The 106,097-nt window shown below is 36.1% G+C and carries 99 protein-coding genes, 1 other RNA gene and 2 pseudogenes (1 of these 102 only partly in view); 35 read left to right on the plus strand and 67 right to left on the minus strand.

Annotation, left to right across the window (positions count from 1 at the left end; all coding sequences use genetic code 11):
- The 5 genes from ACQKIH_RS09725 to ACQKIH_RS09745 form a co-directional block, all read right to left on the minus strand.
- Positions 1-402, minus strand: partial view of an FHA domain-containing protein gene (locus ACQKIH_RS09725; RefSeq protein WP_427765677.1) — the 5' portion only. 174 nt of this gene lie to the left of the window's left edge; 402 of the gene's 576 nt are visible here — the first part of the coding sequence; the start codon lies at positions 400-402; the stop codon falls past the left edge of the window.
- 60 nt (positions 403-462) lie between these two features.
- On the minus strand, positions 463-903 hold the full coding sequence (locus ACQKIH_RS09730) for a J domain-containing protein (protein ID WP_427765504.1): 441 nt from the start codon (positions 901-903) through the stop codon (positions 463-465).
- Positions 904-999: 96 nt separating this feature from the next.
- Complete coding sequence (locus tag ACQKIH_RS09735) at positions 1,000-1,425, minus strand: hypothetical protein (protein ID WP_057982523.1); 426 nt, start codon at positions 1,423-1,425, stop codon at positions 1,000-1,002.
- Between the two features lie 320 nt (positions 1,426-1,745).
- Positions 1,746-3,914, minus strand: a complete 2,169-nt coding sequence (locus ACQKIH_RS09740) for a hypothetical protein (RefSeq protein WP_057982515.1) — start codon at positions 3,912-3,914, stop codon at positions 1,746-1,748.
- A 432-nt stretch (positions 3,915-4,346) separates the two neighbouring features.
- Complete coding sequence (locus tag ACQKIH_RS09745) at positions 4,347-5,267, minus strand: serine/threonine-protein kinase (RefSeq protein ID WP_427765508.1); 921 nt, start codon at positions 5,265-5,267, stop codon at positions 4,347-4,349.
- A 388-nt stretch (positions 5,268-5,655) separates the two neighbouring features.
- Between ACQKIH_RS09745 and ACQKIH_RS09750 the strand changes: the two genes are divergently transcribed.
- From ACQKIH_RS09750 to ACQKIH_RS09760, 3 genes are all read left to right on the plus strand, one after another.
- Positions 5,656-6,618: an alpha/beta hydrolase gene (locus ACQKIH_RS09750; RefSeq protein ID WP_427765680.1), complete on the plus strand. Its 963-nt coding sequence runs from the start codon at positions 5,656-5,658 to the stop codon at positions 6,616-6,618.
- A gap of 423 nt (positions 6,619-7,041) precedes the next feature.
- Entirely contained in the window at positions 7,042-9,207 is a 2,166-nt protein-coding gene (locus tag ACQKIH_RS09755) for a type IA DNA topoisomerase (RefSeq protein ID WP_427765511.1), read from the plus strand.
- Between the two features lie 341 nt (positions 9,208-9,548).
- Positions 9,549-10,199 (plus strand): MerR family transcriptional regulator, encoded by a 651-nt coding sequence (locus tag ACQKIH_RS09760; RefSeq protein WP_057982499.1) that lies wholly within the window; start codon positions 9,549-9,551, stop codon positions 10,197-10,199.
- Between the two features lie 163 nt (positions 10,200-10,362).
- Here ACQKIH_RS09760 and ACQKIH_RS09765 read toward each other — a convergent pair whose 3' ends face one another.
- From ACQKIH_RS09765 to ACQKIH_RS09785, 5 genes are all read right to left on the minus strand, one after another.
- Positions 10,363-11,004: a (2Fe-2S)-binding protein gene (locus ACQKIH_RS09765; protein WP_057982497.1), complete on the minus strand. Its 642-nt coding sequence runs from the start codon at positions 11,002-11,004 to the stop codon at positions 10,363-10,365.
- A complete protein-coding gene (locus ACQKIH_RS09770; protein WP_057982495.1) occupies positions 11,001-11,795 on the minus strand; it encodes an ABC transporter ATP-binding protein in 795 nt (264 codons plus the stop codon). The genes ACQKIH_RS09765 and ACQKIH_RS09770 overlap by 4 nt, the downstream gene beginning before the upstream one ends.
- A 12-nt stretch (positions 11,796-11,807) precedes the next feature.
- Positions 11,808-12,842, minus strand: coding sequence for a FecCD family ABC transporter permease (locus ACQKIH_RS09775; RefSeq protein WP_427765515.1), 1,035 nt, complete (start codon positions 12,840-12,842; stop codon positions 11,808-11,810).
- Complete coding sequence (locus tag ACQKIH_RS09780) at positions 12,839-13,843, minus strand: FecCD family ABC transporter permease (RefSeq protein ID WP_057982491.1); 1,005 nt, start codon at positions 13,841-13,843, stop codon at positions 12,839-12,841. The genes ACQKIH_RS09775 and ACQKIH_RS09780 overlap by 4 nt, the downstream gene beginning before the upstream one ends.
- A gap of 63 nt (positions 13,844-13,906) precedes the next feature.
- Positions 13,907-14,878, minus strand: a complete 972-nt coding sequence (locus ACQKIH_RS09785; protein ID WP_427765518.1) for an ABC transporter substrate-binding protein — start codon at positions 14,876-14,878, stop codon at positions 13,907-13,909.
- Between the two features lie 450 nt (positions 14,879-15,328).
- On the opposite strand from ACQKIH_RS09785, the gene ACQKIH_RS09790 reads away from it, so the two are divergent.
- Entirely contained in the window at positions 15,329-15,724 is a 396-nt protein-coding gene (locus ACQKIH_RS09790) for a hypothetical protein (protein WP_057982487.1), read from the plus strand.
- Between the two features lie 182 nt (positions 15,725-15,906).
- Here the strand turns inward: ACQKIH_RS09790 and ACQKIH_RS09795 are convergent, their stop codons facing one another.
- The 7 genes from ACQKIH_RS09795 to ACQKIH_RS09825 all read right to left on the minus strand — a co-directional run bounded on the left by ACQKIH_RS09795 (position 15,907) and on the right by ACQKIH_RS09825 (position 20,112).
- A complete protein-coding gene (locus ACQKIH_RS09795; protein ID WP_427765522.1) occupies positions 15,907-16,218 on the minus strand; it encodes a YjcQ family protein in 312 nt (103 codons plus the stop codon).
- 39 nt (positions 16,219-16,257) lie between these two features.
- Positions 16,258-16,593: a hypothetical protein gene (locus ACQKIH_RS09800; protein ID WP_427765525.1), complete on the minus strand. Its 336-nt coding sequence runs from the start codon at positions 16,591-16,593 to the stop codon at positions 16,258-16,260.
- 91 nt (positions 16,594-16,684) lie between these two features.
- On the minus strand, positions 16,685-17,263 hold the full coding sequence (locus ACQKIH_RS09805) for a hypothetical protein (RefSeq protein WP_427765527.1): 579 nt from the start codon (positions 17,261-17,263) through the stop codon (positions 16,685-16,687).
- Positions 17,264-17,278: 15 nt separating this feature from the next.
- The gene (locus ACQKIH_RS09810; RefSeq protein ID WP_427765530.1) at positions 17,279-18,622 is read right to left on the minus strand and encodes a DUF7878 domain-containing protein; all 1,344 of its coding nucleotides are present in this window, start codon (positions 18,620-18,622) and stop codon (positions 17,279-17,281) included.
- 9 nt (positions 18,623-18,631) lie between these two features.
- On the minus strand, positions 18,632-19,105 hold the full coding sequence (locus ACQKIH_RS09815; RefSeq protein ID WP_427765533.1) for a DUF3916 domain-containing protein: 474 nt from the start codon (positions 19,103-19,105) through the stop codon (positions 18,632-18,634).
- Between the two features lie 17 nt (positions 19,106-19,122).
- A complete protein-coding gene (locus tag ACQKIH_RS09820) occupies positions 19,123-19,542 on the minus strand; it encodes a hypothetical protein (RefSeq protein WP_427765536.1) in 420 nt (139 codons plus the stop codon).
- 3 nt (positions 19,543-19,545) lie between these two features.
- Positions 19,546-20,112, minus strand: coding sequence for a hypothetical protein (locus ACQKIH_RS09825; RefSeq protein WP_427765539.1), 567 nt, complete (start codon positions 20,110-20,112; stop codon positions 19,546-19,548).
- A gap of 84 nt (positions 20,113-20,196) precedes the next feature.
- Between ACQKIH_RS09825 and ACQKIH_RS09830 the strand changes: the two genes are divergently transcribed.
- Positions 20,197-20,634: a DUF4275 family protein gene (locus ACQKIH_RS09830; protein ID WP_057982470.1), complete on the plus strand. Its 438-nt coding sequence runs from the start codon at positions 20,197-20,199 to the stop codon at positions 20,632-20,634.
- Between the two features lie 40 nt (positions 20,635-20,674).
- A complete protein-coding gene (locus ACQKIH_RS09835; RefSeq protein WP_427765541.1) occupies positions 20,675-20,980 on the plus strand; it encodes a CPCC family cysteine-rich protein in 306 nt (101 codons plus the stop codon).
- A 552-nt stretch (positions 20,981-21,532) separates the two neighbouring features.
- Here the strand turns inward: ACQKIH_RS09835 and ACQKIH_RS09840 are convergent.
- The 6 genes from ACQKIH_RS09840 to ACQKIH_RS09865 form a co-directional block, all read right to left on the minus strand.
- Positions 21,533-21,712 (minus strand): YfzA family protein, encoded by a 180-nt coding sequence (locus ACQKIH_RS09840; RefSeq protein ID WP_427765544.1) that lies wholly within the window; start codon positions 21,710-21,712, stop codon positions 21,533-21,535.
- Positions 21,713-21,725: 13 nt separating this feature from the next.
- Positions 21,726-22,334, minus strand: a complete 609-nt coding sequence (locus ACQKIH_RS09845; protein ID WP_427765546.1) for an ABC-2 transporter permease — start codon at positions 22,332-22,334, stop codon at positions 21,726-21,728.
- On the minus strand, positions 22,318-23,196 hold the full coding sequence (locus tag ACQKIH_RS09850; RefSeq protein WP_427765549.1) for an ABC transporter ATP-binding protein: 879 nt from the start codon (positions 23,194-23,196) through the stop codon (positions 22,318-22,320). Before ACQKIH_RS09850 ends, ACQKIH_RS09845 begins: the two co-directional genes overlap by 17 nt.
- A complete protein-coding gene (locus ACQKIH_RS09855; RefSeq protein WP_057982462.1) occupies positions 23,196-23,573 on the minus strand; it encodes a GntR family transcriptional regulator in 378 nt (125 codons plus the stop codon). Before ACQKIH_RS09855 ends, ACQKIH_RS09850 begins: the two co-directional genes overlap by 1 nt.
- A gap of 252 nt (positions 23,574-23,825) precedes the next feature.
- Positions 23,826-24,464 carry an alpha/beta family hydrolase gene (locus ACQKIH_RS09860; RefSeq protein WP_427765551.1) on the minus strand — a complete coding sequence of 213 codons (639 nt, stop codon included), beginning with the start codon at positions 24,462-24,464 and terminating at the stop codon, positions 23,826-23,828.
- A 246-nt stretch (positions 24,465-24,710) separates the two neighbouring features.
- Positions 24,711-25,484 carry a Cof-type HAD-IIB family hydrolase gene (locus tag ACQKIH_RS09865; RefSeq protein ID WP_427765552.1) on the minus strand — a complete coding sequence of 258 codons (774 nt, stop codon included), beginning with the start codon at positions 25,482-25,484 and terminating at the stop codon, positions 24,711-24,713.
- A gap of 127 nt (positions 25,485-25,611) precedes the next feature.
- Here ACQKIH_RS09865 and ACQKIH_RS09870 point away from each other — a divergent pair, with 127 nt between their 5' ends.
- Together ACQKIH_RS09870 and ACQKIH_RS09875 are read left to right on the plus strand one after the other, a co-directional pair.
- Positions 25,612-26,028 (plus strand): DinB family protein, encoded by a 417-nt coding sequence (locus ACQKIH_RS09870; RefSeq protein ID WP_269084185.1) that lies wholly within the window; start codon positions 25,612-25,614, stop codon positions 26,026-26,028.
- Positions 26,029-26,069: 41 nt separating this feature from the next.
- Positions 26,070-26,912, plus strand: a complete 843-nt coding sequence (locus ACQKIH_RS09875; RefSeq protein ID WP_057982455.1) for a DUF5700 domain-containing putative Zn-dependent protease — start codon at positions 26,070-26,072, stop codon at positions 26,910-26,912.
- A gap of 277 nt (positions 26,913-27,189) precedes the next feature.
- Here the strand turns inward: ACQKIH_RS09875 and ACQKIH_RS09880 are convergent, their stop codons facing one another.
- Positions 27,190-27,678, minus strand: a complete 489-nt coding sequence (locus tag ACQKIH_RS09880; protein ID WP_427765554.1) for a sigma-70 family RNA polymerase sigma factor — start codon at positions 27,676-27,678, stop codon at positions 27,190-27,192.
- A 745-nt stretch (positions 27,679-28,423) separates the two neighbouring features.
- Here ACQKIH_RS09880 and proB point away from each other — a divergent pair.
- The 3 genes and pseudogenes from proB to ACQKIH_RS09895 all read left to right on the plus strand — a co-directional run bounded on the left by proB (position 28,424) and on the right by ACQKIH_RS09895 (position 31,892).
- A complete protein-coding gene (proB, locus tag ACQKIH_RS09885; RefSeq protein ID WP_057982451.1) occupies positions 28,424-29,506 on the plus strand; it encodes a glutamate 5-kinase in 1,083 nt (360 codons plus the stop codon).
- A 13-nt stretch (positions 29,507-29,519) separates the two neighbouring features.
- Positions 29,520-30,782: a glutamate-5-semialdehyde dehydrogenase gene (locus ACQKIH_RS09890; protein WP_057982450.1), complete on the plus strand. Its 1,263-nt coding sequence runs from the start codon at positions 29,520-29,522 to the stop codon at positions 30,780-30,782.
- A 223-nt stretch (positions 30,783-31,005) separates the two neighbouring features.
- Positions 31,006-31,892, plus strand: a pseudogene (locus tag ACQKIH_RS09895) (DMT family transporter).
- A gap of 65 nt (positions 31,893-31,957) precedes the next feature.
- Here ACQKIH_RS09895 and ACQKIH_RS09900 read toward each other — a convergent pair.
- The 4 genes from ACQKIH_RS09900 to ACQKIH_RS09915 form a co-directional block, all read right to left on the minus strand.
- Entirely contained in the window at positions 31,958-33,163 is a 1,206-nt protein-coding gene (locus ACQKIH_RS09900; protein WP_427765558.1) for a hypothetical protein, read from the minus strand.
- Positions 33,164-33,289: 126 nt separating this feature from the next.
- Entirely contained in the window at positions 33,290-34,411 is a 1,122-nt protein-coding gene (locus ACQKIH_RS09905; RefSeq protein ID WP_057982443.1) for a conserved virulence factor C family protein, read from the minus strand.
- Positions 34,412-34,423: 12 nt separating this feature from the next.
- Positions 34,424-36,310 (minus strand): ABC-F family ATP-binding cassette domain-containing protein, encoded by a 1,887-nt coding sequence (locus tag ACQKIH_RS09910; protein ID WP_057982441.1) that lies wholly within the window; start codon positions 36,308-36,310, stop codon positions 34,424-34,426.
- A complete protein-coding gene (locus ACQKIH_RS09915; RefSeq protein ID WP_427765683.1) occupies positions 36,307-36,885 on the minus strand; it encodes an HD domain-containing protein in 579 nt (192 codons plus the stop codon). Before ACQKIH_RS09915 ends, ACQKIH_RS09910 begins: the two co-directional genes overlap by 4 nt.
- Positions 36,886-37,202: 317 nt before the next feature.
- Here ACQKIH_RS09915 and ACQKIH_RS09920 point away from each other — a divergent pair, with 317 nt between their 5' ends.
- Positions 37,203-37,400, plus strand: a complete 198-nt coding sequence (locus tag ACQKIH_RS09920) for a hypothetical protein (RefSeq protein ID WP_427765562.1) — start codon at positions 37,203-37,205, stop codon at positions 37,398-37,400.
- 102 nt (positions 37,401-37,502) lie between these two features.
- On the opposite strand, the gene ACQKIH_RS09925 is transcribed toward ACQKIH_RS09920, so the two are convergent.
- Complete coding sequence (locus tag ACQKIH_RS09925; RefSeq protein ID WP_427765564.1) at positions 37,503-39,182, minus strand: formate--tetrahydrofolate ligase; 1,680 nt, start codon at positions 39,180-39,182, stop codon at positions 37,503-37,505.
- Between the two features lie 212 nt (positions 39,183-39,394).
- Here ACQKIH_RS09925 and ACQKIH_RS09930 point away from each other — a divergent pair, with 212 nt between their 5' ends.
- Positions 39,395-39,595: a cold shock domain-containing protein gene (locus ACQKIH_RS09930; protein ID WP_057982433.1), complete on the plus strand. Its 201-nt coding sequence runs from the start codon at positions 39,395-39,397 to the stop codon at positions 39,593-39,595.
- Between the two features lie 61 nt (positions 39,596-39,656).
- Here ACQKIH_RS09930 and ACQKIH_RS09935 read toward each other — a convergent pair whose 3' ends face one another.
- The 4 genes from ACQKIH_RS09935 to ACQKIH_RS09950 form a co-directional block, all read right to left on the minus strand.
- A complete protein-coding gene (locus ACQKIH_RS09935) occupies positions 39,657-39,923 on the minus strand; it encodes a hypothetical protein (protein ID WP_427765568.1) in 267 nt (88 codons plus the stop codon).
- 5 nt (positions 39,924-39,928) lie between these two features.
- Positions 39,929-40,402 (minus strand): YbaK/EbsC family protein, encoded by a 474-nt coding sequence (locus ACQKIH_RS09940; protein WP_427765570.1) that lies wholly within the window; start codon positions 40,400-40,402, stop codon positions 39,929-39,931.
- Positions 40,403-40,500: 98 nt separating this feature from the next.
- Entirely contained in the window at positions 40,501-41,172 is a 672-nt protein-coding gene (locus ACQKIH_RS09945) for a phosphopantothenoylcysteine decarboxylase domain-containing protein (RefSeq protein ID WP_057982427.1), read from the minus strand.
- A gap of 18 nt (positions 41,173-41,190) precedes the next feature.
- Positions 41,191-42,063, minus strand: a complete 873-nt coding sequence (locus tag ACQKIH_RS09950; RefSeq protein ID WP_057982426.1) for a LysR family transcriptional regulator — start codon at positions 42,061-42,063, stop codon at positions 41,191-41,193.
- A gap of 131 nt (positions 42,064-42,194) precedes the next feature.
- Here ACQKIH_RS09950 and ACQKIH_RS09955 point away from each other — a divergent pair, with 131 nt between their 5' ends.
- A complete protein-coding gene (locus ACQKIH_RS09955) occupies positions 42,195-43,103 on the plus strand; it encodes a DMT family transporter (protein WP_427765573.1) in 909 nt (302 codons plus the stop codon).
- A 280-nt stretch (positions 43,104-43,383) separates the two neighbouring features.
- Entirely contained in the window at positions 43,384-44,370 is a 987-nt protein-coding gene (locus ACQKIH_RS09960) for a YecA family protein (RefSeq protein ID WP_057982424.1), read from the plus strand.
- A gap of 61 nt (positions 44,371-44,431) precedes the next feature.
- Here the strand turns inward: ACQKIH_RS09960 and ACQKIH_RS09965 are convergent, their stop codons facing one another.
- Positions 44,432-46,672: an ATP-binding cassette domain-containing protein gene (locus tag ACQKIH_RS09965; RefSeq protein ID WP_427765577.1), complete on the minus strand. Its 2,241-nt coding sequence runs from the start codon at positions 46,670-46,672 to the stop codon at positions 44,432-44,434.
- A 239-nt stretch (positions 46,673-46,911) separates the two neighbouring features.
- Entirely contained in the window at positions 46,912-47,754 is an 843-nt protein-coding gene (locus ACQKIH_RS09970; RefSeq protein ID WP_427765579.1) for a polysaccharide deacetylase family protein, read from the minus strand.
- Positions 47,755-48,078: 324 nt separating this feature from the next.
- On the opposite strand from ACQKIH_RS09970, the gene ACQKIH_RS09975 reads away from it, so the two are divergent.
- A complete protein-coding gene (locus ACQKIH_RS09975) occupies positions 48,079-48,765 on the plus strand; it encodes an N-acetylmuramoyl-L-alanine amidase family protein (protein ID WP_427765686.1) in 687 nt (228 codons plus the stop codon).
- A gap of 161 nt (positions 48,766-48,926) precedes the next feature.
- Here ACQKIH_RS09975 and ACQKIH_RS09980 read toward each other — a convergent pair whose 3' ends face one another.
- The 8 genes and pseudogenes from ACQKIH_RS09980 to ACQKIH_RS10015 all read right to left on the minus strand — a co-directional run bounded on the left by ACQKIH_RS09980 (position 48,927) and on the right by ACQKIH_RS10015 (position 58,238).
- On the minus strand, positions 48,927-49,409 hold the full coding sequence (locus tag ACQKIH_RS09980) for a hypothetical protein (protein ID WP_427765582.1): 483 nt from the start codon (positions 49,407-49,409) through the stop codon (positions 48,927-48,929).
- A gap of 181 nt (positions 49,410-49,590) precedes the next feature.
- Positions 49,591-51,423, minus strand: a pseudogene (locus ACQKIH_RS09985) (sensor histidine kinase).
- On the minus strand, positions 51,420-52,100 hold the full coding sequence (locus ACQKIH_RS09990; protein WP_427765584.1) for a response regulator transcription factor: 681 nt from the start codon (positions 52,098-52,100) through the stop codon (positions 51,420-51,422). The pseudogene ACQKIH_RS09985 and the gene ACQKIH_RS09990 overlap by 4 nt, the downstream one beginning before the upstream one ends.
- A 256-nt stretch (positions 52,101-52,356) precedes the next feature.
- A complete protein-coding gene (locus ACQKIH_RS09995) occupies positions 52,357-53,172 on the minus strand; it encodes a metallophosphoesterase (RefSeq protein ID WP_427765587.1) in 816 nt (271 codons plus the stop codon).
- Between the two features lie 161 nt (positions 53,173-53,333).
- Entirely contained in the window at positions 53,334-54,719 is a 1,386-nt protein-coding gene (locus tag ACQKIH_RS10000; protein ID WP_427765590.1) for an ATP-binding protein, read from the minus strand.
- Positions 54,712-55,359: a response regulator transcription factor gene (locus ACQKIH_RS10005; RefSeq protein WP_427765592.1), complete on the minus strand. Its 648-nt coding sequence runs from the start codon at positions 55,357-55,359 to the stop codon at positions 54,712-54,714. The genes ACQKIH_RS10000 and ACQKIH_RS10005 overlap by 8 nt, the downstream gene beginning before the upstream one ends.
- Positions 55,360-55,513: 154 nt before the next feature.
- Entirely contained in the window at positions 55,514-57,820 is a 2,307-nt protein-coding gene (locus ACQKIH_RS10010) for a glycoside hydrolase (protein WP_427765595.1), read from the minus strand.
- A gap of 223 nt (positions 57,821-58,043) precedes the next feature.
- A complete protein-coding gene (locus ACQKIH_RS10015; RefSeq protein WP_057982905.1) occupies positions 58,044-58,238 on the minus strand; it encodes a zinc-finger domain-containing protein in 195 nt (64 codons plus the stop codon).
- A gap of 115 nt (positions 58,239-58,353) precedes the next feature.
- Between ACQKIH_RS10015 and ACQKIH_RS10020 the strand changes: the two genes are divergently transcribed.
- Positions 58,354-58,749: a ribonuclease HI family protein gene (locus ACQKIH_RS10020; protein ID WP_057982412.1), complete on the plus strand. Its 396-nt coding sequence runs from the start codon at positions 58,354-58,356 to the stop codon at positions 58,747-58,749.
- A gap of 387 nt (positions 58,750-59,136) precedes the next feature.
- Complete coding sequence (locus ACQKIH_RS10025) at positions 59,137-59,712, plus strand: 50S ribosomal protein L25 (RefSeq protein WP_427765599.1); 576 nt, start codon at positions 59,137-59,139, stop codon at positions 59,710-59,712.
- Between the two features lie 63 nt (positions 59,713-59,775).
- Here the strand turns inward: ACQKIH_RS10025 and coaW are convergent, their stop codons facing one another.
- Together coaW and ACQKIH_RS10035 are read right to left on the minus strand one after the other, a co-directional pair.
- Entirely contained in the window at positions 59,776-60,612 is an 837-nt protein-coding gene (gene coaW / locus ACQKIH_RS10030; protein WP_057982408.1) for a type II pantothenate kinase, read from the minus strand.
- A gap of 84 nt (positions 60,613-60,696) precedes the next feature.
- Entirely contained in the window at positions 60,697-61,758 is a 1,062-nt protein-coding gene (locus ACQKIH_RS10035; protein WP_427765602.1) for a 3'-5' exonuclease, read from the minus strand.
- A gap of 290 nt (positions 61,759-62,048) precedes the next feature.
- On the opposite strand from ACQKIH_RS10035, the gene ACQKIH_RS10040 reads away from it, so the two are divergent.
- A complete protein-coding gene (locus ACQKIH_RS10040) occupies positions 62,049-62,870 on the plus strand; it encodes a squalene/phytoene synthase family protein (protein ID WP_057982402.1) in 822 nt (273 codons plus the stop codon).
- Between the two features lie 96 nt (positions 62,871-62,966).
- Here the strand turns inward: ACQKIH_RS10040 and ACQKIH_RS10045 are convergent, their stop codons facing one another.
- Genes ACQKIH_RS10045 through ACQKIH_RS10055 form a run of 3 tightly spaced genes read right to left on the minus strand, consistent with a single transcriptional unit; the run spans position 62,967 to position 65,118 of the window.
- A complete protein-coding gene (locus ACQKIH_RS10045; RefSeq protein WP_057982400.1) occupies positions 62,967-63,317 on the minus strand; it encodes a DUF4181 domain-containing protein in 351 nt (116 codons plus the stop codon).
- Positions 63,318-63,332: 15 nt separating this feature from the next.
- Positions 63,333-64,661: a D-serine ammonia-lyase gene (gene dsdA / locus ACQKIH_RS10050; protein WP_427765605.1), complete on the minus strand. Its 1,329-nt coding sequence runs from the start codon at positions 64,659-64,661 to the stop codon at positions 63,333-63,335.
- A gap of 1 nt (position 64,662) precedes the next feature.
- Positions 64,663-65,118 carry a YaiI/YqxD family protein gene (locus tag ACQKIH_RS10055; RefSeq protein ID WP_427765689.1) on the minus strand — a complete coding sequence of 152 codons (456 nt, stop codon included), beginning with the start codon at positions 65,116-65,118 and terminating at the stop codon, positions 64,663-64,665.
- Positions 65,119-65,294: 176 nt separating this feature from the next.
- Between ACQKIH_RS10055 and gdhA the strand changes: the two genes are divergently transcribed.
- Entirely contained in the window at positions 65,295-66,659 is a 1,365-nt protein-coding gene (gdhA, locus tag ACQKIH_RS10060; RefSeq protein WP_427765608.1) for an NADP-specific glutamate dehydrogenase, read from the plus strand.
- Between the two features lie 140 nt (positions 66,660-66,799).
- Here the strand turns inward: gdhA and ACQKIH_RS10065 are convergent, their stop codons facing one another.
- Positions 66,800-67,222: a universal stress protein gene (locus tag ACQKIH_RS10065; protein WP_057982391.1), complete on the minus strand. Its 423-nt coding sequence runs from the start codon at positions 67,220-67,222 to the stop codon at positions 66,800-66,802.
- Between the two features lie 178 nt (positions 67,223-67,400).
- Here ACQKIH_RS10065 and ACQKIH_RS10070 point away from each other — a divergent pair, with 178 nt between their 5' ends.
- The 6 genes from ACQKIH_RS10070 to kynB all read left to right on the plus strand — a co-directional run bounded on the left by ACQKIH_RS10070 (position 67,401) and on the right by kynB (position 74,069).
- A complete protein-coding gene (locus ACQKIH_RS10070; RefSeq protein ID WP_427765611.1) occupies positions 67,401-68,087 on the plus strand; it encodes a phosphoribosylaminoimidazolesuccinocarboxamide synthase in 687 nt (228 codons plus the stop codon).
- Positions 68,088-68,277: 190 nt separating this feature from the next.
- Positions 68,278-69,654 carry a Na+/H+ antiporter NhaC gene (gene nhaC / locus ACQKIH_RS10075; protein WP_057982387.1) on the plus strand — a complete coding sequence of 459 codons (1,377 nt, stop codon included), beginning with the start codon at positions 68,278-68,280 and terminating at the stop codon, positions 69,652-69,654.
- 288 nt (positions 69,655-69,942) lie between these two features.
- Positions 69,943-71,202 (plus strand): kynureninase, encoded by a 1,260-nt coding sequence (gene kynU, locus ACQKIH_RS10080; protein ID WP_427765614.1) that lies wholly within the window; start codon positions 69,943-69,945, stop codon positions 71,200-71,202.
- Between the two features lie 11 nt (positions 71,203-71,213).
- Positions 71,214-72,071: a tryptophan 2,3-dioxygenase gene (kynA, locus tag ACQKIH_RS10085; RefSeq protein WP_057982383.1), complete on the plus strand. Its 858-nt coding sequence runs from the start codon at positions 71,214-71,216 to the stop codon at positions 72,069-72,071.
- Positions 72,072-72,089: 18 nt separating this feature from the next.
- Positions 72,090-73,436 carry a sodium-dependent transporter gene (locus ACQKIH_RS10090; protein ID WP_057982381.1) on the plus strand — a complete coding sequence of 449 codons (1,347 nt, stop codon included), beginning with the start codon at positions 72,090-72,092 and terminating at the stop codon, positions 73,434-73,436.
- Positions 73,437-73,445: 9 nt separating this feature from the next.
- The gene (gene kynB, locus ACQKIH_RS10095; protein ID WP_427765618.1) at positions 73,446-74,069 is read left to right on the plus strand and encodes an arylformamidase; all 624 of its coding nucleotides are present in this window, start codon (positions 73,446-73,448) and stop codon (positions 74,067-74,069) included.
- A gap of 68 nt (positions 74,070-74,137) precedes the next feature.
- On the opposite strand, the gene bioB is transcribed toward kynB, so the two are convergent.
- The 5 genes from bioB to ACQKIH_RS10120 all read right to left on the minus strand — a co-directional run bounded on the left by bioB (position 74,138) and on the right by ACQKIH_RS10120 (position 79,448).
- On the minus strand, positions 74,138-75,133 hold the full coding sequence (gene bioB / locus ACQKIH_RS10100; protein WP_427765620.1) for a biotin synthase BioB: 996 nt from the start codon (positions 75,131-75,133) through the stop codon (positions 74,138-74,140).
- Positions 75,133-75,690 (minus strand): biotin transporter BioY, encoded by a 558-nt coding sequence (locus ACQKIH_RS10105; RefSeq protein WP_427765692.1) that lies wholly within the window; start codon positions 75,688-75,690, stop codon positions 75,133-75,135. Before ACQKIH_RS10105 ends, bioB begins: the two co-directional genes overlap by 1 nt.
- 36 nt (positions 75,691-75,726) lie before the next feature.
- Positions 75,727-77,094 (minus strand): adenosylmethionine--8-amino-7-oxononanoate transaminase, encoded by a 1,368-nt coding sequence (gene bioA, locus ACQKIH_RS10110; protein ID WP_427765622.1) that lies wholly within the window; start codon positions 77,092-77,094, stop codon positions 75,727-75,729.
- The gene (gene bioD / locus ACQKIH_RS10115; RefSeq protein ID WP_427765625.1) at positions 77,075-77,779 is read right to left on the minus strand and encodes a dethiobiotin synthase; all 705 of its coding nucleotides are present in this window, start codon (positions 77,777-77,779) and stop codon (positions 77,075-77,077) included. The genes bioA and bioD overlap by 20 nt, the downstream gene beginning before the upstream one ends.
- A 484-nt stretch (positions 77,780-78,263) precedes the next feature.
- On the minus strand, positions 78,264-79,448 hold the full coding sequence (locus ACQKIH_RS10120) for an MFS transporter (protein WP_427765628.1): 1,185 nt from the start codon (positions 79,446-79,448) through the stop codon (positions 78,264-78,266).
- Between the two features lie 555 nt (positions 79,449-80,003).
- On the opposite strand from ACQKIH_RS10120, the gene ACQKIH_RS10125 reads away from it, so the two are divergent.
- The 3 genes from ACQKIH_RS10125 to lepB all read left to right on the plus strand — a co-directional run bounded on the left by ACQKIH_RS10125 (position 80,004) and on the right by lepB (position 81,962).
- Positions 80,004-80,534 (plus strand): tubby C-terminal domain-like protein, encoded by a 531-nt coding sequence (locus ACQKIH_RS10125; protein WP_427765630.1) that lies wholly within the window; start codon positions 80,004-80,006, stop codon positions 80,532-80,534.
- A 71-nt stretch (positions 80,535-80,605) separates the two neighbouring features.
- The gene (locus tag ACQKIH_RS10130) at positions 80,606-81,349 is read left to right on the plus strand and encodes an amidohydrolase family protein (protein ID WP_427765633.1); all 744 of its coding nucleotides are present in this window, start codon (positions 80,606-80,608) and stop codon (positions 81,347-81,349) included.
- 49 nt (positions 81,350-81,398) lie between these two features.
- Positions 81,399-81,962, plus strand: coding sequence for a signal peptidase I (gene lepB / locus ACQKIH_RS10135; protein ID WP_427765635.1), 564 nt, complete (start codon positions 81,399-81,401; stop codon positions 81,960-81,962).
- A gap of 57 nt (positions 81,963-82,019) precedes the next feature.
- Here the strand turns inward: lepB and ACQKIH_RS10140 are convergent, their stop codons facing one another.
- Positions 82,020-82,874: a patatin-like phospholipase family protein gene (locus tag ACQKIH_RS10140; protein WP_427765638.1), complete on the minus strand. Its 855-nt coding sequence runs from the start codon at positions 82,872-82,874 to the stop codon at positions 82,020-82,022.
- A 185-nt stretch (positions 82,875-83,059) separates the two neighbouring features.
- On the opposite strand from ACQKIH_RS10140, the gene pepF reads away from it, so the two are divergent.
- Positions 83,060-84,865, plus strand: a complete 1,806-nt coding sequence (gene pepF / locus ACQKIH_RS10145) for an oligoendopeptidase F (protein WP_427765641.1) — start codon at positions 83,060-83,062, stop codon at positions 84,863-84,865.
- A 55-nt stretch (positions 84,866-84,920) separates the two neighbouring features.
- Here the strand turns inward: pepF and ACQKIH_RS10150 are convergent, their stop codons facing one another.
- A complete protein-coding gene (locus tag ACQKIH_RS10150) occupies positions 84,921-86,135 on the minus strand; it encodes an NAD(P)-dependent malic enzyme (RefSeq protein ID WP_427765643.1) in 1,215 nt (404 codons plus the stop codon).
- 400 nt (positions 86,136-86,535) lie between these two features.
- On the opposite strand from ACQKIH_RS10150, the gene ACQKIH_RS10155 reads away from it, so the two are divergent.
- Positions 86,536-87,351, plus strand: coding sequence for a S1C family serine protease (locus ACQKIH_RS10155; RefSeq protein ID WP_427765646.1), 816 nt, complete (start codon positions 86,536-86,538; stop codon positions 87,349-87,351).
- A gap of 60 nt (positions 87,352-87,411) precedes the next feature.
- Here the strand turns inward: ACQKIH_RS10155 and ACQKIH_RS10160 are convergent, their stop codons facing one another.
- The 5 genes from ACQKIH_RS10160 to ACQKIH_RS10180 all read right to left on the minus strand — a co-directional run bounded on the left by ACQKIH_RS10160 (position 87,412) and on the right by ACQKIH_RS10180 (position 94,821).
- Positions 87,412-88,428: an inorganic phosphate transporter gene (locus ACQKIH_RS10160; protein WP_057982358.1), complete on the minus strand. Its 1,017-nt coding sequence runs from the start codon at positions 88,426-88,428 to the stop codon at positions 87,412-87,414.
- A gap of 17 nt (positions 88,429-88,445) precedes the next feature.
- On the minus strand, positions 88,446-89,066 hold the full coding sequence (locus tag ACQKIH_RS10165) for a DUF47 domain-containing protein (protein ID WP_427765650.1): 621 nt from the start codon (positions 89,064-89,066) through the stop codon (positions 88,446-88,448).
- A 424-nt stretch (positions 89,067-89,490) separates the two neighbouring features.
- Complete coding sequence (locus ACQKIH_RS10170) at positions 89,491-90,303, minus strand: MBL fold metallo-hydrolase (protein WP_427765653.1); 813 nt, start codon at positions 90,301-90,303, stop codon at positions 89,491-89,493.
- Positions 90,304-90,399: 96 nt separating this feature from the next.
- Complete coding sequence (locus ACQKIH_RS10175) at positions 90,400-91,200, minus strand: sulfurtransferase (protein WP_057982352.1); 801 nt, start codon at positions 91,198-91,200, stop codon at positions 90,400-90,402.
- Between the two features lie 12 nt (positions 91,201-91,212).
- Positions 91,213-94,821 (minus strand): dynamin family protein, encoded by a 3,609-nt coding sequence (locus tag ACQKIH_RS10180; RefSeq protein ID WP_427765656.1) that lies wholly within the window; start codon positions 94,819-94,821, stop codon positions 91,213-91,215.
- Positions 94,822-95,301: 480 nt separating this feature from the next.
- Between ACQKIH_RS10180 and ACQKIH_RS10185 the strand changes: the two genes are divergently transcribed.
- The 4 genes from ACQKIH_RS10185 to ACQKIH_RS10200 all read left to right on the plus strand — a co-directional run bounded on the left by ACQKIH_RS10185 (position 95,302) and on the right by ACQKIH_RS10200 (position 98,245).
- Positions 95,302-95,757, plus strand: a complete 456-nt coding sequence (locus ACQKIH_RS10185; protein WP_057982347.1) for a chemotaxis protein CheX — start codon at positions 95,302-95,304, stop codon at positions 95,755-95,757.
- Between the two features lie 198 nt (positions 95,758-95,955).
- Entirely contained in the window at positions 95,956-96,078 is a 123-nt protein-coding gene (locus ACQKIH_RS10190; RefSeq protein WP_269084183.1) for a hypothetical protein, read from the plus strand.
- Between the two features lie 30 nt (positions 96,079-96,108).
- Positions 96,109-96,606 carry a cupredoxin domain-containing protein gene (locus tag ACQKIH_RS10195; RefSeq protein WP_057982345.1) on the plus strand — a complete coding sequence of 166 codons (498 nt, stop codon included), beginning with the start codon at positions 96,109-96,111 and terminating at the stop codon, positions 96,604-96,606.
- Positions 96,587-98,245: a b(o/a)3-type cytochrome-c oxidase subunit 1 gene (locus ACQKIH_RS10200; protein WP_057982343.1), complete on the plus strand. Its 1,659-nt coding sequence runs from the start codon at positions 96,587-96,589 to the stop codon at positions 98,243-98,245. The genes ACQKIH_RS10195 and ACQKIH_RS10200 overlap by 20 nt, the downstream gene beginning before the upstream one ends.
- Positions 98,246-98,336: 91 nt before the next feature.
- Here ACQKIH_RS10200 and ACQKIH_RS10205 read toward each other — a convergent pair whose 3' ends face one another.
- The 6 genes from ACQKIH_RS10205 to ACQKIH_RS10230 all read right to left on the minus strand — a co-directional run bounded on the left by ACQKIH_RS10205 (position 98,337) and on the right by ACQKIH_RS10230 (position 105,648).
- Positions 98,337-100,238 carry an ATP-dependent DNA helicase gene (locus tag ACQKIH_RS10205; RefSeq protein ID WP_427765661.1) on the minus strand — a complete coding sequence of 634 codons (1,902 nt, stop codon included), beginning with the start codon at positions 100,236-100,238 and terminating at the stop codon, positions 98,337-98,339.
- Between the two features lie 305 nt (positions 100,239-100,543).
- Entirely contained in the window at positions 100,544-101,683 is a 1,140-nt protein-coding gene (locus tag ACQKIH_RS10210; protein WP_427765663.1) for a THUMP domain-containing class I SAM-dependent RNA methyltransferase, read from the minus strand.
- 6 nt (positions 101,684-101,689) lie between these two features.
- Positions 101,690-103,438 carry a putative bifunctional diguanylate cyclase/phosphodiesterase gene (locus tag ACQKIH_RS10215; RefSeq protein WP_427765695.1) on the minus strand — a complete coding sequence of 583 codons (1,749 nt, stop codon included), beginning with the start codon at positions 103,436-103,438 and terminating at the stop codon, positions 101,690-101,692.
- Between the two features lie 82 nt (positions 103,439-103,520).
- Positions 103,521-103,902, minus strand: an RNA gene (rnpB, locus tag ACQKIH_RS10220) — RNase P RNA component class B.
- 62 nt (positions 103,903-103,964) lie between these two features.
- Entirely contained in the window at positions 103,965-104,258 is a 294-nt protein-coding gene (gene gpsB, locus ACQKIH_RS10225) for a cell division regulator GpsB (protein ID WP_057982334.1), read from the minus strand.
- Between the two features lie 127 nt (positions 104,259-104,385).
- Positions 104,386-105,648: a ribonuclease H-like domain-containing protein gene (locus ACQKIH_RS10230; protein WP_427765667.1), complete on the minus strand. Its 1,263-nt coding sequence runs from the start codon at positions 105,646-105,648 to the stop codon at positions 104,386-104,388.
- Between the last annotated feature and the right edge of the window lie 449 nt (positions 105,649-106,097).

The following is a 106,097-nucleotide window of genomic DNA, read 5'->3' on the forward strand; positions in this document are numbered from 1 at the left end:
TGCATGCTCATAGTTGATGAGGGATTCATACTCTGTACCTGATAAATCTATTCCAACTTCAATTTCTTTCGAACTTTTTCCAATTACTAAAGATGTTTTTCCTTGAATGAGCCATTCTTTTGTTGTTTCTCCCATTTCGCCGAGCAGCACCATTTTTTGGATAGCTAAGTCAGTCCTTGTATTGACACTATCATTAGGAACATACTTTACTAAGCTATAAATAATAGCTATTAGGCACAATGCTGAGCCAAATATTATTTTTAAAAGAAGCTCTTGATTTACTATAAATACGTAAAAAAAAGCAATACAAGAAATGATAAAAATTGTGAAATCTAAAATTTTTATCATCATTTTTTTATTCTCACTTTGCTTTCCCACACGCTTAGTAGATTGAAATTTCATGTCATACACGATATAAAACTCCTTTCCTCAGACTTTCAACTAAAGGTTTATTAAGAGCATTTACCGTTTCTTATTTGTAAAAAAACGATCAAATAAATCAGAAGTATCCAATGGATTTTTCTTTATAGATTGGTTATTTAACGACGATGTTTCTCTTGTCTTAGGATTAAAACCAAAAAATTGTTCAAAATTCTTTTCAATATTATTCATATTAAACTCATAACTTTTTGCAGAAGGCTGTTTTCTAGTTTTGTTGACAGGGTCATTTTTATGCGTTCCACTTCGATTAGCTGAATCTAAACTAGCATCATATACATCTCTAGTAGTAGAGTCTTTTAGCACTGTGTATGCCTCTTGCACTTCTAAAAATATTTTTTCGGATTCCTTGCTGCCATCACTCACATCTGGATGATGCTTTTTTGATAATTTTCGATACGCGTGTTTTATTTGTTCTTGTGAAGCGTTTCTACTAATACCTAAAATCTCATAGTGATTTTTCATAATATTTCATCCTCATTAACTATGAATTATTCAAAATTATCTAAGGAACTATACAGTTCCTTAGATAATTAAAAGAAAATATACTAGAAAAAAATATTAGACAGCGTAGCCGCCTTCAATTTTCGCCAAGTCTGTTTTGTCTTTCTTCTGCTTAATAAAAATGAAGAACTCGCCAATCCCCTCAGTGTCTCCAAATCTTTCTGTATAATCGACAACAAACGCATTTGGGAAATCAATTTTTCTAACAACTTGATCAGCAGCGATAACTTCTAATGTTACTTTACGGTAACAATCTGCCTTTTCCGCAGGTACTAAAGACCACAGTGCCAGTTTCATCGTATCATCAGAATTGTCACCATCTGTTGCTGTAAGAATTTTCCCCTTCACTTTTAAAGTTGCACCAACATCTGTAGATCGAGCATTAGAGTCGTCTGGTGTATCCGTTTCATACTCAACCGATATAATACTTTCTAATCCTAATTCAATTGCTTCAGAACCTTCTACTTTTAATACAAAACCCATTCTTATTCCCTCCAAATTGTTTTATTATTTGAATCATCAAAAGAATCCCTTGGTAGCATTAAACTCCCCATCTTGACGCTTTAATTTCCCAATAATCTCTTAGCATCTACTACAATCAACAGCAACTAAAGTTGTTTTACTCATTTGTAGAAAATAAAACCTTTTTTCATAGTTAATTGTTAGAATGAGGAATATGTACTTTCTACCAAATTAATCTTTAGGGTAGATTCATATTTATGTTAAAAGATTTATTTAGTAATAAACCTTAAACACACATCTCATAATGTGTTCATTAATACCGATACTGTTAAGTGAAACATTTATGCTTTCACAGCACTTGTCCCTTTTGTAATCATGACTTCAAGATTTTTAACGTTACCATTAAATATTAAATCAATTTGGCATAGGCTTGTTTTTTCATCAATAATGTAGCCTATATCGTCCCCATCTTGAATAACCGAATTCACATATCCTTTATCATTTAGCCACTTACTTTTTTGACTACTTGGATTATTACTAAAGAATCGAACAATATTATCATGTTTAAAATCCCCTGATTGGAATCGTAGAATTCTTTCAATATAGGTACTTACTTGCGTTTTATAAATTGAATCGAATCCATCATCCTTCATTGCTAAACTTCTAGCTTTATATACCGTAATGCGCTTAATATCTTTATCTTGCAGTTGGGCATTTTCTGATGAGAAAACAAAACCAAAGCTTCTACTATTAATTGCATCCTTAATATTATTAGTAAATCCAGATATTTCTTTAGCCATTGTCGTCACAGTTCTAAGTGAGTTGTCACCCGCTTCAATATCAAATCGAACACCCGGATAACTTCTCTTTACATTACGGAATGATTCTTTCAAATATTCTGGACATTGATAAGCAGACACTATTCCAGCTGCTACATAGCTAGCACCTACATACACACCTTCAATCCAAAGCTTTAATATATCTTCTTTTTCTTTAGAAAGACGTGCACCATTTTCGGTTGTCTGCATTCTTGTATCTATAATGACACCTGACTTATCTTTTGGAATGATTGTGAAGTTAGGGAGACAAGGTATCGCAAACTCACTATATTCCTTTCTGACAAGTACAGAACATTTATCAATTAGTCGATCAATACCAGCTGTTGCAATTCCATTAAAGGTAGTTTCTTCCTCCGCCATAAAATTGAAAAATACTTGCACTTTAAATTCTTTTATAGCATCGAGAAGTAAAGATAACGACTCCATTGTGTTTCCTTCTTGCTTGGAAACCTTTTCATTCCCTTTAAATCTTGACCTACTAACTTTTAATTTACTAGTAGCTTCTAATTCTAATGATGGGACAATACCAAACCATACTGTATCTGTAAAATCATTTTTCGAGTTTACAGTATTCAGATATGTGCTTAGTCTTGGTAAATTATTACCTTTAACTAGCATGTCTAATTTCGTATTTGTCACAATTAAGGATGGTTGCATACCTCTATTTTTAGTAGCATATTGATCAAAATACATTTTTACGCCTAATAGCTTTTCAACTAAAGGCTTTACGGTTTTTACAAATTCATCCTTTGCATCTTTATAGAATTCTAGGTATGTATTGTAATTTTGTACCTCTGTTGCAATATCAAATTCAGCTCTAACCGATGGTAGCGGGGAGAAAGTTCTTACAACTAAATCTTTGACATAAGAAGATGGTGATTCTGTAATTGATTCATAGTCCTCTTCAAATACCGTACTTAAACCATAGTTGCTATTTTCTTCAACTATCATTAGTTCCGAATTAGTATTTTGAGGAGCTTCAATGACTTTTAGTTCTCCTGTTTCACCGATAGTAAGGGTCCCTATTTGTAACTTCTCGGACTCATCTTCTTGTTGATTAGCACCTAGTAAAAGCCTCGTCTTTATATCTTCAATAGCTAACGGGAGCATCGCCATGACGTTATTATAGTTTCTGCTAGCTACCTCAAACATTAAATTCAACTTATCTCCAGTATCCAGTTTTTTCGGATCACCTTCGTCTAAACCTTCATATTCTCCATATAAGTAGTGAATTTCTTTTCTCACTTGTCGAATATCGTCCATCACTTTTTTGGGCGAAATCATATCTAATAGATTTTCAAATTTAAAGTCCACATTGGCAATGCCTTGACTTCTTTTCGTATCAATTAATGTGAATAACATATTTAAAAAGTCATTGTTTTGGTCAATGGCAATTTCTGAAATGCAATCCTCCTGAATTCCTTCAGGTTTTTTAAGCGAATACATCACTTTTTGATTCGCTGCGTTATAGAAAGAGTAGACTGTTGGTGAGAACTTATCTAGAAATTCATCAAAACTTTTTACAAGTAGATATTGATTAATCTCCTTTATCTTCTCATCACTAAGACTGTCAATTCCTTTTACATCCCCAACAAGCGTAATTAGGTCCATTTTTTCGGGATTAATTTCTTCAAAGAGCATTGTTCTGTTTGTTTGGTTTATAATCTCCATTTAATCGGCTGTAAAATACTACAGCCATCCCTCCTTTATAACAAACTTCAAGCAAGTAAACATTTTATAAAACATAATCATCAGCGGGAACCTAATTAAGCAACTAACCTCAACAATAAATATCATCATTTTAATAGATAGTATGAATGGGTTTAGTATGAAGTCCATACATTCCACAAATATTTTATTACTAACTACAAATTCAATTAATACCTATGTCGGAAGTGAAATTTCCATTAGTTTCACACTTTTTACATTATGTGTCATATGCACAAATTATATAATAATATAAATATTTGTCAATATTTGCATTTAAATATATAATATGTAAATATACCTAATTTTTTATTCCCGGAAAAATAACTACTTTGTTTTTTATAATTGATATAAGTAAAAATATGTATATTATTGATTTAACAATACTAAAAAAGTCTATATATTATCCTCTGCAAAAAACATTTTTATTTTCGTGACCATATTTTCTATCAAAATAGATAACATTATAAATTTAAGTGAAAAGCACCTTTTTTTTGAATTTACTGCCAGACTCCACATAATTGTATTTGACATAACTAAACTCACATTAAGGTTATATTCCTTTACATTTTTCAAGGAATCTTCTATTAATCTTTGTGGTGCTTCTACTGGTGTAATATTAGTTAAAGAATAGTAAATTGTAGCAGCAAAACTATAGATATCAGTAACAACCCCTTGCTTTGATGAGTTAGAGTATTGCTCCAGAGGCGAATATCCAGGTGTTATGTAAATGTTATGTTTTGAGTTTAATTTATAATTTATTGCAGAACCAAAATCCAGTAATTTCAAATTCCCGTTTGAATCAACTATTATGTTATTAGGCTTTATATCACGATGAATGATACCCTTTTTATGCAGGAAGTTTAGTGCGTCAATTAAAGGGGAAAATATATTATTATATAATTGATTCCTTTTAGTAAATTTACAATCTTTTATATATTGATCTAATAAAACACCTTCATAATATTCTGTAATAATATAGATTGAACCATTTCCTTCAAAATGATCTATATATTTAACAATATTTATATGAACTATTTGTTGCAGGATAAGTGCTTCTTGAAGAAAATTTTCTTTCAGTTCTTCAAACTTATTCTTTGTAGAAGGTAAACGATTAATAACTGTGATATTATCTAAATCACGCAAAACTAATTCACTCGGGTAAAATTCTTTTATTACAAGTTTCTCCCCTGTGTGAATATTTTCTGCCTTATAAACGATTGATATCTTACTAGATGATATATTTCCAGTTATTTTATATGTATTTTTTAACACAAAGTTTATCGGCAACCTCGTCTCATTCATACTAAGAATCATTTATTTCATCCCTTCATATTTATTTCTATAAATGTTTATAACACCAACTAATTAACAGTATATGGTTAATTATACAAATTTTATTTCGACGCAATTTTTGGAAGTTTAATAGACCATAAATAAATTAGCTCAAATGATTCATGTGAATCTAAACTTTCAAGATATCAGACAGCTTTTTTCGATTGAAACGCCTATAAATCATATTCATTCAAACTTCCCCGATTAAACGAGTGACTGACACCTGTGAGTTATGAGCCAAGCAACTGAGACATTCACCTGAACAAACATATACATTCCCCCTAACCTAATAGCATTATTTGTCGTATAATGGAAACACTATTTCTAGTGAACTATCATTTATGGAGGTTAAACAATGAATAAAAAGGTAATGAAAAGAGCATCCATTATTGCCATAACGATTACGATTCTACTCACTTGTACCTATTTTTTCGTGGGTAACTATTTTTATAACTTTGCAATCAATGCAAATACTAAAAAAGATTTTCTTGTTGACGATCCTAATTTGGAATCAAGCAGCCTTATAAATAAAAAGAGAGAGGAAGCAGAAAAATTAGCAGATGAGGAATTTCTTAAACAATATCCATCTATGGACAAATCAATTACTTCCAGCGATAAACGCAACTTAAAGCTCCACGCTGAAGTTTTCCAAAATGAGAAACCCGATTCAAAATGGGCGATTATTGTTCATGGCTATACAGGAGACATCCAAACTACGACTAGATGGATTCGTAACTTCCATGAAAATGGATATAATGTTCTTGCTCCAGATCTCCGTGGTCATGGTAAAAGTGAGGGGGATTACATAGGTATGGGATGGGACGATCGATTAGATATCGTTTCATGGATAGATGAGGTTATCAAAATAAATCCAGATGCTGAAATTGTTCTGCTAGGTGTATCTATGGGAGGAGCAACCGTTATGAATACATCTGGTGAAAACTTACCTGATAATGTGAAAGTTATTGTCGAGGACTGTGGATTTGTATCTACAAGTGATATATTTGCTTATCAACTAAATGAAATTTTTAGTTTACCAAGTTTCCCTATTTTAAATGCGGCTAATACAATTACAAAACTCCGTGCTGGCTATGACATATTTCAATCGCCAACTTTAAATCAAATTGCAAATAGTAAAACACCTATGCTATTTATTCACGGTGATCAAGATACATTTGTGCCTTTTGACATGTTAGATAAAGCATACAATGCGGCGACTGTTGAAAAAGAGAAGTTAGTCATTCCAGGAGCAGGACATGCGGAAGCCGCACAAGTAAATCCAGAGTTATATTGGAAAACGGTTTGGGGATTTGTTTATGAATATATGCAATAAAATAGTCAGTTACACAAACAGGAAATTTTCAGATATAAATCTGGGTGTTTCCTGTTTTCTAGTTGTCCTAGTGGAAGTATTTTTTAACATCGTATTTGTATAACTCACATACTTAAAGATTAATCTTGTTAACATTTGTCGGCTGTTTAACAAAGCTAAAGCTTTCATTGCTACCTGCTCACTACTATTATTTAAGGAGAGGAAGTTTAAATGAAAAGAAACAGCGCAATAATTATTTTGGTGTTTTTTGAACTTGTCGATGTCATTTTAGAAACTTTCGCGATTAATGAGTATCCCCAAAAAAAGTACATACTTATCCCCTACTCTACTCCCTTCTAAACAAATCCCATTAGAAAACCTCCTCAATCTATGCGATAATAACAGAACAAGAGTTTCTATTATCGAAACAAAAGAGGTGTTGTTATGAAAACAGTAATCTTAGCCGAAAAACCATCACAAGCAAAAGCCTATGCTGATGCTTTTTCAGTAAAAGCTCGGCACAAAACCCATATTGAATTAAACCCATGTAGCACCTTTCCTTCTGGCGCAATTATTACGTGGGGAATTGGGCATTTAGTTGAGTTGAAGGAACCAAAAGAATATCAAAAAGAATGGACATCATGGAATTTAGCGTCTTTACCGATTTTGCCAAGTAAATATGAACATAAAGTTTCTTCTGATAAAAAAGTACAGTTCAATTTTATTAAAAAGTTGTTCACGGATCCAACTGTTTCAACGATTATTAATGGCTGTGATTGCGATCGGGAAGGTTCTAATATTTTTTATTCCATTCACACGATGACAGGCGTGAAAAATAAAACGATTAAGCGACTATGGATCAATTCATTGGAAGTCGATGAAGTACGAAAAGGGTTTAATAACCTTCAGGATAACAAAAAGGATTTATTACTTTATCATGAAGCAAAAACGCGCCAAATTAGCGATTGGCTCGTTGGGATGAATGGAAGCCGGCTTTATACGCTACTCTTGCAGCAAAAAGGCTTCAATGAAAGTCTTTCGATTGGACGAGTGCAGTCCCCAACGGTCTATCTCATTTACCAACGTCAAAAGGAAATCGAAGTCTTTGTTCCGACCCCTTTCTATGAAATTGAGGGAAATTTCAAGGCGAAAAATGGTACATATAAAGGGAAAGTAAAGATTAAAAGTGAGAAAAAAGAGGACATTCTGCAACTGTTGCAACAGCATAACATCTCAGAGCAAAATGAAGGTTTTGTAAAATCGATCACGAAAAAAGAAAAGCGTGCCAAGTCACCTAAATTGCATGCACTATCGACGCTACAAGCCATTGCCAATAAAAAATGGAAATATAGCCCTGCTAACGTGTTAAAAGCTGCGCAAAGCTTGTATGAGAAGAAGCTAGTAACCTACCCGCGGACTGACACACAATTTATTACGAATAATGAATTTACTTATCTTGCAAACAATGTGGAAGCTTACCAACGAATCGCCAATGTCTCGTTCCCTATCGCTTACAATCAACCAAATAAACGATATGTCGATAATTCTAAAGTACAGGAACACTATGCCATCGTCCCAACGAAAAGTATTCCAACTGACCGAAAACTACAAGGGTTGTCTATTGAAGAGCGCAACCTATATTTTGAAATACTCAAAACAACGCTCGCCATGTTTCATTCGGATTATATTTATGAAGAAACAAAAATTATTACTGACGTGAATAGCCTTTTATTTGAAACAACTGGAAACACGGAAATTAGTAAAGGGTGGAAAGAACTTTTCACGGAATCAAAAAAAGAGGTCACTCCGACTCTCCCTAAGCTCACAAACAATGAAAAAGTGCTAGGCGTCATCAAAATGATAGAAGGTATGACTACTCCCCCTAAACCGTACACAGAAGGTCAATTAATTGGCATGATGAAAACATGTGGAAAAGCGATTGAAAATGAAGTTGAGATGGAGATTTTAAAAGAAGTTGAAGGTCTTGGTACGGAAGCAACCCGAAGTGGCATTATTGAAACGATTAAAAGGCATGGCTATATTGCAGTAAATCAAAATATTGTCAGCGTTACGCCAAAAGGAGAGATTCTTTGCCAATCAATAGAAGGAAACCTCCTTTCTAGTCCCTCTATGACAGCCAAATGGGAAGCCTATTTAAAGAAAATCGGGAATGGAGAAGGCTCACCGAAGCATTTTATCGAAACCGTTGCAAAATTTATCGATAAATTAATACAAGAAGTTCCGCAGCAATTACAAGTCCAAGGATTAGATCAAAGCATCACAGCTAATCAGGTAATAACTGTCATTGCGCCCTGCCCTACTTGTAAAAAAGGCAATATCATTCAAAGAAAAACTTACTATCGCTGCTCGGAGCATGAAAATGGATGTAAACAATCCTTTCCAGGGCAAATGTTAGGAAAGAAATTGTCCGAAAAAAACATTAAAGATTTATGTACGAAAGGCAAAACGGCTGTAATTAGAGGTTTGAAATCTAAAGCTGGGAAAAGGTTTAGTGCTGCGTTACTATTTGATGGTGAAAAAATTACTTTTGAATTTGAAAATAATACACAAACGACGAATTTTAAAAGAAGTTCTACCTATAAAAAGTAAGCACACTTTTTGATACAGCTCTCGGTCAATCCTATTAAGTTGTTGAATCATTACTTAGAAAAAATAGAGTAGCCTAATTCTCTTTTACAAACGGATTAGGCTTCTTCTCTCAATAATCACGCTTAATATTTGATATTTAAAAATATTTCCTGCCCATTTCTGTATTATAAGGAAACCCACCCCCGACAAATTCCCCTTCAATCCCATCCTATCATGGATCAACTTTATTTCTTTCTACCCGAAATATCATTACCGCAATGTTTTCGCTTCACAACACCATTACTTAAGACGTATAATTAAAATTAGTTTATTATTTTTTTGATATTAAAGGAGTTTGAACCATGTCCGCACTATATGCAACTGGTGCATTTGCTGAACAACTCGGCATTAGTAAAGCATCATTACAACATTACATAACCATTCTAGAAGAGCACGGATATGAAGTACGACGCAATAACCGTATGCATCGCCAATTTTCAGACGATGATTTAATAATATTGCAAGCTTTTTTAACTTTATATAAAAACCGTGGCTTAAAATTAAAAGAAGCGGCGCAAACCGTAACCAGTCCAAAATTCGAGCCCGCAGAAATTTTACAGCATGCTATAATTCCATCATCAAATCAAGTATCACAATTTGAAGATTTATCAAATTCAATGGAACTAATCGCAACTCATATTTACGGCATTGAGCAAAAAAATGGGCAGCTATTAACTTTAATCGAAGAGCAACGTACTCAAAATGAGCTATTGATTGAGCAAAACCAAACATTAAAGCAACAGTTTGGCGTCATGATGCAACATATTATGGAGCAAGCAAATGAGCCAAACTCCTCCGCGCAGCAACGCCAGCTCGACCGTGTCGAACAGCAAAACAGCGCAATCATGAGTACACTGAATAAACTTAACGTTGCGCAACAAGAGCTTCACCCTACAACCATATCAGAATCCGAAAAACAGGGAAAAAGTTTGTTTGGGAAGTTGTTTAAATAACGGATAACTTTCATCAAAAGTTGAGCAGGCTTACAAGACAAGTTAATTGTTTGAAGTGCCTCTTAAATATTAGACACGATTTTTTCACTAGGCAGCGCATTAGGCATGTGTTCGATATTATATCGAACACATGCCTTTTCATTTTACCTAAATCTGTTTTATATCATTTTTTTAAAGGGCAAACAAGACAATAATCCATGCCATCTTCTTTTTTCTCTAATTGATAATAACGACAGCAAGTTTTGCGCTCGGTATAAATTAGATGGCAATATTTTTTTAGAGGGTTATCCATATGTTCAAGCCATTGAGGTGAACATTGTGTAATTCTACTATGAACAAATTCCAAATGATTGAATGGATACTTTATCTGATTTCGCTTGAGTACAGCGTTTAATCTTACCGCAACATTTTCCCATAAAATATTTTTATTAATTTTGCATTCCTTTGATATCATTTCAACTAATCGAAACAAATGGCGCGATAGTATTTGGTCTTCCCAACAACCTGCCATTTCAGATTTTACCGTACCTCGAACAAATAATTTAAATTGCGATAAATCAAAAGTTGCATTTTTTAACCAATCCACTCTTTTTTGCTGTAAGCCATAGTAATCTAGCGCAGCAGCAGCCGTTAATACAGCATAGCGTTTAAAAAATAAGGATCCTGCAATTGCTAAATTATCCGTTTCTAAATAATGGGCATATTGATTGATAATCGGTAAGAGGAGTTTCTTATCTTCCAAATGTGACAGTGGTATTCCAATTTCTAAATCAGAAGTAGTTACACCATAACCTTCTAAGTTCATTTGACACGGCGTCCTTTTCCTTTTGGAATACATAGGGGAGTTCCAAAATAGGGATCCGCTTTAATCAGTGCATCCAAATTAAAAATTTCTTTTACCATTTCAGTTGTAACAATTTCCTCAGGTGTACCTTGGACAGCCACTTTCTTATCATGAATCGCTACTAAATTATCTGCATAACGACATGCCAAATTTAAATCATGTAATACCATAACAATCGTTCGCTTATACTCGCGATTTAAGTCGAATAAAAAATCTAATAATTCAATTTGATGCGTCATATCTAAATAGGTTGTTGGCTCATCTAATAAAATGATCGGTGTTTCTTGCGCCAATGTCATTGCAATCCATGCCCGCTGACGTTGCCCACCTGACAAAGCATCAACTTGTCGGTCTTTTAATGGGAGTAGTTGAGTTGCAATTAGTGCCTTTTCAACTAATTCCTCATCTTCTTTTGACCACTGCTGAAACCATTTTTGGTGTGGATAACGACCTTGTTTTACTAACTGATGTACAGTAATTCCTTCAGGTGCAACGGGCCCTTGTGGTAAAATGGCAAGCTTTTTGGCAATTTGTTTCGTCGATATGTCTTGTAATTTTTGCGTATCTATAAATATTTCTCCAGATGTTGGATTAAGTAAGCGTGCTAACGAGCGTAATAATGTTGATTTCCCACTGCCATTTGCACCTACAAGTACTGTAATTTTTTCGATTGGTATGTCAAAATCGAGATTCTCAATAATTGGCTGATCCCCGTATTTTAATGTTAATTTTTTTGTTTGAAGCCCATTCATCTGAGTATCCTCCTAACGATTTCGATTTCTATATAATAAATAAATAAAGAATGGTGCTCCGATTGCAGCTGTAAATACGCCAGCAGGTATATCTAAAGGAAGGAACATTGTTCGAGCAATTAAGTCTGCAATTACGACTAATAAAGCACCAATTATTCCTGTTATCGGAATTAATCCAAGAAACGATTTCCCTACTAAACGTCTCGCGAGATGTGGCGCCATCAATCCGACGAATTCAATTCCCCCAACATATGCAGCAGAGCTTGCTGCTAAAATGACTGCGCACCCAAGGAAAACTAGTCGTTGCCATTGTAATTTTATTCCCATACTAATCGCAACATCATCACCGAGTTCTGTTACATTCATACTTCTACCTAAAATTATTAAGATTGGTAATGGAATCATTATCCACCAGAAAAGTGAAGTAACATCATTCCAAGTCGCCGCATATAAACTTCCTGTTAACCAAATATAGGCTTTAGAAACAACGTATGTATCACTAAAAACTAATAAAAATGTGACACCTGCTTTTAATATGGCGGAGATTCCTATACCAATTAAAACTAATCGAATAGGTGTAACACCTTTATTCCAAGAGAGTAAGTAAATGAAAGTGGCTGTTATTAATCCACCACTTATTGCTGCAACAGGCAATAAAGACATACTTACGACCCCAGTGCCAACACTTATAAAAAGGACAGCACCAAAGGAAGCACCACTTGTAATCCCAATAATATCAGGTGACGCTAGTGGATTTCTCACAATGCTTTGTAAAATCAGCCCTGATATACCTAATGCGCTACCTACTAGAACTGCAAGCAATGTTCGAGGTAATCGAAGGGTCTCGATAACAAATGCATGCTCATCCGTCATATTACTAAGTTGCATAAATACTTGTGTAGGGGAAATCCAATTGCTACCTGATGATAAACTTAATATGAAAAATGCAATTAATAATAATAATCCAATACTAAATACTTGCATCCAGCCTTTTGTAATTTGAAATGAAACCTTTTCTTTTAACATACGAAATGTCCAATACTTCATTGTTTAGACACCCCTTTTTTCGCTAAGTAAATAAAGAATGGTCCGCCAATAAGTGCTGTCATAACCCCAATTGGGACTTCCATTGGGCTAATTAAAAATCGTGCCAGTATATCAGCTCCTATTAATAACGCCGCACCTAATAAAGCACTGAAAGGCAGTGTCCATCGATAATCAGTGCCAACTAATCCTTTAGCAATATGCGGAACAATTAAACCAATAAATCCAACAGAACCGACTACCGCAACAGAACCTCCAGCTAAAATAATGATTAATACTCCCATTATGATTTTTAATAAACCCACATTTTGACCTAAACTTTTCGCTACATCATCACCCGATCCGAAAATATTCATTGCTTTCCCAATAAATAGACTAATGATAATGGCAGTAACTAAAAACGGAAGAACAGCAAATAGCATATTTAAATCTCTGCCCGCAATCGAACCTGATATCCAAAATAATACCGTTTGAATCGATTGTTCATCAATGACTAACATCCCTTGTGTAAATGAAATAAAAAGGGCAGATAATGCTGTGCCGGCCAAAATAACTTTAATCGGTGTTAAGCCATCACGACCTAGGCTACTTAAAAAAAATACGCCTAAACCTGCAACAGCAGCCCCGAGAAAACCAAACCACATGTACTGAGTCAATGATTGAAGATTTAACCAAGTGATAGCAAAAACAATAAAAAATATTGCCCCAGCATTAATTCCAAGTAAATCTGGGGAGGCTAGTGGATTTCTTGTTAATGTTTGAATTAACGTTCCGGCAATAGCTAATGCAATACCTACAGTAAGTGCAATCGTTGCACGTGCTAATCTACTGGTAGCGATAATAAGATGATCCGGATTTTCTGGATTGTATTGTGTCAAAACTTCCAAAGCTAATGAAAATGAAATGGAAGTTTGCCCCATTGCTAAGCTACAAAAAATTAAAAGTGCAACGAGAAATAAAAGTGTGATGATTCCAATAATTTTAGAGCTAAAAGAATGTAACATATCCTAACCTCTTATTTATCTGAAAAATGGGGACTCAAATCGATTCCCCATTTTCATTAGTATTTATTTTTCAAGTTTGAAATGCGTATATAATTCATCCAACATTAAATTTGCCGATTGTAAACCACCTGCTAAGTTCCAAACAATTTCATTTACTGTATATACTTGTTCATTTTTAACCGCATCTAAATTTAAATAAAGTGGATGTTCAGACCATTCTTTATAAGTATTTTTTACAGCTGCGTCGTCCTCCATGAATTGGAATATTACATCTGCATCCATTTGTGAAATTGATTCTTTATCATTTAATTTCACAATATCTAGTTTTTGTCCTTGTAGATTTTTTGGCTCTTTAAAACCAAGCTCTGTAAGAATTGAACCAGCAAAGCCTTGTACATAAACACGTGCATGATCTGCACGGTAATTTGTAACAGCTACGCTAAATGGATAATTTTCATTCGTTGCAATTTTTTCTTTAAAGTCAGCAACTCGAGATTCCCAATCAGCTATCAATTTTTCAGCTTGATCTTCTTGTCCTATTGCTTGCCCTATTAAACTTGTAGTTTCATGAATGTCATATAAAGTAGTGTTTACAACTGTTGGTGCAATTTGTGATAATTGTTCATAAATTTCTTCATGTCTTACTTGCGTTGCGATAATTAAATCAGGTTTTAAAGCTGCAATTTCTTCTAAGTTTGGTTGAGTTTCCAAGCCTACAATCGTAACACCTTCTAAATCTGATTTTAAATATTCATATATTGGTTGTTCAGCCCATGATTCAACTACCCCAATAGGTTTCACACCAAATTCTACAAGTGTATCCGTAGCGCCTTGATATAAGGTTACGATTTTTTTAGGTGTGCCAGTAATTTGTGTTGTACCTAAAACATGCTCTATTACTCTCGTTTCAGAAGTGGCTGTTTTTTTCTCCGCACTTGCAGAATTTACTTCTTTCTCTTCTGCATTACCACAAGCAGCTAAAATTGCAATTGTTGCAATAATAGAAAAAACTAAAACACTAAATTTCTTATTCATTTTTCCATCCCCTAAAAATATAATTGATAATGATTTTCATTATCGTTTGTAAGTATAATTTAAATGAAAATCATTTTCAATTACTTTTTTGAAATGTTTTAAAAAATTTTAATTTGGCATTGATTCGGTTTACTGGCTTTATAAATAAGAACATCACAAGGTCATAATGTAAATGTCCTTCCTAGCTCACTATTAATTCTAAATAAAGATAAAACTTGTCACCCAACCAGCTATTTTTGCTAGCCTATACCTACTATTCTCCCCCGCTTAATTATTCTCATTTTTATAATTAATCCCCTTAAATTCCCAAGTTAATATAGACATACGAACGTAAAGTATAGATATTAATGATATGAGTAATATGACGTTTGTTCGAGAAAATACTATCTTCATGTAGCAAATAGAAGATTCCGAATGTTATACTATGAATACAAATAAGGGGGAATTTTTGTGGGGAAAAAGAAGCGAACAATTTTTTGGATTATTCCGATTGCAATTTTAGGTATCTTTGTTTATTTTTTCGGTCCAAAAGATACGATTACGGACAATGAATACATAGATTATATGAAAGCAGCAACATTAACGAGTGATAGTCCGTTAACAACTGAAGTGGCCTTTTCGAATGTTTGTGAAAAAGGTGGCTGGGAATATTTCGAAACGAAAATGTTAGATCGTGTTGTTGAATATAAAGGCGAATGTACAGTAGACGGAAAGCTTGAGCCTGTTAATGTACAATTCATTGTGGAAAAAGATAAGTCATCTCACATCATTGGCGCCATGCTCGTTAATACCGTCCAACAAACCGATGAACAGCGCGATGCATTTATTCAAAGCTTGAATAAGTAATTCGTTTACTACAAGTAAGTAAACAAATCATATAATGAGTCTAATAGTTAAAGCCCGTTCATAATAATTCGAACGGGTTTTAACTGTTTCCTAACGTGGTTTAGTTATGTTATTCTATCTGTTTTTGCATATTTTACTAGTTTCGGTTTAACAACAGCATTCGTTAGTTGCACAAAACACATTTAAATTTCTAACCATTCATTCACATTCGCAATCTCTTTATACGTTTGCATCCATGAACTATTTTCCTTTAAAAAGGCTAATCCAACATTCGTAACTTGTACGGAATCGAGTACAACGGAGTGAACGGTTTCATCATACCACTCATCCTCTTCAAAATAAGAAATGGTAACCCCTCTCACATACCCGTAATTTCCCATGCGCTCTAAAGTTTCCGCCCATATAAACAATTCTAGTTTGTAATCTGTATGATTTGGAACTCTACCATTCGTTAATTCAAAAAGTATACTGTATATCAATTTATCGTTATTCAATTTATTCCACCCAAACTTTCCTTAAAGCACATGGTATAATTATTTGCTATGTCCCATTGCAAATGTAGATGGCGAAAATACAACTTGATATTGTCCTTGTAACGCCAGCTTCACTTTTGCCGTTAGCAGAGCGCCTTGTTCATTATGCCGTTGCTCCAACAAGACACCATTTGGAATAATTCCATCATTTCCCCAGTCAATCCATGTACCATAATCATTTATCCAGTCTTGGAGCTCTCGTTTCAACGTATTAGATATTGGAAAGTTATCCATATCTAGATTTGAAAGGCATCGACCACACCAAAATGGATCCGCACTTATATCCGCCTCCACTCTTAATTGTTTATTTTTCTCACATCGACGACAAAGCTGCATATAAATACTCCTCTTTTCAGTTAAAAATTTTATTCCGGTATTATTACAATATAATATATCCACTTTTTTCACTAAGTGCATATAGTATCTCTTAATCCTCCCAATAAAAAATCGCATCCCAAACTAAATAATCCCTTTTCTCACGCAGGGTTGTTGGGATATCCGCTTGAAACGGTATCGGACACGAAACATCCTCTGTTCTTAAAATTGTATATTGATATTTCATGAACAGTCGCTCAAGCCTTTGAACAAGTAGTCTAAAAGCAGGTTCTATATGTAAATCAGAGGGCTGCGAAAAAAATGTTCTCCCGCCATTTAATGATTTTCCGTCCTTCAAGTATGTATCCGACCGATTCATCCGCCCGATTAACACAACGGGTGCGAGTCGACTAATCGCTACAGCAAGACCTTCAATTTCTACCGTACGCGTGTCCTCATCTTCATACACGGTAACATGCTCATCCTCGTAACAGCACCACTCAAAATAAGATGCATAGCCACTGCCGAAATTAGCAGGCACTTCAATCACTTGAATTTTTTCACGTTTTAGTTCGGCTACGAGTCGCTTTAAATAATGCTCTACTTCTAGCTCATTTCGACTCGAATATGGGTAAATAGCGCCTATCATTTCCCCGGCAATAAGCGCTTTTAATTCGTCATTTGAAAACATACTTCCTCCTCGAGATTACTGCTCATATTCTGCATGTCCGTGCTGTGTGCATCCAAATAAATAGCAGCCGGTTGTCGGATATAATTCGTATTCATACTGTGGAACATAACCTTGAGATAGTTGCTCAAATAACGTTTCAAGCAGTACTTGTTCTGCCTGTGATTCCTCTAGACTTTCTTGTTTATCAAGTTCCGTCCAATTTGCTTCACATGGTTCTTGCTCGATTTCTTGTATTTCTGCTATCTTTAATACAATTTGAGCATCGATAAATTGCTGACAAATTGCCTCTTCTTGGAGCTCCATTAATACATAAGAATAACGGCTAATGAGATAAGGTGTAAAATACGATGTGAAATAGCCCTCCGTCAAGCTAGAGTCAAACCATTTTTTTGCCAATGTAAGTTCATTTAGTTCCACATATACATCTGCAATTTCTGTCGCGCTCACATAGTCCTCCATTTCAGGTGTCCAGCTTGCAAGCTTAGCTGTTGCTTTCTCAAATTTCCCCGCTTTAATCCACCCAAATACCTCATATAGCCATGTCACATCTGTATATCCTGTCATTTTACAAAACTGTTGGGCAGCTTCTTCAAAACGACTTTGATAAAATAAAGCAATACCAAGATTAATTAAAGCTGCCTCCGAATGCTGGAACTGTAAGCTTTTTGTCAAATACATTTCAGCTTCTTCATATCGCTTCTCGGCTAACGTAATTTCCCCGAGCATGCTATACGGGAAATAGGACTGTGGATTTAGCACAAGCACTTCCTCAAGCAAACATTTCGCCGTTTTCGGATCCTCTTCCTCTCGCAAATACATCCATGCTAAGTTATTTAAACTTTGAACACTTGGTTGCTCCTCTGCAAGCTTTTTTAGTAGTGCAAATGACCCGTCATATTCGTTTTGTTCCAATAATAGTAACGCTTTAGTATTTTCGGACAAATAATTATGTAAATAAAGATCAAGCTTCTCGAAGTAATCCATTTCATGTAGCTTCATATTTAACACCGTTAAAAACTTCGTAACCGCATGAATAACGTCCTCTACCTCTAATAGCTTCTGCAGCTCAACATTTTGTATAGGTGAAGAAAGCAGTATGCCATCCTGCTGCATTGCAAAATGAAGAATCACCTCGTCATAATCCATTGACGCATACGCAAAATCTCTCTTTATCCCATGTCGAGCCAAATCAAGCCACTTTCCAAGCTCAGTCGCCAATTCCACTACTTTTATGCACGTTTCGTTAAAAAACATTTCCCCGTCCACATAAATTTGCAAATCGCCTTTAATCGAGCCGTTTTCAAATGCCCATTTACCGCTATTTAAACGCTCATCCTCTAACTGATACTGAAAGTGCATCCAATTTCCCTACCTTTCTATGTAACAAATGAATGTTTGCTGCTGTTGTTCATCCTCGTCGTCAATTAATTCTTCATACATCTTTTTCGTCCAATGAATTGAAATGAATGAATCGGCTGGATTTTTCATCTCACGCCATACTTGCCAAGGTTGATTCCGATTAAAAAAGTCCTGATATACTGCTTCCTTTTCAAAAACAATCAATTCAGAGCGCCAAAATTTTTCTGGAAATAGTAACACGGCAATTTTATAAGCTGCATTCGGTTTCTTCTTTTTTAAATTCATTGCACAATCCATTAAATAATTGAAAACGACTTTTTTCCCCTTCGGATTTAGACTATCTATAAATTGCTGATTGGCTGGTAGCTTATAATTATAGACACCTTCGTAAAAATCATTTGGAAACTGCTTTGTCCTATCGCTTAAATACTGTTCAATCGTTCGTAACTTTCGTTTGGTACCTCTTATTTTGCTCGTTCGCATATAATCACCTTTATGTACTATCCAAAAATCGATACTCGTTCACCTGGTCCAGCTACAATTAAAAGTTGTTTTTCTTCTACCCGAGCCTCTAGTTGCCAGCTTTCAAATACGCCATTATCTCCAAAAAGATATAATTGGATGCCAGATTCGAATATAAAGCACAAATCGTTTGCAGCAATAACCTTTATAGCCGAAATTTTATGAAATGCTAATCTACAAAGCTGCTGCAATCGCATAGAATCGCCCACTCCCATTGCTATAGTTTGCTCATTTTCAATAATTGAAAATGCCCCTTCGATATGTATATATACTTCATCGTAAATACTAGTATTAGCAGCTGAAAGAATTAGCTTTGGCCCCCAAAAGTGTAAACTATCCACTGTTTCGCTTAAACAAATCGTTTCTATTATATTTTGTAAGTTCTTCGTAACATCCATTTTTTACCACCCACTTATTACCTTCTCTAAATAAGCTCTCAACAACGGCTCACTCTGATAATCGGCTTCATTCGTTACAACTGTAAATCCAAACGCGTCATGCTCTGTTACAAGGATAGTCATGTCTTTCGTTAAATCAACTGCTGCAAAACCGTTCTCATAATAGATATTATCCTCTTGCGTAAGCGCCCATAAATGATTATCAAATGCATTTAGAAACCATAGTTTAAACGCTTGATTAAGCAAGACTTGATTTGTAATAACTACCGTAAATGTAGGCACCTCTGCTTGAAACGTCTTACGCCCAATTTGCGTTAATACGGTTCTTCCTGAAGTCTTATAACGGATATCAAAGTCCTTCTCTTGCAAAATCCACTCTGGGCTATCATCGTAGCTCTCAAAATGGAAATAAAACGGAAACGTATAAATTGCTTGTGCGAGCTGTCGCATACGCTTACTTGTCTGTTCCACATAGTCATCTGCCTCTCCTGAAACGGCATAAGCAACATATTCCCCCTTCACTTCAATCCAACCATCGTATTCCTTATCATAGTTTAATAGATTAATCATACATTGCCTCGTGTTTTGATACTAGCAAAAATTCCTTTTAACATCCATAATAGTATTATACTAACAAAAAAATCAGAGCAACAAATGGACTATTTAATCGAACAACTACAAAGCACAAAAATAAAATTTAAATCCAGCCCATATTGGGGTATCTATTTTCGAAAGCTCTGGGAAGAAGCTTTTGTGAGTCATTTAAAACAAAGTGAGAAAGAAAAAATACATCTATACGGAGATCGTTATTTTTGTGGTTATTTATGGCATGTATTTAGCTATGATAGAAGACCTCACCTCCTTCAAACTGCCGCAAATGACGCTTTTGACGCCGTTAAAAAGTCGAAATGCTACATATTTTATCAACATTCAGCTAACGTTTTAACAGTAGAACAAGCATCTACATTAAAAGCAGCTCAATTTGCAAATGAAGAAGACATCTACGTTGTGGACGAGAATTTCACATGGACATACGTTGTTACACATGAAAGCCATTGTGGTCCATATTTTAGTAATGCAGATAACTACTAATCAAACTGCTAAAAAAAATTTGTAAGGCGCTAATGACAAAATGAATAATGAATTTTATACATGCCCTTACTGTGGTTACAAAACGTTAGAACAATGCCCTACTGGAACATATGAAATCTGTTCAATTTGTTATTGGAAAGACGATTTTGTGCAGTTCATTGACCCATTTTATGAAGGTGGAGCAAATAGCGTTTTTTTATACGAAGCACAAAGAAATTTTATACAATTCGGTGCATCAAAGGCGCTTTTCATCGATTCTGTTCGCAAACCTTCAACTTCTGATGAACGGGATACCTGTTTTAAATTAGTTGAGTTTTCAAACGAACACTGTATCATGAAAGAATAGAACGAAATTAAAAGAGACTTATATTTATCTGTTGAAAAATGAACTTAAAATACATACATGCCTCATAAACTTGGCTTAAACTACTCTTTTAATTAATGAAGTATTAATAAACGAGGGAAATGCATTGAAACAGGCATTTCCCTCGTTTATTAAAATTGATTCATGTCAACTAACTATAATTTGTTACTTAAATGATTTAAAAATAAGTGTCCCCAATACCAAGCTAATCAACAGAAGTAACAATGACAACGTAATCCAATGATGTGACAATAGTTTAATTAGCCTTAAGCACGTCATAAGGCTAGCGAAAAACTGTATTTTCATTTATTTATGCTTATTTAAGCGAACAACAATCAATGCGATTGGCGGAAAAATAGCAGCTAATTATGACAACTGATTTCGTTCAAGTAGCCAAGGTGTTTGTTGTTTATTTGATTCCATGTTTTACTTCCTTCTTTACTTTTGAATTAGCGCAAAACTAATTTGGCCTAAAAGAATTACGCCTAGTATAACAGTAACTAGATTAAAAAAAGCCGTGTTATAGAAAGAAAATCACTGATTCATGTTAAACAAATTTATTATATTGCTGAACAATTTCCCATCAAAATCCTTTACATTCGGAATCCAGCCCGTCAATTCCATAAGGATAAATACTACTTGAACGAAACAAAATGCGAAAATACCTTGAAACCAATTTTCCCTAAAAATAGATACACGAGATTTATTTTGCATTTCAACCACCTAGTTAAAATACTTTCTGTTCATAAATTTTTACAGATAAAATCCATGAAACACCATATAGTACTAGAGCTGCAATGAGTGCGAAAAACATAGCTTGTGATTCCATTAAAGGCGTTACTTTTAAAATGATTGCTCGAAACTGATCATTCAAGTCATGGATAAACAACTTCATCGCTAAAAAATAAACGGCAAATCCAATGACAAATGTAATTAGCAAATATTTACTTGCAAACTTATAAGAAAATGGATACATAAAAGCAACAACTACTAAGGATGCAACAGCAACTAAACCTAAATGAATCCAGTTAGGTTGTTCTTGATGAACAATGAAGCTACCTGCTATCAAAATACAAATGATGATGGCAATATATAGAAAAGCAGCTATATACTTTGAACTAACAATTTCCCTACGTGTTAAAGGCAGTGAGCTTAATAAAATTTGAGCTGTACGCTTTTCATCACTGGAGAAAATTTGTAGTGTCATTGTAAATGAAAATAAAAGTCCTAAAAAAATGGCCGAAACATCTAAAACCATATAAATAATCAATCCAGCAAGCATACCTAACAAAATGATTTTATGAATGACAAAATCCTTTTTAACTAATTGCAGCAATTTGCTCACTCTCCTTTTTCGTATAGAACATAATATCTTCTAATGTCGCTGGTTCGTAAATGGCTAGTTCTCCAAATAGTTGCATGATATGTTTTTTATTTTTTGAAAGCCCTTCAAAGCCTAACTTGGTTTTATGAATTGCCATAAATTCATTTTCTGTATCTCGGTCCAATAATTCCAAACCGCCTTTTACTAACACAAATTTCTCTTCTACCGCTAAAAATTCATCTGTAAATTGGAGTTCACCCTCATGTAAGAAAACGATATAATCCGCGATACGATCTAAATCCGATGTAATATGTGTTGAAAAGAATATCGTTTTTTCACCGTCTTGTACTAACTCATGTAAAAGGGCTAGAAACTCACGTCTAAATACAGGATCTAGGCCAGCTGTTGGCTCATCCATATTAATCAATTGTGCGTGATGAGAAAGCGCGATTGCCAATGATGCTTTCATCAACATCCCTTTTGAAAAAGTCTTTAGCTTTTTGTTAAGAGGTAACTGAAATTGCGCGACATACGTAGCAAATAATGAATCATCCCATCTTTTGTACAAAGGTGCTATTATTTTCTTCATCTCTACTAAAGTAAGGTGTTCATAAAATACATGGTCATCATAAACAAATCCAATGTTTTCTTTAATTTGTTTTTCATATTTTTTGTAATCTAATCCAAAAATTTTTACTTCCCCACTGTCAGGTTTTAATAAATTCATAATAAGCTTAATTGTTGTCGATTTCCCTGCACCATTTGCCCCGATAAAACCTGTTACAAAGCCCTTTTTCACTTTAAAGGAAAGGTTTTTTACTGCAAATCCATTAAAAGTTTTATTCACGTTTGATAACTCGATAATTGAATCCATTAATCTGCCTCCTCATATAAAAGTCCAACTAATTGTTGAATGTCTTCTAGATTAAGGACCATTTCCTTGCAATTTGTGATTGTCTGCCCTAACTGTTTTTCGATGACCTTCTGTTTTTGTTCCATCAGCAATTCCACATTCTGTTCTGCTACAAATGAGCCTTTTCCTACAATGGAATAAATTAATCCAGCCTTTTCAAGCTCTTCATAGGCCCTCTTTGTCGTAATCACACTTACATCTAACTCTTTCGCCATATTACGCATGGATGGTAAAGCAAACCCGATTGGTATCTCATTGGCTAAAATACTTTTCTTAATTTGCTTCACAATTTGCTCATAAAAAGGCTCTTTTGAATTGTGAGAGATTAAAATTTGCATGCGAATTCCTCAATTTATATTGTATATATACTTTATATACAATCAACCGAATAAATGTCAATATAATCTGTTAATTTTAATTTTATATTCAGAGTTCATAACTTTTTGAACAAGCAAAAACCCGTTCAGTTTAAACATATGAACGGGCTTTTGCTATGTATAACTAGTTGCATTCACAGATACAACGGACTACAGTCGAAAGTTTTTACGGGAATTATCCCCCAAATTTCATTTAAGAATAGTATCCAGTCCTTATTTTATTAAAAACTTATTCAATTCCTTCATAACCTGTTCCATAACTATCAGTGATTCTTTCGTGTTAGTTGGTTCTATTTCTAAAGAATGATTTGCTCCGTCTATCTCGATTAAATTCACATTGCCTTTATGGCGCAGTGCATCTACACTTTCTTTAATATAATAAACATCCTCAGTGCCTATTATCATTAAAATATCCTTTTGACTTTCCATTACGCTTTCATGAAACCCTTCTATTTGAAGTAATGGTGTTAAAAGTATTAATTTTGCATCTTGAAAATAAGCTGCCTTACTATATTTAAAAGCAATTGGTAAAGTGCCTAAAGATTTACCAATAAAGATAACTTGTTCATACTTTTTAGTAGAAAAAACTTCCGAAATTACAGAATCGACATCCTCAATAATAATATTGATAAAGTCTAGTGGATTCATTTTAAAGCAACTTGAATCATAGGAATAATGAATTTGAACAAGATCGTAATCAGCCTCGATCATTTGCATTGTTGAGTAATATAACAATGGTTTTTCATATGTATAGCCTGTACCTGATAGCATTACGCAAATCGTCGTTGAATCCCTTTCAATATAGGTATACGCAACATTCCTCGATTTTGATTCTAATTTTGAAACGTTCATTTCCACCGCGCCTTTCTCATTTTTTTATCTGAAAGCTTACGTAAAATACCTGTAACATAGCAGGCACAAAGATGCTTCCTCTAATTTTATTTAGTCGGTACAAAAAATACTCCCATCAAATTGTTAATTCCATAATAATTACTTTTGAAAAAGAGTTTTATATTGTTTATTCAAAAGAATCCTATTCAATATGGATTGTATGAGCTACATAATTATATAAAAACATTTTAATAATCGTGTTATTACTCAAATTAATTTAAAGTGCTTTAATGCCCATACAATACCGTCTTCACAAGAATCTTTCGTAATAAAATTAGCACTTGACTTTAATTTTTCATTTGCGTTTCCCATTGCAATACCTAAGTCTACAATTTCTAACATATCAATATCATTTTCTCCATCACCAAAAGCAATAGCTTCTTCCATTGTAAATCCAAAATAATCTAATACTTTTTTAATTGCTACAGATTTCGAAACATTTTCTTCGAGTACATTCACAATATATGGGTGCCAACGTTTAAAGTTGATTGTAGGAAATTGAGCTTTATACTTTTCAATTTCCACTTCATCCGCAAATAAACAGAGCAAATATGTCTCACTTAAATGTGCTACCGAATTAATTGATGGAAATTCTTGCAACCCTAACGTTTCGTAAAGCGCCTGTTGTACTTTCGGGTTTTGCACCTCGTTCATATGGATAGTATCCGAATAGTAGGTAAGTGCATGTTGCTGTTGGGATGTAAATTGGTTAACTCTATAAACCGTTTCATGCGATAATACTATTTTATGAATGCATTTCCCCTGATGTGTAACGTAGGCTCCGTTGGCTGTAATAAATGTGTCTATACCTAATTCAATAATTTCAGCACACATTGATAAAGGTCTGCCAGTTGCAGCAACCACATGAAGTCCATTCCCTAACAACTTCTTAATCGCCTGTTTTGTACTTTGTGAAATGGTCCCGTCTTTATGACTTGTTATAGTCCCATCTACGTCAAAAAATATGATTCTATGTTTCATACAAGCCTCCAAAAAATTATAATTTTCTTAATATTAACATTAATCGAACAGGAGGAGGTGCACGATGTTATCTTTATTTCAATACAATTGGCAAGTACATGAAGAATGGTTCAATTGGTGTCAATAAATATCTGAAGAAGATTTCCATAAAGAGCGTGTAGGTGGAATGAAAAGTATACGGGAAATGCTCATACATATAGCGGATTGTGAATTACTTTGGTTAAATTCAATGGTGGAAAAAAACATACTTTATGAAACGCGAAATTCAATAAATAGTTTAGAAAATATAAGAGCATACTCTGCCTTTGTAAAATCGCATACAGCGTACTTTATTAAGCAATTACTTTCGGAATATGAAAACAAAATAATTGAAGTGAAACGCCGTGACGGTACTCTTTTAAACTTTACTCAAAAAAAGATACTAGCACATATGATCACTCACGAAATTCATCATATTGGGCAATTATCTGTTTGGGCTAGAGAACTACAGCTTAAACCGGTTTCTTCAGATCTAATTATAAGAAATTTTGACAAATCAACTTAATTGTTAAACTTTTAAGTTGATTAGTCTTAGGGGAAGCAGCATTGAAAATAAACGATTACGTTACACCATTTATACAAAAATACGAAGCAACACCAGATTATTATGAAGCTTATTTTCAACAATCTCCTGCAGCATTTGATTTTTATTTTCAATTTCATTGTAAAAACAAAGAAGAAAAGCTACGTTATGCTTTACAGCAGCATCCAAATAAACTCGGTGACCTAAACTTTGTGAAAGATCGAATAGTAACGAATCTAGATGAAATTACAACCAACTATGAAAAAATGTTTGATATTACTTTTACAGAAGCTGTTCATATTTTCATAGGATTAGGGGGCTCAAATGCCTATACAACTCATGCTATGAATCCTGAGGTAGCATTTTGTGTTGAGCGAATGCCAACCTTAGAATCCGGCATCCGTACGTTAATTGCCCATGAATTCGGCCATGCTGTGCACCATATCCTAACACTTCAAAACGGTGTGGAGATTGGCCAAATTGATTGGAATAGCCCATATACATGGCTTATTCAAGAAGGCATGGCAACGTATTTATCTACCCAAGTTGTTGAAGTAGAATTGGACGTTTACTTCGCATTTAAACGAGATGAAGCGTGGCTAAATTATGCCCATGCTAATATAGCAAGTATTATTTCCTCATTTCAACAGGATTTGGAGCAGCTATCTACACAGGAGATTTTTAAAGAGTGGTTTTCTATTAATGGTGGAGAGCATTTTGGTTATACCCGTTTAGCATACTATATTGGTTATGAAGTCGTTCGTTCAGTTGTAGAACAAATCGGCTTCGAGGACACACTATTACTTTGGCTTCAACCAAATTTTAAAGAACAAATTGCTGATTTTCTAAATGAATGGGCATTCTAAAATAAATTAAATCATATTAATATTGCAAATTAGTATACCTTACTCTTGTATTCCAGAAGAGTAACTTAATAAATTATTGATTATAATAAACAATGAACTGTACCCCCTTTTTAGAAACTACGAACAAGGAGGTACAGTTTTTCTATGGCATCTTTCACCCGTTAATACTAGTCATTTTTTTAATATTAATAGCCACGCTTGAATTAATCGCTTGAACAAACTTTGGTATCGAGCCCACAAACTCAAACGATTTAAATTTCACCTACCAAAAATTCACCTATCCCCTTTCACCACTTAACATCCCCCTCACTTTTTTAATCAACCGCTGCCTCCGTTTTTTTATGGCTTCCTCTGTACCTCCCAATATTTTCGCAATGTCGCGATTTGTTCTGTCCTCAAAAAAAGCGAGTTTCAGTAACGCCCTTTCTTGTTCAGGCAGGAGCATCAACCATTCGATCTCATTCAATTCATCAACCGTTGCACTCTGTTCATCCAATGCGAATTGAAATAGCGTTTCTTCTAATACACTTTCAAATTGAGAAATATGATTCAATTGAGACATTTCTTTTACCATTTTGAATTTAATCATCATAAAGGCAAACGGTTCAAATTGTGATTTCGTTGGATCGTATTTGACTACCGCCTCCCAAAGCGCGATTCTTCCCAGCTGATAAAACTCATCAAAATTACGATAAATTTTCAAATGAAACATCGCTTGATTAATCAACTTTTCATGCTCTTCATAGACCGTTTCAAAATTCTGCATTGTGGTTGTCCTTTTAGCTGTGCACAACTGATTATTCCTAGGTACTCTTAAGGTAATGGAAGTCCCCTATTTTTATCAAAATGCACTTTTCCAAATAAAATGCTTCAAATAGAAATTTTCAACGTGAAAAATAAGCGAAATTAGAAATTTGACAGGTAAATTTCATTATTTTTATACATTTTTTTCAGAGTGCTGTTTTACCCTAAATAAATCGGGCTTGAAACTATTTTTACTATTTAGATATTGACAAAAGGCCCGCTATCCTTCATGCTATTAGAAAATGTAAAGGCAAATTGAAGACTAGTACATGGCACTTAGCTAGCAAGAGAGCAGATTCCACTGGCTGAAAGAATCGCGTAGCAAAACCCATCGAACCTACTTGAACATGCTCCTATTAAAACTAGGCGCCGACTCAGCGTTATGAGGCAAAGTGGAATGTTTTTTTGCATTCAAATTAGGTGGTACCACGGAAAAAGCACTTTTCGTCCTATTTATATAGGATGAGAAGCGCTTTTTTTATTTTCGTTCGGTAGAAATCATCCATCTAAAAGGCTGAGAATGAATACAGGTTTCGTATTTTTTACGTGTATTCCACTACTCACTGAACGAAAATAAAGCCCCGGCGGATGTCACAGATTTTGATAGGAGTTAATTATGCTCAAACCTACTCCTGTAGGTTTAAGCATATTTCAAAATCTGGACGCAATTACGCCGAGGCGAAATTGATTTTGAGGGGGCTTTTAAATTGGAAAAGAAACGGATTGTCGTAAAAATTGGAAGTAGCTCATTAACAAATAATAAAGGCGAAATTGACCAACTAAAAATAGCTGATCATATTGCGGCACTTGCAACAATTAAAAATGCGGGTCATGAAGTGATTTTAGTATCTTCGGGCGCAGTCGCTGCTGGATTTCGTAAATTAGGCTATTCGTCTCGACCTGTCACACTCAAAGGAAAACAAGCCGCTGCTGCTGTTGGGCAAAGTGTGTTGATTCAAGCTTATAGTGATGGGTTTGCACAGTATCAAGTAACGCCCGCGCAAATTTTATTAACACGTTCCGACTTTAGTGATAAAAAACGTTACAAAAATGCGACCGCAACACTTTCTGAGCTGATGGAGCGCTCTATCTTACCGATTATTAATGAAAATGATACGGTTTCTGTAGAAGAACTGACATTCGGCGATAATGATATGCTTTCTGCCCTTGTTAGTGGACTTGTTCATGCGGATCAGCTCATCATATTAACGGATGTCAACGGGCTTTACACCGCGAATCCATTAACAAATGCCGATGCCGTGCGCATGAATCAAGTGGAAGAAGTGACCGATGAAATGCTCGGCTTTGCGGATGGCACTGGTTCGAAAGTGGGCACAGGTGGGATGGAATCGAAATTATTTGCTGCCAAACATGCGATGAGTGCTGGTGTTGATGTATTTATCGGTACAGGTGAAGGGGCAAATAAATTGTTGGAGATTTCTGAAGGTAATGGCGATGGGACGTATTTCACTCGCAATGAAAAGTCCATTCCACGTCATAAGCAATGGGTTGCCTTTACACAAGTAATGGGCAAATTATTTATTGATGAAGGTGCCGTACAAGCACTTCAACATGGTGGCAAGAGCTTACTACCTGCTGGAATTTATGCCTTTGAAGGACAATTTGAAAAAGGCGATGTAGTCGAAGTATATGACCGCCATACATGTATCGGTCGAGGTGAAATATTATATTCTGCAAATGAATTGGAACAAGCGATGGGCAAACGAACGAGCGAGCTTGCCGACTTACCAATCGAGGTCATTCACCGAAATCAGTGGGTGAAAATTTAAGGGGGCTTTTATCATGACGAAAATCACTGAAAATGAAGTAATTGCAAAAGGAAAACGCGCAAAGTTGGCAAGTTTTGAAACAAATATGAAAACGACTGCCGAAAAGAATGAAGCATTACTGAGCATTGCTGACCAGTTACTTGAAGATATCGAAATGATTATAGTAGAAAATCAAAAAGATATCGAAAATGGCCAAACTGCTAGCTTAAGCGAGTCCGTTTTAGACCGCATTTTACTCGATGAAAAACGTATCCAAGCAATGAGTGATGCTATTCGTCAATTAGCGGAACTTCAAGATCCTGTTGGCGAAGTATTGGAAGAAATCACAAAGGAAAATGGCTTACAAATCATCAAAAAGCGTGTGCCTCTCGGTGTCATTGGCATGATTTATGAGGCCCGCCCAAATGTAACGATTGATGCTGCTACCCTTTCATTAAAAACAGGGAATGCCGTAATATTACGCGGGAGCTCTTCTGCCAAGTTTTCCAATATCGCGTTAGTGGCGTCGATCCACCAGGCTCTAAAGAAAGTAAATTATCCTGAAGATGCCGTGTTATTAATTGAGGATACAAGCCGGGAAACAGCGAAAACGTTATTTACATTAAATGAATACTTAGATGTATTAATCCCTCGTGGTGGGAAAAATTTAATCGATTTAGTCGTTCGAGAAGCGAGTGTTCCCGTTCTTGAAACGGGTGCTGGAAACTGCCACGTTTTCTTAGACCACTCTGCCAGTCTTGAAATGGCTCGCAACGTCCTTAAAAATTCGAAAACACAGCGTCCATCTGTTTGCAATACGACGGAAAGCATTTTGATTCACGAAGACTTTTTTGCACAACACGGAAAAGAATTACTGCACTATTTATCAGAGATTGGCATTCAAATTTATGGTGATGCGCATGTATGTGACGTATTAAACGAAGCATTACCTGCATCAGACGAGCATTATGCGGAGGAATTTTTAGCGCTTACTGTAAGTGTGAAAGTTGTCGAAAACGTTGTTGAGGCCGTGCAACATATTAATCGATTTGGTACAAAACATTCGGAGGCCATCCTGACAGAGGACATGAAAAATGCACACCTATTTTTAAACGCTGTAGATGCCGCTGCGGTTTACCATAATGCATCGACGCGCTTTACTGATGGCTTTGAGTTTGGCTACGGTGCTGAAATCGGCATTTCTACGCAAAAATTGCATGCGCGCGGTCCAATGGGCTTACCCGCACTGACATCAACGAAATACTTTATTACAGGTAACGGGCAGATTAGAGTATAAAGTTTAATCAATTACGCCCTGGCGTAATTGCGGCCAGATTTTTTTCGAGCTCGCTTGAAAAACTCTCCTAAAAAATCTGTGACATACGCCGGGGCTCATCTTGATTCAGCCGGGGTTTGAACCTCACTGACTCGAATTGTATAGTTAGCATTCACCCACTTATAAAAGCAGGAGACTTCTGCTGAATCAAGTTGACAACTCCTAAGAAAGTGAGCGTTCGTATATGAATATACAGGCAATTGTGAAACTTAGTATTGCGATGGCGATATTTGGTTCGATTGGATTTTTTACAACGCAAACCGGATTACCTGCTGTTGAACTCGTATTTATTCGCTGTATTTGTGCAACGCTCTTTTTAAGTAGTCTTTGGTTTTTGACAGGTGGCCATAAAACAGAAGTATGGCGAAAGTCGGAGGTATTAAAAACAATCCTTTGTGGTGTTTTTATCGTTTTAAACTGGGTATTTTTATTTAAAGCATTTGAAGTAATGTCCATTTCAGTGGCCATTTCCATTTATAATTTAGCCCCTATTTTTGTGTTAATGCTCGGATCCATGTTATTAGCAGAAAAAATGAGTGTGCGTTCTATATTGGCAACGGTTATTTGTTTCTTCGGTAGTTTACTAATTATCGGTTTAGACAGCTTTACTTCCCATCCCAATTTTTAAACTCAGGCTTTGTATGGGCGCTGCTTTCCGCTATTTTTTATGCATTGACGATGTTTACGAGTAGAACAATTACAGGACTCTCATCGTATGCATTAACATTTATCCAAACAACAGTAGGCATCATCATGCTATTCCCGCTGTGTGATTTTACAGCTTTCGAAAGTTTAACAGTGCGCAACTGGCTTTTCATTTTAGGAACAGGCTTTATTCATACCGGATTTGTGTATTATTTATTTTTTGATAGCATTCGCAATTTATCCACTGTTCTTGTCTCGGTACTCGTCTTTGTGGACCCAGTCGTTGCCATTTTATTAGATGCGATTTTATTGTCATTCCGACCTACCTTGCTCCAAGTAATCGGCATCATTTTAATTTTTGGCAGCATCCTTTATACCGTGTTTATTCCTGAACAAAAAGTAAAGATAATCGAACCTTCAATATAACAATTTTATGAAAATAATCTGCCCTAAATAGTATGTACTATTTAGGGCTATTAACTAAGTCTTCTTTAGTGAGGTACCACACTTTCTTCTACGGTAAATACTTGATCAGCAAACCAAATCGGTGTTAAAAGTTCTTTCTTCCCTGCATAGATGACGGTTATTTCAATATCTTTTTCACTTTTGAATTTCAAAACAGCATCTTTCCAATGATCTTCTGCTGAAAAATCCTCAAAGAGCTTTTCATTGCAGAGCAAATAAATTTTACCCGAAGCACTAGATAATTCAAGTTTTAATAATGTAAAAGCAAAATTTAGTACTTTTTTATAATTTATCGCCCCTTCTCCCCCAATAAACGATTCATTCATCTCAAAGTATTTCTGAAAATCTAACTCACCCTTTAAAATAATTGTTTCTTGATTGATTTTATCCGCAAAAGGTAAATACATAAAATCTTGATTACTTTGTTTTGATAAATCTAATAAATTTAAGGCAATACATGTTTGTAATTTGCCAAATGGTAGCATCGATTGATCTTGTTGCACACAAAATATAAATGTGGAATTGGAACTCTTCCCCGAATTTTTATGAAGCGTTATACATTCAGCAGTACTCATTTTCTCCCTCATTAAATAGATTTCTGAAAAATGGTGGCTATCTAAATTTTGAAATAATTGATCAATTTCAAATTGATTTAATTGCGACCAAAAAGTTTTTCCTAGAATTTGTTCTGCAGCCTTCATTTGTTCAATTGTATGAATGATTGTTTCATCAAGAAAATCAATAAATCGTTGTAAAAAGTTGTTTTTGATTTGACGGAACGCTTCGATTATCAGCTCATGTTTATGAACTGCTTCCATATTGCCGGAAAATTCCGACTCAATTAGACTGAAAAAATCTACTTCATTGTAAATCCATCTGTCCATTTTTTTTACAATAATCGTGGCTACGATGAAATTTCTTATTGATGAAACGCTGAAAAAAGGTATATTTTTTATGAATTGTTCTTGATATGAAAATATTTCAATTAAAAATTGCCGTGGTTTTTTTAAAATGCACTTCTCATTCATAAACAGGATTTGATGATGTTGACTTAGCTCAAGCAAAGACCAAATATCTTGAATAAAATGGAGATAATAGTCGTTCTCAATTTCCCCCATCACATTTGGGCAATTATTTTCGAAAAATAGTAAATAGTTACTTAACGATTTATTTTTTAACGCGACCTCATAATTTAAAATTAATTCCTGTTCTATTAAGTCAATTAACTCCATAAATTCCCCTCCCCCTTATTAATATAGATTATATTCCACAAATTTACTATTCTTGTTTTATAAAATAACACCATTAAATAAAAAAATGACATTTCGATATAAAATCAAAATGTCATTCTTTCACTTTTATTGATTTCTCAGTTCTGTCATTTGCTTCCATACCGAGCCTTGTGCTTCTTCACCTTGCTCAATTCTTGCTAATGCCATTTTCGCTTGTAATTTCACTTCAAATTCTTTATCTTCACTTGCGACTTTTAATACTTCGATTGCTGCCTCTGTTCCCGTTTCAAATAGGTACATCGCTGCACGCCAACGCACTAATTTATTTTTGTCCGATAACGCTTCAATCATGGCTTGTTCAAATTCTGGTAAACCTAAGTCACTCATACAGTCTCCTGCCGTACGTCGAACAGCCGCGCTTTTATCTTTTATAGCCTTCGTGAGCGCGGGTACAACGGCCACATCTTCAATCATCCCTAAATAAATCGTTGCGAGACGGCGTACAGACATTTGCTCATCTTTTAGCGCTTCTTCTAAAAGTGGAATGTCCTTCACTTCTGGATCAGGAATTTGATCTAATAATTGGAATCGTTGTTGCCAATCGCTAATTTGCATGTATTGTTCTAACGAAACTTCCTTGCGACTGACAGGAACCGTACGAACCGTTTCATTAGCCATCTCAATAATTTTTTCCAAACGTTCTTGTGGATAAAGTACTTCTACTTCTTTTAATACCTCTTCAGCCACTTGCGTTTTATCGCCATAACGGACACCAAAATCAATCCATTTTCGTTCAAAAATATAATTTTCATCCGTTCCGTGCAATTGAAGTTTTTCAAATGTCTCTAAAAAGCGTTTCCCTGCACTAATACGGATTTCGCCCTCACCATCAAAAGCTTTTACTTGCAAAGGGACAGCTTTATACAATTGTACATGCACATTCACTTCACCGAAATGGTCAGTTACTTGCTGTTGCTTTTCAGCTTGCGCATCTTCCCCTAACGCCGTGCGAATGCCCGCCAAAATCGTTTCCCACGCAAACTTCGCATTTCGTTCAACAGCCATAAAGTTTGCCACGTGATAAATGCCTTTTACGCCTTCTACTGCAAAGATCGCTTGAATTTCTTTTGAAGCTTGTTCAACGTTTTCTTTCGAATAATTAAAACTTTTACCAAATGGTAGCTCTTGATCAATGACAATTTTCATTGAATTGGGACTAGGAGTTGGCTCAATTAGAATAATTTTCATACGTATGTCTCCTTATCCGTTTACAATCTCGTCTAAATAGCTCCAACGCTCTATTAATTGCTCGTATTCACTATTGAACAGCTCTAATTGCTCGGTTAATTGTTGTAGTTTTGTAAAATCTGAACCCGCAGTAGAGATTCCTTCTTCTGTTTGCATAATATTTTCTTCCATTTTTGCGATTGTATCCGCTATGGATTCCCACTCTTTTTGCTCTTTAAAGGATAATTTTTTCTTCTCTACTTTTGGCTTTTCAACCTTTGTCTTTTCGACTTTGTTTTCTTTTGCTGCTTGCTGTTGTTGCATCGTTACTTTTGCCAAGTAATCTGTGTATACATCCAAGCTTTCTTGCACGCCACCACGACCATCTAATATCCATAGTTTTTTCGCGATACGATCTAGGAAAAATCGGTCATGTGAAATCGTAATGACAACACCAGGGAAGTTTTCAATAAAATCTTCTAATACCCCTAATGTTTCAATATCTAAATCATTTGTCGGCTCGTCCAACAATAAAACATTCGGCTGTTCCATTAACAGACGCAATAAATGCATCCGTTTTCTTTCCCCACCAGATAATTTACTAATTTGCGTACCATGTGCTTGAGATGGGAATAAAAAGCGTTCCAACATTTGAGAAGCTGAGTAACGTACACCATCCGCGTCGGTAATATCATTCGATGCTTCGCGAATGTAATCAATCACACGGGTATTTTCATTCATCGCAGGGATTGCTTGCTTAAAGTGCAGTCTTTTTACTGTCGAACCAACGATTACCTCCCCATGATCTGGGTCAATTTCGCCTGCTAACATATTGAGTAATGTTGATTTCCCGTAGCCGTTTGCACCAATAATACCGATGCGATCCCCTTGTTGTAACAGGAAGCTGAAATCTTGAATTATTTTTCGGTCACCATATGCCTTTGAAATACCTTCTGATTCAAGCACCTTTTTTCCAAGGCGCGTTGTCGCTAAAGCCATTTCTAAATCCGTTTGGTCTGTTGAACGGTCCAACGTTTCATCTAGCGCTTCAAAACGTTGAATTCGTGCTTTTTGCTTAGTTGTTCTTGCTTTTGCCCCACGGCGAATCCATTTTAATTCAGAGCGATAACGATTTTGCATTTTTGCTTGCGTCGCGGCATTCATCTCTTCCCGAATAGCCCTTGCTTCTAAATAATCTCCGTATGAACCGGTATGGCGATATAATGTTTTATCTGCCAGTTCATAAATATGTGTCGCTGTTTCATCTAAGAAATAACGATCATGCGTAATAAAAATAACTGCCCCTTTTAAGCGTGAAACCATTTCTTGTAACCATTCCGTCGAAGTGACATCTAAATGGTTCGTCGGCTCATCAAATAAATACAGGTCTGCTGGTTCAATGAGCACTTTTGCAAGAGCTACACGCTTTTGTTGACCACCTGATAATTCAGACACATCTTTCTCGAACATGTCCATGCCTAATTTTGTTAACGCTTGCTTTGCTAATGCATTCACATCCCAGGCATTTTCTGTATCCATTCGCTGCTGAATGCGGAATAATTCATTTTGAAGCTTTTCTGATTGTGGTTCATTTGATAAAGCAGTTACGGCTTCTTCATATGCTCGATTTAGCTGTAAAATGGGGGAATCCCCACTGAAAACAGCTTGTAAAACCGTCGTATTCGCCGCAAATTGTGGATCTTGTTCTAAATAAGCGATGCGGTATTTATTCGGGTGGTCCATGTCCACTGTATCAGCATCTTGAATACCTGATAAAATGGACAATAACGTTGATTTCCCTGTTCCGTTTATCCCGATTAAACCTGCGCGTTCTCCTTCATATATTGTAAATTCAACATTTTGAAATAGTGTTTTTTCGCCAACTGTTTTTGTTAAATTCGATACGATTAAATGACTCATGAAATCCCGTCTCTTTCTTGTTTAAACTGTTCTAAAAATTTTACCATAAATGCATGGCGTCGTTCTGCCATTTCCTGACCCTTTTTCGTCACCATCAGATCTTTCAATAATAAAAGTTTCTCATAGAAATGGGTCACGCTTGCTGTGGATTTCGCGCGATAGTCTTCTAGTGACATCGCCGCCCTTGCTTCCTCAGCATCATCATAAAGCATGCGCCCTTTTGCACCACCGTAAGCAAATGTACGCGCAATGCCCACTGCTCCGATCGCATCTAAACGATCCGCATCACGCACAATTTTTGCTTCAATGCTTGTTGTCGGTAACTCATTGCCCCCATTAAATGACACTTCTGCAATTACCGCTTGAATATGTTCGTTTTCTTGCTCGGTTAAATTGAGTTGTTTTAAAATTCTTTCTTCATCGGATTTATCGACTGCATATTTCGAATCGCTCACATCGTGTAATAATACAGCTAACAAAACGATTTGCTCATTGGCATCTGGTTCCGTTTGCAAAATGGCTTGAGCATTTTGATAAACGCGTTCTATATGTTGGAAATCATGACTTGCATCCATTTTCCCGTAAATTTCTTTTACTAGTACTTCGCATTTTAATAATATATCCTTCACCAACAGTCACCTATTTTCTTTCAATACTTACGCTACATCCATTATTTTAACATGGAAATGAATATAAGCTCAAAAATTCCATTTTCAATAATGCCATACGCTAATACAAGGTGGTTACAATTTTCTAAAAATGTAATTTTTATCTTTTTATCTGACGATTTAAAATTTTGTCTATTTTGTGAACTTAGTCGTTGTGTTTTACAAGTTTTCGTCATATAATAGAAAAAACGAAACAAAACAAAAGACTTTAAGGGGTGTTATTAATGGAAGAAGTAATTTATCCAACTGTTCAGTGTGCACAAGACAATGATTTGCAAGTAATTTCTCATAATGTTCAATGTACAAAAGATAAAGAAAAGAAAGCACTTATCCTTTTATCACCAATTTTAATAGGTGCTGCTATTTATGCAGGCAGTGTGTCGATTATGATTGCCGGTAATATAGCAAAAATTCTCTTCTAAAAATTTTAAATTTAATCCAATACAAAAATGCCATTTGAAATCAGTCAAATGGCATTTTTCTTTGGTGTCATCTATTTTGTTTATTTCGCAAAAAACTAACCGTTAGAATAAGCCTAATGCGCTACCATCTTCTGCTACATCCATACGAAGTGCTGCTGGTTGCTTTGGTAAACCTGGCATTGTCATAATATCACCCGTTAAGCAAACTAAGAAGCCTGCGCCTAATTTTGGGAGAATTTCACGGATTGTAACGGTAAAGTCAGTTGGTCTACCTAATAGACTTGGTTGATCAGATAATGAATATTGTGTTTTCGCCATACAAATCGGCAAGTTTGCCCAACCGTTGTTTTCGATGCTCAACAATTGTTTTTTAGCCGTATCTGTTAGTTGAACAGCTTTTCCACCATATACTTGTTGCACAATTTTTGATAACTTTTGCTCAACCGTTTCATCGTTTTCGTATAAGGGATGGAAGTTATTTGGTTTTTCAATGGCTTCTAACACTTGCTTCGCCAAATCCAATCCGCCTTTACCGCCTTCTTCCCAAACGTTTGTAAGTGCGATACGAATGCCTTCTTGTTTTGCCCAATCTAAAACTAAATTTACTTCAGCTGCTGAATCTGTAATGAAACGATTTAATGCGACAACTGGTTCAACACCAAAATTACGAATATTTGCAACGTGCTGCGCCAAATTGGCAATCCCTTTACGAAGCGCCTCTACATCTTCATCGATTAACGCTGTTTTTGCAACGCCACCATGCATTTTTAGCGCACGAACCGTTGCAACAATTACTACTGCACTTGGCGCAAAACCTGCTTCACGCGCTTTAATATGCATAAATTTCTCTGCACCTAAATCCGAACCAAACCCAGCTTCTGTAATAACAATATCTGCTAGTTTACGTGCTGTTTGTGTGGCAATAATAGAGTTACAGCCATGTGCTATATTAGCAAATGGGCCGCCATGAATTAATGCGGGTGTTCCTTCAATTGTTTGCACAAGGTTTGGATTTAATGCCTCTTTTAATAGTAATGTAAGCGCACCTTCAACACCTAAATCACGCACAATAACTGGCTGACGATCATATGTGTAGCCAATTACAATGTTTGCAATGCGTTCTTTTAAATCCGTTAAACTTGAAGCTAAACAGAAAATTGCCATAATTTCTGAAGCAACCGTAATATCAAATCCATCTTCACGTGGGACACCTTGCATTGGGCCACCTAAGCCTACTGTCACATGGCGCAGCGCACGGTCATTTAAATCAACGACACGTTTCCAAATAATTCGGCGAGGGTCGATATTTAAAGCATTCCCCTGGTGAATGTGATTGTCGATAAATGCCGATAATGCATTATTGGCCGTTGTTATCGCATGGAAATCTCCGTTAAAATGTAAGTTAATTTGCTCCATAGGAAGTACTTGTGCATAACCACCACCTGTTGCCCCACCTTTTACACCCATAACTGGTCCTAATGATGGTTCACGAAGCGCAATCATAACACGTTGTTCCAATTGCTTTAGTGCATCCGCTAATCCTACGGTAACTGTAGATTTACCTTCCCCAGCAGGTGTTGGACTGATAGCTGTCACTAAAACGACTTTAGCATTTGCTTGACCTGAAATTTTATTTACATCGATTTTTGCTTTAAATCGTCCGTATTGTTCTATCGCTTCTGCAGGTATTCCCGCATTCTCTGCAATTTCCGTAATCGGTTTCATTATTGCATTATTTGCAATATCCAAATCTGTAAGAGGTTTTGTTTTCGTAGTTGTCATTTTAAACCCTACTTTCAATTTATAGTCGTCTTTATTATAGTCTGTTTTAGATGGAAACATATATATAAAAATGTGACTTATTCGACAAATTGTTGACATACGTTCCTTAACTAGGATATATTTTATTCGTAATATTCTGTATTTTTGTGCTAAGGTACAATAAATTGATTATAATTACCAACTAAATTTGACAGTATCGGAGGAGATCACTAATGCACCAAGGCACTGTAAAATGGTTTGATAATGAAAAAGGATATGGATTTATAGAATGTGATAATGGTGATGATGTGTTTGTACATTTCACTGGAATAAAAGAAGAAGGTTTCCGTGTACTCGCTGAAGGACAATCTGTGGAGTTTGATGTGATTGATGGCAATAGAGGTCCACAAGCTGCAAATGTTATTAAAAAGTAAATTAAGGAAGCTGTAAACATACAAGGTTGTCCGTATGTTTGCAGCTTTCCTTTATTGCAATCTACTTTTCAACAATAACAAAATCTTGTTTACTATTTTTATCACTTAATGTTGCCATTACATTTGTAATCGAGCCTATGTAATGAGAAGGTTCCTCTGTTCCCTCTTCATAAATGTAAATATTATAATCCGTACGATTTGCCTTTTTAATCAGGACATTGCCCGTAATGGTAGTAAAACCGATAAATTGATTGTTCTTTAATGCTTGGATTGCTTGTTGTTTTGTTAACGTCATTCGTTCGTAAACTCCTTCAAATTTCTGTTTCATATTTTCTATTGCCAGTCTTTACACACATCTACCCAACCACTTGCATTGGAATATTGTTGTAATTCATCACAACTCAATTCGATTGCTGAATTGGCACTTCCACATGCCGGAAATACGGTTGCAAATCGTTGTAAAGACTCATCTAAATAAATAGGCAGCTCATTTGCCAGTGCAAACGGGCAAACTCCACCAATGCGATGACCGGTTTGATTCACAACGGACTCAGCATCTAACATTTTAGCCTTCATCCCAAATTGTTGCTTAAATTTAGCGTTATCAATTTTAGTATCCCCTGCCGCGACAATTAAGATTGCCTTGTCATCTGGACCGTGAAACGATAATGTTTTGGCAATTCTTGCGGGAATCACACGTAATACTTGCGCCGCCTCTTGCACGGTTGCACTACTGCTATCAAATTCTAATACTGCTTGCTCTTTGCCATGCTGTTTAAAAAATGCCTTTACTTCCGCTAATGCCACTTGAAACACCCCTTCACTGTTTGTACCTTTAGATAAAAAGAATAGTCAAATTATATCATTCCAATTCAATTTGAAACAAGGCGTTGTCACTTTTCTCTTCATTGATGCGCTAAAATTTGTTCGATTAACATAAGCGCCGTTTGCTGTTTACCGTCTGTACGTAGTGTCTCACCTGATTGATGAATAATGATATGAGGTTCCATTGCGCCGTATAATGATTTTGAGCTATTTGCCACCATAAAATCAGCTTGTGCGGAATCCATGCGGAGTTTTGCACGCTCGATTAAAAATGCTTCATCTTCTGTCGCCTCTAATTTGAAACCAATAAGCGTCGATTGTGGTGACCATCCCTTAATTTGCGCTAAGATTTTTGGTGCCTTTTTAAAATGAATAATCGGTGGTTCATCAGACGGCATTTTTCCTTTTTCAGTCAATTCATTGCCTGCTTGATCAAATACTTTATCCACAAGCCAATCTGATCCTGCTACCGCCATAATAATGTAATCTACATGCTGCTGTCGGGCGATCGCCTTTAACTGATCCCCTAAGTCTTCAATCCCTTCAAAGCGCACCAGACGCATCTCACGTTGATTTTCCGGTAGTTGAGCAAAATAACCATGCATATAGATGACTTGCGCGCCTTTTGCATAGGCTGCCTCGGCTAAATAACAGCCCATCGTTCCTTTTGATAGGTTTGTATGCCCCCGGACATTATCCCACTTTTCAAATGTCCCACCACTTGTAATTAATACGGTTTTCCCTTTAAACATAAATAACAACTCCTTCTATTATTCCTTCACCGTAGCTAACCATTGCTTCAATACTTCCACAAACTTTTGGGCAGCTGGTGATAATTTTTGCTTCGTTGAAAGTCCAATCGTTCGGAAACTTTCTTGCTTTAACGGTAAAGTTCTCACATTGTTCATCAAACCCGCCATCGCAAGTTGTGGTAAAATACTAACCCCTAAATGATGCTCTACCATAGATAGAATCCCTTTTTCATCCGTTAAATGGAAACGAATATTTGGGCGCACATTATACTTTTCAAAATTCGCGATAACATCATTTGTTCCCTTATAGGAAGGCATGATGAATGGCGTATCCCCTATTTCATTTAAATCGACTTCTTCTTTATCATATAGCGGACTTTTTGAAGAAACAATACAAAGTAGCGGATCTCGTTTTAACGGTATAAAGTCAAACTGTTTGGAGCTTGTCCTATTTAAAAAGCCACAATCCACTTCCCCATTAAGTAACCACTGCTCAATTTCGTAATAATCCCCTTCACGTAACTCAATATGAATACCGGGATATTGCTGCTCCATGAGGTGAATAATATTGGGCATCCAATGGGTAGAAATTGTGGAAATTAAGCCCACACGAACTGTCCCTTTCGCCACACCTAATATATGGGCTGCTTCTTGTCTTAAATGCTCCTCTGCGGATAAAACCTTTCTCATCGCAAGTAACATCGTCATGCCATCTTCCGTTAATGAGACACCTGTGCGGTTGCGATGAATTAAATTAAAACCAAATTCCTTCTCTAAACTAGAAATAGCATGACTCACTGCCGACTGTGTTAACCCGAGTAATTCAGCCGCTTTCGTAAAACTATGTACTTCGCCTACTTTATTTAAAATTTCGTATTTGACTAAACTCAATTACCCTCACCTCTGTAACAATCCTTCAACATGAATTTTTTTCATATTAATCATTATAAACATTCGTTTTACTAATCACAATAGGAACGATACACTGTATTATAACAGCAATTTTATTTTGGAGAAATGTGGTGACATCTTTGAGTTTACAAGGAAAAGCAAATTTATTAATGGTTATCGTAACAATGTTTTGGGGGCTTTCGTATACATTTATGGTCATGGGGTTAGACGTTTTAGAAGCCTATAACGTTGTTGCATTACGATGCTTAATCGCATTTATTATCGCAGGGCTAATCTTTTTACCAAAGATGTTGCGCATTAATAAAAAAACACTTATTTACGCATCAATACAAGGCTCTCTATTATTCACGCTCTTTGCCCTTTCATTATTTGGATTAAAAACAACATCCGCATCGAATGCAGGGTTTATTTTAAGCTTAACAGTTGTACTCGTGCCAATCTTTTCAAGCCTTATCGAAAAGCGCTTACCTTCTCGTGCCGTTAGCTTTGCGATTGTATGTACGATGGTTGGTATTACAGTATTAACGATGAAAGAATCATTAACTTTCCAAACAGGCGATATTTTAATGGCGATTGCCGCAGTATGTTACTCCATCTATTTGATTTTAAATAGTAAATTTACGAAAAGTGTTGAATCGATTTCTTATGGGGTATACCAGCTAGGTGTTGCCGGTGTATTTGGTGCCATTTTTACATTACTATTTGAAACACCACAATTACCATCAACTAATTTAGGTTGGGTTGCTGTATTAGGATTAGGTGTTATTTGTACGGCGTTTTGCTTTATCGCACAAGCTGTTGTACAACAATACACATCTCCTACACATACGGGATTAATTTTCTCACTAGAACCGATCTTTGCCGCAATCTTCGCCATCATCTTTTTAGGTGAAGGATTAACGACTCAATTACTAATCGGTGGTGCCTTTATATTAATCGGAAACTTTGTTGCTCAGTTAGAACAATTCACAATGCTGAAAAAAGTTCCAGCAACAGCGACTTCGGAATCTACTATTTAAATAATTTCTATCTATTAGAATACCCCAATTTTTTTGAATTTTGGGGTATTTTTTTCTATTTAGCCCCTTTCTTCCTTTAAAGAGCAAATCTATTAAACATATAATTTTTTATAGATTTTAGGTCTATTACATAAATATTCAACATATAATACAATATATCGAAAATCAGATTTTTCGAAATAGATAATTAGTTTCCATAATATCATTCTGACGTTATTATTAAGAGTATTGTTGAATTTAAACAAGGTATTAATATGAGTCAAAAAAAGGAAGTGTAACTATGGTTGGACGTAATGATCCATGCCCATGCGGCAGCGGTAAAAAATATAAAAAGTGTTGTGAAGGTAAACAACAAACGACGACAGCAATAACTGTTTTTAATGAGGAAATTGAAAATGTTTTACAAACCTTCTATACGAATTACCCTGAACGAAAAGATATTCGTGAATTTATGGAATTAGTAAAGGTTTGGGCTCCAAAATTAGAAAAGAAATTACACCGTGAGTTAGTTGAAGCGGTTGCGTTAGATGAGTATTTCTTCCATAAACGCCCTGACATTTGGACAGGCTTTTTAAAACGTATGGAAAAGAAATTAATTCGCCCCTCTACAATTGAATTACTAAAATCTTGGACAACTCCGATTTTCTTTATCGGAACAGTTGAAGCTGTTGAAGACAAATACTTTACAGCGATTTCTGCGTTAGACAATCAAACATACTCAATTCAGCGCGAGAGCCCTAAAGCGATTCCAATTGGCATGCGTGTGTTCGCCTTCTTATTACCAGATGGTTCAAAACAAGAAAATCATGTGTTAGCAGCATCTACGTTAATTTTCTTCCATAAAGAACATGCGATTTCATTTGAGGACTTTACAGCTTCGTATAAAGCAAGTGGTTTAACAATTGAAGAATTCACTCAAAAAAATCACCTTTTATTATGGGAAGGTTTAGTCGAAAATGGCTATGAGGGTGAAGAATTTACGCCATTCGAGCAAGATGTATTAGAGCAAGTGAAAGCATTCTTAGTCGAACATTCGATTGAAAATGATAAGCTTTTAGTGACTGTGGAAGATTATTTAGTAGAGCAACAACCAACCGCTCGTAAAGCAGGTGCGATTGCTGCTGGAGCTATTCGTTTTGCACAAGAACAAAATTACATTGATAAGAAATTTACAGTGAAAGAAATTGCAGATAGCTTCGGCGTTGCAGCTTCATCTCTAAATAAATATTATCAAGACCTACTTGCCTTCCAAGTGAAAGCATCTTAAACACAATGAAAAGGACTTACTTCCCGCAAAATTGCGTGAGGTAAGTCCTTTTTTTAGTGTCTTATAAGTAATTCGCTGTAATCGATTGTTTACAATTTTTTAATTGCTCAGGTGTTCCTTCAAAGATAATTTGACCACCCGCACTGCCGCCTTCTGGACCAATATCAATGATCCAGTCCGCTTGACGCATGACATCGGTATGGTGCTCAATCACGACAACTGTATTTCCTTGCTCGACTAATTGCTGAAGCATATGCACTATTTTCGATACATCTTGTAAATGCAATCCAGTCGTTGGCTCATCTAAAATGTACAGCTGTCCTCCTGGTTTCATTTCCTTCGCCAACTTCAAACGCTGACACTCCCCGCCTGAAAACGTTGATAAAGGCTGACCTAAAGACATATAGGATAATCCGACTAGCTGTAAAATCTCTAGTTTTTTCACTAAATCCTTGGCGTCAAAGAAAGCGAGTGCCTGTTCTACATCCATTTCAAGCACTTCAACGATATTTTTACCATTAAAGGTATACGCGAGTACTTCTTCTGCATAACGGCGACCTTGGCAAGTAGTACAAACCGTTTCTACATCATCCATAAAGGATAAATTCAATGTTACAACACCGTTTCCTTTACACTCTTCACAAGCACCTTTTGAGTTATAACTGAATAAAGCGGCATCCACGTCATTTTCTTTTGCGAAAAGCTTGCGGATTTTATCCATCATTCCTAAATAAGTGGCTGCATTTGAGCGAACATTTGTGTGAATCGGACGTTGGTCGATAACAATTGCCTCTTGGTATTGCTTTGCAAATACTTCATTGACTAACGTGCTTTTTCCAGAGCCCGCAACCCCTGTAACAACTGTTAACACTTGCTCAGGTATTTTTAACGATACATTTTTCAAGTTATATAAGCTACTTCGCTTACTTTCTATAAATGTCGATACTGGGCGCGGCTTTGTATTCATAGGAGCTTGTGTGTGCAATGCTTGTGCGGTAATGGAATCGCTTTTCGCAAATTCTTCATACGGTCCGCTAAATAATATCGTTCCCCCATGTGCACCCGCACCAGGACCTACATCGACAATATAATCCGCAATCGCGATCACATCTGGATCATGCTCTACAACTAAAACCGTATTTCCTTTATCCCGAATTTGACGCAGTAAATCATTGAGACGATACACATCTCGCGGATGCAAACCAGTACTTGGCTCATCAAAAATATAGAGCATTCCTGTCAATGTGCTCGATAAATATTTCACCATTTTGACGCGCTGTGATTCCCCGCCTGATAATGTAGCCGTTTCACGATTCAACGTCATATAACCAAGCCCGATATCAATTAAGCTTTGCACACGTTCAGAAATGCGAGATACAATCGTCTGCATTTCCGGTTGCGTAAATGTCTTTAACGCTTCTATTAATTGTGATAACTGCATCGCGCTTAAATCATGAATCGAATACTCGTGTATTAATGAATTAAGTACTTCCTCACGATAGCGTGTCCCCGAGCAATCCTCACATGTTGCGGTCATTAAAAATTGCGCATTTTGTTTTTTCTCGCGTTCTGAAGCCTCTTGCTGCTTTTGCAACTTCGAACGTCTGAATCGGACAACAATGCCTTCATAAGTAGCTTGAAAATTACCTGAACTGTGGGTAACTTGTACTTTTTGTGGCTCTGAATATAATAATTGATGCCATTCCTCCTCGTTATAATCCTTTAACGGCTTGTCTACATCGAAAAAGCCACTTTGTGCATATTGGTTCCAGTAATACGTGTCTACACCATACCCCGGTAATAAAATGGCACCTTGCTGTAATGATTTTTCACGATCAATGGCCGCATCAATATTCAATGTCATCATGCTTCCAATACCCTCACACGCAGGGCACATCCCTTGTGGATCATTGAAAGAATAAGCATTTCCATAACCTAAAGACGGGGTTGCAAAACGCGAATACAATACTCTAAAAAGTGGGGAAATATCTGAAATCGTTCCAACTGTTGAGCGTGCATTCCCTCCTAAGCGTTCCTGTCCGACAACAACAGCAGGTGATAAATGATGAATACTATCGATTTGTGGTTGCTGATAGCGCGGTAAGTATAAGCGTACAAAGTTACTAAAAGTTTCGTTTAGCTGACGACCTGCTTCTTGTGCAATCGTATCAAAAACGATCGATGATTTCCCCGAACCCGATACACCTGTAAAAACAGTAATTTTTTGCTTTGGAATACGTAATGAAATGTTTTTCAAATTATTTTGACGTGCTCCAATTAATTCAATCCATTGTTGGTCCATTTGATTCATCCTCCTTCACTTGCAATGAAGTCATATCATAGCAATAATAAGTCCTGAAATGCAACATTTTTGGAAATGTATGTTCGTGTTATTTATCTAACTAAATAACACCTTTTAAACCTGTACTATTTCTCTCTTCTCATAGTGAACTAAATCGCCATTTTCATATGTATATACATGTTCGACTGGAGATGCCTCATTCATAGAAACATACTAATGTTCAAATACCTCTATAATTTTCACAACCGTTGATCATTACGGAAATTTATAGGGAAATGGCCAAGTTCTTTATAAACACCAAACGCATAACCTCTTTCCTTATAAAAAGAAATTATCTCTGGGAGTACTTGCAATGTTTGTCGCACTTCATGCATGAGTACGACTTCCACATCTCTTGACGTTCCATTTTTAATATTTTCTACAATTTGATAAGGGTTATTTTTCAATTTCCAGTCTAAAGAGTCAATTGTCCAATCCCATAATTTTATATTCGCTTCTACAATTTGTTTACGAAGGTGTTCATTATCTAAGCCTGGCACTGAACCATATGGCGCTCTAACCAATTTAGGTTTAGTACCTGTAATATCATTAATAAGAGCAAGCGTTTCCTCCATTTCATGTACAAACTGTCCGTCTGTGTATAAACGTTTACTATCATGAGTCATACTATGTGCCCCTACATAATGCCCTTCTGTAGTTGCTCGCTTCACATTATCTTGAAAATTTTTATTCTGTAATTGACCTCCCTGCATAAAAAAAGTCGCTTTTACTTCATTTTCTTTTAATATATCTAAAAATTGCCCTGTTAATTGACTCGGACCATCATCAAATGTTAGATAAACAACTTTTCCCAACGGCTTACTAGCTGGTTTATCCTCTTTTATTGGCTCCTGTTTAATGATTTCATTTTCCTGTTTTTGAGTAATTTGTTTACTGCTTACTTCTGCTATTACTTTATCAACAGGTGCCTTTAATTCCTCATTCAAATAGAACATTAGAATAATCATAGTTAGCACCATTCCAAATGACATTAAACCTTTAGTTTTCCAACTTTTCTTTGTAGTTTTTCGTGATGTGTTCATATTGTTCAATCTCTCCTTTTCTGAGAGTAGTGTAACGGAACAATATAAAGATAGAGTGCAGATTGCGTCGAGTTAAATTAAAGAAAATAGCTAAGTCTATACTTTAATTTTTTCTTGAATTGTGTGCAGAAATCATACTCTCTCAAAGGTTCAACTAGCTGTATTTTCTCAATTATCAGGAGCTCAAAATAGTTTTATTTCATATTGATTCTTTCTTCATTTTATCTTTATTTAGATACTTTAAACTTGGACAAGTTGAAGTAAATAGATTAGGAGTGTTTAAAAGTGAAGAAATCTCGTTGGAAGTATCTTTTAGTATCTTTTATTTGTGCTAGTTTCGTTTGTCTCTTGTATATTACTCAAGGTAATGGCGCGGAGCTAATAGAAATTGACAATAATACAGTAGAAAGTAACACAGCAGAAAGTAATACTAGAGGTTTATTAGAAGGAAAAACGATTATGATTGACCCTGGGCATGGTGGAGTTGATGGTGGCACAGTAGGCTTATTCTATGGAACAAGTGAAAAAGAAGTAAATCTTATAGTAGCACAAAATATTAAACGGGAGCTTGAAGAAAGAACAGCCGCAACAGTCACTCTGACACGTGATCAAGATATCGATTTAGGGCGTAATCAAAAAGAAGCTTTACGAAAAAGAATGCAAATTACTGATGATGTTTCAGCTGATTTGTACATTAGTATTCATCACGATGCTTTTACCGATCCTAGCGTTAATGGAATAACTGTTCATTACAGTTCGCTTCAGAATGAGAGTAAAAAATTAGCTAAAATCCTGAATTCATCTATATTTAAGCAAAATATACATGCCAAAAATCGTGGTATTAGAGATAGTGCTTATTATGTTTTGAAGAACAATTCCGCTCCAGCAGTATTACTGGAACTAGGCTTTACGTCAAATAAGGAAGATGAAATCCGAATGGTATCTAAAGAATTTCAAAGCAAAACTGCTACATCAATCGTTGATGGGATTATCGAGTTCTTTGCAACATAAAATCAATATGAAATCATTATTTCTCGAAAAAGAACAGCTCATACAAATGGTTAATAAAACCCGTTTGTATGAGCTGTTTTCTTATTGTTTCTATAAATATTGATCTATCAACTTTTTAATATAATTTTAAAGTGGTGATGTTTTTTATCTCATATTTGTGCTCAATTACTTTTGTACTCAATTACATGTAATACTTTTACTTCAATATCTTTTAAATGACCTTCTCCAGTTTCTCCCTCTTTAATCTGAACCTCATACTGCGCTTTCGCAATGGCCTCAATTACTCGTTGTGTTGAAATATTCTTAGATGATGCAATTTCAACAACCGATTTACCAGATGCTAATTCTTGTATTAATTCCGTCGCATTCATACTTAATAAAGAAAATAGTTCCTGATTATTTAAATACGCATTAGCAAAATAGTCAGGCTGACCATTCGTAGTGAAAAACGCCTCTTCCGTAAAACTATATTGATTTGGTAGTTCTTTGTTTTCTAGTTTTGTAGTTTCATTCGATTGTGTATTAACTAGTTGTACCGTCTTTACTGAATCTTCTTTCTGAATTTGTGTAGCATAGGTATGTACACCACCTACTAAAAATGCTGTTGAAATACTTAGTGCCATGATTAAATTCTTTTTACTCATCTTAATCCCTCATTTTCTTTGTTTTTATCTTACAGCACAATTATTACCGAACAATGTAAAGATAAAATCAAGATTATGTGAATTGGAAATGAATTTTTTTTATATGAAATCATGTAGCTCTATAAAAAAAGAACAACTCATCCGAATGACCTATTAAAACCATTCGTATGAGCTGTTTTACTTACTCATTTATTTGTAAATAAAAATAGAACTGTACGCCATCCTCTGTATTATTAACACCGAACTCTACTCCATGTAGCATTAATATATTTTTGGAAATCGCTAGTCCTAAGCCAGTTCCCCCACCAGCCCTTTTTCTAGAAGCATCAACCCGGTAAAAGCGATCCCATACTTTCTCTAGATGTTCTTCTTCAATATGAGCACCTTTATTTTCTACACTTACTTTTACTAGGTTCCCCTTCAACTCTGCCACCATTATTATTCGTTCTTGTGAAGGTGAGTATCGAATAGCATTCGTCAAAAAATTAGTTAAAACCTGTTCGATACGGTGTTGATTAGCTACTACTTCAACAGGTGTTAAATGCATCTCAACTCGCAATTGCTTTTGTTGTATCTCAGGCATTAGCTTTTCGCAAATTTCTTCCATTAATTCATGGATATAAAAAGCATCCATTTGTATTTTATACGTCCCTGATTCATATTTTGCTAATTCAAGCATATCAATAATCATTAAATCCATCTTGTCGACTTCTTTTTCTAACGCATCGAAATAATATTCTTTCTTATGGATTGCTACATTTCCTCTTAATATCGTTATACAACTTTTCATAATACTTAAAGGGGTTTTCAGTTCATGTGAAACCCCGGAAATAAACTCTTTCCGCGTATTTTCTAGCCTCTTTTCCTTTTCAATGTCTTGCTGTAGCTGCTCAATATACATGCTTAACCTATGTGAAAGCATATTAATATTTCGAGATAAGTCTCCAATTTCATCATTTGAATGCACAGCAATTGTTTCAGAGAAATCTAAGTTCGCTATTTTTTCCGTTGTACGATTAATCCTTAACAAAGGTCTTGCAATTTTCGTCGAATAGTAAAAAGATGCCAGCAATATTAATACAGAGGCAAAAGCAACAATGTAAATATATTATTCTTTAATCATTTGCACAGCTTCATCAACAGGCTGCAATGAAGTCATTGAAAAAATATATGATTTTGTTCCATCTAAATTTACTATTGGTTTAATTGAAATATTGTATTTAATATTATTTTCCTCATAGTTAATCTGTTGGATCATGGTATCAGGATAATTGACTTCATCCAGTAATAACTTGCTTTGAAAATCACTAATTCGATCTAAAAATAATGAATTCGAATAAATAACATTGGATAAATCATTACTTCCTGGAAAATTCACGTTACTTATTTGCCCGCCAATACCAACCAAATCAGATTTATTATCGGTTAAATTCGATTCCTTTACCATTAAATCCAAGTTGTCAATTTTTTCATAGAGCTTTTCATTTTTGAAGATGAAAGGATATTTCCAGTTATCTACATTTGCATTATTAATACCTTTTTCTACTCGAATCTCTATTGGTATCAATTGTCCTTCTGTCATTATTCCTAGCACATATACTTCACTATTCTTCAATAACAATTCCGATAACTGCATTGATTTATCCTCATCGATCAAATATAAAGGAATTTTAATTATTTTTCGGTCGTATTCTTTTTGGTAATATTCATTTAATTGGACTTCCATAAAGAAATCATTTTCGTATTTTAATAGAACATTCTGATCCAATATTGTAATCCAAGCATTATTCTCTTCAGCAAAATCTCTTTCAAGCTGTTGAATTTTTAAAATATCAGCATGATGTTTTTTATACTCTTTTTCAAATACCGTTAAATTATTTTCTAAATCATCTACTTTTTTATTCATATAAAATTGTTTAAAAAATATCGTTTGTCCTACAAAAATGGTAGTCAAAATAAGTACGCAAAGCATTGTTGTTAACAAAAACAACTTAAGAACAATTCCTTTTTTCATTGGATATCCTCGAATTTATAACCTGTTCGAACAATCGTTTTTATGCAGGTAGAATGGTCACCTAATTTATGTCGCAAGTTTCGCATATGACTGTTAATCGTTCGGTCATCTCCTAAATGTTCATATCCCCATACTTTTGTTATCAGCTGCTCTCTCGTTAAAACAATCCCTTTATTCTCTAATAAATAGAGGAGTATTTCATATTCTGTATGCGTCAATGCGATTTCTTTTTTATTTACTTTTACAGTCCTAGAGGGCGTATGAATTTGAATTCCACCACTTTCAAGAAGATCTTCCCCCTCATCACTCTTCGGTTCTCGTTGACGCAATAATCTTTTGGCGCGTGCTAATAAAACGAGTGGATTATACGGTTTCGTCACATAATCATCTGCTCCTAATTCAAAACCTAATAAAGTATCGTCTTCATCAGTACGAGCCGTTAACATGATAATCGGGACATTAGAAGTTTTTCTAATACGACGACATATAGACCATCCATCTAATTTTGGTAGCATAATATCTAATATAATTAAGCTCAACTCTTTTTCTTGAAACAGCTCAAGTGCCTCTTCACCATCTTTCGCTTCTAAAACCGCAAAACCTTCATTCATAAAATAATCTTTAAGAATTTCTCGTAAAATATCCTCATCTTCTATAATTAAAACTGTATCTGTCATTTTTACCACCTACTTCATTTATTCCTGGCGTCATTTTATTCTAACCATCTTTAAGGTACATCCAAACAGCTAATTCGTGTACTTCATATGTCTAGATTAAGTGAGAAAGAAAGTAGAATCAATGACATTAGACGATAGTAATAAAACTTGATTTTACCTTTACCAAATCTTTATTTAATCTTTATATCAGACAGATTCCCTGGGAATAATAGGTTCTTTGCGTAAATGCTGTTTAGAAAATTATTTATAACATCTTTTACAAATGAATATTAAAAACAGAAATTTCAGGTGGAACCATGAAACGAGCAGCTATTCTAGATGTTCCAATTCCTGTATTTACGTAAAGCTGCATCCCATTATTATTAATGTCATAAAATCCTTTATTATATTTTTCAGCTAATGAGGTAGAAATAGATTTAATAAATGGAATTTGAATTTGTCCTCCATGACTATGTCCAGCTAAAAGCAAATCAATCGAAGTATCTTTTAAAAAATCTGCCATATCAGGCTCATGCATGATTACAATTTCATAATCAGTATCGTTCTCCATATACGCTAACATATGATCTACATTCGGATTTCCAAGTAATCCATCATCCAATCCTCCGATAAATAGCTTCTTGCCATTTGATAACTGTACATTGACACCACTATTTTTTAATAATGTAAAGCCTGAATCCCTTAATAGGGGTTCATAAACTCTAGCAGCGCCACCACCATAATCACGGTTTCCCCATATTGCATATTTCCCAATCGTTGCTTCTAAATTTGATAAACTATTCGTTACTTCCTGCAAAGGTTGAAACATAGAGAAGTTTTCAAATAGATCCCCTGTAAAAACAATCATATCAGGCGATAACTTATTCACCTTTTCTACTAAATTATTTAGTTGTTCTATCGTATACGTTTCACTTACTTGAATATCTGATAGTTGGACTACTTTGACCGATTCTCCTTTGTCTTCATTCAAATCATAAGAATGAACTACAGTCATTTTTGGTTCAACTTTAAACGCGTACCCTATTAGTAGACCAATTAATATTATCAATAATAAAACTATTTTAACTAGCATTTTAAAAATCTTCACTCGTATTCAAATGCCCCTTTCAACTATATACACGTTATTATAAAGGAACTTTGTCACAGTAATGTGTACAGTTTATGGAAGCAAAACTTATTTCCTAACACTAAAAAGAACAAGCATCCTTTTCATGCTTATTCTTATATGAATTTTCACTCCACTAAATCAAACCAAATACTAAAATTAATGTACGAGTCCGCTAACGTCACTTCATACTGTAATTCATTTTTAGCTAAAATGCTGGCAACAATCGATAAACCGAGCCCTGTTCCCGAAATTTCTTTGTTCCGCGATTCTTCCACTACAAAGAACGCATCCCAAATAAAAGGGAGATGCTGTTGTTGCAAACGTGTAGTTTTATTTCGTATCGAAAACTTGATTTTGTTGTTATTTTCACATCTTAACTTTATTTCAAAATAATGCTCTTCCCCGTATTTAATCGCATTGCTTATTAAATTATTTAGTATGATTTCAATTTGATTATGATCCTCGTTGATTATTGAATTTTGCACTGTACCTAAATTTTGAACAACTTGCACATTTTTATTTTTCAACGAAATATTATATTGCACAATAATTTTTTGAAGCAACTCTTTTAATTCAAATGCTTCTTTTTTCACTTCGAGTTCATGTACTTTAGATAATTTAATTAAATAATCAACCATTTCTGATGTGTAATGCACTTGTTCTAAAATGATATCTGTATAGGATCCATCATCAAGGTCATCTTTTATACCGATTGTATACGCTTGTATTAATGACAACGGTGTTTTTACTTCATGCGAAATACTAGAAATTAATGTATTTAAGCTTTGATTTTTCTTTTCTAATTCTAAATGAGCGCTTTTCAAACGGTCGCTCATCTCATTGATACTATGTGATAACTCTTCAATCTCATCGCCTGATGTTATTTCCACCCGTTTGAAATTTAAATGCGAGATATCTTTCGCCACATTTTTTAGTTTCTCTAAAGGCGTAATCATTTTCCTAGAAAAATAAGCGACTAATAATAAACTGATGATAATTCCCAGTAAAATAGAAAATAAATATAATTGGTTTACTATTTCTATTACATCTGTGTTATGAACGACCACCGTACCTAATAACACTAAATGATTATCTCGCTCATAAAGCACGGTTAGCAAGCTTGTCTTTAGTTTCCCTTGATTGAATATGCGCCTTACTGTTATTCCTTCGTTTACCTTTTCTAGTGACTCCTCTGTAATCCAAAATTTATTTAAAACAATTTTATCTTTAGATAGCTCAAATTGAATTTTTTCATTAATCGTATTAATATTACCGCTATTCTCAGTCATAACAATTGTCACATTGTTCTCATTTTCGATTTCCTGTTCTACTTTTCTTAATTGTTCAATCGTTAAATTATCAATTTCTTCATAAATCGTATTTACTTTATTTTTCATTTTATAAAGATAATAATCGGAGGAAAAGAAATTATTAAATAAAAATGAAACGCCAAAAACGATGAGCATAATTATACTCACCATCATTAATAATTTTTTGCTAATTTTATTCATCTTTATCATTAAAGCTATACCCCATTCCTCTGTGGGTGATGATATGGTCAGCCCCAATCTTGTCACGCAGCCTATTAATATGTGTATCGACTGTTCTTTCCTCACCAAGGTAATCCAAGCCCCAAATCATCGATAACAAAGCCTCTCTAGATAAAACTTGCCCTTTGTTTTCATATAAAAACTTCAATAAATCATATTCTTTTTTTGAAAGTACTGACTCTGCGCCATCTATATATACTTTTTTACTTTGCAAATTGATTTTTAAATTTCTTATTTCAACTAACTTTTCTGTTCCTAGCATTTTTTTCACTCTTAAAATTAAAATCCGCGGATCAAACGGCTTACGAATATATTCATCTGCCCCAATATCTAATGCAATAAACTCATCATCATTAGACGTCTTTGCTGTTAACATAACCACTTTTGCAAGGCTTACCTTTTTTATTTCGCGGCATACGTCAATACCACTTAGCTTGGGCATCATCCAGTCCAAAACGGCAAGATCTATTTTTTTCGAATAAAAGATTTCAAGTGCCTCTTCCCCGTCTAAAGCAACATTTACATTAAACCCTTCTTTTTCAAAATAGGTTTTTAATATCGTCGTCATATGTTTTTCATCATCAGCGATTAGTATGTTCAATTTATTAAAGCTCCTTATCCTGAAATTGAGAGAAAAAGGTGAAATCTTTACAAGAAGACTTCACCTTTTTCCTATCATTTAAACGCTAACTCCAGCATATTAATTTTTTCTTTTCTAAAGCATTTTAGCAATTAAAATATAGCGAATTTCACGCTTACTTTTCCGGTGAATAGATTGTATTATCATTTCCATCAATAATTAATGCTGATTCCCCTGGTATTATCTTGCCTTGATAGTTAAATTCATCTTTTGAAAAATTTGCTACTACACTTAATGCTTCACCATATTCAGTCATCTGAACAAGTCTATCATCTGACATAATTTTAAAATTTGTCATTTCTTGTGTTATTGCTTTTTTGCTAAAATTTGACCATACCTTTGAATGCCTTACTATGGTTTCTTTATGTTTTTCCCACTCGTGTTTATCTATATGATATAGAGGGGGTACATTATAAAGTATCTCATACAACATCCTATTTGAAATTTCATCTTTAAATTTTAATGTGCCCCATCCCCACCAATGAGTTGTGATCACTGAATCATTGTAAACCAACTTATATAATGGGATCGTGTAGTTTGAATCCAAGAATAACTTCTTGTATTTATCCTTGATAGGTATTTGTTTAGAAAACAGTTCGGGAACCCCACCATTACTCGAATAGTATCTTCCAACATAATACTCACTTTCTTTGTTTTTTCCCATATCCTTATCCATCCAAGAAAATGATGGTGTTTCTATGCCATGTGCAAAGGCAATCGTTTTGTTAGCAAAATCATTTCCGCCCTCAGTTCCAACTACCATATTCCATTCTTTTTGCAGATACTCCATTCTCTTAATTCTAGCCTGGATATCCTGCTTTTCAGTAGTAATATGTTCTGGCGAATAGTCATCAAAGATTTCCCCAGTGCCATCTGTGTCTAAAAACCATGAATTAAATGCTACGCCCGTATTTAAAATTGAAGTCACTCTTTCTTCTACACTTGGCATTGCAAGTGTCGGATTCAACTTTCTACCTTCACCTTGGAATCCTTCAATCTTATTTCCATCTTTATTCGTTACAGTTGCATTCTCATAAAGTGAAGTATCATTAAACTTAGCAGTCTCCCACTTCTCTTTACCTGGTTTATGGATTGAATGATACGAGTCATAAGTGCCAAATAGATAGCCGATGTCATTTGCTTCTTTTACTAACTCTGGTTTAATGAACCCTTCCTGCCAATCATCCAAGCCAATCCACATATTTTCTAACCCCGAATCTTTCATGTCCTTTATCACATCTACGGTATTGGCATCTGCCCACTTCTCTATTGGATCAACTACATTGCCAAGTTCGCTTTTGAATAATCTTTTATTTAGGTCAATTAATTCAACGGGGTTTAAATTTTCTATTCCCTTGTTTAACAGCCTTATAGATTCTTTATCTGTTTCGGTAAATACTTCTGGATTATAGAATTCCTTTAGTTGCAATACTGCACTTAAGCCTTTTATTATTCTATTTTTAGTGTATTTGTCTACATAATCTAAGCTATCTAAATCTTCAAAGGCTAATGAAAGCTCTGATCCATCCTCAACATTAGTAGTTAATAACCCCTGAATCCATAATCTCAGCTTTTCGGGAATACTGTCTCTCAGTTTTGCCCATTTTATATTTTCTTCTGATATAACAGTTCTATCCCAAAAATAAGCATGAGGTGCACCATAAAGCTTCTCAATATTACTATTTTCTTTAGCCTTTTCAGCTAAGCTTTTGAAGGCCCCTTGTTCAATCAAATAATTTTTATAGGTCTTGGCAACATCTACTGGATTTTTTTCCGTTAAATAAATCCTAAAACCATATTCCTTTTCTTCATTAATCGCTGGAAACTCATGATTAAAAGTAAATTCAATTTCATTTTCTGTATTATAAACAAGTTCACTATTATAAGGATTTTTAATTATATATACTAGCGAATATTCCCTTTTATCAACGGCAAAAAACTGCATAGATAAAGCCTCAATTACCTTCATTTTTTCATCACTTAAGTAATCTTTCCAAGTAGAATCATTGCTTGGAATATACTTCCCTTGATTTAATGGGAGCATATATCCATCACCTTTTACTTTTGGCCATGCAAACATGTTTTCTTCATCTCTGCTGGATTTTATGCTTACGTCTACATAATTTTCTTTTTTTACGATATCAACATCAATTTCCTGTTCTAAATAAGTCCAGCTAATGTTGTCTCCATTGTCTTTTAAATTTGAAACTTTCATTTTCTCCAATGGTTCCGATACCTTCTCAGTAACTCCATTGGACTCCACCTCAAACTTTAGTGTCTCTGGCTCCACACTAAAGTTAAAGTCTAAATTATTTATTTGTGACTTAACTTCTCTTCCTATACTAATTTTTTCTTCCGTACATCCCGTTAGAATGCTTGTTAATATTGCAGTAATTAACATGAGTGATACTATTTTTTTCATGTAATACACCTCCAAACATAGAGTAGCATCGGTTTGTTACACGAATGTCACAAAAAAAGATGTTACTTATATTATTTAAGCAGCCTTTTAATTGTTGAATATAAGGTGTGTCGAAAAGTAAATTACAAACGGAGAAATCGTATTACATTCAACCAGATTAAAGGGCAAAAAAACGGACACATTCGCCGCGCGTGAATGTGTCTCGTTTCATTAAGTTCAGCTATTATTTTTTTTCATAAACTTTCATCATTTCATTCCCTAAAAATTGCAGTTGCTCTCCTACCGTACAAGATTCGATACAAAAACGGTGGGCGCCTTGCTTTCCTCTTGTTTTTCTTAGATCACGAATGACAAAACATTCCATACAATACGTATCGGTTAATTCATCCATATCCTTCATTATATCGACTTTTTTTATCATTTGCGGCCTCCTTTTTCATACGTTTCCCCATTGTACAATGAAATTTTTCTTTTCTTCAACTATTCTTACTCTGCTATACTGAATATAATCAATGGTGTAAAGGAGCAATGGGATGTTAGAAGTATATATTGACGGCGCAAGCGCAGGAAATCCAGGTCCAAGTGGGATTGGGATTTTTTTAAAAGGCGAAGGAATTCTTGAGAAAATTAGTGAACCAATCGGCATAACAAATAATCATCAAGCAGAGTTTATTGCCCTCGTCCGTGGTTTAGAAGAAGCAAAAAAAACGGGTACTACCTTCGTTTCAATGCGTTCTGATTCAAAAATTGTCGTCAGTTCGGTTGATAAAGCTTATGTAAAAAATGAAGAATTTAAACCCTACTTAGAAAAAGCGCTGCAACTCATTGAACAATTTGATTTATTTTTCATTAAATGGATTCCAGATAAAGAAAATAAAGCAGCCGATGCACTAGCACGAGAAGCCATTCAGAAGGCGAAAAAAAATTGATAACGGTCCACTATTTGTTAGATTTCACTAGCAGATAGTGGGCTATTTTATTTTCTCAATCCCCCAACCAAACCATTAGACCTAAAGTATCATCAAAAACGCTATTTCACACAATTATAATTTACCTAGTCCTTAAGTATAAAATTCACCATAAAATTAGTAGTGATTAACTACTTAATTCGAAAATAACGGACATTTTAATTGTTTTATAATTATATTTTACTATACTAGAGGAGTAATAGCCTTTTTCATTGCGTAAAACAAAAACAATCACTTCTTTTTTCTGAATGTTAGTTCAGGGTTGTTTTCTTTTATTTGTAGGTTAAAGAAAAATTTAGATGGCATAAGCGATCTGCCGAAAAATAGGACGAAGGGAATTGAAGAAGTATGAATTTGAAATTAGAAGCAAAAGAAAGACAATTTGGAGCTCGCGCATTATTAACTGAGGTTCGAGAAAATGGGGATGTGCCTGCAGTGTTATACGGGTATCAAACCGAAACTACACCGATTGCGATTGATGCAAAAACAATTTTTAAGTTTATTAATGTAAACGGCGTAAACAACGTATTTACTTTGGAAGTCAATAATCAATCTTACAATGCTGTTATTAGTGAAGTACAGCGCTCTGCAAGAAGAGGTACTATTACACATGTTGATTTCCAATCGATAAATATGGACACACCTTTAGAAGTTGATGTACCAGTTACATTAGTTGGTACTGCAGCTGGCGTACAAGTAGGTGGTATCTTAATGCAACCAACAACAACGGTTCGCATTAAAGTGAAACCAAATGAAATTCCAGATTCGATTGAAGTGGCTATCGTGGCACTTGAAATCGGACAAACGATTACATTAGCAGATCTTACTGAAAAGCTACCATTCGAAACCATTAGCGAACTTGATGCTGTACTTGCGACAATTATGGCTCCTGTTGAAGCTGAAGAAGTAGTAGCTGCGACATAATTATAAAAAATAAGCTGTCACCAAGTGCATGTAAATCATGTACTTGGTGACAGCTTTTCCATTTTAACTTTTACTATATTCCATCACATTTAACAGTGCACCGACCGCGCCACAATAGCCATAATCATGTAAAAATATAGGCTTGTGCTTTTTCAAAACTGTATAATGCTCGATTACCTTTTTTAATTGCTCATTATCTGTTAAAGTAGATCCGATATAAACAATATGTTCTACTTGATGATGTTCAGCTAGTTGAATACTTAATGTCGTAATTACTTCCCCAACAAGCCCTTGTAACGTTGCAAGTATATCATTCGGCTCATAGTTATGCTCTTCCGTAATGCCGACCTTCCCAAAATTACTCGCTGTCAAATCCCCAGAAATCGGCATATCCGTCCCTTGATAAATATCTTTTACGAGTAAATCAATGCCTGATCGGTTCCCAACGAACGCACGGTTTTTGATTTCACCAAAATCAGAAATTCCCGTCATAATGGTTGCTAGACCGATGAGCGTACCACCACCCATTCCCGTACCACCAACACGTACATGCGAATTTCCATCCATATAATGCACAGAAGTCCCTGTCCCAATATTGGTAATGATACTTTGCTGAATCGATTGCCCCTCTTGTTCTAATAAATAACGTACCCCTTTTAAAGTTGCTTCAAACTCTACGATATACTCAATCGACTTCATCGGATTAAGGACATCACGTAATTGCTCCGTACGCCCTCCCGTTAAGCCAATCTCGTCTACATGGGGATGTTGTTCTAACCATTCCTTCACCAAATGCATATCAGTTGATGGAAAAGCAGTTAGTTTAAGCTCCTTGTTTTCATCTAAATAAGCAAGCTTTGTCAACGTTCCCCCTGCATCGATCCCAATCCATGTCGACATAAAAAAGTTCTCCTTTGTACTTTCAAACTAGTATTCCCTTGCCTTCATATAATAGCGCAATCATTAGAAGCAATAAAGAGCAAGTTAAACTTCCACCATCACTTTGTCTAGTAAAGCCCGCTTATGAAATTCTTCGATAATCGGTTGCTCAAACTTATTTAATAGTCTCACAATTCTTGCTTCATAGGCATGTGTTGTTTCATCCATTAAATTGAAGTTCGCGACATAATCCTCGTTTTTCAATAAGTTTACTAACGTCATAACCTCTGTTTTTGGAAATATCACTTGATGAAGTTTCAATATTTTTGAAACGGAACGCAGCGGTGAACGCGAAATTAAAATACGCCCGTGCACAGATTCGGAAATGTCCTGTAAAAACGTTTTCGCAATGGCGCTTGGTGTAATCTTGATAACTTCCACCATTTCCGTTTCCCCATCTGCATTTGTCCTCGTTTGCTCAGAAATTTTAAACGGAAGTTCTTCTCGAAACGTCTTCATTCGATGCATTTCAATACGACCGTCCTCAATCGAACATTCCGTTGTGGAAATGACGAGTTCATACGTTTCTTCTAACATACGGAAATTCGTTAACAATAACATAAAGTCGTTTGTTTGCTGTTGCTGTATGAGCATTTCACCGTTCACTTGCTGGAAAATCCGCAGTAAACTCCATGCATCTGCTAAAGCCCTATGCTGCGTGTCATTCTTTAAACCGAGCTGTGCCATTAAGCCACCTAAGCTTGGTTGTTCCTTGAGCGCATTCGCAATCATGTATTTTTGTTGGAAATCGACCATTGGATAGAGACAATCACTATTCATATAATTTCGAATCAATTCTTCCTCTAACACTTTGCGATCAAATTCTCCAAAAGTTAACAGCAAATAGTCATTTTTGCACCAACGCTTAAATTTATAGAAAGCCTCTTTAAAACTAGGCGCATCTACTAATTGCTCCGTCTTTATACCCGTCAATTGCTGGATATGTGCATTTAATTTTTTAAATTTATAAGGTTGAATTAGCTGTGTAAATGTTTCGGTTGAACCATCCGGCAACCATTTAACCGCGCCAATTTCAATGATGTATTGCTTCCCCCGAATAAGAGCGGCTTCAACATCTACTGTAATATACGTTTGTACTCGTCCCAAAATTTTCACCTACTACTTTTCTTTCCTTATTTTACAATACAAAATTTCCCACAGATTTGAACATACCCCTATTGTATCGTAAAAAATGACTTATGGCTCGGAAATGTTAGGAATTGAGCAGCTTTCTTAGTAAACTATAAAAATTCATACGTAGGGGGTCAAAAGTTTGTAGCGCCAAAACAAAAGAAATTGAAGGGTATTTTTAAAAAACAAAGGACAATTGATTTTACTTTTTGTCATTTTGCGATACGATAAGATAGGAAGCAATTAAGAATGGAGGAATTTTTTCAATGTCCGACAAATTACTACAAAAAGAGGCGATGCGTGTCTTAAAGGATACGAGCCGAACTTTTTATATTCCCATAACATTTTTACAAAAAGAACTAAAATTAACTGTCGCTGCGGCCTACTTAGCGATGCGTGCAATTGATGAAATTGAAGATCATGAAGAAATTTCAAATGATACAAAGCATGATATCCTCATGAAAGTGAGTGAATTACTAGCTGTTGCACCTTTTGATGAAGCGGCTTATACACAAGCTTTAGCACTGAGCAATCAGCCGATGCCAGAAGTAACATTGCGTTTAGGTGATTGGTTGCGTATTTGTCCAGCCGACGCACAAAAAATTGTCATGGATGCGACAAGTGAAATGGCTATGGGAATGGCGAAATGGGCAAAAGCTAACTGGCAAATCCATACACGCGAAGATTTAGATGAGTATACATACTATGTGGCAGGCTTAGTCGGTGTCATGTTATCCGAGCTATGGGAGTGGAATGCTGGCATTAAAACAGACCGCGAACTCGCAATTGGTTACGGACGTGGACTTCAAGCAGTCAATATTTTACGTAATCAACAAGAAGATTTAGATGAGCGCGGTGTAAGTTTCGTACCGGACGACTGGACACGTGATGATTTATTCCACTATGCGGAGGAAAACTTAGCGAAAGCAGATGCTTATATGAAAGTATTGAATAAGCGTTCGATCATCTTATTCTGCCGTCTCCCTCTTGCACTAGCTCATAAATCGCTTAAAGCCATGAAAGATGGACGTGAAAAAATGTCTCGTGCCGAAGTAGAAGCAACCGTAGAAGAAATTCAAGCAGACTAAATTACATTAGCAAGCATATAAAATAAAGAGACACAACCGTGCACATCCTGGTTGTGTCTCTCTATTTATCAATAAAACATTCTCACTAACCTAGCGTTATAAAAACAATGCAACCGCACCGCTAAACACGCCACATAAAACGGCATATGTAAAAGATAAAATATGGCGTCGATTCGTTCTTTTTACTAAAAACTCTAGTAAACCACGGATTGAAAACAACAGCATAATAAATGCAAATAATAGTACGTATATCACTTTTTGCTCAAACAGATTGGCCGTAATAAACGTCATAAATAACACACATAAAAACGCCTCTAAAACAAAATGCCAAGTTCCAACATACTGGTCTAAAAACTTTTCATTTTTCGTAATGTTAAACTTTTTTCGCAGCTTTAAATCGATTAAGCCCGCTGCGATAAATCCAATAACTAAAATAGCAATTAACAAAATAAAACGTCCCCTCTAAATATCCGATTGCAAATATTGCTGGCGTAACTCTCTAGGTACAAGATCTCCACCTGTTGACCAAATAAGATGCGTCGCTTGATCCATCTTATTTTGCAATTGATTTTGCTGTAAATAATCGACACCTTGCATCATTAATTCGATTGGACCATAAACACCTGCATGTGCAGAAGGCTCCATAAAAATATTTTCCTGCTCATACATACCCTTTAAGCTTCTATAAAGGAAACTATCATCCACCGTATAGCAGCCACTAATGATTGACTCCATTATTGTACCTGCAAATTTCGATGGTCTACCGACAGCCAATCCGTCCGCCTCTGTTTGATTGGATAAACCAATATCATGCACGCTTATTTCATCATGCAAACCCGTCATCATGCCTAGTAGCATACAAGGTGAAGCAAATGGTTCCCCAAAGAAAATGTGAACATGCTCCCCGTAAATTTGTTTGATTCCATATGCGACACCGCCAGGACCCCCACCAACACCACATGGCAAATAAACAAATAACGGATGCTCTTCATCGACTTTTATTTTCAACTCGCGTAATTGATTTTCCAGCCGCAATGCTGCCACCGCATAGCCTAAAAATAGGTCCAATGAATTTTCGTCATCAATAAAGTGACAGTTAGCATCTTGCTCGGCTAAAAGTCGGCCTTGTGTTACTGCCACACTATAATCCGAGGCATACTCAATAACTTCTACCCCTTTTTCGCGTAATAACTCTTTTTTCCATTCTTTCGCTTCCACTGACATATGCACCGTTACTTGAAAGCCTAACTGTGCACTTATGATGCCGATACTCAAACCTAAATTCCCCGTCGAACCCACGGCAATTTTATAGTTACTAAAGAAATCTTTAAACGCCTTGCTATTAATTTTGGCATAATCATCTTGCTCCGTTAACAGACCTGCATGAATTGCCAGTTTTTCGGCATGGCTTAACACTTCATAAATGCCACCTCGCGCTTTAATTGAGCCCGCAATCGGTAAGGAATGATCGCATTTCAGCATTAGTTTACCTGGTATATCAAATCCACGACGACCTTCAATTAATTTTTTCATTGAAGGAATTTCGATTACATCGGATTCAATCAGACCATTAGAAAATTTCGTCAACGGAAATACTTCCATTATATAAGAAGAAAAACGTTGTAATCTTTTTTCGGCATCCCGAACCATTTCCATTGAAACCTGTTCGAATATTTGCTTTTCCGTTGTTTTTTTAGGATTTACCCAAAATACGTATTGTTCATTTTGTAATCTTTCTATTAGTGGAAATTGTACTTTCAAAGCATTTACATCGATTGATTGCTGTTTCATTTCATCGTTCCTCCCTGTCTAAAACCGCACGTTCACAAATTTGTCGAAATTCCATCTCAAAAGCCAAATTATTTTCTTCTGTACGTTTTTTAGGTCCCTTTGTACGACCACCTGCACGTCTTATTTTCGCACTTTCATAACGAAATGCCAACAGTTGATCAATGTTGTCAGACGTCAGCTCTTTACCGTTATGAGTGAGTACTTTTCCACCTTTTGCCAAACACATCGCAGCTAAACCATAATCACCTGTAATAACAATGTCGCCCTTCTTTAACACGCTAAGTAGCTTAAAATCTACCGAATCAGGTCCTTTGTCTACAATAATTGTTATTATATTATCTCTTTCTATTCGATGTGATGTATCGCAGAACAAGATGGGTTTTATCTCATATTGAGATGAAACAAATAGCGCTAAATCAACAACCGGACAGGCATCTGCATCAATTAATAATTGTATAATAACTATTCACCCTTTCAAAAAAATTGTTCATTTTAATATATTGATATATCGAATTGTAAACGTTTTCACAAGCTTTTTCCATTTTATCTCACCGATGTTACAGAAAAAAATATTGAATTGCAAGATAATTCATACTAATGTATAACTAACAACAAAATAATGGGGGTTACAAAATGGAAACAGCAATTAAAAATAACGCACAGCAGTATGTCGATGATGTATTCACTAAATTAAAAAAGAAAAACGCACACCAACCGGAGTTTTTACAAGCTGCGGAAGAAATCTTTTTATCATTAGTACCTGTATTCGAAAAAAATCCTAAGTACATGGAGCACAACATTTTAGATCGCCTTGTTGAGCCAGATCGCATCATTTCATTCCGCGTTGCTTGGCAGGATGACCAAAATCAAGTGCAAGTAAACCGTGGTTACCGTGTCCAATACAACAATGTGATTGGACCTTATAAAGGTGGTCTTCGCTTCCATCCAACTGTCGATGAATCGATTATGAAATTTTTAGCTTTTGAACAAATTTTCAAAAATGCACTAACAGGTCAAGCAATCGGCGGTGGTAAAGGTGGCTCAGACTTTAACCCAAAAGGTAAATCTGATGCAGAAATTATGCGTTTTTGCCAAGCATTCATGACTGAATTATACCGCTATATCGGTCCAGATGTCGATGTCCCTGCTGGAGATATTGGTGTAGGAGCTCGTGAAGTTGGCTATATGTGGGGACAATATAAACGTATTCGTGGTGCATATGAAGCTGGGGTATTAACTGGCAAAAAACCAGGTTTCGGCGGTTCATTAGCCCGTACAGAGGCAACTGGCTATGGTTTAATTTACTTTGTAGAAGAAATGTTACGTGAAGAAAAGGATTCATTCTTAAATAAAAAGGTCGTTGTATCCGGTTCAGGTAATGTCGCAATTTATGCGATTGAAAAGGCACAACACTTCGGCGCTCACGTTGTTGCATGTTCTGACTCATCAGGCTATATTTATGATCCAGAAGGCATCGATTTAAAATTAGTAAAAGAAATTAAAGAAGTGCGCGGTGAGCGTATTAAAGCATATGTCAATGAACGTCCAAATGCAACATACTCAGAAGGTTGCGAAAATATTTGGTCTATTCCTTGTGACATTGCCCTGCCATGCGCGACTCAAAATGAAATCGATGGCGATCAAGCTCGTCTATTAATCGCAAATGGCGTACATGTTGTTGCTGAGGGAGCGAATATGCCATCTAACTTAGACGCAATTAATGAGTTTTTAAATGCTGGCGTATTTTTTGGTCCTGGTAAAGCCGCCAATGCTGGAGGGGTTGCCGTATCTGCATTAGAAATGGCACAAAACTCTGGACGTACGTACTGGTCGTTCCAAGAAGTAGACGAAAAGCTACATTCGATTATGAAAGCGATTTACAAAGAAAGCTCTGAAGCTGCTAAACAACATGGCTTCGAAGGCAATTTAGTAATCGGTTCAAATATTGCTGGTTTCATTAAAGTAGCAAACGGTATGCTTGTAGAAGGCGTCTACTAAAACTACAAAAAAGGGATTTTAGCCAAAAATATATACAAAGTGAAAGGCAGAAACATTGGTTTAACAACGTTTCTGCCTTTTCAATTTCATGTGATTTTCCTTCAAATAGGACTTATAAGGCAGCCCCATTATTTTTTTGATTATCTCACAACAAGAACATCACATTTCGAGCTGCGAACGACGTTTTCAGAAACCGACCCCAGTAAGAATCGTTCTGCACGGTTGAGGCCAGTTGCACCAACAATAATTAAATCAGCTTCAGTTAAACTTGTTAAAATTACTTTTGGTGAGCCCTCTTCAACGATAAGTTGTACATTTTCAACACCTGCTTGTGTCGCTTCATTTTTATATTGCTCTAATTGGACCTTTGCTTTTGCTTTTAACTCTTTTGCGTATTTCAAATCATAGGCTTCCACCGATCCAAATGAATGTGTATCAATGACGCTTACTAAATGCAGTTGCGCACCTGTTAATTTTGCGATACGGACACCGCGATTAAATGCAATTTTTGCTTTTTCTGAAAAGTCTACTGCAACAATAATATTTCTGTAATTTTCAACCATTAAAACCACTCCTTCTCTAATTGTTATTATATCAAATATTTAGATAAGTAAGAAGTTTCTTTCTTTATAGAGCTTTAGAGGTCGGACGTCTTTCTTTAAAATACGAACAATATTTTGTTTTTCACAAGTTAACATTCGTGTTATAATAGGTAATGTAATTGAAATGGAGGTTTTTCATGTGGAATTAGTGTATACAGGTAAAACAAAAGATGTATTTAAATTAGAAGATGGCCATTTTTTATTGAAATTTAAAGATGATGTAACAGGTGAAAATGGGGTATTTGATCCAGGTGCCAATACAGTTGGATTAACAATTGATGGAGCTGGCCTTGCTGGTTTACGCTTAACGTCATTCTTTTACTCAAAATTGAATGAATTGAACGTCCCTACTCATTATGTAGATGCAAACTTTGACGATGCGACAATGACAGTAAAGCCTGCAACTGTATTCGGAAAAGGTCTTGAAGTAATTTGCCGTTTCAAAGCAGTTGGTTCATTTTTACGCCGTTATGGTGCTTACGTAAGCGAAGGTCAAGAATTAGACGCATTCGTTGAAGTAACGATTAAAGATGATGAGCGACTAGATCCTCCAATTTCTGAAGATGCACTTGCAATGTTAAACTTACTAACACATGAAGAGTATGCCATTTTAAAAGAGCGTACAATTGAAATTTCTAAGTTCGTTGCAGCTGAGCTTGAGAAAAAAGGTTTAACATTATATGATATTAAACTTGAATTTGGCCGCGATGCAAAAACAAATGAAATCATTTTAATTGATGAAATTTCTGGTGGTAATATGCGTGCATACAAAGGTGATACATATATCGAGCCTTTACAGTTAGAAAAAATTATGTTAGCTGACTAATAATAGTAGCCTTCTATGAGCATCCTTCATAGAGGGCTTTTTTTGTGCTGTCAAATCCTTATTTCATACTATTTCCTTCCCTGAATCATGTGTTTTTAACATAAGCCCTTCCCTTTTTACAAAATTCATGATAGGATTACTTTCGTACTTCAACGCATCGAAGTGCAAAAGCGAAAAGGAGTTTTTTATTATGATTGAACAACGACAAGTAAAACCAAGTATTCTCGAAGCCAGTTTATTAACACTTTTCATTATTGGAATTATTTCTTATTCAATTATTGAGCTTAAAAGTGTTCCACATATTCCAATCGTTCTTTCGATTATTGTTTTAATGACTTATGGGTTACTCAAAAAAGTTCCCTTCCGTCAATTAGAGGAAAGCATGGTGAACTCTGCAAAAACAGGGATCGGCGCGATTTACATTTTCCTGTTAATCGGGCTATTAATAAGTAGCTGGATTATCGGAGGAACGATTCCTACATTGCTATATATCGGTTTTTCCATTATTGCAGCGAGCTTCTTTTATGCGAGTGTATTCATTATTACCGGCATAATTGGAACGGCAATCGGAAGTTCCCTCACAACGGTCGGTACAGTTGGTGTAGCGATGCTAGGTGTTGCTACTGCAATGGATGCTTCCCTAGTTATTACTGCTGGAGCTATCGTTTCTGGTGCATTTTTTGGCGATAAGATGTCCCCTCTTTCGGATACAACGAATTTAGCGGCAACTGTTGTAGGTATTGACATGTTTACACATATACGAAACATGATGTACACAACAATTCCTGCCTTTATCTTATCTGTTATAGGCTATGCGATTTTATCACCAAAAGGCACGAGCATTGATGAGCAGTTAATTACACAGTATAAATCGGTATTACTCAGTACAAATCTTGTGCATTGGTATGCATTAATTCCGCTCTTTGTTTTAGTTATTTGTACGATTTTTAAAATTCCAAGTTTAATCACATTAACGATTAGTACGATTAGCGGTGTTGCCCTTTCTTATGCGCATAGTGCCATTCCGTTAAAAGAACTTGTCGGAATCTTATATGGCGGCTATGTTGCCAACACTGGTTTAGAAGCAATTGATTCGTTATTAACGCGCGGCGGTATGAATAGTATGCTGTTTACAATTATATTAATCGTACTTTCCCTTTCAATGGGCGGTCTGTTATTTTCATTAGGCATTATTCAAGCGTTGTTATCCTCGATTCAAAAATTACTTACAAGTGTAGGGAAAGCCATTACAGGGGCGGCATTTACTGCGGTTGCGATCAACTTTTTAATTGGTGAACAGTATTTATCGATTTTATTAACAGGTGAAACATACAAAGAAAAATTTAAAAGTTTAAATATGCATCCGAAAAATTTAGCACGCGTTATTGAAGATGCGGGTACGGTCATTAACCCTCTCGTTCCTTGGGGTGTTTGTGGTATATTCATTTCAACTGCATTAGATGTAAGCGTCATTAGCTATATACCGTTCGCATTTTTCTGCTTGCTGAGCCCGGTCATTACAATTTTATTTGGCTGGTTGAATATTACGATTACTAAGCAAAATTAAATCTCAGGCAAATACGTAATCAAAAACCGCTATCTTTCTTAGTTATTACTAATTAGATAGCGGTTTTTTGTGAAATGTGACTTAGCATTCACACAGCTATTATTATTTTCAAATAGCTACTTAATTACAAGTAATCTACTCACTTTAGTGATTTAAAGCTATCAATAAGTAAAGTATACTAGTAAAATACTTATAGGATAATAATTTTTCATGGACTTTTATTTGACATTCACTTTCTAGCAATTTAAGATGAAATTGAAGTAAAAAAATGGATAAAAGGGTGATTTTATGGAAAGTTTAGATAAGTCGAGATTGCTAGATAGTCAAGATCCATTAAAACAATACGCACAAGAATTTTATAAAAATGAAAATCAATATTACTTTGACGGGAACTCTTTAGGTTTGTTATCAAAACGTGCGGAAAATAGTGTATTAACGCTATTAAATTCATGGAAACAATACGGTATTGACGGTTGGACGAACGGCGAACATCCTTGGTATTTTTTATCCGAAAACTTAGGAGCGAAATGCGCACCATTAGTCGGAGCAAAAAAAGAGGAAGTTATTTTAACTGGTTCAACAACGACTAACTTACATCAGCTACTCGCAACATTTTTCCACCCTACTGCTGAGCGCAATAAAATTTTAGCTGATGAATTAAATTTCCCTTCCGATCTTTATGCTATGGCGAGTCATATTCAACTAAATAATTTACCGGCTGACCATTTAACATTTGTAAAAAGTGAAGACGGACAGACGATTACGACAGAAGCAATTATTGATGCGATGACTGATGATATTGCCGTTGCTGTATTGCCAGCTGTTTTATACCGCAGTGGTCAAGTGTTGGATATCGCAGCGATTACGAAAGCAGCACATGCGCGCGGCATTGTTATCGGCTTTGATTTATGTCACTCAATCGGCTCGATTCCCCATCAATTACATGATATGGGCGTAGATTTTGCGTTTTGGTGCAACTATAAACATTTAAACGGTGGTCCAGGTTCTGTTGCAGGTTTGTTCGTTCATGAAAAACATTTCGGGACAATGCCAGGGCTAGCTGGTTGGTTCGGTTCGGATAAAAAGAAACAATTTGATTTGGCGGTACAATTTTCTCCTGCAAGTGCAGCAGGTGCATATCAAATTGGGACACCACATATTTTAAGTATCGCGCCTATAGAAGGTTCCCTTACCATTTTTGAGGAAGTTGGCATTGAGGCGATTCGTGAAAAATCATTGCAATTAACAGGTTTTTTAATGAGTTGCTTACAACAGGAACTCCCTGATGTCTTTCATTTAGGAAACCCTACCGATGAAACACGTGGCGGTCATGTATTTTTAGTGCACGAAGAAGCGGCACGTATTTGCAAAGCACTAAAAGAAGCGGGTGTCATTCCTGATTTTAGAGCACCAAATGGAATCCGACTTGCACCAGTTGCCTTATACAATTCATTTGAAGAAGTGTGGAAAGTCGTTCAAATTTTGAAAGATATTATGGCAAATGAAACATACAAAAAGTTTCATAACGAACGTGAAATAATCGCTTAGGAGGAATTGATATGTCGAAACGCTCCATTTCTGAACTCGGGGAAAAAATGAAACAAGAAAAAGGGATTCATACGGATTTTAAAAATGATATGACGTACGGGGAATATTTAAGTTTAGAACATATTTTATCCAATCAAAATCGTTTGTCCAATCACCACGATGAAATGTTATTCATTATAATTCACCAAGTAAGTGAATTATGGATGAAATTAATTATCCATGAGCTACAGGCGGCCATCGAAGCAATCCAACGCAATGAATTGCAGCCTTCTTTTAAAATGCTAGCACGCGTTTCAAAAATTCAAATTCAAATTATTCAAGCGTGGGACGTGCTTGCGACAATGACACCCGCTGAGTATTTACAATTCCGTGATGAACTTGGCAAAGCTTCTGGCTTCCAAAGCTATCAATATCGACAAATAGAATTTGCTTTAGGGTATAAAACACCTTATATTTTAAAAATCTATGAAAAAGATCAAGAGATTTCAGAGATGTTACAAAAAGCTTCAAAAGCACCGAGCATTTATGATGTTTCAATTCAAGCATTAGCACGCGCTGGTTTACCAATTAATGAAGCACTGTTAAATCGGGATTTTAGTGTCGTTTATGATGGCGATGAATCAGTTGCTGCGGCTTGGAGTACCGTTTATAAAAATGTGGATAAATATTGGGATTTGTATCAACTCGCTGAAAAATTGGTCGATATTGAAGATTCTTTACAAACATGGCGTTTCAAACATATGAAAACAGTTGAACGAATTATTGGCTTTAAAATTGGGACGGGTGGTTCTTCCGGTGTCAATTACTTACGCCAAGTGTTAGACCACCGTTTCTTCCCAGAATTATGGGATTTACGAACAACGTTATAAAAAATTGGGGGAAATTGAGTGAAAGAAAACAAAGGTCAATGGTCAAGTAAGGTTGGCTTTATTTTAGCATCTACTGGTGCGGCAATAGGCTTAGGCGCCATTTGGAAAATGCCTTATGTAGCGGGTCAAAGCGGTGGTGGTGCATTCTTCTTAATTTTCGTCGTGTTAACCCTTCTCATTGGACTTCCGATGCTATTATCCGAGTATATTATCGGTCGTAGCTCACAAAAAGAAGCCGTTTCAGCGTACAGATTTTTAGCACCAAACACACCTGCATGGGCATGGATTGGGAAATTAGGGATACTTGGCTGTTTCTTGCTACTTTCTTTTTACAGTGTTGTTGGTGGATGGATTTTTATTTATAGTGGGGTTTCAGTTGTAGGAAATGTCATTGAGCCATCATTAGACACAGGTGCATTTTTTGGGCAAGTAACAGGAACACCCTGGATTGCTTTACTTGGTTTAGCGTTATTTACAATCGCAAACGTTGTCGTCATTGCACTAGGCGTTCAAAACGGCATTGAAAAAGCAAATAAATTTATGATGCCTTTATTATTCATCATGTTCTTCATTTTAGTCGTTCGTGCATTAACGCTAGATGGGGCTATGGAAGGTGTCAAATTTTTCTTATACCCTGATTTCACAAATATTACAGGGACATCCATTTTATATGCATTAGGGCAATCCTTCTTTGCATTAGCAGTCGGATTTTCTTGTTTAGTGACGTATAGTTCTTATTTAAAGAAAGATGTAAGCTTACCTAACGCTGCTGGATCGGTCGTGGGCTTAAGCATTTTCGTTTCATTTTTAGCTGGTTTAGCTATTTTCCCAGTCGTATTCGCATTTGATATGGAAGTAGCTGAAGGACCACCATTACTATTTATGGTATTACCCGCAGCGTTTTCGCAAATGCCATTCGGTGAGCTATTTTTAGCACTGTTTTTAATTTTATTCTTATTTGCAACATTGACTTCCTCATTTAGTATGTATGAAATTATTGTTGCAGCGACGGTCGAAAAATTCAAGATGACGCGTGCGAAATTAACGATCATCATTGGGATTATTGTATTTATTGCTTCGATTCCATCTACTTTAACGTACAGCACATTAAGCGACGTTTCGATTTTTGGCAGAAGCATTTTCGATGCAACAGATTTCTTAGTGTCCAATGTCATTTTGCCAATAGGAAACTTGCTCATTGCATACTTTATTATGCATGTAATGGATAAAAACATCGTAAAAAACGAACTACTTCAAGGCAGCAAAATGGGCGAAGGATTTTATAAAACGTATCGTTTCTTAATGACATTTGTCGTGCCCGCAGTTATTTTTGCTGTTCTTGTATATTTAGTCATTCAATATTAGAGGTGTACTATGTGGATTGATATTACGCAAACATTAAAAGCCGGAATTCCAAACTGGCCAGGTGATACACCGTTTCAATTTGAAGTTGGTTATACAAAAGAACAAACAGGTTCTGTTAATATCGGGAAAATGACGACTTCGATGCATATAGGTACACATGCTGATGCCCCTTTTCACTTTGATAATAATGGTGAAAAAGTGGATCAGCTTGATGTAAATGTGTTTATCGGGAAATGTTTCGTCATGGATTGTAGAGGGACTGCCGAAATTACGTGCGAGATGTTGCGTTCCGTTGATTTTAAAGGGGTTCAGCGTATTTTATTCAAAACTCTGGATACCATATCACCACAATTTCCAACGACAATTCCTGTTATCCACCCGAATGTCGCGCCCTTTTTACAGGATAAAGGGGTTGTGTTAGTAGGTGTTGATAACCCTTCTGTCGATCCATTAGACAGCAAGAAAGTGAGTGCGCATCATGCATTATATGAGGCGGGCATTCATATCGTCGAAGGACTAGTGCTTGAAACAATTGAACAAGGTTTTTATGATTTGATTGCTTTACCATTAAAAGTGGCAGGCGCAGACGGAGCACCAGTACGAGCCGTTATCAGGAAAATACCTTCACTTTAAACTGGAAATAATAATGACAAAGCGCAGTAACCCCGAATTACTAGGGATGCTGCGCTTTTTTATATCTATTAACAAAATACCTCTTCTTGCTTTTCTGTTAACTCAATTTCAAAGCCGATATCTTTTAGCATTTGGTAATCACTATTCACTTCTTGCCCTGCTGTTGTTAAATAATCGCCAACAAAAATACTGTTTGCTGCATACATACCAAGTGGTTGCAGCGATCCAAGATTTATTTCACGACCACCTGAAATACGAATTTCCTTTGTCGGATTAATATAACGGAATAGAGCTAAAACTTTTAAACAATAACGTGGATTTAGTTCTTTCGTGCCCTCCAGTTTTGTCCCGTCAATGGCATTTAAAAAATTGACTGGGATGGAATCGGCATCGAGCTGATAAAGCGCTCGTGCAATTTCTACCACGTCTTCCTTCGTTTCCTTCATCCCAATTATCGCACCTGAGCAAGGTGAAATCCCATGTTTTTTTACAGTTTCCACTGTATTGACACGGTCCTCATATGTATGAGATGTCGTAATATACGAATGATGGCGCTCCGATGTATTTAAGTTATGGTTGTACCGGTCTACCCCCGCCTCTTTTAATTGTTGCGCTTGCTCATCCTTTAATAGCCCTAAACATGCGCAAACCTTTAAACCGTATTTTTCTTTAATTTCCGTCACGGCTTCACTCACGACTTTGACATCTTTACGCGTTGGCCCACGTCCACTCGCAACGATACAGTACGTCCCAATTTTATTGTCAAATGCTCGTTTAGCACCTTCTAAAATCTCTTCCTTTGTAATAAATGGATATTTATCTATTGGCGCAGTAGATTTAGAAGATTGCGAACAATAACCACAATCCTCTGGGCAATAACCACTTTTCGCATTCATTATCATATTCAATTTTACTTTTTTACCGTAATAATGTTTGCGTATGGTAAATGCACCATCCATTAATTTCAATAACTCATCATCATCGCTCGTTAAAATGGCTAACGCTTCCTCATCGCTAATAACTTTTCCCTCGATAACTTCCTCTGCTAACTGTGACCAATTCATTATGCATGCCCCTTTTCCATCTGCCAAATTTTGATTGCTCTCGCCGAACGAAATACTTTATACAATCGTTCCGCTAATAATGCCGATACAATTGCTAAGCAAAAATCGGCAATGATACTATTTAAAAATCCAACTAAAAATACATGTGACCAACTCGTTTGCACGCCTAACCAAAAATTCAACGATACATATAAATACGGTACAGCGATTACATAAATAAGTAGGAGCCCCACAATATTCGCAAAGATAAAATGCCACTTTGTTGGTACCTCCACTTTTTCAAGAATCCCTCCTATAACAAATGCAGCAAGTGCAAAGCCAATTAAAAAACCAAATGTCGGCTGCATCACATATGTAATTCCTCCACCTTGCGTAAAGACAGGTAACCCAACTAAGCCAATACCGATATACACAAGTTGACTGAGCAAGCCATTACGACTACCAAGTAAACACCCGGCAAGAAAAACAAAAACAATTTGTAATGTAAATGGTACAACTGGTAATGGTACTTTAATAAAAGCGCCAATTGCTGTTAAAGCGGCGAACATCGCAACCATTACGAGTGATAATGTTTTTTGTCGTTGCTTCACTCCTTATCCCTCCCACCCTGCAAAAAATTGCGCCATTGTTTCTTTCGTCGTCTCAACCATGAAACGCATTTCTTCATCTGTAATAATATAAGGTGGCATAAAATATAAAATGTTTCCTAGTGGTCGAATGAGTAACCCTTTTGCTAAAGCCATTTTATAAATTTGATAGCCAATCCGATCCTCACTCGGTAAAGGTTCTTTCGTGTCGCAATCTCTTACTAGCTCAATCGCACCGACTAGTCCAACTTGACGATACTCCCCTACATATGGAAGTCCACTAAATGCTTCAATTGCTAGCTTTCTCATGTACTCACCTTTACGTTGCACAATTTCGATATAATTTTCCTCTTCGAATATCGTCAAAACTTCCAGTGCTACCCGACAAGCGAGTGTATTTCCTGTATAACTATGCGAATGTAAAAAAGCCTTCATCTTGTTGTAATCATCATAAAAAGCATCGTAAATTGCATTTGTTGTTAACACGACAGATAACGGTAAGTAGCCACCTGTTAATCCTTTTGATAGACACATAAAATCCGGTGAAATATTCGCTTGCTCACAAGCAAACATTGTACCCGTTCGACCAAATCCAACCGCGATTTCGTCCGCAATTAAATGCACATCATATTTTGTACATAAAGCTCTTAGTCGCTCTAAATAAATTGATGGATACATTTTCATACCCGCGGCTGCCTGAATAAGTGGCTCAATAATAACAGCCGTAATTTCCTCATGATGTGAAATTAATTCCGCTTCGACAAAACGAATACATTGTGCCTGACAGCTTGCCGGCCGATCATTAAATGGACAACGGAAACAATCCGGTCCTTGTGCACGTACCGTATCGAGTAAGAGTGGTTGATATACGTCGTTATATAGATCTACACCTCCGACAGATAGCGCTCCAAGTGTCTCTCCATGATAGGCATCCGTTAATGCAAGAAATCGTTTTTTCGTTGTCTTGCCACTTTGCATATGAAATTGAAAGCTCATTTTCAATGCGACTTCTATAGAAGAGGAACCATTATCTGCAAAAAAAACTTTGTTTAAGCCCTCTGGTGTTAAAGCGACTAATTTTTCGGCAACACGTATAGCTGGTTCATGTGTGAAATTTGCAAAAATTGTATGCTCTAGCTGAAATGCTTGTTCGCTTAACGCTTGGCTTATGCGTGAATTGGCATGACCAAATAAATTTACCCACCAAGAAGAGACGGCATCTAAATATCGATTGCCATGCTCATCATAAAGCCACACACCTTCTCCTCTTACAATGACGATTGGCGGAAATTGTTCATAATCCTTCATTTGTGAGCATGGATGCCATACATGTCGTAAATCTCTCTCTTGCCAGTCAGATAATCTTTGTTTCATATTGATACAGCCTTTCAAATAACGATGTATTTGTAATAGAATGATCCATTGCTTTTGAAATTTCTTTATACTGTGGAATGACTGCATATGGTTTTGGATGATGCTGTAAAATCGTTTCAATATTATTACGTTCCATCGCACTTCCTGTATCGCCATTAAAGGCAATGCCTAGCACTTCAATTCCTCTTGACTTTAATACTTCTAACGTCAATAATGTGTGATTAATTGTTCCAAGCTTTGTCCGTGTAACGACTACAACAGGTAACTGACTTTGCATAATTACATCAAGAAACGTTTCCTCTCCTTTTGCATCTAGTGGTACAAAAATCCCCCCAGCACCTTCACAAATTACGATATCAACCATTTTTTGTAATCGGTTAATTTGCTGTAAAATGCGCTGTATATCAATTTGCTGCCCTTCAAGTTGAGCTGCAAAATGTGGTGATGCAGGCTCTTTAAATGAATAATCGTTCAAATTGGCTCGTGCTAACGATTGCAAAGAATACGTTTCATATATTGTTGTATCGTAATAATAGGTATGTCCTCCCTCAATCACTTCCCCTGTCTGAACCGGTTTGTACGGTGTCACCCTTATTCCTTGTAATTGTAACTGCCGCATTAATAACGTGGTCACACATGTTTTTCCGACATCTGTATCTGTGCCAATTACCCAAAAGTGCTGCATTGTTCTCCCCCCTTTTACGTTAACCTAATCTTTTTTTATGTTAACACATTATTTTTTAAGTTGTAAATAATATTTTTTAATTGAGAGAAATTCATTGATAAAAACCCATTTAGAAAAATGACCTAAAAAAATCAATTACACCGAGGCGTACTTGATTAGAGGTTCGTTATGTGGATTGATATTACTCAAGCGTCGTGTTAGTAAGTGTTGACAATCCATTAGACAGTAAAGAAGTCAGCGCGCATCATGTATTCTATCAAGGCAGAGCACCCGTACGAACAGTTATCCTTAAAATACATGTACCTTTACTCAACTATTTACCGGAAATAATAATGACAAAGCGCAGTAACCCCGAGTATTAGGGATTACTGCGCTTTTTTTATTTATTATGCTATTTCTAAAGTCGAATTTTCACATCTAAAATAACTTTCATCGAGTAAATCATCAAAATCATCTTATACAATTTTAGTTAAACCGCTACTTTTTAAGCTACTTTCCGCATTTTCCATAAAAAGTACAACGTAGGGATAATCAAAATTGCCGAAAAAGCAATACCTCCATTAATCGAAGTATATAGCGCAATGATCCCAACAAGAGGACCTCCAGCTACCTGTCCGAGCGCATCTAACTGACCGAACATCGAAATTGCAGTAGCCCTACCTTGTGACTGCAATCGCTCGTTTGTCATCACACTCATTAATGGATAATTGATGTTTCGTAGTGTAGCAATTGTCCAATACAATAATACCGCAATCAAAAAGTTTCCAGTAAACGCGAAAAACAGCATAGCGAAAGATAATACACTATTAGCCAGCAACAAAATCGTTGCATAGCGCGCTTTCATATTAATCTCGACAACTTTCAGCACTGCAATATTCAGGAGAAAGGCAATGGCATAAAAGGATCCAAACCAGTAAATAGAGTCTTCCTCTGCTAGACTGAAACTTCCAATAAAATGTGCGCCCCATAAACGGTCAAAACCTTCACTAGCAAGTCCCCAGAATAATGTGATAGCCGCAATCGCAACTAACACTGTATTCCCCTTTATTTGTGACACGCCACCCTTTAAAGCTAACAGTATCTGTCTAAAATTAGAATGATTTTCTCGGGAAATCGTTACAAATTTCGTTTCCGGCATAATCATAAGTGTAATGATTGCTAATAGAACTAACAATGAGCCCGCAATCAAAATCGTTATTTGTACAGAAAAAACAGTAGCAATGAGTACACTAACAATAATTCCAGTAAATGCACCAAACGAACTGTATTGTGCCCCCTTAAGAAATACTTGATCCAAACTTTTGTTTTCCAGTTCGTCTGCGATCCACGCTTGTTCCGCACCACTAATAAACGTCCAACCAATCCCCCACAATGCCGAACCGACCGCAATTGCCCAAAATTCCGGAAAGCTCCCTTCAAGCAAATGAGCAGCCCCTATAATGAACGTTCCAATGACTAATGACTTCTTTCTTCCGAAAAAGTCCGCCACTAACCCTGTTGGTATTTCAAATAATAAAATAGAAAGTTCCATAATCGTTCCTACCAAGACGAGTTGTAAAGGGTTTAGCCCAGCTTGGGATACATAATAAATCGCGTTCAGCGTAAATACCATCTGGATGATGAATGCGCGTGAACTTGTTGTAAAGTAGTAAATATTTTTGATATTCAATGTTTTGTCCTCCGATTTTTTAGCAGTTCCATTTGGATGCTCAAACCGGAAGATAAGTTCACAAAAATCAATTATGCCTCGGCGTAATTGCGTCCAGATTTTTTCGAGCATGCTCGTTGGGGAAGTTAGCCTAAGTTCGTCGTGTCCATGCGACAACGGCTAACTGACCTGCATCACGCAGGCCTCCTTAAAAAATCTGTGACATCCGCCGGGGCTTTAATTTGCTTCAGCTGAAGCAAATTTAATTAAGCTAACATACCCTCCGATTTGATGTAGAAAGTAAGTGTTGTGCTTTTCATATTCATCTCTCCTTATTCTTTATTAAATTTAGTATAATAGTATCTTTTAGAATAGTCACACAATTAATCGGGATTACTCCTTTATAAGGCGTCATATACAAATCACTATGCACAATAATTCTTTTGATGAATTGGAAAACAATAAAACAAATTTGAAACTAAAGAGTCAATCGTTCGTATATTAATTATTAAGGTTATCTTATAATGTAACGTTTCGGTCAACCTATTTTAATATTACTATCAAAGGAGATTAACCATGACACACTATCATTTTATTAGTCCAGTTTTGAAACGATCTACAAAAGAAATAAGGATTTTAGATGAAAATAATATAGAAGTTGGAACAATTCAACGTTATTTTAATAGTAAATTCAGTTATTTCTTTGACATTTTCTTATCGAATTTTATTGTAAATATAAAAGCTCATGATAAGACAAAAATGATTGTTGCCAAAGTAGAAGAAAATGTGAAATGGAAAGATTTTATTAAATTCGTACGACTAAATTGGAATGTAACAAATGAGTTAGGTACATTTAAAATGATAGATCGAACGAAGATTAAGACGCATCCGGAATATGAACTTTTGATAAATGACCTATCTTATAAAATAAATAAGGATTTAGGAAATAAAACAATTAAAATACATAATGATGCAGCTCAATTAGTAGCTACAATTCAATACGATAAAATGATTCCGCCTCAGAGGTATACAATTAACATCATTAATCCAGAAGTCAGCATTCATACCGTTGCATGTTTATCTTATGTTTTTATTTTGAGAAATTAGATTTTTAAGACTTTCATTTCCATGAAACGCCATCTATCTGATATATTTAAGAAAAGGGAGGATGAAATAGGATGAGAATTTTTGATGCACATTTTCACATTATTGATTTTGATTTTCCGATTATCGAGAACCAAAGATATACACCACCAAGCTATGTTGTCACAAATTATGAACATGAAACAGCTCACTTGAATGTATTAGGTGGAGCGATTGTATCTGGATCATTTCAAGGTTTTGATCAAGGTTATTTATTGAAGGCACTTAAACAAATGGGACCTGCATTTTGTGGGGTTACACAATTACCTTTTACTGTGACGGATGATGAAATTTTAAACTTACATAATAATGGAGTAAGAGCATTACGATTTAATATTAAACGAGGCGGCTCAGAGGATTTATCAAAGCTCGATTACTTTGCAAGAAGAGTTTATGATTTGGTTGGGTGGCATAGCGAGCTGTATATTGATGCAAAAGAGTTACCTGAAATTGCATCAACCATCGAAAAACTACCTGCTATTTCTATTGACCATTTAGGTTTGTCTGAAGAAGGCCTACCTCATTTGTTGAATTTAGTAGATAAAGGGATACACGTAAAAGCAACCGGTTTTGGACGTGTAGAATTAAATGTAGAAAATGCCATGAAGTCCATCTATTCAGCGAATCCTGATGCACTAATGTTCGGGACAGATTTGCCATCAACTAGAGCCAAAAGACCTTTTGAAGTGGCGGATATTGAATTGATTCAGCAACTATTTGATGAAAAGGCCGCTGATAAAATTTTATATTCAAATGCTTTCAAATGGTATTTCAAGTAATATGACGTGATTAATAATTGAAAAATGAAAGAACAAGGAGGAATTAACATTGCAGATAAAAGAAAAAAATGAACTACTAGAATGGTTAAAAGCCATCGTTGTCGCAGTTGTTTTTGTCATAGCTGTTCGTACTTTTATTTTCACACCAACCCTTGTAAGCGGGAAATCTATGATGCCTACCTATGAAGATGGGGATCGAGTTGTAGTAAATATTATTGGTAAACAAATATCTGGTTTAAAGCGTTTCGATGTCATTGTTTTCAACGCGACCGAAGAGACCAATTATATTAAACGAGTTATCGGCTTACCTGGTGACCATATCGCTTACAAAGATGATGTGTTGTACATAAATGGTAACCCTTATGACGAGCCTTATTTAGATGCATATAAAGCCCAATTAATGGGGCACGGTACTTTGACACAGGACTTTACGCTTGAAGATTTAGCGAATGTGTCAATAATTCCTGAAGGCTATTTATTCGTATTAGGTGATAATCGGGTTAATAGCACGGATAGTCGACATCCAACAGTCGGATTAATTTCGATGGATACTGTAATTGGTAAAGCAAACATTCGATTTTACCCATTCGAGCAGATTGGGATTGTAAAATAATTGGTAAAAAGCAAAAGACTGTTCTAGAATTTTACCCCTAGAACAGTCATCTTCACATTAAACCTCCAAAAAGCCCTTCAATTCATCCATTCTTTTCGTCGCTTGCTCATAGCCCATTTCATAATTCGCCTTCATTTGGTCAACTTTACTTTCAAAGCTTTTTAATGCATTATCCGGCTTGAAAATAAAGGCATTGCCTTGCTGTTCGATTTCCGAAATTTGATTTAATGTTTCATTGTAGCGATCTACACGATTATTTAACGCCGCCGCAAGTCTTGGATAACGCTTTTTAAATAACTTCATTGTAAGATCACTTGTTTTCGAAGCTTCCTTTATATAACCTGGCTCCCTCGTTAGCACAATTAAATGCTTGTGGAATCCCTTTTCAATAGCGCGATTAATCGGAATTGGATCAGCCAATCCCCCATCATAATAAGGGGCATTGCCAATTTTTATTTCCGGAAACAGTACCGGAATCGCACAAGTTGCTTGTAAAATATCGCAACTTTTTGTCATTTGGAATGCGTCTTTATACTCTACTTTTCCCGTGTACGCATTCGTTACCCCAAATTCCGCCTCGCCAGGATAGTGATAATACGCATCCCAATCGAAAATCTCCAGTTCATTTGGCACAACATTATAAGAAAAATCCAATCCAAAAATACTTTTTTCCTTTAAAAAATTGCGTATCCCCATATAACGAGGGTCCTTACGATACTTCGTCAATACACGCAAAGTACGCTCCGGCTGGTTGGACATATACGACACCGCATTAATCGCACCCGCTGAAATCGCTGCAATATAAGGCATATGAATTTCTTCTTTCATTAGGGCATCTAAAATACCCGCAGTATACACCGTACGAAATGTCCCGCCCTCTAATATAAGGCTACAATTCTCGATTTTCTCCATAAGTTCACTCGTTTCATCTAACTTATTTCTTCATATCGTATCAAATAATACCCAAGTTATGGACAATTTTTTGCGAATACATACTTCTATTCCTTTTTATCTTTTCCCAAAAACACCATCTTCCAAAATATTCAGAAATATGTTATTATTTACTTCGAACATCGGAATATAGGAGGGAATTACTTATGTCAATGATTCAACGTAATGAAGTAGCTATTGATGAAACTTGGAATTTAGAAGATATCTTTAACAGTGAACAAGCTTTTGAAAATGCAATTATCGAGGTTGAAATGTATGTGCATCAAGTCGTTACTGCATTAACAGGTAACATTACGAATGCACAAAGTGTTGTGAAGGCCCTTGCAACAAATGAAACGATTAATGAAAAATTAGTGAAGATTGGGACATATGCGAACCTTTTACTAAGCGGGGAGCAAACAAACTCCGACCATCAAATGCGTGCTGCAAAAGTTGGGCAACTTGCCGCTACGATTGCGACAAAGCTATCATTCGTAAAAAGTGATTTACTCGCGTTAGATGAAGCTATTTTAAAAGAAGCGCAAGTATTAAATCCAGCTGTTGCAAATTATATCGAAAAGCTACTTATTCAAAAGCCTTATCAATTACATCCCGAAGCTGAAAAAGCGTTAGCCGCATTTGGCGCGTCATTTAGTGCACCATATGAGCTATACAATACGACGAAGCTAGTTGATATGAACTTTCCTCAATTCGAAGTAGACGGTGAACAATTCCAACTGAGCTACAATTCATTTGAAGGAGACTGGGAGCTAGAAGCAGATCCAGCAAAACGCCGCGCTGCATTTGATGCATTCTATAAGAAATTAAGTGACTATCAACATACAACAGCCAAAACATATAATACCCATTTAAAAATGGAGAAAACGAAATCTGATTTACGCGGCTATCCTACAATTTTTGATTCATTACTTCAATCACAAGAGGTTGATCGTACACTATATGACCGTCAAATTGATTTAATTATGAATGAACTCGCGCCACATATGCGACGTTATGCAAAGCTTTTACAAAAAACACATGAACTTGAAAAAATGACGTTTGCGGATTTAAAAATTTCTTTAGATCCATCATTTGAGCCGAAAATTACAGTGGAACAATCGCGCCAATATATGAAGGAAGGCTTAGCTGTCATGGGCGAGGATTACGGCAAAATGTTGGACCGTTCATTTGATGAGCGCTGGATTGACTTCGCTCAAAATGCTGGTAAATCAACGGGTGCCTTTTGCTCAAGTCCTTATGGCGTGCATCCTTACGTTTTAATTTCATGGACGAGTCGCATGAATGAAGTGTTTGTCCTTGCCCACGAACTTGGCCATGCAGGGCACTTCTATTTATCAAATGAAGCGCAAAACATTTTTAATGCTCGTCCTTCTTTATATTTCATCGAAGCACCTTCAACGATGAATGAAATGCTAATGGCGAACCATTTATTAAAAAATTCTACGGATCCTCGCTTTAAACGTTGGGTCATTTCAACAATTATTAGCCGCACGTATTATCATAATTTCGTTACGCATTTACTAGAGGCAGCATACCAGCGTAAAGTGTATGAAATAATTGATGCAGGTGGAAATGTGAACGCACCAAAATTAAACGAATTGAAGCGCGAAGTATTGGAGCAATTCTGGGGAGATACAGTCGAGGTAAATGATGGTGCTGAGTTAACTTGGATGCGCCAACCACATTACTATATGGGGCTTTATCCATACACGTACTCAGCTGGTTTAACAATTTCTACACAAGTGTCACAACGCATTTTGGATGGTGATGAAAATGCCGTGGCGGATTGGATTGAAGTATTAAAATCAGGTGGTACAAAATCACCAGTTGATCTTGCAAAAATGGCAGGTGTCGATATTACAACAGAAAAGCCGTTGCGTGATACGATTGCATTTATCGGTGAGATGATCACACAATTAGAGCAATTGACAGAAGAAATGGTTCTTTCATAAAATTAGAAGAGCATTACACCCCGTATTTTACGTTGTGTAATGCTCTTTAGTTTCCTTAAATTACGAGCGTTTGTTTAACGACATCCGGCTGTTGGAATAAAACGGATACACCTGATTCAATTGCAGCTGAACCAACTGCTTTAGCAACGACACCAGCCACTCTCTCATCCATAGAGCTTGGCACGATAAAGTCTTCGTTAAGTTCTTCGTCCGTTACTAACGAGGCAATCGCTTCTACCGCTGCCAACTTCATCGTTTCATTAATATCTGTCGCACGAACGTCTAATGCACCACGGAAAATTCCTGGGAATGCTAACATATTATTAATTTGATTCGCATGATCCGAGCGTCCTGTTCCAATAATGCGAGCGCCCCATTTTTTTGCATTTTCTGGTGTTACTTCTGGATTAGGGTTCGCCATAGCAAAAATAATTGGATCAGTGGCCATTGATTGAATATTTGCCTCTGTCAAAATATCAGCTACTGATACACCGATAAATACATCCGCTCCAACTAATGCATCACTTAAGCTCCCACGTAATTGATACGGGTTTGATAAATTCGCTACTTGGTCTTTTATCGGGTTCATTCCCTCTTTGCGGCCCTCATAAATGATGCCTTTTGTATCACACATGATGACATTCGTATAACCCATTTGAATTAAAATACGTAAAATGGCAATGCCTGCTGCGCCTGCACCATTAATAACCACTTTCATATCTTTCACATTTTTCTTCACAAGTTTTACCGCATTAATCAACCCAGCCCCTACTACAATGGCCGTACCATGTTGATCATCATGGAACACAGGGATATTGCATTCTGCACGTAAACGATCCTCAATTTCAAAGCAACGTGGTGCCGAAATATCCTCTAAATTAATCCCACCATATGTAGGTGAAATTGCCTTGACTATTTGCACAATTTCATCGACATTCTTCGTTGCTAAGCATACTGGAACCGCATCTACATTGGCAAAACGCTTTAATAATAACGCCTTCCCTTCCATTACAGGTAATGCTGCCTCAGGTCCAATATCACCTAGCCCTAATACCGCTGTTCCATCCGTCACAATGGCAACTAAATTGCCTTTCATCGTATAGTCATACACAGCTGATGGGTTTTTCTCTATTTCTAAGCAAGGTGCCGCAACTCCAGGTGAGTAAGCTAAGCTCAAGTCATATTTATCTTGAAGAGGAACCTTCGAACGAATTTCCATCTTTCCTCCATAGTGTTCGTGCATTTCAAGTGATTTTTTCATTAAATCCATTTGTATCAATCCTTTCAAATTTTTAGAATTTTCTTTATATTTATGAATATTATTCGTTTCTATTTCATTTGTCAACAATAATATTTACTTTTAAAACAATAGTTGTAAAAACATCAACTAAACCATTAATACCAATACTTTAAACGTTTTTTCGATAACAATCAACTTTGTTAAAACCTACACAATCTATTATATTAAAATAATTAATGAAAAGGTTATCATTTATAAACAGTTGATTTACCACGGTTGTATTTGTGATATTTTGCACGAAGTATTTTTCTGATTGTAATAATATTTCTTTCACAAACTTTATTTCACCCGTCAAAAAAACAGAAAAAAATTTTAGACACAATTTCATCACATTTTTTTTGCTACACTAGTAGGAACTGGAGGGAATTTGATGAATGAAAATCAAAAACAAGAAGAGCTGACCGAAGAGGAATTTTTAGAACTTGTATTAGAGGAACAAGAAAAGGCAATTGCGAAGGCACGCGAACAACGCTTAAACCCGACACTTCAAAAACCAAAAAAGCAAAAGCCCATAGTACGGATCTTTGTTTGGCTAATTGCTCTTTCACTCATTTTTAATACATTTGCCGTTATTTTCAATATGTATTCCATTCCTGCGATTGATTTTTTACGTGTTTCCAGTCATTTATCTGGACAGGCAACGATTCAAACATATAAAGAAGCTGTAGTGACGATTAATACACAAGATAGTAAGGGAACGGGCTTTGCTATTTCATCAGATGGCTATATATTGACGAACGAACATGTCATTGATGAGGCTTTAACGATTAGCGTTACATTTCCTGATGGGCAAATTTACGAGGCTAACGTTGAAGATGCATACGAGCAATTTGATTTAGCGTTATTAAAAGTTGAGGCGGAAGACCTTCCACATTTGAAGTTGGCAACATCGAGTCAATTTGAAGCGGAGGAACATGTTTATTTCATTGGAAATCCATTGTATTTTAGCGGCATTGCCAATGAAGGTAAACTATTAGACTATACTACCGCCTCCTCAATCGACACGGAGGTCATTATGATGGACGCGCCTGTTTATAAAGGGAATAGCGGCAGTCCTGTCATCAATGAAGCTGGAGAAGTCATTGGTGTCGTATTCGCTACGGGTAAGCGCGAACCATACGGGAAGGTCGGTTTATTTATTCCGATTGAAGCCGTTCACGAAAATTTTTCGGCATTTCTACCATAGATTAATTTTTCCAAACAAAAACGAGGTTGTCCTAATTACGGACAACCTCATTTTTTTCATTTAGAAGATTAAGCTTAGTAAAAAATAGAACATCCCAGCCATCAAAGCTGAAATTGGTAATGTGATAAACCATGTAATGACAATTTTACGTGCCATAGCCCATTTTACACCTTTTACACGTTGTGCTGCACCTACACCCATAATAGCGGATGAAATAACATGTGTAGTGGAAACAGGTAGCGCAATTAGCGTTGCACCAAAAATAATAGAGGCTGACGTTAAATCCGCCGCTACACCGTTCACTGGACGAATTTTCATAATTTTACCGCCCACTGTTTTAATGATTTTATAACCACCTACCGAAGTACCAATACCCATTGCTAGAGCACAGGCAAGTCGAACCCAGCTTTGCACTTCATCTGTAGATTGCAAGTTCGCAGCGATCAATGCCATCGTAATAATCCCCATCGCTTTTTGCGCATCATTCGTACCATGTGTGAATGATTGTAACGCCGCTGTACCAATTTGAGTTAATCGGAATGCTTTCGTTGTCGTATAAAGCGGTGATTTTTGGAAAATCACTTTGAAAATTTTCATTACGATAAAACCAAGTGTTAATGCTAAAATTGGCGAAATAATTAACGCTTGTAAAATTTTCAAGAAACCTGAGTAATTTAATATATCCATACCAGCAGATGCAACTGCTGCGCCCGCAATCGAACCGATTAACGTATGCGAAGAACTTGATGGAATCCCAAAATACCAAGTTAACAAATTCCATGTAATCGCAGAACATAATGCAGCTAAAATAACGACTGACCCCGTCACATCTCCTTCAAAAGCATTTAATGAGAATGGGTCAACAATTCCAGATGCAACTGCTTTCGCTACACCAACGAATGTAATTGCACCAACAAAGTTCATGACTGCGGCCATCAAAATCGCAACACGTGGCTTTAATGCACGGGTAGATACCGATGTAGCAATCGCATTCGCTGTATCATGGAAACCGTTAATAAAATCAAATGCTAACGCAAAGATGACAACCAATACGGTAATGATTAATAACGTATTCATAGTTTACTCCCTTACTTCTATGCATTACGCATAATAATCGTTTCAATTGTGTTCGCTACATTTTGACAGTAATCCGCAATATCCTCTAATTGCTCATATAGGTCTTTAAACATAATCAGACGAATCGGATCTTTTTCTACTTGGAATAACTCTGTTACGGATTTACGGAAAATCTCATCGCATTCACGCTCATAATCTTTTATTAAAATCGCATGTTGGCGCATCCCTAATAAGTCTTTTTTATTTAATAATTCCATTGCTTTTACAGCTTCATCTGAACTTTTTGCAATATAATCAACAAATTGACGCATATAGTCATTCACTTCTGTAAAGGAATACATTTCGAAATGCGCAATCGTATTTTCTATGCCATCTAAAATATCATCTAGTCGAATTGCCAGCGCTAAAATATCTTCACGCTCAATTGGTGTCATAAACGATTCATTTAACTTTACAATCAGTTCATGAATTAATTTATCACCAGCTGTTTCATAGGATTTCATCTTTATTTGAATTTGCTTGAGGTCTGCAACATTGGAAATAGTTGATTCCTTTGCATAATTTGCTCCTTGTTGTACATTTTTAGCAATAATTAATAATCCTTCGAAAAATGGATCTGGTTTTCTAGAGCTAAACATATGATGATTTCCTCCTAAATAATTGTTTGTTCTACGTTGAATGTTTTCTACTATTTGATAATAAAACCTAAGTTATCATACATCTAGTTTTCAATTTCTACAATATCTTTTCACACGCTTAATAAAACTTTACATTGCTGTAACTTTACAAATACCCTAATACATAATAACCTAATCCCTTTTTACGGAAAAACAACTCCGTAAATAATAAAAAAACGCGTTATTTATTCGTTATTACGACTTTTTCGACAAATTACGACAATCACCATATTTCTGATTAATAACAATAAATTTTTAATCCAACCGAATTGTAAAGGAATTGTAAACGTACATGTACAAATAATCCATCATCTTAAGTATCTCCGAAAAATGAAAATCCACCCTTTCAATAATTAAAAAGAGTGGATTTTTGATTTTTATTCAATTAATTCCCTTTTCCGATGACCGATGTAACGATATGTGCCGAATCCCATTCACCTAATGATACACGGACAATGGGATATTTTTTCGCAAATAACTGCTTATTAATTTCCTTAACTGTTTTCCCTTCACCTCGTAACGTTTCAATACGTTCGCTTAGTTCACGTAAATTGTCTAATTTATGCGCCAATACCTTTTTGGCATCTTTCATGTAGCCTGCATGATTGCAAAAGCCTTCTTGAAAATCATATGTAAGAAGATTTTCAATCGACGAAATAATGGTCGGAATACTTTCTTCGCGTAGAATCACCTTTGTTTTGGGCGAGACATATAAATCTCCGGTAAAAATTTGACCTGTAGCTGTATTTAAAAAGGCAAGATGATCTTGCGTATGCCCTGGTGTTTCAATCACTTTCCACGTCGCATTTCTTGATTCAAATGACGTTCCCACTGCTTGAGCATGAAAAGCTGGCCGTGTTCCCCAAAACGCCTTTCGATAAAATGGATACGTTGCTTTCTCTTTGCATTCTTGAATTTTTAAGTCATTCATATAAATTGGTAGTGCATATTTCTGTTGTAAATAGTGTGCACCACCTGAATGGTCCTCATGATAATGCGTTAACATAATTTGATCGACATCCATGTCATTGAAAAACGGCTTGAATTGATCAAGAAGTGATTTTGCTCCCGTATCAATTAACACCCCATCTACTTCAAAACAATGCACATTTAATTGGATAGCTTGAAACTTGATTGAACCGTTTACCATTCGAACACCCGACATTTCGCTTCGTTCTATATTCTTCTTAAAAAACACAAATATCCACCCCTTTATGTCGTTTTTCCCTATACGGTAACTTTAACATAAAGTGAATGGATATTCATAATAATTATCTATTTACAAACAATCGTTTTACGCGATTTCAACCGGGTGATGATATACCCAGTCACTATAACCAGCCATATAGATTTTTATGTTTTGGTAGCCCGCTTCAGATAGAATACAATAAACTGGTGTTGCTGTTACACCTGAGCCGCAGTATACAATAATTTCTTCATCTTTTGAGACTGTCTCCAGTAGTGAAGAAGTAATGACAAGTTTATTGCCGTCCTTCAATTGCTCCCAATCGTAATTTTTTGCTGTTGGAATATGACCTGCAATCGGTTCAAACGGTTCAAACTCCCCACGATAACGCGCTGCAGCACGTGCATCGATTAGCGTCGCCTTATGCTTTCCTTCTGTTATCGCAAGTACATCTTCTCTATTCATTAAAATGTCATCATTCCACTGTAATTGTAACGCTGTCGGTTCAAACTCCATTACTTCCATCGTTATTTCAAAGCCAGCAGCAACGAGACTTTCATAGCCACCATTCACAATGTAAACATGTTGAAAGCCAGCATACTTTAACGTCCACCAAGCTCTCGTCGCAAAAGGTGCAGCGCCTTGGTCATAAATATAAATGGCATCGTTATAATGCAGACCGTGTTTTTCAAATAACACTTGAAGATGAGCTTTATCTGGTAACGGGTGGCGTCCATTTGTTTTCGTCATATCTGAAAGGTCACATTCAAGGTCCCAGTAAATTGCCCCTTTCACATGCCCTTCTTCAAATAAACGCTTCCCTAAATCAACATTTTGAAGATCAAAACGAGTATCAATAAAGCGACCATCTCGTTCTAATTTAAATGCATCTACAAAAACATTTGCCATTTGAAATCACTCCTATGCTTTTAATTGTTCGTAAAGTTCTTTCCAAACTGCTAATCGACTTTCTTCTTGAAGTAATAATCGTTCTGTACTAATTTGTTCGATTGCCTGCTCTAACATATGTTGACGTAAACTTTCTGCTTCGATTGCAATGAAGTGCGATGCCCATTCAAGAAGTCTCGTTTTTTCACGATCTAAATACGTTTGCGCATCTGGTTTTGTTAATTGCTCTAGCGCATCACGCAAAAGCTCTTTTTCATTTTTTTCAAAGAATGCTTTCACATTTTTGAAATGAGATTTCACTTGGCTATATGGAGCACTGTCAGTAAATGGACCTGCCATATCCAGTAGCTGTGGTTCCGTCGCCTCATACGCAATAAATGCAAAACTTGGATTTAATTCTTTTAAATTTTGTACTTGCTCTTTAAATTGTCCTCTTAATTTCGTATCAACAAATTGAGCTAATCGGAAATTCGTCACGCGAAGCTCCTGTGCAAAATCAAAGCTCAATGCTTGTAACAATTCTTTTAATGCTGTTTCCAATGCTACTTGTGCAGACATTTGCGCAAATGTCGACGGATTATAGCTTTCACGGAAAAAGTCCGGATAACGATAATAAACGCGTTGGAGTACATAGTACAACAATTCATCTAATTCCTGTTTTGCTTCACTTTCAAGCATGGCGGTTTGCGTCGTTTCATAACTCGTACGCACATGCTTTTCTAAATGAACTAACTCGTCTAGTCGCTCATCTTTACGCTTTAAGTTGTCCTCTGTTTGGACAATTAAATCATGTAATCGTACTTCTGTTTTATCAACTTCTTCTTGCAATGCTTGGACAGCGATGCCCATTAACTCATCATTTAAGAAGTGATGGAATGCCCCTTCAAACGGCTTTAACCCTGACTGGTGATCCTGTTGCTCCTGCTTTTCCTTCAATGCCAATAAACTAGAAACCCCATATAAGCGAGGGAAGCGGATACCGAAGCGCTGTAATTCGGAACGCACATAGCCTTTCACTTCTTCCTCTTCTTCCGCTGTAGAGGCTAAATCGATCGCATTGACAACAAAGAACATTTTGTCTAATTCGAAGGCATCTTTAACACGCCCTAATTGAATTAAAAACTCACGGTCGGCTTTGGCAAACGCATGGTTATAATACGTGATGAATAAAATTGCATCGGCATTACGGATATAATCGAACGCTACACCTGTATGACGTGCATTAATTGAATCCGCTCCTGGTGTATCAACTAAAGTGACACCCATACGCGTAAGTGGTGAATCATAGTAAAAATCAATATTATCAACAAAGCATGAACGGTTTTCTTGCGCAACAAACTTTTCAAAATCAGGACGATCTACGCGAATTGTTGTTCCTAATTTGGGAATGTAATTTTCATAGCCTTCCGAATACGCACGAATAAAGGATTTATGCACATTGAGTCGCTCATCTACCAACTTAACTGCTAAACCATCTTTTGCCTTGTCAAATGCTTCTTGTAATGTGCCTACTGTCATTCCAATAGCTGCATAAGAACCTTGAATATCTTCTAATAATTGCGCCTCTGTTTTTAAATGTACATCGGCTGTTTCATGCGGATGTTCTGGTGTTACTGGGCGAATTTTATTAATGGCCGCTGTTGTCGGATTTGGCGAAACTGGCAATACACGTTCTCCCATTAATGCGTTGGAGAAGCTTGATTTACCCGCACTAAATGCCCCGAATAACGCGATTGTAAAGTCACGTTTTTGTAAGCGCTCTACTTTTTTCGTTAAGAAGTTGGCTACTTCTTTAAATCCTTGGACATTGCCCACTGCTTGTGCTGTTTTTAATGCCTTCGCAACAACAAGGTCCGTACTTAAGTGCGCGCCCGTATTTTCAGTCACTTGCTGTTCTTCTACGGCCGTTGCTTGTTTTTGCGCAAGCATAGATTCATCAAATGGTCGAATATCCTTTAGTGCCTGCTCATGGGCACGTTGCCAATTTTCCAATTGAATTTTGGACTCAGCACGCAATTCATTCGTTGCTTGTACCATCTGTTTTTTACTAAATTGCTCAAACGCTTCAATTTCTAAAATATGTTGAATCGCTTGTACTCTTTGTTTCATTGCATTAATTTTTAGTTTTACAGGGGCAGAAACTTCTGTCGCCACTTGCTCTAATACAGCTTGTTGCTCATTCTTCCACGCATCCGTTGCTTGGATAAAATAGCGTTTTGTCGCTTCAGATACACGGTTCGCAAAGTTTAGTACAGCATCTCCTGTAACAATTGTATTTTTTTGAACTTGATCTTCAATTACACTAAAAGGTAAATCAAAAACTTTCGCATCCGTTGCTGCCGCACGTTCATCTGTCAATGCGCCAACATCCTTTAATGCCGTTTTCATCAGCGCTTTTATATGCCCTGTAATTTGAGATTGCACGACGTGATTAAACGCTTCTAACGCTTCCACTGCTCGGCTTTCACGCGCTTCAGCTGTTTTCTTTTTAGCCGTAAATAGACCACCTACTTTAAAATCCTCTTGCTTTGATTCTAAATAGCTACGTAGTTTTTCACGTACATCGGCTGGCATAATCGCCGCATTTGCTAATAACTCTTTGCGATTTTCATCAAACATTTTATCCCATTGCTCAAATGAAAATAGCTCGGTTTGCAACGTTAGTTTTTCATATTGCTCTAAAATATCAAGGCGCGATTCCCAGTCATCTGTTGTTAAAACGTCTTCATATGTTGCAAATCGGTCTTGTTTTTCTTCTATTAAATAATTTTCATGCTCATGCTGTAATTTTGTTAATGTATTTTCAGCCGTTAAAATTAATTGTTCTTGCCAGTCATTCATCGAATTCATGACGATCTTTTTCACTTTTTCAAAATCATTATTCGCTAATTCTTTATCACGTAAAGAAGTGAAGAAAATGTCTTTCGGGTAAACGCCCCATGCTGCAAATGAACTATGTACGGATTGTTTAAAGTCCTCAAATGATAGTTCTGACTCACGGTGTTTATCAATCTGATTGACGATTAAATATACATTTGGATTGTATTTCATTAACTGCTTTGTAAATTGGAAATTTTGCTCAGATTGAACATGGTTATAATCCATTGTATAAAATACCATATCCGCAATATGCAACGCTGATTCCGTACTCATCGCATGGGCATCATCTGTCGAATCCACTCCCGGTGTATCCATTACAGTTACGCCTAAAGGTAAGCTGGATTTACTATGGCCAATTTCAATTTGCGAAACCAGTTCACCGTCTTTACTCAGCTCTTTTACTTGTTTAATATCAAAGCCCGCTGTAAATTTGACTGGCTTATCATGATGCATGTAAACGATTGCAAAATCTTCATCTGCCTTATGTACTTTGACGATATTTGCACTTGTTGGAATAGGACTCGCTGCTAAAATATCTTCACCCGATAATGCATTAATCATGCTCGATTTACCCGCTGAGAAATGCCCTGCAAATCCAATGACAAACTCTTTTTGTAATAATTTGCGTGCGAATAGATTTAATTTTTCAATTCGCTCCGTATCTTGGTTTTCCTTGTAAATTATGTATTGTACCGCCGATTGTTGCAATAATTGGTATACCTTTTCATCAAACAAACTCATTTCACTTTCCCCTTTTGTCCTAAAATGTTCACAATTATATAGTACCATGATTACATTAGAAAATCGGCTAGTATTTTATTAAAATTATTTATTTCGATTTCTTTTTGCATGATTGGTGCAAGAAATTGGCCCTTCCTAGTAAAAAAATACCATTTCGGATGTAGATCCTGAAATGGTGTTTTTGATATATTAATAAAATTTGGGTTATCCATTAATTTACTGTATTTTTTAATACATAGTTTCCAATGACTACATATGCGATTACTGTCACTCCTACAAATGTAAAAAGCACCATGCACACCACCTTTATATAGTTGATAATAATTATCACTCTCATTATAATCGAAAAGTATTTCATTCGTCAATCCAAACTGGGCGTTTTTCACTGTATGAATGTAAAAATATGTACACTTGTCCTCTATACATCTACTAAAGTCACATGGTAAGATGTAGAAAAAGTCGGAGAGAGGTGCGTTTACTTTGAGTACTTCAAAGCATATACAAACAATTTTGAACGGGACAATCCATTCATTAAAAACGATTTTACCAATGGATATTGATGTAAAATCTCCTTCTGTTACTGTGGAACCTTATATACAGCAAGAGATGGGTGTATTAATCGGGCTGGTTGGTGATCTAAAAGGGCGTATTATTATAGATGGGACACCTGAAATATTTGGCGCTATTGGTTCTGCCATGTTTGGCATGCCTTTAGATGGGGAGATGCTTGAGTCCTTTACTGGTGAATTCGGGAATATGATTGCAGGTAATTTATGCACTTATGCTGGGCAATACGAGCTCGAACTCGATATTACGCCCCCTACAGTAATGGTTGGTAATACTAAATTATACGGTTTCCAACAAGCATTTACCCTACCTGCATCTATAGAAGGTGCTGGGAATATTTCCATTTTGTATACGATAGATACCGATTAATAATGACTGTGAAACACGTAATCTATTTACGTGTTTTTTTATTTCCTTCGAATCCAATCATACCGCCCCCCCAAATTCCTTCACACTTTTTTCACATTTCAGAACATTTAAAGTGAGAAAACTCACTTCACCATAATTTTACTTTTTATATTATGAAGGTAGAGATGCAACATATTTTCCAATAGGGAGTGTGAAAAGATGCGTAAGCAAAAAAAAGAAGACGACAATTTAAAAGGCACGCTTTATATGACTTTTTCTGTCGGGGCAGTCATTGTCATTTTGTGGGTCTATTGCTTCGACCTATTTATGGGACGTATGTAAAAAAAGAAAAACGGGAAAGGGGTAACTTCTATGCACTTACACAAGTATGAAAAGTGGTGGCTTGTTTTCGGATGTGGGACTTTAGTGGCATTTTTAATTATTTTAGGCGTCGGCGCATTCCATAACGGGACTCACCCAAACAACTCGAAAAAAGTGATCAACTACGAGAAAGTCGATGAAATTGCACCATTTAATAATCCAGGCGTACATAAAGTAGAAGGGAAAGAGTGGGATTATGAAGTTGTTATTGTCGCTTCTGCTTTCTATTACGACCCACCTGAAATCGTCGTTCCCTTAGGCGCAAAAGTAAAATTCACTGCGACAACAAAAGACGTTATTCACGGCTTCCAAGCAGCTGGCACCAACATTAATATGATGCTAGAGCCTGGTTATATTTCTGAATACATTGCAGAAATGAATCAAGCGGGTGAGTATTTAATCGTATGTAATGAGTATTGCGGTACAGGACATACAGCGATGCATTCTATGTTAAAGGTGGTGGACGAAAATGCAACAGGCATCAATTAAAAATGTAGCTCCAAAAGATGCGAAACTTGCAATGGCGAATATTTATGTTGCATTTATTGCATTACTCCTTGGTGGTCTTGCAGGTTTACTCCAAGTATTAGTTCGCTCTGGTGAGTTTACCATTCCAGGTGGCATTAAAATTGGCTACTATCAAGTTTTAACAGTACACGGTATTTTACTAGGTTTAATTTTAACGACATTTTTCATATTAGGTTTCCAAATTGCTGCGGTCAGTCGTACAGCAGGTCCTTTAACAGATAAGCAACGTAACATTGGTTGGATCGGCTTTTGGTTAATGGTTCTTGGTACGGCAATGGCTTCCACAATGGTTTTATTAAATAAAGCAACCGTCCTTTATACATTTTATGCACCATTAAAAGCACACTGGATTTTCTATTTAGGATTAACACTTGTTGTAGTCGGTTCTTGGCTATTATGTGTTCCGCAATTTATGAAGTATTTCCAATGGAAAAAAGAGAATCCGGGGCAAACTTCTCCCCTACTAACGTATATGGCCTTTGTCAATTCGCTGTTATGGGTAACTTGTTCTTTAGGTGTTGCCGTTTCTGTTTTATTCCAATTATTACCTTGGTCACTCGGATTAATTACTCGCGTGGACGTATTATTAACGCGTACATTATTCTGGTATTTCGGTCACGCACTTGTTTACTTTTGGTTATTACCAGCTTACATGGCATGGTATGCAATTGTTCCAAAAATTGTCGGTGGGAAAATATTCTCTGACTCTTTAGCTCGATTTTCATTCATTTTATTCTTATTATTCTCTTTCCCAGTAGGTATTCACCATCAGTTAACTGAACCTGGTATTGATGGATTTTGGAAGTTCGTTCAAGTTACATTAACGTTCTTCGTTATCATTCCATCATTAATGACTGCATTCTCTATGTTTGCGACGTTTGAATTACGCGGTCGTGAACTTGGTGGTAAAGGTGTTCTTGGTTGGTTTAAAAAATTACCGTGGGGAGATGCACGCTTCCTCCTGCCATTCATAGGGATGTTAGCATTTATTCCAGGTGGTGCAGGCGGGATTGTCAATGCATCTTATCAAATGAACCAACTGATCCACAATACAATTTGGGTAACAGGACATTTCCACTTAACAGTCGCAACTACTGTTATCTTAACATTCTTCGGGGTCGCATTTTTCTTAATCCCCCATTTAACAGGACGTGTTTTAACACCTGCATTAAATAAGCTTGGGATTTACGTTGGGATATTATGGGCAATTGGTATGAGCATTATGTCATTATCAATGCACGTTGTCGGATTAATGGGTGCCCCTCGTCGTTCGGATTATTCAACGTATGGCGGTGCTGAACAAGCTGCTGAATGGATTCCATATGCAATCGCACAAGCAGTTGGTGGTACGATTTTATTCGTAGCAATCATCATCGTTACGTATATCGTTATTCAATTAGCCTTCTTCGCACCAAAAGGACATGAAGAATTCCCAGTTGCTGAAGTAGCACCTGGTGCAGAAAAAACACCTGCTATTTTAGAAAACTTTAAGTTCTGGGGGGTTATTGTAGCAGCTTTAATTATTTTTGCTTATACGATGCCAATTATTGATATTCTGCGTAATTCACCACTAGGATCTACTGGATTTACACCGTGGTGATTTGAATAGAGCTTCCCCTCTTACTAAGGGTAGTTACATGAAAAAGCATCCATCTCTCTCTAATTGAGATTGATGGATGCTTTATTTTACATTATTGTGGCTCCACAGCTAAAATGGCCAAGAAGTGTGATTTCACTTTCACTTCTTCTTCATTTAATAAAATATGAATATCTCCGTGGTCATTCGATGTACGGATTAGTCGACCCATCCCTTGCTGTAAACGCAGCTGCATAAATGGCAGCTCCACTTCCTCAAATGGATTTTGGGCAAACGAGCGCTTCGCATCAAATAATGGATCATGCGGTGGGAATGGTAAATCGAAAATAATGACACGCGTTAACGCTTCTTCCGGTAAATCCAACCCTTCCCATAAATGATACGAGCATAGTGTTTGAATTTCACCGTTTTGGAAATCACGGACAATTGATGAAAGCTCACGATCACCTTCAAAAGCGATTGTTAAACGCGCCATCATACTTAACTGTGATTTAAATTGATTCATTGCTTGTTTTGACTTAAATAATATTAACGTCTTTTTCTTATCTAGCAATAACTGTTCTACTTTTGCTACCTTTTTAGATTGCTCCAGTTCGTGCAAGTAGATTTTCATTACTTCCTCATAATCAAATGGTGAAGGGACGCTAAAGCTTTGAGATGATGCGATTCCAAGGCTTGATGCAATATAGCTGAAATCCTTTTTGACAGATAGCGTTGCAGATGAAAAGACAATCGGCATTTTTTTTGAGAACAATGTTTCTGCTAATACATCCGTAATTAATCGAGGCATGATGACTAATGTTTCTTCATCATCTGTATCTTCTAACCAATCAACTGCATCTCCTTGTGCCACAAAGATACGAATCGCTGCTACATAATGCTCTAAAAATTCTTCTACCATATTTAGCTCATATTCTGGAATCATATAAAGCTCGGATTCGAATACAAATTCCTCTAGCAGTTGCTCTACATTGGCAATGATTTTATTACCTAATGTAATTAGACGCTCCGATTTGTTAATACGCTTACGATCTTCCTCTGACGCGACAACATCTTCACGTAATTGGTCAAAAAACAATTCATGATGATCTTGTAAATGTTCCATCGAATATAGCGTACGTTCACGAACACCATCCACCATTAGTCGCTCTAGAATCTCAACGATTGTATACGCTTGTACTTTATAAGTTAACGCTCTTTGTGCTGCATATTCTAATAAATGCCCTTCATCAAGTACAATCATCGACACTTCTGGCAATAATGGTAACTGCCCTTCACGTTCACGGGATTCTTTTGTTGCTAAATGCTCCATTAAGAAATCCTGAGAGCAAATAATTAAGTCTGTCGATTTACGATAATGCGCACGATGAAGTGTTTGTCCACAACGATTGCGCAAATCACAAACAGCACATTGCATAATAGAATTGTAGTTGACCTTTTCCCAATCTTCATCACTCACGGTTGAATAATCAGAACGATCTCCGTATGGCTTCACTGAAATCATACTACCTTGTGCATACACACCATCTGGAATAGAAACAGAAATTTCATCAATCCATTCGTCCGTTTCATTCTTTTCTGCTTCTTCAAAACGCTTTAAACATAAATATTGGTCGCGTGATTTTGCTAATCGGACATCGATATCTAAACCGAGCACATCACGTAACTTATGAATATCGCCACCATCTTTGACAAGTTGATCGATTAACGTTTCATCGGCACACGCGATTAAAGCGGGTTTGCCTGTATAGCGCGCATACGATACAGCTGGTAATAAATAGGCAATCGTTTTACCCGTCCCTACTCCAGCTTCAGCAAAAAGGACATTTTTTTCTTTTAATGCTTGTTCTATTTGATACGCCATAAAAATTTGTTCATCACGGCATTCAAAACCCTTTTCAGGTAATTCATCATAAAGTACATCGCCCATCCAATCGCCTAGCGACTCGAAAAAGGACTTCTCTTTAGAAAGTTCAAATGGTAAAGATTTTCTCAAAATAACGTTGCCCCCTCAATATGAAGCGGAAGAAATCTTGTTACTTCTCCCGCGCAATGCCTTATTAATAATTAGCTTTATTTATACACCGAAAAAATTCCGTACTTTACATTATACTATAAAATGATATGAAATCATACATAGATAATATGAAATAACAAGAAAAAAACTACATTAGTTTATCGCTAATGTAGTCGTTATTGAATCAATTACGCTTCAGCTAACTTTAGTCCAGATTTTTTCGAGCAAGCTCGAAAAAAATCTGTGACATCCGCAGGGGCTTAACTTGATTCAGCTGAATCAAGTTAAAATTGAGCTTTTGACTTTTGACCCCAGAATTGGTATAAGTCTGTACGAATAAATCCATTAAACAGCTTACGTTTTTTCGTCGTTTTTTTCCCATAATGGACTTCTAAATCTTCCATTGAAGAAAGTAAATAAACAGACCATGTTGGATAATTTTGCATCACTTGACCGAATTGACGCAGCATTTTTTCGATTTCTTCGATTTCACCAATACGCTCACCATACGGAGGGTTTGTTACGATAACACCGTCTGTAAACTGCGTTGTAAAATCAGTTGCTTGCATTTGTTTGAATGTAATAATATCTCCAAAGCCAGCTTCAACTGCATTTTCCTGTGCAATGGACACCATACGATGGTCAATATCCGTACCCATAATCGTTAATTCTTGATCATAATTTGCTAGTTCATCTGCCTCATCACGCGCTTTGTCCCAAATAGCTTGCTTCATCCATGGCCATGATTCCGAAATAAATTCACGGTTATAGCCTGGTGCAATATTTTGGCCAATCATTGCAGCTTCTAATGCAATTGTTCCCGAACCACAAAATGGATCGATGAATGGACGATTCGGTGACCATTTTGAAATTTTAACAAGTGCAGCAGCCAATGTTTCTTTTAACGGCGCTTCCCCTTGGTGTGAACGGTAGCCACGTTTATGAAGTCCGACACCTGATGTATCAATCGTCACTGTTGCCACGTCTTTTAAAATCGAAATCTCAAGCTTAAACGTTGCCCCTGATTCGTCTAAAAATCCAAGTCGTTTGTATGCGATTTTCATGCGTTCAACAATCGCCTTTTTCGTAATCGCCTGACAATCTGGCACACTAAATAATTTTGATTTCACTGATTTCCCCGAAACAGGGAATGCGGCATCTACAGGTAAAAATTTCTCCCATTCAATGGCTTTTACCCCTTCAAATAATTGGTCGAAAGTGTGTGCTGGAAATTGTGCAACGACGATTTTCACGCGGTCTGCTACACGTAACCATAAATTTGTACGTGCAATGGCTAATTCATCGCCTTCGAAATATACTTTGCCATTGTCCACACGTGTTTCATATCCTAATTCGCGTACTTCATCTGCAACAATTGCTTCTAAACCCATTGCAGCGGTTGCGACTAATTGAAATTTTGTCATAAGTTGTTATACCCTTTCTTGATGGTCGATTTCCCAAAATTGAATAAATTCAAATAGCTCGTCCATTGGTAATGGCTTGCTGTAATAATAACCTTGAATGAAATCGCATCCAAGCTCTTTTAATAATGCTGCTTGCTGCTTCGTTTCAACACCCTCTGCAACAACTTTCATATTTAAACGGTGTGCCATTTGTATGATGGCATCTACAATTGCTTGCTTATCTGCAAGTATACAAATTTGTTGGATAAAACTCTGATCAATTTTTAATACATCTAATGGGAACTTTACTAAATAACTCAATGACGAGTAACCTGTACCAAAGTCATCCATGGATAACTTAAATCCAAGGAGCTTCAGTTTAACTAGTTTATTCACCGTTTCAACAGCATTGTTCATCACAGTGCGCTCTGTTACTTCAATCTCAAAATTGAGTGCAGATGTATTATTTCTTTCTAAAATCGTTTGAATGGATTCTAAAAAGCCCTGTTGCTGGAAATGAATACTTGATACATTTATAGCAATTGGAATTTTTGTATAACCTGCATTTAACAGCTTCATATTCCCTTGGCATGCTAAATCAAAAATGATTTCGCTCAACGGAATAATTAACCCTGTTTCTTCTGCATATTCTATAAATTCTGCGGGGGATACAAAGCCTAGTTTATCATTGGTCCAGCGAACTAACGCCTCAACCCCAACAATTTTATTTGTTTGCACACAAATTTTTGGCTGATATGCTAACGTAAATTCACGATTTTCTATCGCCTTACGTAATTCACTATCCAACAATAACACACGTTTTGAATCCGTGTTTAATTCATCAAAATAAAAAGAGAAACAATTGCGGCCATTACCTTTTGAAAATAACATCGCTTTTTCCGCACGATTGAGTAATTCTTCTGTTGTCATACCATCATCTGGATAAATACTAATACCGATACTCGTTGATATGAAAATTTCGTGGTTGTCCACTATGAATGGTTGTTCAATTACATGTATAACTTGCTCGGCAAACTTAGCAGCCTCTCGCGGATGAACAATATTCGTTAACGTAATCACAAACTCATCGCCACCATAGCGTGCTAATATATCTTTATTTTTAATTAACCCTTTAATACGTTGCGATACTTCGATGAGCAATTGATCTCCGACGGCATGCCCAAGTGTATCATTTATTTGTTTAAAACGATCTAAGTTCAATATGAAAACTGCATGTTGTGCTGGCTGTGTCATTTTTGATGTTGATTCAAGTAACGTATTCATGCGCTCCGAATAAGCAAATCGATTACATACGTCTGTCAATGTATCAAGTAGCGTTCTCTTTTCTAATTCATGCTCAACGATTTTTCGCTCAGATAAATCCGTAAAAATCCCACAATAATTAGTCACTTCACCAGCATCATTTTTTATAGCCATAATCGTCAACCATTCAGGATAGACATCTCCTGTTTTTCGACGATTCCAAATTTCCCCTTGCCACATACCAATCTCATCAATTTTTTCCCACATTCCTAAATAAAATGAAATTTCATGTATACCTGATTGTAGTATACGTGGGGAACCACCGATTACCTCTTCTTTTTTATAACCTGTCACGAATTCAAATGCTGCATTTACTTTCACAATGCGTTTATTTTTATCCGTAATCATAATACCTTCTGCAATGTTTTCAAATATTTTAGCAATTAAGACATTTGGATACTGGGTAATTGATAACTCTTGGACAGTTGATAAGTTTGCACACGATTCGCTCAAGTTTTTCACCTTTATTTTCTATAAGAAAGGCTCTCCACTGTAAAATGGAGAGCCTTTTTATTTGTTCAAAAAAGCATCAATAATCAATAAGCCATGTTTTGTTCCTGAGTACTCAAACGGCTTTCGCCTCGTACGACCAGGTAGTAATCATCTATCTACGGTAATAATACCGTCCCTCCATCTGTTCGTTTCCTTCAGGAGAGTGCCCCTACCATAATTTGGGTTTCTCACTCATGGGGTTTACCTCGTTCCACCTTATAACTTTCATTATAAGCTCCGTCACTGTGGCACTTTCAGAAAGTTTCGTCCATATCAAAATGACTTAGGAGTTCCTTCCGCCGTCAAGCTTTACGCTTGCCTACTCTTATTTTTTCAAGTAGCACGAACACTACGGACATCACAGTACCGTGTGAGCATGGACTTTCCTCTACGACCTCAATGGATCGCAGCGATTACCTGAGTATTGATGCATTAATTAGTATACGTGAATCCTATTGAAAACACAATCATTCCTTTAAAAGTCTAACTATTCGTATAGTTTACTTCCAAAAACATGTTTTTCTAAATTGGAAAGTCGCTTTAATATATCAAAATTTGTGCTATTTGTAGCCGGTACTGGAGCCGGTCTTTTACTCGTGTTATTAAGCTCCTGTTGCAGGCGCTCATTTTCTTCTTCTAATGCAGCTATTTTCTTTGCAAAAGTATCGTAATCTTCACGAATCAAATCCAAAAATTGATCCACCTCGTCAACATTATAACCCTTCATGCTCTTTTTAAAATCTTTTTCTAAAATATAGTCAGATGTAAATTTAATATCCATAATGATCGTCCTTCCGTCAAGCAACTTCTTTGTCACTATTATAGCATAGGAACGACTGTTCATACCTATTGTTGCACCTATCTTTAAAAAAATTGTCAAACTTTGCGGTTGCCCGGGAAATACCTCTTCATTTCCCGTTAGCTACTTTCGAAATTTTTTCTTCTAGACGGTTTAGCCTCTTATGCCAATTGTGAAGCTGACGTTGTTGTTGGCTATCTTTCGCATAGAAAATCCTTTTAACTACTACCAATCCAGCCTCTGCGTATATAGAAGCACGCTTGTAATCTTTCAACTGATGCTCATATAGCATCGCTAACTGTTCATACGCTTGCACTTGTTTTTTCATTGGTAATGCGTGTAAAGCAGTTTGAAATGCTTTCGTCGCGAGCTCATAATCGCCATTACGTTTTAATTCAAAAGCTAAATAATAATGAGCGAATCCAGCCTCTTCCTGTGAAAACTGCTCAGTTACTGCGGTTAAAATTTCTGTACCTGTTTTCTTTTTTCTTAAATCCCCAAACCATTTCCCAATATTCGTATACGTTGTCGCAGATTCCTGTCCAACCTCATCAAGTAGCAATTTCGTGGAATGGATATATAACGTAATGAGCGATAATAAATCCCATTCATTATGCGTCAAAACTTTCATTAACGTCGTCGCATTCCCACTTTTCACAGCATCAAAATAAATGATAGGCGCTAAATGACCAGGGATATCACCTTGCCGATGAAATCCAAGCTTATCTTGCTCCACTTGCGTCAGTTTCATCTGTTGTAAGTCATCTTTCCATAACCGCTTTGTACTATGAAGTAAATCAACTTGGCGCTGTATCTTTAATTTCGGGATATGTTGCTTATTTAATGTCCACCGCACTTCTAATTGCGGCCAATCAAAACTTTTACCATTGTACGTAATCATTGTGACATTTCTTTGCCACAGCTTTGATTCAAATAAAAACGCTGCTTCATTGGACGGATCGGCTAGCACATATTGCGTCAGCACAAATTCGTCTTCTTGCACCTCTAAAAAACCAAGTAAGAAAATATGTGTACCTGCTCCTTTTAAGCCCGTAGTTTCCGTATCGAAAAAGACAAGTGTTTCATCAAAGCTAAGGGCATACGGATGATCCTCTTGCTGCGTTGCCCAACGTTCCATAGAAGCATATAATTCACCTAGCTCATAATCGCCGTGTTTATAATCGAACGCATAACGGACTTCCTTTTTTAAAAGCACGCCAAAATCATTTTCTACTACTTCAAGACCAGCTTGTTGCCATTGTTGTAAATAACTTGGCTTTGCAGGTTTAATAAATTCGGACTTTTCCACTGTTTGATTGGATTTTTTTCCGAGCATTTTTTTCATTTGTAATATTTTAATTTCATAAGACATGTCATCACATCATTTCATTTAATAGCTTGGAAAAACATAATTATTGATTCTAGTTTATTACTTCTACCTTACCATATTATTAAGTTCATATTAGCATGTCTAATTTTAAATGAGAGATTAAGAAAAAAGAAAAGAGTAGCTTCAAAAAAATGCGGATTTACAACGTTAAGAAATATGCATAATTTTATTCATTAAAGTCGATCGTTCAGCTGTGTCCCGAACACCACTAAAATATTGCTATAACTGACTTTTGAAGAAAGTGCATAAAACATCGTATAAAAATATTTATAAAAAAAGCCAAATAACGTTGATTTAACAACATTCGCGGCTTTTTAGTACGTTTCCAAACTTGCGTTGAAGTGACCCCTTAAAGTTAGACACGGTTATTTCAGGCAGCTAATTGGGTATGAGTTCGATAGTGTATCGGGCTCATGCCTTTTAATTTTGCC

Source organism: Solibacillus cecembensis, assembly GCF_050272495.1.
Taxonomy (GTDB): Bacteria; Bacillota; Bacilli; order Bacillales_A; family Planococcaceae; genus Solibacillus; species Solibacillus cecembensis.

Coding starts and splice junctions, on each gene's coding strand:
- ACQKIH_RS09730 (WP_427765504.1), bottom strand. CDS start 903: ATGAAAAATCACTATGAGATTTTAGGTATTAGTAGAAACGCTTCACAA.
- ACQKIH_RS09735 (WP_057982523.1), bottom strand. CDS start 1,425: ATGGGTTTTGTATTAAAAGTAGAAGGTTCTGAAGCAATTGAATTAGGA.
- ACQKIH_RS09740 (WP_057982515.1), bottom strand. CDS start 3,914: ATGGAGATTATAAACCAAACAAACAGAACAATGCTCTTTGAAGAAATT.
- ACQKIH_RS09745 (WP_427765508.1), bottom strand. CDS start 5,267: ATGATTCTTAGTATGAATGAGACGAGGTTGCCGATAAACTTTGTGTTA.
- ACQKIH_RS09750 (WP_427765680.1), top strand. CDS start 5,656: ATGAAAAGAGCATCCATTATTGCCATAACGATTACGATTCTACTCACT.
- ACQKIH_RS09755 (WP_427765511.1), top strand. CDS start 7,042: ATGAAAACAGTAATCTTAGCCGAAAAACCATCACAAGCAAAAGCCTAT.
- ACQKIH_RS09760 (WP_057982499.1), top strand. CDS start 9,549: ATGTCCGCACTATATGCAACTGGTGCATTTGCTGAACAACTCGGCATT.
- ACQKIH_RS09765 (WP_057982497.1), bottom strand. CDS start 11,004: ATGAACTTAGAAGGTTATGGTGTAACTACTTCTGATTTAGAAATTGGA.
- ACQKIH_RS09770 (WP_057982495.1), bottom strand. CDS start 11,795: ATGAATGGGCTTCAAACAAAAAAATTAACATTAAAATACGGGGATCAG.
- ACQKIH_RS09775 (WP_427765515.1), bottom strand. CDS start 12,842: ATGAAGTATTGGACATTTCGTATGTTAAAAGAAAAGGTTTCATTTCAA.
- ACQKIH_RS09780 (WP_057982491.1), bottom strand. CDS start 13,843: ATGTTACATTCTTTTAGCTCTAAAATTATTGGAATCATCACACTTTTA.
- ACQKIH_RS09785 (WP_427765518.1), bottom strand. CDS start 14,878: ATGAATAAGAAATTTAGTGTTTTAGTTTTTTCTATTATTGCAACAATT.
- ACQKIH_RS09800 (WP_427765525.1), bottom strand. CDS start 16,593: ATGCAGCTTTGTCGTCGATGTGAGAAAAATAAACAATTAAGAGTGGAG.
- ACQKIH_RS09805 (WP_427765527.1), bottom strand. CDS start 17,263: ATGTTTTCAAATGACGAATTAAAAGCGCTTATTGCCGGGGAAATGATA.
- ACQKIH_RS09810 (WP_427765530.1), bottom strand. CDS start 18,622: ATGCACTTTCAGTATCAGTTAGAGGATGAGCGTTTAAATAGCGGTAAA.
- ACQKIH_RS09815 (WP_427765533.1), bottom strand. CDS start 19,105: ATGCGAACGAGCAAAATAAGAGGTACCAAACGAAAGTTACGAACGATT.
- ACQKIH_RS09820 (WP_427765536.1), bottom strand. CDS start 19,542: ATGGATGTTACGAAGAACTTACAAAATATAATAGAAACGATTTGTTTA.
- ACQKIH_RS09825 (WP_427765539.1), bottom strand. CDS start 20,112: ATGATTAATCTATTAAACTATGATAAGGAATACGATGGTTGGATTGAA.
- ACQKIH_RS09830 (WP_057982470.1), top strand. CDS start 20,197: ATGGACTATTTAATCGAACAACTACAAAGCACAAAAATAAAATTTAAA.
- ACQKIH_RS09835 (WP_427765541.1), top strand. CDS start 20,675: ATGAATAATGAATTTTATACATGCCCTTACTGTGGTTACAAAACGTTA.
- ACQKIH_RS09840 (WP_427765544.1), bottom strand. CDS start 21,712: ATGCAAAATAAATCTCGTGTATCTATTTTTAGGGAAAATTGGTTTCAA.
- ACQKIH_RS09850 (WP_427765549.1), bottom strand. CDS start 23,196: ATGGATTCAATTATCGAGTTATCAAACGTGAATAAAACTTTTAATGGA.
- ACQKIH_RS09855 (WP_057982462.1), bottom strand. CDS start 23,573: ATGCAAATTTTAATCTCTCACAATTCAAAAGAGCCTTTTTATGAGCAA.
- ACQKIH_RS09860 (WP_427765551.1), bottom strand. CDS start 24,464: ATGAACGTTTCAAAATTAGAATCAAAATCGAGGAATGTTGCGTATACC.
- ACQKIH_RS09865 (WP_427765552.1), bottom strand. CDS start 25,484: ATGAAACATAGAATCATATTTTTTGACGTAGATGGGACTATAACAAGT.
- ACQKIH_RS09880 (WP_427765554.1), bottom strand. CDS start 27,678: ATGCAGAATTTTGAAACGGTCTATGAAGAGCATGAAAAGTTGATTAAT.
- ACQKIH_RS09890 (WP_057982450.1), top strand. CDS start 29,520: ATGACGAAAATCACTGAAAATGAAGTAATTGCAAAAGGAAAACGCGCA.
- ACQKIH_RS09900 (WP_427765558.1), bottom strand. CDS start 33,163: ATGGAGTTAATTGACTTAATAGAACAGGAATTAATTTTAAATTATGAG.
- ACQKIH_RS09905 (WP_057982443.1), bottom strand. CDS start 34,411: ATGAAAATTATTCTAATTGAGCCAACTCCTAGTCCCAATTCAATGAAA.
- ACQKIH_RS09910 (WP_057982441.1), bottom strand. CDS start 36,310: ATGAGTCATTTAATCGTATCGAATTTAACAAAAACAGTTGGCGAAAAA.
- ACQKIH_RS09915 (WP_427765683.1), bottom strand. CDS start 36,885: ATGGATGCAAGTCATGATTTCCAACATATAGAACGCGTTTATCAAAAT.
- ACQKIH_RS09920 (WP_427765562.1), top strand. CDS start 37,203: ATGGAAGAAGTAATTTATCCAACTGTTCAGTGTGCACAAGACAATGAT.
- ACQKIH_RS09925 (WP_427765564.1), bottom strand. CDS start 39,182: ATGACAACTACGAAAACAAAACCTCTTACAGATTTGGATATTGCAAAT.
- ACQKIH_RS09930 (WP_057982433.1), top strand. CDS start 39,395: ATGCACCAAGGCACTGTAAAATGGTTTGATAATGAAAAAGGATATGGA.
- ACQKIH_RS09935 (WP_427765568.1), bottom strand. CDS start 39,923: ATGAAACAGAAATTTGAAGGAGTTTACGAACGAATGACGTTAACAAAA.
- ACQKIH_RS09945 (WP_057982427.1), bottom strand. CDS start 41,172: ATGTTTAAAGGGAAAACCGTATTAATTACAAGTGGTGGGACATTTGAA.
- ACQKIH_RS09960 (WP_057982424.1), top strand. CDS start 43,384: ATGGTTGGACGTAATGATCCATGCCCATGCGGCAGCGGTAAAAAATAT.
- ACQKIH_RS09965 (WP_427765577.1), bottom strand. CDS start 46,672: ATGGACCAACAATGGATTGAATTAATTGGAGCACGTCAAAATAATTTG.
- ACQKIH_RS09970 (WP_427765579.1), bottom strand. CDS start 47,754: ATGAACACATCACGAAAAACTACAAAGAAAAGTTGGAAAACTAAAGGT.
- ACQKIH_RS09980 (WP_427765582.1), bottom strand. CDS start 49,409: ATGAGTAAAAAGAATTTAATCATGGCACTAAGTATTTCAACAGCATTT.
- ACQKIH_RS09990 (WP_427765584.1), bottom strand. CDS start 52,100: ATGACAGATACAGTTTTAATTATAGAAGATGAGGATATTTTACGAGAA.
- ACQKIH_RS09995 (WP_427765587.1), bottom strand. CDS start 53,172: ATGCTAGTTAAAATAGTTTTATTATTGATAATATTAATTGGTCTACTA.
- ACQKIH_RS10000 (WP_427765590.1), bottom strand. CDS start 54,719: ATGAATAAAATTAGCAAAAAATTATTAATGATGGTGAGTATAATTATG.
- ACQKIH_RS10010 (WP_427765595.1), bottom strand. CDS start 57,820: ATGAAAAAAATAGTATCACTCATGTTAATTACTGCAATATTAACAAGC.
- ACQKIH_RS10020 (WP_057982412.1), top strand. CDS start 58,354: ATGTTAGAAGTATATATTGACGGCGCAAGCGCAGGAAATCCAGGTCCA.
- ACQKIH_RS10025 (WP_427765599.1), top strand. CDS start 59,137: ATGAATTTGAAATTAGAAGCAAAAGAAAGACAATTTGGAGCTCGCGCA.
- coaW (WP_057982408.1), bottom strand. CDS start 60,612: ATGTCGACATGGATTGGGATCGATGCAGGGGGAACGTTGACAAAGCTT.
- ACQKIH_RS10040 (WP_057982402.1), top strand. CDS start 62,049: ATGTCCGACAAATTACTACAAAAAGAGGCGATGCGTGTCTTAAAGGAT.
- dsdA (WP_427765605.1), bottom strand. CDS start 64,661: ATGAAACAGCAATCAATCGATGTAAATGCTTTGAAAGTACAATTTCCA.
- gdhA (WP_427765608.1), top strand. CDS start 65,295: ATGGAAACAGCAATTAAAAATAACGCACAGCAGTATGTCGATGATGTA.
- ACQKIH_RS10065 (WP_057982391.1), bottom strand. CDS start 67,222: ATGGTTGAAAATTACAGAAATATTATTGTTGCAGTAGACTTTTCAGAA.
- nhaC (WP_057982387.1), top strand. CDS start 68,278: ATGATTGAACAACGACAAGTAAAACCAAGTATTCTCGAAGCCAGTTTA.
- kynU (WP_427765614.1), top strand. CDS start 69,943: ATGGAAAGTTTAGATAAGTCGAGATTGCTAGATAGTCAAGATCCATTA.
- kynA (WP_057982383.1), top strand. CDS start 71,214: ATGTCGAAACGCTCCATTTCTGAACTCGGGGAAAAAATGAAACAAGAA.
- kynB (WP_427765618.1), top strand. CDS start 73,446: ATGTGGATTGATATTACGCAAACATTAAAAGCCGGAATTCCAAACTGG.
- bioB (WP_427765620.1), bottom strand. CDS start 75,133: ATGAATTGGTCACAGTTAGCAGAGGAAGTTATCGAGGGAAAAGTTATT.
- ACQKIH_RS10105 (WP_427765692.1), bottom strand. CDS start 75,690: ATGGTTGCGATGTTCGCCGCTTTAACAGCAATTGGCGCTTTTATTAAA.
- bioA (WP_427765622.1), bottom strand. CDS start 77,094: ATGAAACAAAGATTATCTGACTGGCAAGAGAGAGATTTACGACATGTA.
- bioD (WP_427765625.1), bottom strand. CDS start 77,779: ATGCAGCACTTTTGGGTAATTGGCACAGATACAGATGTCGGAAAAACA.
- ACQKIH_RS10125 (WP_427765630.1), top strand. CDS start 80,004: ATGACACACTATCATTTTATTAGTCCAGTTTTGAAACGATCTACAAAA.
- ACQKIH_RS10130 (WP_427765633.1), top strand. CDS start 80,606: ATGAGAATTTTTGATGCACATTTTCACATTATTGATTTTGATTTTCCG.
- ACQKIH_RS10140 (WP_427765638.1), bottom strand. CDS start 82,874: ATGGAGAAAATCGAGAATTGTAGCCTTATATTAGAGGGCGGGACATTT.
- pepF (WP_427765641.1), top strand. CDS start 83,060: ATGTCAATGATTCAACGTAATGAAGTAGCTATTGATGAAACTTGGAAT.
- ACQKIH_RS10150 (WP_427765643.1), bottom strand. CDS start 86,135: ATGGATTTAATGAAAAAATCACTTGAAATGCACGAACACTATGGAGGA.
- ACQKIH_RS10155 (WP_427765646.1), top strand. CDS start 86,536: ATGAATGAAAATCAAAAACAAGAAGAGCTGACCGAAGAGGAATTTTTA.
- ACQKIH_RS10160 (WP_057982358.1), bottom strand. CDS start 88,428: ATGAATACGTTATTAATCATTACCGTATTGGTTGTCATCTTTGCGTTA.
- ACQKIH_RS10165 (WP_427765650.1), bottom strand. CDS start 89,066: ATGTTTAGCTCTAGAAAACCAGATCCATTTTTCGAAGGATTATTAATT.
- ACQKIH_RS10175 (WP_057982352.1), bottom strand. CDS start 91,200: ATGGCAAATGTTTTTGTAGATGCATTTAAATTAGAACGAGATGGTCGC.
- ACQKIH_RS10180 (WP_427765656.1), bottom strand. CDS start 94,821: ATGAGTTTGTTTGATGAAAAGGTATACCAATTATTGCAACAATCGGCG.
- ACQKIH_RS10190 (WP_269084183.1), top strand. CDS start 95,956: ATGCGTAAGCAAAAAAAAGAAGACGACAATTTAAAAGGCACGCTTTAT.
- ACQKIH_RS10195 (WP_057982345.1), top strand. CDS start 96,109: ATGCACTTACACAAGTATGAAAAGTGGTGGCTTGTTTTCGGATGTGGG.
- ACQKIH_RS10200 (WP_057982343.1), top strand. CDS start 96,587: ATGCAACAGGCATCAATTAAAAATGTAGCTCCAAAAGATGCGAAACTT.
- ACQKIH_RS10210 (WP_427765663.1), bottom strand. CDS start 101,683: ATGACAAAATTTCAATTAGTCGCAACCGCTGCAATGGGTTTAGAAGCA.
- gpsB (WP_057982334.1), bottom strand. CDS start 104,258: ATGGATATTAAATTTACATCTGACTATATTTTAGAAAAAGATTTTAAA.
- ACQKIH_RS10230 (WP_427765667.1), bottom strand. CDS start 105,648: ATGTCTTATGAAATTAAAATATTACAAATGAAAAAAATGCTCGGAAAA.